Below are 115343 nucleotides of genomic sequence, written 5' to 3'. Positions count from 1 at the left end.
GCATGTATTCCCGGACACCCGTGACGATATTGGTATTTTTCTCATTGAGTTTAAAGGAAGGACTTGTCCCCTGCTCAAAGCTGTAGACCCGGTCCTTCATTTTTACCGGACGGACGTATGGAAACACGAGAAGTTCATTCGTATGCTTGTACACCTGTTCTTTTTTTACAAATCCGAAGAAGTCGCCCGTTTTCACACGGATCGCCTTGAAGGCATGGGCACCGCGCGGGACTTTTTGAAGTTCGTAGCGGTACGAAATCCTCCGGCTGAACCACGGAAAGACGACTTTCTTGATATTCCGCTGTTCATGATACGTTTCTGTTTTCGTCATATCCTTGTATTTCTCCAAGTGTTCATCCACCTTTTTCAAGGATGCCGGAAGATATTCTTCAATGACACAGTAATAAACAGGGAATGGGAACCGCCGCTTCAGCGTCACCTCCACTTCCACGGTTTCCCCCCCAAGGGCATAACGCCTGGACAACTGGTGCTCAACCTCCCACTTACGGATCGGATACACGAGCACACCGAGCATATAAAGAAGGAACGGGAGAAACGCATAAAAAAGAAACCAGCTGACAAATCCGCCTTGAAACATCGCATACGAGAACAGGGCCGCAAACAACAGAACGACGACAGCCCCTTTGCCGGCAAGGCTGAACGTCTGCTTCATTCCCCGGTCGTCCTTTTCACCGGGATGGAAGTAGCCGTTAGGAGCTCCTCAATGATAGAGGCGGACGTCTTCCCTTCAAACCTCGCTTCAGACGTTAAAATCATCCGGTGGCCGAGCACATACGGAGCCATGAACTGCACATCGTCCGGGAGCACATAATCGCGATCATGGACGAACGCATAGGCTTTGGCCGCTTTCATCAAAGAAATTGATCCCCTCGGACTCACGCCTAAGTAGACTCCTTCATGGTCACGTGTGCCTGTGACAAGTTCTACGATATAACGGTGAACAGAACGGTCCACATAGACCTGGGCGGTTTCCTTTTGAAGCTCCACCAGTTCTTCCCTTGTTATTACAGCCGAGATTTCTTCGATCGGATGACTGTTCGACGTACGGGCAAGCATTTCCATTTCCTGCTTCGCTGTAGGGTAGCCCATCTCCATTTTCAAAAGAAAACGGTCCAGCTGCGCTTCCGGCAGCGGATAGGTTCCTTCATACTCGATAGGATTCTGGGTTGCCATGACAAAGAAGGGCTCCCCAAGCTGGACGGTACTCCCATCCACGGTAATGCTCGTCTCCTCCATCCCTTCCAACAGCGCGGACTGCGTCTTCGGAGACGTCCGGTTGATTTCATCGGCCAGGACGATGTTTCCGAGAATAGGGCCTGGACGGAACTCGAACTCCAATGTCTTCGGGTTATAAATGGAAACACCGGTCACATCTGACGGCAGCAGATCCGGTGTGAATTGAATTCTCTTAAAATCACAATCCAAGGATTTCGCAAGCGTTTTGACAAGCATCGTCTTCCCTACTCCAGGAACATCCTCAAGCAGAACATGCCCCTTTGCCAGCAGGGCCACAACGCTTAAAAGCGCTGCTTCTTCCTTTCCAATCATCACTTTTCTAATATTGTTAAGTACCTCGGTTACTTTCGGCTGATAGAGAAACGTTTGTTGAGACATTTGATGGACCCCTTCCTCCCTGACGCACTATTTTTCAGAATTATCACGCTCATTTCCACTATACTATATCCCTATCTATGGAACAAAGGAAAGAAGCTGATGGGTATATCAGGCATTAAAGGGTTCTTCACCCTTTTTAACAAAAGTTAAAAAAAGTTATATAAGTAATAAAATGAATCTAAAGACCTATGATTTTTTCCGACAATTTAGTTAACTTATCATCCTTAATATGGTATCTTTAGTTTGAGCCATCTGAAGTAGAGATATAAAAGAACATAAGAGACGAACGTTTGTATAGGTATAGGTGGCGGAGGCTCCAGCATTCAGCTGGGGCTTACTTATGGGTTTAGCAGCCCCAGCCAAAAAACCGCAGATCCAGGGGATCTGCGGTTTTTTATATCGTTCCATTATCTACATGTATACCTGTTCCCGTGATCGAAGAGGACTGGTCGGATAAAAGAAAAAGAATGGTGTGTACGACACTGGCAATCCCGGTTTCCTTCTTCATCGCATTTCGTTTGTAAATTCTCTCCTTCTGTTCCTCCGTTAAGGTCGCACTCATGGCTGTATCCATAAATCCAGGGATCACACAGTTGGAACGGATGCCCCGTGCCCCCCATTCCCGCGCCGTATTTTTCGAGAACGCTTCGATGGCCCCTTTTGTAGATGCGTACATGCTTAATCCTTTGTATCCGGTGTGGGCACTGATGGAGGAGATGTGAACGATCGATCCTTCCGTTTTGTTCAACAGCATATCCCGTATCACATATTTGGTCAGGTGCATGGGACTCAGTACGTTGATTCGGAACATCTTCTCAAGCGGATCGACACGGAGATTGGAAATAATGTCATCATAGGCAGTGGCGGAATTGTTCACAAACCCATGAATGACCCCGAGCGGTTTCAGCTGCTGCAGGTATAACGATTTGATCCCTTCCACGTTTTCTAAATCGTAGGTAAGGTGGACAAAACGCTCCCCTCCCAGCTGTTTCAGATCTTCGACTTCGGCCCCTTTCGACCGGCAGATGCCGATGACCCCATACGTTCCTTCCATTAAAATTTCTCTGGCAACAGCCTTTCCCACGCCTCTGGATTCACCGGTGACAATGACCCACTTCATTCTCTGACCTTCTTTCCTGTGCGCGTTTTCGGAATGGCTTCGACAAACGCAAGAATCCTCGGTACTTTCCACGGCTGCAGGATGCGTGAGGCGTGCTCCCGGACCGCTTTCTTCACTTGATCCTCTTCGGCGTCTGCCGCCTTTACGATATCAGCGGTAAGCAGGTTTCCTGTTACACTATTTTTCTTCCCTTTCACCAATGCATCCTCTACTCCCGGGACCGCTGTCAGCACAGCTTCGACTTCCAACGGATTCACCCTATACCCCCCGACATTAATAAAATCAGAATTCCTGGATACAAAAACAAATTGATCTGCCCCGACCTCCTGTACAACATCTCCGGTATTCAGCCATTCGCCGCCGACTTCTGCGTTTTCCAATGTACCGACCAGCGACTGATGGATGAGCAGTTCCTGGTTTTCATTGATTTTCACTAAGTCTTTTATGGAGGAGGATATAGTAAAGGTGCGGCCGTTTCCAGCAAATACACTTCCTGCTTCTGTCGAGGCATACACATTCCTGATCCGGGCATGCGGGAAAACCTGCTTCATCCTCTCCGACAATCGTTCATCAAACCCTTCGCCGCCAAATGTGATCCGCCTGACGGACGGATAGGTCTTCGACTGAAGCCTGGGGAATATATTGCGATAGTAGGAAGCTGTGGCGGACAGATGCGTCATTTGATATGGCTCAATCAAATCAGGCAGCCGTTTCTGCTCTTCATTGAACACATAGATCATCGGATTTTTATTGCAGAAGGCTTGAAAAAAGACCTGCAGACCGGCCATGTGTGTAGGGTTATAGGCAAACCCCCACACATGGTCCTCCCAGTGACTGCCGGTTTTCACCTGCCGTGTTAACGACTCATACCGATGAGTGACTTTTTTCGGCCGGCCGGTTGTTCCTGATGTATACAAGGACAAGGTCCAGTTTTTTGGGTGAAGACGGGTCGTTACGTCCTCATGAGACGGAGGATGCTCAGGAAGACTTTCCATTAAAGCAGGCTGGAGGTCAGAGGTTTGGATTCCCATTTTTTTCAATTCTTCATCAGAAAAATCTCCGTCCAACAGCTCTACCGGATAATCGAGCCACAGACTATGGACAATCGCTGCGAAAATCTGATACGGTTCGTTCCCTTTCACAAAAATTCTGGAACACGCCATTTTCCTGCTGCCCACATCCTTAAGGAGCTCCTCGTACGTATACTGATGTCCTTTGGAAGCGAGAAAAAGATGCTTCATGGACGCTGGTGCCCTTCGATTTTCCTGATGACGTCTCCAACCGTTTCAACAAGGCCATCCTCAAAGATATCTACGTCGAATTCACTCTCCACCCGGACTGTCAATTCAGCGAGCATCAAGGAGTCCATGTTCAAATCATCCCTGAGATGCTGACCGGCATCCAGTCGTTTCAACGGTGGCAGGCCATTATCTTTACGCATGTCATTAACAATCACAATCAATTGATCCTCCACGTTTCCTCCTCCTCCTTGTCAAAAGGGTGCGGTATATTTCTTAAATAGACGGCTCTTCTTCTCCCAGTCGGATTTATGAAGCTCCATCAGGTGGACGTCATGGCTTTTCCCATGCTTGATCACGTGATTTTTACGAGTGCCGACCATACGAAATCCATGGAAGGTATTGAGCTTCACCACCTTGTCGTTCCCCTCCATCACCTCTGCTGTCAGCTTATTCAAAGAAAGATTGCTGAAAACGTGGTTATATAGATAGAGAGGAAGGATTCCACCATAAATCCGGTATTTTTCCTCACCTATGTAATAACCGAAAACGGCCCGTTTATGGACAGGGTGGATGTCACTTAGAGAAAGCACACCGACAGGCACCGCATCGATCACAGCCACCCAGTAGAGGTCCGTGTCGGATTGGGAGACCGATTCGAACCAGGCCTGATGTCTGCTTCGGTCCGCCTCTATATCTGTATACATGTACCGTGTGACAAAGGAGGAGGTTCTCCACTGTAACACCAGATCGAGATGGGATTCTTTCAATCTCTCGAATTCAATCATCCGTCTCCTCCTTTTTCTGCTGGATATGATGGTTGATTTCCGCCCATTCGGGGTGGGCGTCCAACAAGGCGAGCGCATCCTCCAAAGTAAAACGGGGATTCTTTGGGTAGAGATGTTCAAGGATCTTTGCAACCAGCTGAAAATCTTCTATGGTGTCCACCGTCCATCGGTGTCTGCTTTCATCTCTCTTATACAAGAGGTGATTGTGTTTGAACGGGCGGGTATCGCGGATCATTTTTGTTGTCACATGCTCGCGTGTGCAGCTGTCATCTGCGATCAAGTGAGAATGATAGAGAGCTTCGAATGTAAATACTTCGATATCCATCCCTCTTGGATACGTCCGGAATTTTGTATTGGATACATACGGATACTTCGGATAGTGATGGAGGAAGAGAGCGGTAACCTCATCAACAACGGCAGGGTCCATCAGCGGACAGTCCCCGGTAAGCCGGATCACGACGTCTGCCTGATAGTGGGAGGCCGTCAAATAAAAGCGTTCCAATACATCCTTTTCCGATCCTCTGAAACAGGCCGTTCCAAGCTGGCTGCACAAGTGTTCAATCGGGTCATCACCAGGTTGAACCGTCGTACTCACGACGAGCTGATCGATAGAGGATGCCCGTTGGACACGTTCAATCTGGTACTGCAGGAGAGGTTTTCCTGCTGCCATTTTCAGCACTTTCCCAGGCAGTCGTGTGGAGCCCATTCTTGCTTGGATGACCGCTACAACGTTCATACATCATTCCGCCTTCCCGTAAGCATATCCCAGCTCAACGGAGTGCCTTTGGAGATGGCAAACGGCGCCTGCTTCCCAAGGAAGACGCTTTTGTACTTCGGGAGCAGGCCGTAGCCCGGACGGACCGCTCGAATATTCTCGTCTGTAAAAGTCTCCCCTTCCTTTACATCCTTCGAAATGTAAAGAGACCTCCGGTAATTTCTCGCTCTTTCGTCTTCCAGCGTATCCCCGTACGAAATCCTCCCCATCGCCCGCCACACGTTTTTCGATTCTAGTACCAGCTGTTTCATTTCTGAGGGCTCCAGAGAAAAAGAAGCATCCACGCCTCCTTCAGACCGATTCAGCACGAAATGCTTTTCAATGACGGCCGCCCCCAGGGCCACACTTCCAACGGCCGCACCGATGCCGAGCGTGTGGTCGGAGAGGCCGACAGGGCAGGAAAATGTCTGCGCCATATGCGGAATCGTGCTGATGTTCGAGTGACCGGGAGGTGCCGGATAAGTACTTGTGCACTTCAGCAGGACAAACTGGCTGCCTCCACTGCCCCTCACCGTTTTCACTATATCCTCCACCTCACTTAAGGACGCCATTCCGGTCGAGATGATGACCGGTTTCCCTGTTTTCACGACTTTTTCAATTAAAGAGAGATCTGTATTTTCAAAGGAGGATATCTTATATAACGGAACGTGACACGCTTCCAGGAAATCGACTGCCGATTCATCAAAAGGAGTGCTGAAACCAATAATCCCCGCTTTCCGGCATCTGCTGAACACCTTCTCATGCCATTCCCACGGGGTTTTCGCTTCCTCATACAAGTCATAAAGCTTTTTTCCATCCCATTGGCTTTGTTTGTCCTTAATCGTAAAATCCGGCCGGCTGCTGGAGAGCGTCATCGTCTCCGGTTTATACGTTTGTATTTTCAAAGCATCCACCCCGCATGCGGCGGCATGGTCGACCATGGTAAGGGCTTTTGCCAGCGATTGATTATGATTGCCTGACATCTCCGCAATGATGAACGGTGGATGGCCGCTCCCGATGCGACGGCCTTGAATGCTGAATTCCATGGGGGAACCTTATCCCTTCTTCCTCCCCGGTATGTCAGGAGAGTTATTCCAGTTCATTAAACAAGCCGCCACACGTCCTGGGCGGTACCCATCCATGATTTGAGAAAATCGACCGGCCATTTCCCGGGCGGCGGCTGGGTTGCAGACAAGCTTTTCAACAGCCCTTTTCAACCGGTCCACCGGCACATCCACAGCCTTTCCCACATAGAAGACGGCTTTTCTCTCTTTCAGAGCAGCGATGGTGGCGGCCTGATTGGCAGCTGTTTGAATGACAATCACTGGAAGATTCATATAGCAGCACTCCCAGATGGATGAGCCACCAGCTCCTATGACGAGGTCAGCCTCTTCCATCAGCCGTGCCATTTGACTGGTCTGTACGTGCAGGGTCATGTGTGGAAACCGGGACACGTACCTCCGAATGACCTCCACCTTCTCGTTCGCTCCACCGACAACAATGGTCACAGTCAGATCTGTTATATGATGGACAGCTTCAATCGCTTTCAACGTCTGACCGGAAGGATCGCTGCCTCCGAAGCTGATGAGAAGATGATGGATGTTTCCACTCTGCTCCTTACCTGCCTGGAGAAATTCCTTTCTTAAAAGAAGATAGTCCGGTCCCAGAAGACGGACAGCTGACGAAGGGATCAAATGGGTATACCGTTCATGAAGATTGCTGCAGATATTTTGGTCCAGCAGCACGTCACAGGCATGACACCGGTCAGCCAGATCATCAATGACCATCAGTCCTTTCACCAACGGCCGCACCTCTTCCTCCCATCCGGCGTCCAGTTGATAATGGTCCACAATCAGCCAGTCGATGGGTCCCCATGATTGAAGCAGCTCTTTCGTCTGGTCCGCATCCTTTTTATAAGAAAATTCCTCGCTGTCCTCAAGCCTATACACAGAAAAAGACTGGTTCACAGCCACCTGCACAAGACTTTCCGGACAGCTTCGGCATATAAAAAATACATGGGCTCCAAGGTCACGAAGATCTTGGGCCAAAGTCAGACAGCGCATCATATGCCCGGTCCCCCACTGGACCGATGCGTCGACACGGATGGCTGCTCTCATGAGCCGGCCCCATCCCGGTAATAATTCAAAACCTTCCGGACTGCTTCGATCACATCATCCAGGTCCTGTTGGTCCATGGCAGGAAAAAGCGGGAGGGTGAGGAATTGCTGATACAGCTTTTCTGCGGTTGGGCAGCTGACCTGATCAAAGCCGTTTTCCTGATAGTACGGCTGTTCATATACAGGCATGTAATGGACGTTTACCCCGATGTTCTCCGCTGTCAATGCCTCAAAAATCTCTTTCCGAAGGCCGATCATCTCCTCATCAAGCTTAAGAATATACAAATGCCAGCTCGAACGCCGGTCCTGTTCCTGGTAAGGGATCGTTACACCCTTCACGGTCCTGAAGGCGTTGTTGTAATAATCCGCATAAGCTTCCCTCATGGATGTGAACGTATCCAGCCGGTCCAGCTGGCTTTCCCCAAGAGCGGCCTGCAGATCGGTCATCCGATAGTTGAATCCGAGAAACTGCATCTCATATTCCCACGGATCGCGTGTTTGTATAAAATCAGGTGCATGCTTCGTAATGCCATGGGTACGGAATTGAAGAAGCGTTTTGTACCAGCTTTCCTCATTCGTCGTAATGATGCCGCCTTCTCCGGTGGTCACTGGTTTCACGGGATGAAAGCTGAACATCGTCATATCACTGAGAGCACCGACTTTCTGTGTGTGATAGGAAGCCCCGAGAGCATGAGCGGCGTCTTCGATGATGAGCAGATTGTATTTGTCCGCCACTTTTCTGATGGCCTCATAATCAGCCGGCTGTCCGGTGAAATCTACAGGAATGACCGCTTTCGTCCGCTCGGTAACAGCGGCTTCGATACTTTCCGGTGTAATTAAATACGTGCGGGGGTCTACATCTGCAAAAACCGGCGTGCCTCCGCAGTACAAGACACAGTTGGCGCTGGCGGCAAAGGTGAGAGGGGAGGTGATGACTTCGTCCCCCTTCCCGATGCCGGCAGTAAAACAGGCGGCATGCAGCGCTGCCGTTCCACTTGAAAAGGAAACAGCATACGCCGCCCCTGTATAAGCAGCTGTTTTTCTCTCAAAACTGGCTACGGCAGGTCCTGTCGTTAAATAGGGACTGTTCAAAACCCGTTCAACGGCTGCTTTATCTTCCTTGGAAATCCACTGTCTTCCATAAGGGAGAAACGAATCACGTACAGGCTTTCCTCCAAATACAGCAAGCTTGCCTCCCACCTGCCCAGCTCCTTTACATACGGTTGGATTTGATCCATTCCTCTGTCCGCCGGATTCCCTCCTCTAAATCTACTTCAGGTTCCCAGCCGAGGATCTTTTTGGCTTTGGAATAATCGCACAACAGTTTGGAAATCTCACTTTGCGGGTGAATGTGCTCGATATGAGTAATGGACGTCCGGCCGTCCGCAATCAGCTCAGCCAGCTGATTGATCGACACATCGCGGCCCAGACCCGCATTCAAAATTTCCCCAAACGCCTCTTCATGGAGACCCGCCTCCACAACGAACCGCGCACAGTCCTCTGCATATAAAAGATCACGGGTCTGCTCCCCGTTTCCATAAATCTGGATCGGATCTTTATTCAGCTTTTTCTTTATGAAAATAGGAACCACACCACCCTCTCCTCCTGTCTTTTGAAAAGGACCATACGTGTTGAAAGGGCGTACGATCGTGACAGGCATCTGATAGGCATGAAAGTAGGACAGCACCATATTTTCTGCTGCAATTTTTGAACCGGCATAGGGAGAAGCTGGTTTGACAGGGTCCTTTTCGGTAATCCCCTGGGGATTGTATGCTTGATCATAAACCATACACGTGCTCATGAACACAAGTCTTACCTTGTTCTTTCTGCAGCTTTCCAGCAAATGAAAGGCCGCAACCGTATCGTTATAGAATGTGGTCTGCGGATCATCAATGCTGTCCTGGACATTGATACTTGCCGCTAGATGGTAGCAGATATCCACAGAATCGTTGACGACCTGTTCGATGACATCTTCTTTACGTATATCATCATGATAAAAAGCTTTAAAACGTTTATGCGAAAGAAACTCCTCGATGTTTCCGACGTCCCCATTCGACAAATTATCAACGACGCAGACGTTATGCTGGTCTTCCAGTAATTTCTTCACGACCCATCGACCAATAAACCCTGCTCCACCTGTAACAAGTACGTTCAGAAAGCTCCCTCCTCTTTTAAAAACGGCATTCCTATATACATATATTGCTAGGTGCCGTTATGTATGTAAAAAAATCACAGGGCATCACTTCTTCAGAAGCCCTGTGATAAAGGATGAAAGCCTCCCCTCCGCCCCGTTCCCAAGCGGATAGGTACGTTGTGTGAATGACTGCATCAAGGACTGATCGTGTGCAGATACTCTGCCGTCTTTAAGGAAAGTATTGACCAAGCCCGCAAGCCGGACAGGGTCATCCTGTTTCAAACGTCCCAATGAATCAAAATATCCGCTGTATCCATAAAAATTATTATTCAGGATAAATACAGGCTTACCGGCCATCAAGCCTTCAAGCCCGGCGGTTGAATGGTAACTGACCACCGCATCAGACAGCTGGATCAAGTCACTTAACGGCTGGTTCCTGGAATGGAAGGTGGACGGGAATTTTTTTGTTAAGTAATGGGGCGTGTGGTCAGGGAAATCTTTGATGATGAGATTCACCGGATTTGACAGGGGAAGGGATTTCAAAAATGACTCCCATTTTTTCATTTGATAGTTGCTCCGTACAACAATGAGAAGGTTTTTCTTATGAATGGGAAGCCCTATATTCTGTTTGATTCCTGCTTTGTTGATCTGAGCCGCCTTGTACACTTCATCAAAACGCGGGTGTCCCATCACAACGATCTTCTTCTCCGGAACCCCCCGGGATAGGAACCATTGCTTCTCATAATGTCCAAAGACAAGCTTATAATCAGTGACGCACGGAAGATAGCCGAATGCATCGGAAATGATGCCGTGCTGCAGGGCGGCTACGGGTATCTGATAAACAGCTCCTAAAATGGAAAAGATCCGCGACTCCATATATTGCGAATACGGGACGATGACACACCCTACCCCTTCCCGCTGCAGTAATGCTCCGATCTGTTCCACTCGATGAACGACCTGGTCAATCTGATTCATCAATGCTTTTTCAAAGTAAGGAACGGCATACACCGGGTGGCCGGCCGCTTTCTTACGGGCAAGGATCACTTTCGCTTCTTTTTGAAGACGCAGCACTTCTTTATGGACATTCACCTTATATTCGTCAAAGTAACGAGGAGGAAGGACGCTCGCTGCTCTTTTTTTCATACCGGACGGCCTCTTCACTAACACCGTTTCACCCAGCGACCTAACCTTCGGCTTTTTCTCCCCTTTCTTCCGGCCGTTTTCCCGATCGACGATGTACAGCGTTTCAAAGGTCCGGTTCAGCCTCAATAAAGTGGCAGTTGGAAGCCTGAGAAGCCCGTACCCGTCATACAACACGAGCTTCTTTTTCACTGCCTGATTCCTTTTCTTTTGAAACCTCGATTTGTACCCGTCAAAACGCCGCTGAACGACTCGTACATCCGTGACATGGTTACGAACAAAAGAAACCCACCCCTTCTGCTGGTAGATTTCCATCAGTCCTTTATTGCTCTGGATCAGCCCTCTGTAGTAACAAAGGTAGGAGATGCTGTGCCCTTTATAATGGAGGGATTGAAAATCATCCAGAAAGTCCAGGTACACGGACCAGTATTTTTGTTCAATGATATCCATGGCCGCTTTCCTTCCTAAATTAAATTCTGCTTCTGCACAATCCGGCGCAGCTCTTCTTTGGAGACCGGTTTCTGATCGCTTGAGCTGTACGTTCCCACTTGAGTTCTGACAGCATCCGGATAGGAGGTCCGTTTATCCCCCGGGATGACGTACATATCTTCAAATTCCCAGGCTGTCGTCGATTCTTCAAAGGTCATCAGTTCTTCGTACATTTTTTCTCCAACTCTTAACCCTATCTCCTGAACTGTGATTTCATGTGTGTCCAAGCCATAAGCAAGACATACTTCCTCCCGGACCACTTCAATGAGGTCCTGCAGGGAAATGACCGGCATTTTCAAGACGAAAATTTCTCCCCCCTGTGCTCTCGTCAGTGAGCGGATCGTTAAGGAAGCGGCTTCGTCAATCGTCATCATGAACCGCGACATCCGATCATCCGTCACGGTAATCCGCTTCTTCTCTACCATCTGCTTAACAAACAGAGGAATGACAGACCCTCTGGACCCCATGACATTTCCGAAACGCACACTGGCAAAAATTGTACCTTCTTCTGATTTGTGCTGTTCGGAGGATAAAAGAAGTCGTTCAGCAATCAGCTTGGAGGCTCCATACGTATTCGTCGGAGAAATCGCTTTATCTGTACTCGTGAACACAACCTTTTTGACACCGCGGGCCTTTGCTGCCCGCACCACGTGCCGTGTTCCTGCTATGTTGGTAAGCACCGCTTCATACGGGTTGTTTTCACAAAAAGGAACATGCTTCATAGCGGCCAGGTGAAACACGTAATCTACGTTTTCCATTGCATCATAGACTGTTTCGTAATGACGGATGTCTCCTAGAATAAAATGCACCCGCGGATCGGACTTCAATTCTTTTTCCAATTGATACTGCTTATATTCATCACGGCTCAACACCTTGATATACTTGGGGGATTCATTCAAAAGGGCAGCCACAATCCGCTTTCCAATTGTGCCCGTCCCACCAATTACCAGAATGCCCTTATTTTTATAAAACACTCTCTTTCTCCTTCCCTCATATCTTTCTACCTGATCATGCTTATGTATATGCTATTTTTATAGAAAGGTGAAAATAATAGATAGAAACCCAGCCAGGAGCCGGCTCCGGTCCCTGGTTACAGGCTTTCAAGCAGATATAACCGATCCGATAAAGGGTGGATACGATAAGGAAGGTTTTTATTGGAAATCTTATTCAGAAGGGAATAAAAGTGTACGATTTCTTCTGTCGATAAAGATGGAAAGAACCGTTTCATTTTTTCCCGCCGGTCTTTTACGAAACGCAGCCTTTTTAAAGAGGGGACAGGGGCATGGGGGACCTGTTGGTTGTTCAACACGTTCAGAATGGCCGTGCAGGCGGACGGGATGGCCGGATGACTGTAATAATGAAAGAACTGATCAGGAAGTTCAGGCTTTTCAGCATGCTGCAGGATTTGAACGACTTCGTTCTCGGTGAACGCTTGGATACTCAGCCTGTCGGGAAAGTCCATCATGCCGGAGGAGTGAATCACAGGCTGGTAGGCGATGACCGGTTTTCTCAGCACAACCCCTTCAATTCCGGTTGTACAGCCGTTATGAATGACAGCATCCGCCCCGAGAATCCAATGAATCACACTACGCTCCCTATGGATGTGGATGTTACGGAACCCTTTAAACGCCTCCTTATAAACGTCGAGGCTTTCCCCGGGATGCGGACGGAATATGATGTTTTTTCCCGGATAGACCCGGCTCAGCGTCTGAGCGAGCTGGATAAAAGCATGGCAGAGCCTTTTTATTTTCTCCATTTCCGGCAGATGGACGTTATCTCTCACCCCGCCGATCGGATTATAAAACGTAAACCGGGTATTCATGAGGATATAAGAGCCGAAATCTGCCTGTATGACTTCTACATCCGAGGCGTACAGCTCTTTATAGATGTCATTCAGCAGGTCGAATCTGGGATTTCCGGTAATGGTACAGTTCTTTTCCATATGAGGATAAGCTTTTGTCAGGATGTTTTTTTGATGCTCCCCCCAGCAGCACACGTGGGAGAGTCCGCGAATATGCTCCTTCCTCATCCGCCGGCTGATGTATTTCGGAGCGTCGGGAATGAAAAAACCCTCTTCATCCAGTTCTACAATCTTATGATGACATCTCCCTATGTTTTCCACTACTCTTCTGCCGTACCCTTTCGAATAACCCTTGGCCAGGAAAATACCAAGCGGCAGCTTCTCTGCTGCCTGTTCCACCATCCGATGCTCTCCAATCACGACATGATACCCCTGACTTATGGCATGAAACGCAAGCAGTAACTTCGCATCCAGCTCTCTCACTTTCGTTTCAATCGGAAGATACAGCCACTTACGACTTCCGCTTTTCATTTCGTTGACCTCCTGCAAGACCTGCGAATAAAACATACGTATGTGACCCGTTCGATTCCTATGCTGAAAAAAAAGACCCCGGAAAGCGTCTCTCCAGGGTCCGTGATTTATTCATATTCTTTTTCAATCGTTTTCGTACTTCTGACGGTATCAATCGGGCGCACGTAATTTTCGATCTCCTCACGCTTCGGCACCAGCTTCGGCGGGAGGGAGAGCATTTCACCGAGGGTTTCATACGGCTCATCCCCCATAAATCCAGGTCCGTCGGTCGCAAACTCAAACAAAATCTGAGGCGCTACTTTCGCATAGAGAGAACCGAAATAATGGCGGTCGACAAAACCGGACGTGCGGAAACCGAATTTCGGAAGGTGATCAATCCATTCCTGGAGGGCCCCACGGTCATGGACGCGGAAAGCAGCGTGGTGTACCGTACCATACCCCTGACGCGCATCTGGAAGGACAGCGTTGTATTCAACAATGACCGCAGCTCCGTTTCCACCTTCTCCGACTTCGAACCTCGTAAAGGCTCCTTCTTCAGCGGTTTGACGGAAATTCATCACTTTCTGCAGCATGTCCTTGAAGTAATCCGCCTTATCTACGCGGACATACAACGGCCCTAATCCAGTGATGGCATATTCGTTCGGTACAGGCCCGGCCTGCCAAGGAATTCCGGCAGACACACCATTGTCTTTTTCATCAGAAATCAATTCATACGACTGGTCGTCAAAGTCGACAAACGGAAGAACCTTGTTCCCAAAACGTTCCTTAATGCCCTTGTGCTTCACATCCAGCCGGTCAAAGCGTTTAACCCAGTAGTCCAGAGCCTCATCATTCGGTACCCGGAACGACGTTGTGGAAATTTCATTCGTCCCGTGGGACCCTTTCGGAATGCCTGGGAAATCGAAAAACGTCATATCCGTACCGGGATTCCCCCGATCGTCTGCAAAGAACAAGTGGTACGTTTCAATATCATCCTGGTTGACGGTCTTTTTCACGAGGCGCATCCCAAGTACATAAGTGAAGAATTCGTAGTTTTTTTCCGCACTGCTCGTAATCGCGGTGACATGGTGAATCCCTTTCAGTTCGTTCATGTCCATTCCTCCATTTATTTGTTCATCCTTTTGATATTATCTCAGTTTCAAGATAAATATACCTTGCAGATGAACAAATGTCAAATCCACTGTTCTCAACCAATCTCAACCTCTCATAAGTTAGATGTAGAAAGTTACGGAAAAAGCATTGACTTTTAGTGAAAAATTGGATATTTTATAAACCTTAGTAATTTTATCAGTTTTATAGGATAAACAATTAAAGGAGGTCTTTTTTTATGGAAACATTTCTTGTTCTTTTGAACATTGTACTTATTTCAACTCTTATATTCGTATTGATCCGCATGCAGCAGAAACACGTCTCTTTCAGTAAGCGTGTGTTCACCGGTCTTGGTCTCGGCGTGCTGCTTGGGGTTTATCTGCAGACCGTATTCGGCGCAGACTCTGCCATAACCGCCCAGACGACAGACTGGTATAACATCGCCGGACGCGGCTATGTGCGTCTCCTGATGATGATAGTCATCCCATTGATTATGGTTTCGATCATCCAGTCCATTATCAATTTGGAGAAAACATCGGAGCTCGGACGCATTTCTCTCTGGATTATCGGAATATTAGTCGGAACAACAGCCATCGCCGCACTTGTCGGGATCGGCAGCTCCTTTGTCTTCGATTTGAACGCCAGTGAAATTGAGGCCGGCCAGGCCGAGTCCGACCGGGGAATATACTTGGAAGAAACGCTCACAGAGGTCCAGGACTTGTCCACACCGGAAAAAATTCTCGAATTCATCCCGGCCAATCCCTTCCTCGATATGACCGGTGACCGTGCCACGTCCACCATCGCCGTCGTGATTTTCTCTGCGATTGTTGGTATCGCTGTTCTCGGCGTACGCCGCAAGCAGCCCGAACATGCCAAAACATTCATTAACATCATCAACGCTTTTTATGCGGTCGTCATGCGGATTGTTACCCTCGTTCTACGCCTGACACCCATTGGTATTCTTGGTTTAATGGCGACAACGGTCGCCCAGACCAATATCGCCGGTATTTTAGAGCTTGGTAAATTCGTCCTTGCCTCCTATGCCGCCCTTGCTGTCATGTTTATCATTCATCTTGTTCTGATTGGAGCGTTTGGATTGAACCCGTTCACGTACTTGAAAAAAGTGCTGCCGGTCCTCACCTTTGCTTTCACGTCCAGATCCAGTGCCGGAACGATTCCATTAAATATATCAGCCCAGAAAAACAGTCTTGGTGTTGATGAAGGAGTCGCCAACATGTCGGCATCCTTTGGAGCGACGATCGGGCAGAACGGCTGTGCCGGCATCTATCCTGCGATGCTTGCTGTTATGATTGCTCCTTCTGTCGGAATTGATCCGCTCAGTCCTGGATTCCTCGTGCAGCTTGTGCTGATTGTCGCCATCAGCTCCTTTGGTGTTGCAGGTGTCGGAGGCGGAGCGACCTTTGCTGCTTTGATTGTTCTTTCTTCCATGAACCTGCCTGTCGCACTTGCGGGACTGCTCATTTCTGTAGAGCCGCTGATCGACATGGGCCGGACAGCACTCAATGTCAACGGCGCTATGACATCAGGGACATTGACTTCACGTGTCTTGAAAAAGTTGAACGTCAAACGCTTCAACGATAAGGAAGCCGTTGAAAAAGATATTGCTGTTTAAACCAAAAAAGGTTCTGCTCCCAAGGGAGCAGAACCTTTTTCTTATCAACCAACGGTTTCAGGATCTAGGACAAATGGTGTTCAATCACATCCCGCACCTGTTTTCCAGTCGCATGTTTATTTACCCTCTTCATGACAAACCCCTGGACTTCCCCATAGTCAGACTCATCTTCCGCTCCGGTTTCTTCAATCGCATACTGAACAAGGAACGGAAGCTGTTGATCAGTCAAGGTATAGTCTTTCTTTTTCAAACGAAGTTGATCCAGAAGGAAACCCAGCATGTCCGCCCTGATCAAGTCCAGATCTCCTTTGCCGGCTGCCTGTCGTTTCTTTACTTTTTCATAAAGATCGATTTTCTTATCTAAATCTTTACTGGTGGTTAACGGCATATCTTTCAACTGTTGAAAAAGTTGAGCCTCCTCACTTAAGGCTGTGGGCACATTCACATCATCCACGTTGATATGTCCCCATCCACCTGTGGCCCGGTCAGTTACGCGGATCAACAGCTGCTCTCCGATAAACTCGGAGGCATCCCATTCGACACGGCGGTAGGTTTCTGCATTTCTTCCAGTGGCCTCTTTCAGCACTTGATCGTCGGAAGCCCTGACGAGTGCGACGGACAGTTCTTCGACATTTTTTCCTCCACCGATTAGAAAATCAATTTGTCCGCTCCCGGAGAGTTCAAATACTTCGGACTCCATCACACCAGTAGCTGCATCTCCGCCGGCAGCATCCAGGAATCCCCACAAGTGGAAGCGTTCGAGATCTGTGGAATCCTCCGCCTGATCAAACGGACCGCCCCATCCCCAGTCCTGTTTTGCTGTAATATGGGCATCGGAGAAAGCGTCCCCCTCCACAACATTCCATCCCGATAAATCACCATTTTGAAAGTCATGGTTCGGCAGTTCCCCATGAGGAGGTACCGTCGGCTGCTCCTTCTCATACACCGGTTCGACTTCACCAAATGCTCCGTTCAATTCCCATACGTCCATAGATACAACTTCCACTTCTCCCCCTTCACTCCAAAGTTCAATGCCGAGGGCGTCATAACTCGTTGGATAAACACGGGACGTTATACTCTTCTGCTCATTGGCATAGGCTTCAACCATGGAACGATCCAGATAAACGTGGAGATTCCAGTTCCCGTCCTCCAACAATAGCTCTCCACCTTGGATTCCCTTGCTGACATCAGGATTCAAACTGGAGTCGTTCCGGTCAATCGCAAAGTGCTCTTCTGATTGATCATAGAACAGCAGGGTTTCTTCCCCGCTTTCCTTACTCTGCCGAACCTTCAGTCCTGCTTTATCCGCCTCTTTCATATCGATCTCGAGAACAACCTCCAACAAATCTCCTTCTACATCCTCTATCTGTTCATTTGCCTGCTCCATCGACTGATTCTTCATGGAGACAAGCTGGCTGCCACGCAGCGTTTCCAGCTCTTCGATCGGTTTCAATCCAAGATCCCCCCCACGACTTAGAGAAAGTTCAACGGGAAGGCCGGCATTATGAGCCCATCCAGCATCATAATGTTCCTGCTCGCTTCGCTTATCCTGGGCGATGCTGAATAAAAGCGGTGTGCCATCCTCATCAATCATGCCGCTTGGACCTGTGAAGTGCTCTCCATAATCAAACTGCCTCGGTTCTTCATGATCCGGTACAAATTCCAGTTTGGCCGCATCCCATGTCCCCACCCAGTAGAACGTATATTTCACATTGTGAGGGCTGTAGCCGTCAAACCATGGATTGATAAAGAAAGCATACTTTTCTTTTCCTGTGTCATCTTTACCGATCGGAAGGAAGACCGGAAGTTCCCACACATCCCCGGTTTTCGGATACGTCTCCGAGTCTCCTGTGAAAAACGGTTTTTCATACGTCCAATTCTTTAAATCCTTGGACGAATACAACAAAGCCGTCCCCCCGACTTGATCAATTCCGGATCCCATTAATTGATACCATGTATCGCCGTCTTTGAAGACGAACGGATCGCGGAACTGCCCATACATGACCTCCCCGTCTTCTGCGGGCAGGTTTTCCTCCTGTACAGTGACAGGCTCATCCAGCATCCGCCAGTCTTTCAATAAGGGATCCTCTGGATTCTCACTGAAGGCAAGACCAGTCATCTGGTTCGGGAATCTGCTGTCATCACCGGCCGTGAAGAATAAGTAAGGTTCACCGTTATCCACGACAGCACTTCCGGACCAAACCCCGTCCGGGGCCACCGATCCTTTCTCCGGTGCCAGAGCCTCCGGCATTTCTTCCCAATGGACGAGATCCTCACTCACCGCGTGCCCCCAGTGAATCTGATGCCAATACGGTCCTTGAGGGTTCTTCTGATAAAAGATGTGGTATTTTCCACCAAAATAGAGCGGGGCATGCGGTTCATTCATCCAATGCTCAGGCGGCATGAAATGATACTGCGGACGATGCTGATCTCCGGCATAACGGGTACGATCCCAGTACAGCTCTGGTTTAGGAAGTTCCCCTCCCTCCATACCGCTGATCGTATCATCAAAAGATTTTTTCAGTTGTTCGGTCGTTTTAGCTCCATTGGAAATCTTCACGTCATCCATCAATCCGTGAAACATGTTGGCTTCAAAAACCCCGTTTAAGAGAGCGGCCTTGTTATGCTTTCCTATGAGTAAATCTTCTTCTGATGAGGCAAGAGAACCGGATGGCGTCGATGATTCTCCGACAAGTTCACCATTGATATAGACGCGCAGCTTCTGCTCACGACGGTCAAATACACCAGCGACATGAGACCATTGATCTTTTTCAATCATATGGTCACCGGAATCCACTTCCACCCATTCGCCTCCAATGCCTGCCTTGAAAGCCAGAACTCCGTGACGACCCATCCCGAGCACATATCCTTCCTTTTTCCCTGGATCGTGCTGATTGACGATGGCCGACACCTGATTCAGGTCCCCCCATTCATAGGATCTCGGGGCCACCCAGCCCTCAACCGTTAAAGCATCTTCGGGCTGAATTACATCCTCTGCCTTCTGCGTCACCCATGTGGAGTACCCATCAAACAACAGCGCATTGTCCTTTAACCCTTTCCGCCACAATGGGTCGGAATCTGCTTTATATTCAGCCTCATTAAATACATAATGGACGGGATCTACTTCGCTGCTGACAGCTTCTTTAGTGACAGCCCCCTGCTCCTCATCAAACGGATAGTGGACGAGTGTGCCGGTCTGGTTGACCTGGAAATGATCGACATTAATATGTCCCCACCCGCCGGTGGCGCGGTCCACAATTTTCAGGTATACTTCTTCTCCTCTATAATCGGAAGCATCCCACATAACTTCGTGATAGGCCTCGCTGTCTTCCCATTTTTCATTGGAAGCTTTAATCAATTCCTTATCATCCGAAGCTCTCACTAAGGCCACATACAGTTCATCAGGATTGTTTCCACCACCGATTAAAAAGGAGATTTCTCCTGTGCCTGACAAAGTGAAGACATTGGAATGCAGCACACCTGTCTGGTCGTCCCCATTTCCCAAAGCCCCCCACAGATGGTAATCCCCGTTATGATTAAAAGGGCCTCCCCAACCCCAATCCGTATGGTCGGTGATACTTTGATCAGTAAAGGCCTCTCCTTCCACTGCAGTCCAACCCGTAAGATCACCAGTTTCAAAGTCTCCATTAATCAGCGTGTTGGTTTCCGGACTTCCTTCATGGTAAACCTGGAAGTCATCCACATTCAGATGACCGAACCCTTCTGTATGAAAATCCACCACTTTAATATAAAGGGTTTCCCCTATATAATCGGCAGCATCCCAGGAAACACGCCGATACTTTTCATCATCTGCTCCTGTAGCTTTAAACAATTCCTTCCCATCTTCAGCACGGACAAGGGAGACATACAGCCGGTCAAGATCCTCACCACCGCCGACTAAGAAGTCCACTTTCCCCTGTCCGGACAGCGTAAAGGGAGCGGACTGAAGCGTACCTGTACGAAAGTCGGAATCCGGAACATCCTCCGAAAATCCCCACAAATGGTAGTCCCCTTCATGATCGAAGGAGTTTCCCTCCCAATACGTCTCTACTTCGGATACACCTGAGGAAAACGCGCTTCCGGCCGCTGTCCACCCGGTCAGATCCCCTGTTTCAAACCCCCCGTTTTCCAAAGTTTCCGGAGAAGAGGCCGGCACTTCGTCCAAAGCTTTTTCGGGAGGAGCTGATTTCAGAGGAGTTACACGCAGCATGGTCACCGCTGCTTCTCCGTCCCGGCTGTAAGCATGGAGTTCTGACTGGGATGTATCTCTGAAAATCTGATCGGTCCATACCGACCTTCCGTTATCTGCGAACATTTCAATCGAATTCCGGTCAACGATGATAGACAGATCCACCGTTCCATCCCCGCTTTTTATCGGTCCGTTATGAACAGCTGCGAAATGCCCAGAAAAATCACTTTCCCCTGAAGCTGTTCGGTCAAGAGCCACTTTTTCCTCTTCTGGAAATATGGAGATCACCGTTTCCTCTCCACTTTCATTCGTAAGCTTCAGTCCAAGTTCTGAAGCTGTTGTCTTTTCCATATCAAAGGATGCTTCAATTTGGATGAGATCCTCCACTTCACCAAACGATTTCTCCCCGCTCAACGTTTGTTGTTCCCACTCCTTTCCTTCCTCCTTCAACTGACCAAACTCCTCTGCCGGCTGCTGCTGGATGCTGTACTTTCCTCCTCCCTCGTCCAGGAGAGTCAACTCACGTGGAAGGGACATAGTACCCCTGGAACCGTCGGAGGGAATTTCCTGTCCATACTGCCAATTGTTCATCCATCCGATCAGCACGGTTCTGTCCTGTTCTTCAGGTAGATTGTTCCATGTGACCCCGGCATACATATCTCCCCCATAATCGAAAGGAACAGGTCCTTGTTCGGCCTGAAACTGTGAACCGTTGAATTCACCGATATAATATTCCATCCCTGAGCCGCCTGCTTCGGCACCTTCACTGATGCTGACGATCAAAGCCCATTTATACTCATTTTCCTTTCCTTCCACTGGGAGCCGGACAAGGTCCGGGCACTCCCAGACCCCTTCTCCACCGCTTGGGCGCTCGAACGTATCGACATGATCCCACGTCTTTAAATCTTTCGACTGATAGAATTCAATGGACTGCCCTCCGGAAAGAAGCATCACCCATTGTTCAGTTGCTTCATGCCAGAATACTTTTGGATCCCGGTACACATCCTTCCCCTCAGGCCTGTCAATCACAGGATTGCCCTCATACATGGTCCATGACATTCCTTTGTCATGACTGTAGGCAAGACTCTGGATCTGACCGCCCTTTTTCTCCTGCGTAAAAAGAGCGACCATCGGTGCCGTTGACCCGTTCTTAAAGCCCGAGGTATTTTGTTCATCTACAACAACACTCCCCGACCAGATGAATCCTTTCTCATCTGGAAAAAGAGCTGGAGAAAGCTCCTTCCAGTTGATGAGGTCTTCACTGACGGCATGCCCCCAATACATAGGCCCCCACACATTACCAGCAGGGTTGTGCTGATAAAACAAATGGTATTCCCCATCGTAATAGACGAGGCCATTGGGATCGTTCATCCAGTTCTCATCCGGGGAATAATGAAAAGCAGAGCGGTAGGCAGACGTTTCCGCTGTCACCACCGCCGGCAACAGCACAGCCATTACGAAAAAAAAGAACAAGACAAATACAGTCTTCGGGAACCTCCAAGTCAATCGAATTCCTCCTTTACATTGTAAGCGCTATCATTTTGTTATAAATTTTTTTCATTTATCATCACATTACACATATACAAAAGGAGACGGCTCACCACCGCCTCTTTCTGATTATGAAACAGCATCCAAACGGAGTTGATTCGTAAACAAAGCCACTACCAAGAAGAGAATAAGGTTCACAGAATAGAGAGGTAAAATCCCTGGGACATACCGGATGCACACCAACAGCAGCACGATCCCGGCGGACAATGAAACAAGCCGGCCCGGATAGCACATGAGCAGATGAAAGGCGCGTCGAAGCGAAGGTATTGTCTTTTCACCGCTGCCCAGCGGGAGAAGCGTCAGCATAAGCAGAAGAAAAAGGCCGGACATAAGAAAAATGGTGCCGCTGACAAACAGGTAAAATAGAATTCCCTGAAACTGCAGACTTGTATATAAGTTCAGACCAAGGAGAATAAAAACGACGGATCCTCCTGTAAAAACCGTATTGGAAGAAAAGAAAGACTGCCGATAGATACGCCGGAAATAGGAAAACGACGCCGGCCGCTCCCCTGCCACCCACTCCTTCAATAAAGCTGAAGCAGCAGCTGAAGCTGGAAACACCCCGAAAACGAGCAGCCCTGCCATGCTGAATGTCAGCCATAATATATTGAGAACAGCCAGCCGCATCAGCCAGTCACAGCATTGATAAATAACAGAGCCGGTTCCTTTCATGAATATTCTCTCCTTTCAGGAATGGTTTTCTGCCCAGATGGAGGGCCGTTGATCAATGACCATGTCCTTCACGGCCGCATACCCTTTTATACTTTCCAGCTTCATGAGTTGGGACAGGCCTGTTTGAGGAAAGTACAGATTTGTCATACCGATCTCTCCAGTATTTACAAACATCTCCACCGAAGAAAAATCACAAACGACCGTCAAGGTAACCTCATCGAAACTGCCAGCTATGTCAGCTGTACATACGGCAGCGTAATGGTCGGAAAAAGCAGGCACACATTCATCCCGGACCACATACGCCCTCCCATTTTCGACACCAAAGCGATATCCGCCTTCACCCGTATGAAAAACCGTACCTTCCACATGGGAATCTGCCTGGAGCTCCAAGGTGATTTTCCATACAAAGGGGGCATCAGGCTGTGATTGAATGTGCGGGGATCCAGGAAGCAGTTGAACCCCGCTGCCTGGAGCGCTGTTGGCCACAGAATGAATCAAATCAGCCACCGGCATCTGCTTCAGCACACTTTCCCCGGAAACCTTTGTAAGTATCAGTTCTCTCGGGAGGGTCATCGCACTTCTCCAAGGATCTGTCGGTACGTCGTTGGCATACTGCCAGTTACTCATCCAAGCGATAATCACACGCCGGTCACGAAGGTCTGAAAAAGACTGGGCAGCATAAAAGTCTTTCCCGAAATCAAGCCATTTGACTTCATCCTGCTGCTGGTCAGGGAAAAAGGCCGACCCGTCAAAAACTCCCGTAAAATACTGTGTCCCTGAACCCCCGGATGGTCCTCCGGCATCAATGCCGATCATCAGGACCCATTCTTCAACTCCAGTCTTTTCATTGACCATAGGAAACAAATCAGGGCACTCCCATGTCCCTTTCTGTTCTCCCCACCCTTCCCCAAAAGAACTGGCAAAGGTCCACTGCTTTAGATTTTCCGATGTAAACAGCTGCACCTGTTTTCCAGCAGCTAATACCATCACCCAGCGGGAAGAGGACGAATGCCAGAACACTTTCGGATCACGAAAGTCTGCAATGCCGGGATTCTCCAGTACAGGATTTCCGTCATATTTCACCCACGTCCGTCCACGGTCTTTACTGTAGGCAATACTCTGCCGCTGGAGGTCACCATCAGCACTTGTATAAACAGCGACCAGTCCTTTACCTCCGTCAAAAAAACCGGTGGTATCCTCATGATCAACCACTGCACTCCCTGAAAAAATCATCCCCTGCTCATCCGGATGCAGAGCGACAGGCAGGTGCTCCCAAGTCACCAGGTCCCGGCTTACCGCATGTCCCCAGTGCATCGGCCCCCACTGTGTACTGTACGGATGGTATTGATAAAACAAATGGTACTCACCCTCAAAGTAGACGAGTCCGTTCGGGTCATTCATCCACATCTGCTCGGGTGTAAAATGGAGGTGAGGGCGGTACTTTTCTTTATAATAGCCATGGGCAGGCATCGTTTCATAATGTGTCATAACGGCTGCACACTCCTTCCTGTTAATTCTTCGAACCTGTATGAGTCAGGCCCTGAACATAGTAACGCTGTAAAAACGTGAAAATTAAAAGCATAGGAACCGTTGCAATCGTAAGAGCCGCCATGACCTGCCCCCATTTAATCGGCGGTTCGTTCATGAAGTACTGAAGACCGATCTGAATGGTCCGCATGCTTTCATCCGATGCTACAACAAGCGGCCACAGGAAGTCGTTCCAATGATTGATGAACAGTACAATCGCTACGGTTGCAAAAACCGGCTTCGACAGCGGAACGATAATCCGGAAGAAAATGCCGATCTGTGAGCATCCATCAATTTTAGCTGCCTCTTCCAGTTCTTTAGGGAAATCAAGAAAGAACTGTCGGAAGAGAAAAATGGCAAAGGCGTTCGCGATAAACGGCACGATTAATCCTGTGTAGGTATTCACCCATCCAAGATCATACACAAGAACATACAATGGAAGGAAAATGCTCTCCGGCGGGATGATTAAAGTAGCGATGATCACCCCCAGCCAAAAACCAGCCAGAGGAAACCGGAACCTTGCAAGAGCGTACCCTGCCATCGAATTTACGACCAGTCCGAACACGATAATGCCTGTCGTATAAATTAGACTATTGATGATATACCGAAGCAGATCCACACGTTGGAAAGCTGCGATATAGTTTTGAAAATAGCCGCCTTCCACTTCACCTGGTGCTGGAGGCAGAAAAGCCTGCAGAGACTTCATATCCTTGAAAATCTGAAACTCGTTTTTCAAAGATGAAACCAGCATCCAAATAAGCGGAAATAAGAAGATAAAGGTCAGTAGAATTAAAGACGTATACAAAACTACGGTCTGCATCTGTTTTTTCCTTTTCATTTCCCTACCCCCCTCTCTTCACGGACAAGGATCCGCTGAACAATGGTGATCACAAGGACAATAACGGTAAAGACGACAGCCATCGCCGAAGCATAACCGACATCACGATAGTTAAAGCCAGTTTCATAGATATGGTAGACGAGAGACTTCGTAGAGCCGAGCGGTCCTCCCTGTGTCATGATCATCGGCTGGACAAGGAGCTTAAAAGCAGCAATACTGATGGTTATGAAAATGAATAAGGCAATGTTTTTCAGACCGGGCAGGGTCACATGCAGAAACTTCTGCCAGCTGCTTGCTCCGTCAATATCAGCTGCTTCATACAAATGATTGGGGATATTTTGAAGGCCGGCCAGAAAAATCATCATTTGAAAACCAGCGCCCTGCCACACAGACATGACAATAATCGAATTCATCGCTTGATCCGGACTGGTTAGGAATGGCTGCGGCTGGATTCCGACTAAACCAAGGAGCTGGTTGATCAGCCCTTCATTCGGGTTGTACATAAAGGTCCACAAAATCGATACAACAACTAAAGACATGACGACTGGTGAGAAAAAAGCGGTTCGAAAAAATACCCGGAAACGGATTTTTTTGTTAATCAGCAGCGCAAGGCCCAGCGCTACGGCCAGTTGAACCGGTACAACAATCACCGAAAAATAGACTGTATTCCAAAAGGCCTGCCTGAACTCTGCATCCTGCAGAATGTATGTGAAATTTTCCAGGCCGATCCACGAGATATCGTCCGGCTTTAAAATATAAAAGTCTGTGAAGCTGTAATAAAAGGCTGCCCCCATCGGGTACAGGAGAAAGACGCCCAGAAGGATCAAAGCCGGAGCAAGAAAGAAATATCCTGTAACGGCTTCCTGAAAAGCTTGAGACTTCCTTCGTTTCTGTTTCTTCGGGGATGGTACTTTCTGCAATGGCCTGCGGGTGTGAGACGTCGTACGATCACTGGTCAGGGATTTCGCTGAGGAACTGTTCCCACTCATGGATGGTTCTCCTTTCTTAATAAAAGCTGAAACTCGATTAAAAAGGATTCAGAGCCTGATCAGGCTCTGAATATGAGGGTTATTCTTCAAAACGTTTCAATTCCCGCTTTACACGCTGGACCTGTTGTTCCACAACGCTTTCTACGTCCTCACCGAGGGCAGCGGCATGGAAAGACTGGGCAAAAGCATCGGTAAGAACCGGATACGCCGGTGTCGATGGTCGGGCATGAGCGGTTTCAATGACCTGCTCTTTCATCACACTCCATGGCCTCTCATTAAATTTATCCATACTTTCGAAAGCGGATTTTTGCGCAGGAGGCATACCGGTTGCTTCGGAAATCTTGATCGCTGCTTCTTCATTAGTCATCCACTTCATAAGTTCAGCCGCCTGCTCAGGATGTTCTGTATTGTTCGTAACCGCGTAAGCCATACTTCCCGATGGGGAAACCCTTTCATCTTTATACGGATAAGGCATCATTCCCCAGTTCAAGCCGGCGTCCTCTGCAGATACAGCAATCCACGGACCACCGAGAGCAAGGGCAGCCTTCCCTTCTTCAAACTGCATTTCACCAGGACTTTCCGTCACAACGCCTTCTTCAAACAACGACTTCACGTATTGAAGCGATTCAAGGGTTTCGGGACTATTCAAGTAACCATCCACTTCTGTGCCATCTTCAGAAATCAAGGCACCTCCGTTGGACCAGGCTAAAGGAGCCCCCATAAATGTCAGCCACTCCCCGACTCCATAATTCATGAACAGATTCAACCCGTATTGATCATCGTTCGTCAACGTCTTCGCATGATCCATCAATTCATCCCACGTCCATGCTTCTTCAAGCGATTCCGCCGGCTCAATCCCGGCTTCCTCTAAAAGGTCTTTGTTGTAGTAGAGCATAACGGACGCTTCCATGGCTCCAAGAGAATATAGCTGGTCATCGTACGTCCCCTGCTGGATGATTGAATCTACATATTGGTTCTTCGTTTCCTCATCGATGTAATCATCAATCGGCTGAATAACGCCCGCATCCGCAAAACTTGCGACATATGGACCGTCCACAGCCATCACATCCGGAAGATTTCCGGCTACGAGGGCTGCGTTTATACTGTCGCTGTACGCACTGGCTCCATCATCAATGATCACCTCTGCGTTTACGTGAATATCTTCGTGTGCCTCATTAAAGCCATCAATCAAATCGATATACGCTTTCGTTTCTTCCTCCCCGGTCTGGTGAATCCAGAAGTCCATCACGACATCTTCGTCACCCGACGCTTCGACAGTCGTTTCAACAGAACCGGTTTCGACTGTATCACTGGATGCATTTTCACCAGAACCTGCTCCGCCGTCCCCCTCACTATTCGCTGTGCTGTCACTTGAACATGCGGCCATAAACAACAGGATCAGCCCAAAAACTACGTATCCGAACCTTTTCATCCCAACATTCCTCCCTAAAAGATTAAATGCCTTCGCAAACGTTTACGTAATCGTTTACTTTATGGTGAAAAAGAGAAGGCTCTTAATAAGAACCTCTCTGTACCAACTCTGAGTCCAAGATGATTTCCTGGTGCTCTCCTTTATATCCATCAATTCTTTTTAACAACTGCTCTACGGCAGTCTTCCCTAATTCAAAAGCCGGCTGTCTGACCACGGACAGTGGTGGAGAAGTCACTTTCATCCAATCGTAGTCATCATAGCCAATGACCGCCATGTCATCAGGAATAGCTATGTTCTGCTCCTGAAGGTAAGAGACCGCCCCCATCGTCATCACGTTGTTGGCGATAAACAAAGCCGTTACACCAGCGCGGTGAAGCTTCCCGGCCAGCGAATACCCTTCCTTGAATGTAGCAGGACCTTCCTGCATATACCCTTCTTCAATAGTCAGCCCCCGCTCCCGCAGTGCCTCTTTATATCCTTCCAGACGCTCATCACTCGTCGTAATACCAAGACTTCCTGTCACAAATCCAATTCTTTCGTGACCTTTTTCAATTAAAGCCGTTACGGCTTCATACGCTCCACGACGGTTGTTTACGAGAACCCTGTCTCCTTCACCTGTACTTGGATGACGATCAATAAAAACGACAGGATAGTTACCGGAGAATTCCTCCTTGTAGTCATACTCCCTGCCGTTGACCGGGGCAATGACAAGCCCATCAATCAACTGGGTATTGAAAACCCGAATCTGATCTCTTTCCGTTTCCGCCTGTTCATTAGAATTACTAAGAATAAGATTATAGCCGTTTTCCTTTAAAACCTGCTCAATACCATTGGCTACAGACATGAAGAAAAAGTTTGACGTATCCTCTGCCACCAGAGGAACAAGAAGTCCGATCGTACTGGACTTTTGACTTCTTAAGCTGCGCGCAATCCGGTTTGGCTGATAGTTTAAATCCTTCATAGCTGCATATACTTTCTGCTTTGTTGCTTCTGCGACATACCGTGTCTCATTGATCACATGGGATACAGTCGCTGTAGAAACCTTTGCTTTACTGGCTACATCTTTAATCGAAACCATGGCTGACTCCTTCTCCCCGCGGGCAAGTAATCGTTTACGTAATCGTTTACCTTAACTAGACTATATACTCAGAAAGCGCTTACGTCAACACAATTTTCATCTTTTCTTCCTTTTTCGAACACGCCTCATCCCCTCATGCACGGAAGAAAATACGAAGTTCCGCCCCAGCGTCAGGGCAAAAAAAATGACAACTCAGCTGATTCTTTACAGACTCCTTTCACGAATTTCTATATTTTTTCCGGGAAATTGTGATCCAATGTCCACCCTCCTTCGTTAGCTGTGTAAGAAATCAATTAAAGGAGAGTGTACACATGAAACAAATGAAAAGAATCTTGATCACATTAATGGCTTTGATGCTCCTTGTCCCATCCGTAGCTATGGCCGATCACCACAAATCAGCACAGACGGAGGCGGCCGATCTAAGGTCGACGCTTGATCAACTATTGTCCGAGCACTTCGTCCTTGCTACAACGTTTATGATGAAATCGTATGAAGACGCACCAGACACTGATGAAGTATGGAACAAGCTTGATCAGAACGCACAGGATATGACCCCGGCGATCGCATCCATTTATGGAGATGAAGCAGCTGCACAGTTTGAAGAAATCTTCCGCGGACATAACGATTATTCCGATGGTTTTGTAAAAGCTGCGAAAAACGATGATCCAGAAGCCCGTAAGATGGCGGAAGAGGAAGTTGAAGAATTCACGGAAGAATTCAGTACGTTCCTTGCATCTGCAACTGAAGGAAACCTTTCCAAAGAAACAGCCAAAGAAGTCCTGAACGCGCACGAACAAGATGTTTTGAATGTTTTTGACCACTATGTAAACGAAGAGTATCAGAAATCCTATACGGCTTTCCGCGAGGGCTTCAACCGTATGTTCGACATCAGTAAGGCCCTTTCTTCTGCCATTGTAACGCAGATGCCGGATTCCTTTAATGGAACCAAAGCAGATACACCAGCAGCAGATCTGCGTTCCAACATGAATGCTCTTGCTTCTGAACACTTCGCTTTAGCCGTTCTTGAAATGCAGAAAGGCTATGACCAGGCGGAAGACTACGATTTCGTAACTTGGGCTGAGAACCAGCACACCGCTGATTTCAAAGCTGCTATCGGTTCTATTTATGGTGAAGAAGGTGCAGCCCAGTTTGAAAAGGTATGGCAGCAGGATCATATCAACGCGCAGTCTGATGTGATTACAGCAGCTCTTGAAGAAGATGAAGAAGCAAGAAAAATGGCTGAACAAAGCCTGATGGCCTTCTCTGAGGACTTCGGTGCCTTCCTTGGTACAGCAACTGAAGGAAACCTTCCACAGGAGGATGCTGTTGAAGCGGTCTGGACTCACGAGGAAGATATCCTTCAGACCTTCGATCATTACGTGAATGAAGATTATGCAGCCACTTATGACTCTTTCCGTGAAGGATATGCCTTCATGTTCGGAATTGGCGAAACACTAAGCAGCGCTGTTGTGACACAGATGCCGGATCAATTCGGCGGAGAAGTTATGCCGGAAGAAATGCCTAAAACAGGCTTTGGTGGAACAAGTGATCAAGGGATCAACACATGGATGTGGGTCGCCTTCGGAGTCATCGCCGCAGCTTCTGCCGGCTTCATCTCCATCCGCAAAGCCAAACAGTAATGCTTAACATGGAAGAAGAGCTTCTGCTCTTCTTCTTTCCTTATGATAGAGAGGTGACAGTCCATGAAGCTCGATTGGAAAATGTATTTCACAATACTTGGCCTGACCGCGCTTGTTATGGTCGCCTATGAATTCAATGCGTTCACTTTTTGGAAGGACGATTCGGATGTTGTCCGGATTGAAAATGCTACACAGGCGTCCTACCAAGAGGCGGATGTGCCGGAGGAGCAAAAAGAAGAGATTTTGGACGGCGAATTTACAGTGATTAATAAAAACGGAAATATGAGGTCCGCTGACGTTGTGAAAAACCAAAAGCAGGAAGAAACAGGGATCACTCCTGCCACCATTTCCATCCCTGCCATTGACGTAGAAGCACCTGTAGAATCAGTCGGCATTCTGGATAATGGACAGATGGGTGTACCGGAGGATCCGCAGAAAGCCGGTTGGTTTGAACCAGGTACAGAGCCCGGCAGCACAGGAAATTCTGTCATCGCCGGACACGTGGACAGCCGGACAGGACCTGCTGTTTTTTATGATTTGGATCAACTGGAAAAAGGAGACGAAATTACCGTCTCTGATGAAAACGGGGAAGAAAAGACCTATGTAGTCGAAAAGCTTGAAAGTTATCCGATGGATGATTCCCCCATTGAAACGATTTTCGGATCTTCTGATGAAAAGCGTCTCAACCTTATCACATGTACAGGTGAATTTCTCAGCAGTATCGGCGGTCACGCTGATCGTCTCGTTGTGTATTCAAAACTGAAGGAACCAACACAGAATCAGGAGGATATCCAGCCCCCTTCCAACGTGCAGATCCAGGGTACGATGGTTACCTGGCATGCGGTACGCGAAGATTATGTGGCAGGGTACCGTGTTTACCGCAGCAAGGACGGGGAAACATTCGAAAAGGTCGCCAGTATCTCCAAGCATGAACGGAAATCCTATACCGATCCCGAAGCATCCGATTACTCCTACTACGTAACGACCGTCAATGAAGAAGGTACAGAATCGAAGCCTTCCAATACAACAGGAACAAAATAAACCACGTCTTCCGGTCAGACGTGGTTTTCCGCTTGTCATAGGAAGGGACGATCTTCTGTTTAGCAGAAGATCGTCCCTTTTTTCAATTCCTCATTAGATGGGGGTGCGCAGCATGTTCATTGGTGACACCTGCGGGGCCAAAACCGTCCCCTGACAGGCAGCCACGGATAAGCGTAACGTAATCATCTACACACCATGTCTGCTGGAAGTGCATGTTCTATTTCAAATTTCCGAAGACATTTTTCACTTTAGGCACCACATCGTGACTGCCTTCTTCTGTATCTTCCATCATCATCGCCACAAGCAAATCCTGATCCTGGGTATCCCAGGCGACGAACCATCCATTCACAGGTCCCTCTTCATCCTGGGATTTCTTTAATTCCGCTGATCCTGTTTTCCCTGCGAGGGAGATTCCTTCCACAACCGGCTCGTAGGCTGTTCCGTTTTTGTTCTGTACGACCGCTGTCAGATCATCACGGATCAAAGCCGCTGTTTCTCCGCTGATGACCTCTTCTTTCCAGACCTCAGATTCTTCCTCATTCACCAGAAGCTGCGGTTTGATCAGTGTCCCATCGGTAATGAACGGCGTGTAGGCAGCAGCCAGATGGACAGCGCTCATCTGCACCTGCCCCTGCCCATAGGCGGTTGCCGCAAGCAGCGATTCACTTTCAACTGTATCTTCGTTCATCAACTGGGAAGCTTCTATCGGATACGCAAACGGCAGATCCTCACCAAAACCAAATCCTGCTGCTTCCTCCAGGAAAGAATCTCCGCCGATATCCACGATCTGACGGGCGAAATAAATGTTATCCGACCGCATCAGTGCATCGCGGAGATTCACCTGACTGTCTGCTGCTGCCCCGGATACACGGGTAACGGAATAGCCGGCATCCGCCTCATACGTTTCTCCGGATATCGACAGCTCCTCTTCCGGATTAATCGTTCCTGTTTCCAATCCAACCGCTGCGGTGATCGGCTTAAACGTGGATCCCGGAGAATACGTTCTCGAAAACTTGTTCAAGGTCACTTCTTCCCCTCCAAGCCCTAAAGAAAGAGCTGTCGGGTTGTAGGAAGGCGTACTGACAAGGGCCTCCACACTTCCGGTCTCAGGATGAATCGCGGCCGCTGTTCCGGATTCGTCTTTCAATTGTTCATATACTTCCGTCTGGACATCCGATGAAATGGTCAGCGTGACGTCTTCCCCGTCCTTCGCTTTCTGTTCTGCGAGCACTTCTTTTGTTTCATTTTCCTCATCGGCAATATACACACGCCAGCCCGGTTCGCCCCGAAGCTGCTCCTCCATGACAAGCTCTAAACCGGATTTCCCGATGTTATCGCTCGTACTGTAGCCTTTTCCTTCGCGCTCTTCAAGCTCTTCAGCCGTGATACTACCCATATAGCCGGTCAAATGCGCGGCCGCTTCCCCTAAAGGATAAACACGTGCTTCTTTTCCATCATTGATCATGTAGCCAGCTGGCAGATCTTCAAATGCTGTCAGCCTCTCCTCATCATCTTCCGGAATCATCGCAAGCGGCACGAATACATCGTCCTTCACCCAGGACTGCTCCAGTTTCTGATCGATTTGTTCAACGGAGAGTTTGAGAATGTCCGCAAGCCCTTCCTTCAACTCTTCTTCCTCTTCCATCTTCCCTGGTACGATACCAACTTCCTTCACCGGACCTTTGACAGCCAGACCTTGACCGTCGCGGTCGAAAATCTCTCCGCGTTCAGAATCCAGCCGGGTGATCCTCACTGTATCGCCTTCCACCATCTGAGGGAAAATAAGGTCCGGGTGCCATTCCACCGCCCAGCGATCTTCCTCGTCGTTTTCCTCATAGACAAGTCCCGCCTGATGGCTGAATTCAATCGCACCGGCTCTTGAATCTACCGAAGCCGTATATTCATAGGCAGGTGGATCCTCTTGATCATAGCTTTCCCCCTCTTCGGGAAGATCGTATGTAATCGATATCTCCTCCGCGCCGATCCCTTCATAAATATCTTCATACCGGCTGATAAAATCCTCTTTCGTGATGGATTCCTTCGATGATTCACTTAAGTGACTGTACATCGTCTCATACTCTTTCTTTTCCCATGCGTCCATGTACGCGGAAAACGTATCCTGCGGCTCCGGCTGACTGCTGCAGGCAGAAAGCGCGGCCGTGATCAGGAGGACGAACAGGATCATCCATTTCTTCATCAAATCTCCCCTTATTTTTCTGTAATCAGACAAATTTTTCTATTTTCCATTATACCAGAGACAAGCCTTGGAAAAAGAAAAACGCCCGGTGTTCAGTTCACCAGTAAAGGAGCGTTCGGTGGTGAGGGCTGTGGGAACAGCACCCACCGACAAGCGGAACGTGATTACCAGAACGACGAAGCAGCTCCACCATTAAAAAACAAAAAAAGACGACCGATTGAATCGATCGTCTCCAGCTTCACCTATTAAATTCAATGATGTTTCCATCGGGATCCGTGATGTACACTTGATGCCATTCCGTTTTATTGACCGGCTTGTTCAGCATCTCCACTCCGTGCTTTTCCATTCTTTCGATAAACGCCTCAACATCACGGACTCTGACCGCAAAATGTCCGTCTCTGGAATCAATCTCTGTTGTACCACGGAGCGTTTTCCCTTCTTCATAAGCAATCAAGTGAATCTGTGTCGCTCCTACCTGATACCACGCGCCTGGAAAATCGAAATCGGGACGGTCGGGGCTTTCTTCAAATCCGAGCACTCCGCCATAAAAATGTTTGGCTTGTTCTATATCCGACACAATGACAGATACGTGGTGCAGTGATTCATACATGTACAGGTCCCCTTTCAAAAGTTACTCTGATATCAGTGTAATCCAATCGACCAGACTATTCCACTTTACGCTTCGCTTCATAAGCTTCTATAGGCTTATCTTTCTGACGGACGTTGGTCAGCCAGGCTTGATCGGCGTCGATCATTTTCTTCGCTGCGTAAATCAGAATGAACTGGATGACGATAATCGGCAGACCCATAAGACCTGATACGACATTCAATGGGGCCAGACCGCCGATCCTCATTAGAATCAGGGCAAAAGCAGTAATCACAGCCGCAATGATAATACGAAGCATCTTCGGCGGCTCAAAACGGCTCATATCCCGCGTACTTGTATAGGCGGCAATTGTATAAGTCGTGGAATCGAGGGTCGTCGTCAAGAAAATCAGGGCGACAATCATAAAGATGACAATGGCGATTTCCCCGAAAGGAAGCGTATTTAAAATCTCCGGTATCGCTGCCATACGTGCTTCTTCTTCCACGAAGTTCAAAATATCAAGATTTCCAGTCAGGTAGCGGTGGACACCAAGACCGCCAAGCACCCCTGTCGCCAGCCAGGAAAGCAGCGTTGGAGCGAGCAGGTACGTGAGAATCATCTCCTTGATCGTCCGACCCTGTGAAATTTTTGCTGCAAACACACTGTGCAGCATGGCCCAGGTCGCACTGTAGGCGAACCAGAAAATCGTGTTGCTTTGAATATGCGAGGTTTCCCCCTGATAGACCGATTCTGTGTTCAAGGAAAAGTCCAGGTAGTTGCTCAAGAGCACTGATACACTATCTGTGAAGTAGTTCAGGATGAAAACACCGGGGCCCCCGACGAGAATAAACAGCGCTAAGAACCCGGCAATATACATGTTCCATGTACTTAACCGTTTGATCCCTTTTTCGATGCCGAGATACGCACTGAGGGAAAATAAAAAGACCCAGACGATGGTAACGATGATCGTCAGCGTGAAATTCACCTGGATGCCGAGCAGATGAGAAAGGTTCTGCGTAATGATCGGCGCCCCCAGTCCAAGCGTGACAGCTGCTCCGGAAAGAATACTGATTAAAAACAACACATCCAGCAGCCGGCCTCCGATACCGTCTGTGAACTTATCTCCGAACAAAATCCGGCAGGCCTCTGAAATTCTCATCAGCGGACGTTTTTTTACGTGCAGTATGTATCCCATGGCTGGTGCTATCATGACAAAAATAGCGAACACTTGAAACCCCCATAAAAACATACTGTAGGCGTTCCCCCACAGCAGGGCTTCCACAGAACCAGCCTCTACTCCGGCCGGCGGGTCGTTGGCGACAGACGTCCACTGGAGCATCCCCGTCCGCATGATCGTCGATCCGACACCCATCGCGACCAGAATGGACGCGTACTCAAAAAGGGTGAACCTCGGCTTCTCCTCCGGATTCCCAAGAACCACTTTTCCGTATTTGGAAAATGCCAGGTAAAGACCTGCGGCGACCAGTAAAATGCCATACCATAAGTATCCCCAGCTGAATGATGCCACAATCGAATCAAAGACCGTATTCATAAGTTCCAACGACTGTGATTCATACAGAGCGAAAGGGATACTGATGGCCGCCATCAGCAAAAGTGATGGAATGAATATTTTGTAATCAATCATGTTTTTATTCATGCTATCTCCTCCCAATTTCTGCATACCCGCTGAAAAACGAATTATAACGATATTTTTCTAATAAAATATTTCCAACGAATCATTCCCCCTTTTCTTTCTTCGCTGTTCCGTTTACAGGATAGGTATGGAAGAACAAAAAAACCCGCCGGATCATCCGGCAGGCTTCAGCGGAACCATTCCACAATTCCGATCATGCTGAGCAGTCCAAGGAGAAATGAGAATGTAGCTAGACGCTCATAACCATGACCGTGGGTTTCCGGAATCAACTCCTTATAAACGATGAACAACATCGCACCAGCAGCAAAGGCGAGCCCGTAAGGAACGAGGAACAAAGAGATATGAACCACGTAAAACCCGATAAAACTGGAGACGCATTCGATCCCACCAGTAAGGAGCGCCATGAAGATGGCTGTTCTTTTGGGAACGTGTTGATGAAGCAGAAACAAAGCCACAAGGAAACCCTCCGGTGCGTTCTGCATGCCCATGGAAAAAGCGACGACCATTCCGAGATGCTCGACTTGACTGGCCAGGCTGGCACCGACCGACAAGCCTTCCGGAATGTTATGGAGAGTCATCGCCGCGACAAGCATCAGTGACTGGTGCGGCAGCCCGGGAGATTTTCTCGTATGATCCATATCTACATGTGGAAGTAGATACTCAAGCAGGTTCAAAATGAGCGCGCCTCCGAGTACACCAATACAAAGCACCGTTACATTGGTCAGCTTCAAAGAGGCCGGAATAAGGCCATAGGTGGATGCTGCCATCATCACACCAGCGGTATAGGCGAGAATGCTGTCCATTTTCCGATGGGATACCCGGCGGATCAGCAGGACCGGGAGGGCTCCCGCTCCCGTAGCCATAGCTGACAGGATCATAATCATCAGCGTCCCCTCCAACAGCTCCGCCTCCTTCCATCCATTGTTCTCTAGTATATGTACAGGCCGTTGGAAAAGAACGTTCTATATCAGTATAGCAATCTACTTTTCCCTGACCGCTGCTAACCTATTTTTTTAGTCTGCCGGCATCTGTCCATGCGAACCATCCCTGGAGGACATATAGTAGTAGGGAGTCAGAAGAACCTGTCTCATAGACACCCTTTTTGACTCGGACTCTCAAAGATGACATATGCCTTGGTATCAGAGAGAAATTTCCTCCAGGGCGGCGGCCTGAATCCCGGACATTTCCCCACCACCGTTCGATACGAACAGGCGTCATTCCTCCACCTTCCATCATTGTAGAGAGCACCTTGAACGTGACCATTGAAAAGAGGGTTCCTTCCTGCGGAACCCTCTTTCTTTTTGTTTATCCAGTCAATATTCCCAGACATCCAGACGTTTGAACTGCTGCTGGTAAAGAAACAGCCCCCCATGAAAAACCCCTTGAACGTGAAGGTCACCTTTTCCTGAATCTTCCTGGTGAACCAGGAAGGATACGTTCTCCAGCTCCTTTTCCACCGGAGATGGATACGTTTGATAGATTTCCTTATGCATTTCCGCGCTTTTCGCTGTGTATTCCTTTTCCGAATGGGAAGGGAGTTCAGGAGTGATCATCCCCCCCACTTCCACCGTTTCCTCAAAGGGAATCCGCTTACAGATCCGCTTCAAATCCCCCTGTTCCTGATAATCCACGGATACAGTAAAACACCCGCGCAAAAAGAGAAACGGGTACATAGGAACTGAGATGCGCATATCATGGACGGACCATTCCGTCTTTATAATGTCCCCGGGATGGCAAGGAACAGGAACACTTTCCCGGATTTCCCATTCCAATGGGACATGAGCCAGAAGAACAGGCATTTTCACCGTTTTTTCTATGCTCTGGTCTTTCCATGAATCCGACGAACCATCATGACAGACTGGACAGCTTGAAGAAGAGGATGAAGAAGAACTGGAAGAGGATTCACAGGCAAATAAATCATCGATCCCACTGCCTGAAAAGGGATCTTCGCAGCTTTCGTCCTCTATAACAGAGGAACCAGAACGGTGGTCTTCCACAGAACGCCGTTCTACAGCCTTCTCCCTTTCATCGGCATCAGAAGATTCTGTGAGCTGCGACATGGCTTTTTGAGAAAAGTAATGACTCTTGAACTCATTGGAGGATTCAGCCATGGCAGAGGCAATATCTCCGAGAATGAGGTAGTCATCTTCAGCTTTAGAAACGAAGGACGCTTCTGCAGAATCCTCCGACTCTTCCAGAAGCGCAGCTATTTCAGAAAGCACACCTTCCTCCTCTACCGGCTCTGGCCTATCATCAAAGAACCCTCCGCTGGATTCATCAAGCATCGAAGAAATTTCAGCGGCAAGGGACGACTTTCGTTTTCTTATTTCACCTTCATTCATCGGTGTGCGGGTATTGTTTTCCACAGCCTTCTCCTCTTCCTCCGGTTTAAACAAGGCCATTTCCTCCTCTTCAATGGCAGAGGAAGGCATAAACAACGGGCCGCCGTCCCTCGTTTCCTCTTCCCACTCCGACAGATGACCGCCCAGGAAACTTCCACGATCCTTAGGATTGACCCAGTGTGTCTGTTGAAAAGTAATGACATCACGTTTCATAGATATGAATGGACGCCTCCCTTCCTCCCTCTGTTCCTATGAATCAATCATCGTTGCTTGTCGATGCGACACGAATCTGCTGTTTCTGCAGGACGTTCACGCAGATATCCAGCACCATCTTCTCCTCTATCTTTGTGAAATATCCTTCATGAAAAGGGGCTTTCCCTGGAAGAGGCATGCGGTCCACTGCTTCATCCCACTCCACAATCCGGCTCGACAACAGTTCACAGTAAGGCAGTTCATTATAAAATTGACTGCTTTCCTGATGATACTGGGAGATATCACTGCTGATATGCTGGTCTTTTTCCGGAAATCCCTCCGGTAAAGACTTTGAGCGGACAAAATCAAATTCCTCCCGTGTATTGTTCTTCGGCATCACCGGCATGGAAAGAAATTCGTGAATTTCCGTCACCTGTTCGAACGGAACATCCACTGTAAAAGAATGAAGGTCGGAAGCAACACTCTTATCCGTCGGCATTTCAATTTCACTGCACGGGCTGGCATATTGGATATTTTTTCGTACGAATCCTTTAATAAACAGTTTTTTAGATGGAAGCAGCAGGCGGCATTGGGTTAAGTGCACGCGCTTCTTAATATCTTTGATCTCAAGCACCGGCTCTGGAAAAGTGATGGTTTCACTGACATGAATCTGAAGCTTCAGTTCTGCGAGTACGACAGGAACCTTCGTCACAATCTTGCCGATACTTACATGCGGTTTCCTTTCACAGTGAAGCTCCAATCCGTCCTCTTCGTTAAACACACCTGTCATTTGTCTGCCCCCTAATCAAAATATACCCACATCGTATGTAGCTGCCCTTCCTGTGTCTGGGCTCTTATCATGGTTTCAAGACATTGGCGGCACAGCAAAAAAAGATGACAGCCCTGATGGACTGTCATCTTTTTCAATTATAGAGCGTCTACGCGCACCTGTTGGTTTTGAAGCACTTTAATGGTGAATCGCACCTGCATTTTTTCTACAATATGGCGGAAGTACGCTTCATCAACCGGGCTGTCGCCAAACGATCCACGATCTGTTGCTTCGTCCCACTCAAGAATCTGACTGGAAACAAGCTCACAGAATGGCAGCTGGTTGTAACCTTGGAAACTTTCCTGATGGAACTGGGAAAGGTCACTGGACAGATACTGGTCTTTTTCCGGATATCCCTTACCAAGGTCCTGCGCTCTGAAGAAGTCATATTCGTCTCTACGGTTGCGAACAGGCAGTTGAGCTGGTGAATCCAATTCGATGGTAGTCATGCACTCAAACGGCACTTTCACAGTAAGGGACTTGATTTCAGATGATACACATTCACCCTCTGTATCATGACAAGGTGTCGCGTATTGAATGTTTTTACGGACATACCCTTTCAGGAACAATGGGAACGGACCTGCTGAAAACTGATCATCATCTCCTGCGGACGTACGCGTAAGCAGACGGCACTGGGTAATGATGACACGCTTTTTAATATCTTTGATTTCAAGTACCGGGTGTGGGAAGGAAATGTTAGCGACGAGGTTAGTCGTAACATTGTAGGCTCCCAGTTCAACCGGAATTCGGACGATACGCTCTCCGCTTGGAGTGATCGCAGTATCCGCACTTGAATTTGTACACTGTTCAATAGAAGCTGATTCATTCAGGTTGACACAGTGACGGTCATTTTTTCTCATGATGTTTTCCTCCTTTATAGTAACCTCACTGTAGTCTATGCTCTATGATTTCGAAGGCATGGTCACTTGCATTAGTATAATCGTGGAACTTTTAAGACAAGTTCCTGTAAAAGATTTATAGAAACGGTCCGCCCAAATCTACCAGAGGCACCTGGGGGAGTACTGGCACAGCCTGGAAAGCTGCGCATATGCTTTAACGTCAGGAGGTAGAAAATGAAAAACGAGCATATTTTCTCTGTAGATATCGGGAACAGCTGGTATAAGATTCTCGCATCAGATGACGGTGGTTTCATGGATTATCAAATCCCGAACGCCGTCGCTTTGTTTGATGAAGAGTTTTATGAAATGCCGTATGACGAGGAAGATGTGGATTATGAAGAAAACATGATTGTGGAAATCAAGAGCCCGGCTATCCAGGACCGACGGAACATTTACTACATCGGCAAGTCAGCGGTGAAACAGAGAAATGTCAGCCTGACTTCTTTTAACAATCAAAAGGTTGATGAAGAACGGACGTACATTCTTCTTTTTGCTGCTGCTGCTTACCACGCCCTGCTCGGCAGTGGTTCAGAAAAGGATGTCGAGTACACGATCGATCAACTGGCGGTTTCCCTGCCGACCACCCAGTACAAGCGGCGGAAAGATACGTTGAAAAACCGCCTCACCGGTACGCATACAATCATTTTCCATAAAGTGCCCGGGATCCGCGAACCGAAAGAAGCCGTGGTAACCCTTCATATTGAGGATGTCATCGTCGGCGCGGAAGGCGCCCTCGCCTATCTGGCTCTTACCCGTGATCCCGAAACGCTCGCCGTCTCCGATGAATCACTCGTGAAAGAATCGGAGCGGGGCGTCATCATTGGAGACCTCGGAGGAGATTCCGTCGACTTTGTCGGTATCAAACATAATAAACCGGTAGCTTCTGTGGAGGGGGAGCCGTTCGGCATCAACCCTTTTCTCGATACCATCATACAAAAAGTAAGCCAGAATGAGCTGTACAGCTTCAACTCCAGATCAGAACTGGAAGAAAAACTGGCACGCGGCCAGTCGGAATGGTATGTAGAACCTTTTGCAGGCGTGAAAAAGGATATCAGCCGCTACATTCTCCCGCAGCTGCGATTGATGGCTGGAAAATACTTGGAGCATTTCGACCGCGTCCGTTCAAGTTCACACGAAATCAAGGGAGCGGCCCGCTACATCGCCGTCGGAGGCGCAGCGCAGATTGCCGAGCGTCAGATTCGTGAAGCTGCTGTGTCCTGGAGTGAAAAAGGACGTCCGATCGAATTGACATTCCCGGAGGAAATGGCCAAATTGAACGTACGGGGGCTGATGATTCTTGCTAAAATGCAGCTCTTCAGTAAAAAACAGACCGCTGACAGGTCATAAGGGCGAGAAGGTGAAACGATGCCACACACCTACCGTGATTACTTCAACGAAACCGTTGTCACCATACCTGAGAAATATATAGACGTCAGGACCGGACACGCGCAGGCTGTCGACGCGGATGTGATGAAAGAACTGGCCTACCACGCGGAAAACAATACGCTCCAGCACTTCCTTCTTTCTGCCCTGCACCAGTACTTATCCGCACCGGCAGCAGGACGCACCTCTGGAGGAGACCCTGTACTCGAAGAGCTCCGCACCATCAAAGAAATGCTCACCAAAGGCGCCTTCCCATCCGGCGCATCAAGCATAACAAGCGTCCCGCCCCTTGCTGGTTCTGCTTTCATCGATCAAAAAGAAATCGAAGACATGTTGGAAGCTTTCGGAGGCTGAATCAGAAAAGCCGGCTGCGGCCGGCTTTTTTGATGGAGTCGATTCAAAGCGACACTCTGTAGGAATCTTTTTTTCAGCTTAATGAAGGCGGACAGCCGGGAGACAGGTCACCGCACAAAAGCAGGATAAATCCACAGTGATGCAGATGCCCGTACCTGCCAGATCACGAACTTCTTTTCCATCAATCTGGCTGCATGCCGAGTGTTTCTGTTTTGAATCATTCTTCCAATCCGACTTAAATACAAGCAGTTCCAGGACCGCACACCCATCATGGACATCTTTCACTTTGAAGAGGTACGTATGGACACACTTGAAGGTTTCTTTTTTTGCATGACACGAATACGTTGCCACGCCTGTTCCCTTGAAGGGATCACAGCCGCAGTAAAGAATGACCGGCACGGTATTCTTTTTCTTTACTTTATGATCCCCGAGCAGAGAATCAATGGACTGCTGGCATGACGTGTGGCAGCTGTCTTCTTCCACTCTGTCCTGAGCATAAACAATCGCCTCCAGTACATCTTCCACACAGCTTTTGTAATGCTTTATTTTTTTGGATTTTCCACAGGGGTCCTTATGTTTATGGTCATAACTGTAACTTGAGCTTTCATAATCATAACTCATCGTTTTCACTCCTTATTCATTCAGTCCTGATAGTATACGCCGCACATCCCATTCTGTTTGATATGTGCGCCCATGCTGTCCTGAATAACTTTCTCCGGAATTTTAAATAAAATTGTTTATTTTCCAAATGTTTGCTATATTGAAAGAGAAAATTGAATAGCGTTGTAGATACAGGTTCCTTTTCTTTCACAGAAGAGGATTAATAGGGAAACCGGTGAAAATCCGGTGCTGTCCCGCAACTGTAAATGGGAGTGTTCCGTACATACCACTGTCTTCACAAACGAAGATGGGAAGGTTTCGGACTGCGATGACCATGAGCCAGGAGACCTGCCTGTATCAGCAGACATCAAAACCTACGAGGATAGGAGGTGTTAAGTGCGGTCAGATGGTTTCCATATGGGCAGTTTTCTGCCTGTTTGTTTACTTTTCAATACGTATACTTAACAACTTCTAAAAGGAAGTTGTTTTTTTATGGTCAATATTTTGTAAGGGATGAGGTGCATGCCTGTTGGCGTCGCTAAAAGAAGATTTTTTGAACCACTTGAGATCCGGTATCATGCTTTATGTTTGTAGTGGCACGCCACACACACTGGAGGATATGTATGAAGCTCTTCAGGATGGCCTGACGGATAAGGACAACGATCTTGTGCATTTGGAGGAAGCTTACCAACAGGTACTTCAGGAAATGACCGGCTGATCTCACGTTTTTTGTAAGCGTTTACTCAATTAAAGGAGGAACCACATGGATAAAACGACGACGTTTCACCCCGGATTGAACGGGGTGATTGCTGCGGAAACGAAACTTTCCTACCTGGATGTAGAAGCGGAGGAAATCGTCATCCGCGGCTATGATCTGATTGAGCTGGCTGAAAAACAGCAGTACATCGACTTGATTCAACTTCTTCTGAAAGGCCGTCTCCCTGCCCGACCGGAACAGCAGGAACTTGAGAAAACCTTAAAATTAGAAGCCCCTCTTTCCGGCAGTTTGGTTCAACTATTAGCTAAGCTCCCTAAAGACACTCATCCTATGGACGCCTTACGGACGGGAATCTCAGCTCTGGCCGGGTACGATAAAAACCTCGGTGAGCGAAAAAACCTGGAACAGACGATCCTGCGTCTGCTGGCGAAAATTCCAGTGATGACAGCCGGCAGCTACCGCCTCCTACAGGAGAAAAGCATCCTGGAACCTGACCCGGACCTTTCCTACAGTGCGAACTTTTTGTATATGCTGACTGGCCGGGTTCCGGATGAGCAGGAAGCGTCGATTTTCGACCAATCCTTAATGGTGTACAGCGAACATGAAATGCCGAATTCCACGTTCACCGCCCGTGTCATTGCTTCCACCAATTCGGATGTATATGGAGCCCTCACAGGAGCTGTCGCTTCTCTTAAGGGGAACCTTCACGGCGGAGCCAATGAAGCCGTCATGCACATGCTGCTTGAAGGTGGATCTGTCGAAGGTTTTCGGCGGCTGCTGTTGGAAAAGCTCGCCTGCAAGGAGAAAGTGATGGGCTTCGGCCACCGGGTGTATATGAAAAAAATGGATCCCCGCGCCTCCTTGATGAAAGAAGCTCTGCGGAAGCTGGCAGCTGTAAAAAACAGAGAAGACCTTCTTGAGTGCTGTGAAGCAGGAGAAGAGTTAATGAAGGAAGAAAAAGGATTGTATCCGAATCTGGATTATTATGCCGCTCCTGTCTATTATCTGCTCGGCATCCCGATTGATTTGTATACACCGATTTTCTTTTCCGCACGCACGCTCGGCATCTGTGCTCACGTGGCCGAACAATATACGGATAACAAATTGTTCCGCCCACGGGTTCATTACACAGGACCACGGGGACTGCACCCTTAAAGAGCAGCCCCCTCCCTCATCAAATATTTCAAGCAAAGGTGGAGATGGAAGATGAATGAAACGCAAGTGCAGCAGACTGGGGCCGATCCAGTGCTAAGAGAAATTGCTTCCTATGCGGTGCACGGGGAAATTACAAGTGAAGAGGCGATGGAAACGGCTCAATACGTTTTAATGGATACGCTCGGGTGCGGATTTTTAGCGCTCCGTTATCCGGAATGCACGAAACATCTGGGACCGATCGTTCCTGGAACGATTGTGCCTGACGGGGCACGGGTTCCGGGGACATCCTATGTCCTCGACCCTGTCCATGCCGCGTTTAACATCGGCTGCATGATCCGGTGGCTCGACTACAACGACACATGGCTTGCAGCAGAATGGGGACACCCTTCCGATAACATCGGAGGCATCCTTGCTGCGGCCGATTATATCAGCCGGACACGCCTCCGTTCGGGACAGGAACCGATGACGATGCATGAAGTCCTCGAATACATCGTGAAGGCGCATGAAATTCAGGGAATTCTTGCCCTCGATAACAGCCTGAACCGGGAGGGGCTTGACCATGTGCTCTTCGTAAAAGTAGCGACAACAGCTGTCGTGACCGCTATGCTCGGCGGAAAAAAGGAAGACGTTACAAACGCTGTATCCCAGGCGTGGATTGATAACTCCAGTTTACGTACTTACCGGCATGCCCCGAACACCGGGTCAAGAAAATCATGGGCCGCCGGAGACGCCACAAGCCGCGGTGTGCGCCTGGCATTGATGACGATGAAAGGTGAAATGGGTTATCCTACCGCCCTTTCTGCTGACGGATGGGGATTTCAAGACGTTCTGTTCAGCGGAAAAGAATTGACTCTTTCACGTTCCTTCGGTTCTTACGTTATGGAGAATATCCTATTTAAAATCTCCTTCCCTGCTGAATTTCACGCTCAGACGGCAGCGGAAGCCGCGATCCATCTGCACAGTCAGGTAAAGGATAAACTGGACGAAATAGAAAAAATTACAATTACCACCCATGAGTCAGCCATCCGGATCATTGATAAAAAGGGGCCGCTCCACAATCCGGCGGACCGGGATCACTGCCTCCAGTACATTACCGCCATCGGACTCCTGTACGGCGAATTGAACGCCGATCATTACGAAGATGAGACCGCCCGGAACCCGGCGATCGATAAACTGAGAGATTTGATGGAAACCATCGAGGAGGAGGCCTATACCCGGGACTACCTTGATCCTGACAAACGTTCCATCGCCAATGCCGTCCAAGTATTTTTCTCAGATGGGACTTCCACAGACCCGGTTGCTGTGGAATACCCGATAGGTCACCGCAGACGCCGGGACGAAGGCCTTCCATTATTATTGAACAAGTTTCAAAACAATGTAAAAACCCGTTTTTCATTCAAACAGACGAATAAAATATTGAACCTGTGCGAAGATTACGAAGCTCTGACCAGGACGACGGTCCCGCAGTTTATGGACGAATTCCAATTGTGATGAAGGAGGAATGACCGATGACATGGCTCGTACAGACCGCCTCAACACAGAAAGAACGTGCTCAAGTATTTAAACATTTAATGAAAAGCGGGAACCTGTTGAAAATCCCCGGCGCCCATGATGGAATGAGTGCCAAAATCGCGAAGGACCTTGGTTTCCAGGCCCTCTACTTATCCGGAGCCGCTTATACAGCCAGTCAGGCGCTTCCGGATCTCGGTCTTATTTATTCCAATGAAATGGCTGAGAAAGCCCGGGAAATCGTCCGGGCTTCCGACCTTCCACTTCTTGTTGATATCGATACGGGGTATGGAGGCGTGCTGAACGTGGCAAGAGCAGCGAAGGAGATGGTGGAATCTGGAGCCGCCGCTGTCCAGATTGAAGATCAGCTCATGCCTAAAAAGTGCGGCCACCTAAACGGAAAGCAATTGATCCCCCAGGAAGAAATGATGCAGAAAATCCAGGCCATCAAAGAAGCCGCTCCCGATTTAATTGTTGTGGCCAGGACGGATGCCAAAGCGGTCGAAGGAATCGATCAAGCAATCAACCGGGCCCAGTCTTATATAGAAGCCGGAGCAGACGCCATCTTCCCGGAAGCTTTCATAAGCGAAGAGGATTTCAAACGGGCCTCTTCTAATCTGAATGCTCCTATTCTCGCCAATATGACGGAGTTCGGACGGACCCCCTACTACACAGATGAGCAGTTTGCCTCCTTCGGTGCGGACATGGTCATTTATCCAGTTACTTCCCTGCGCGCGGCAGCGAAAGCCTATGAACGGGTCTTCTCTGAAATTATGGAAAAAGGTACGCAGGAGGAGAAGCTTCAGGATATGCAGACGAGACAGGAACTCTATGAAACCATTGATTATTATGACTACGAAGCCTTAGATGAAAAAGTAGCGAAAACCATCCTCCCGGAAATCGACAGCAGAAACAAATAACTCATCCATGGATTTAAACAAGTGTTCCATATCATGTAAGACCTGTCCGGTGTTGAACATTTGACCCGGGGACAGGTTTTACATTCACCCCTTAACCGCATCCACCACTTTAAGCTGGTTATCATGAACATTTCCTTTTAAAAAAGCTCTGTTAAAGTCTGTTGTTGTTAATTTAAATGATTACTAAATCGTCTCCGTCTGGAATTAGGGTCCGGTCCGTTGTTTACTCAGAGAATGGGATGGCAGGGAAAACCGTCCGCTTTCCGCGGGGAACGATGAGCCTCCTCGAACTTCGTTCTCCGGGGTCTCACCTTGTTCCTTTTTCCCGCAGGAGTCTACCTGTTTTCCCTGCCATCCCTTTCGTAGTGGTGTAACGGACTTCGGTTATATCCTTTCTAACTACCCTTCTTTGAAGAGGCGGCCTTGGGAATGGCGAGACTCCTGTGGGATGAAGGTACATCGTGAGACCCCGGAAGGCGCAGCCTGAGGAGGCTCACGGTACCCCACGGAAAGGGAGTCATTCCCAAGGCCGCCTCATACAAACCCCATGAGAGAAAGGGGTGATTGGAGCTCACATGTTAAATAACAAGACCAAGCAATAACAAAGCCTTTAAAAAAGAAACGGGGTTTCCTCCCGGACCGGTCCATTAATGTGACGACCGGCCACTTTAGTCAAAAAGTCCGTCTTCCGGCGGACTCTGCCTCTTTTTAAGGAGAAGAATGTAGTTTTAGCTTCAAACCTCCTGATCTTTTCTTTTATACTTAGAGGAAGTACAGAAAGAAAGGATAGGAAGCTATTGATGTTATACATATGGAAAATCGAAGAAATCATCCAGCAGACGATCAGCGACCATCAGCTCGATATCAACTGGGCCGCGGACAATCAATTGAAGGCTCCGATGAGCTTTAACGTCTCCAACAATACACTGACCTTTAATTACCTTGAGGTAAACGGCTTCATGAGCAAAGCCCATCTGGGCATCGCAAAGGAATCTTATGTACAGCTGATGGTTTGTCATGAACTGGGGTATTACCTTACGTTCAAAAAGCATAAGCACGACCTCCGCACACTCATGTACGGGGAAGACGAAGAAATTGCCGCATTGAAAGCGACGATTGAAACGAACGCCTGGGATTACGGACGGACGCTCGTGCCTGAGTCATTGAAGGAGGCGTACGATCAGCTCCGCCGGCAGAACGAACAGCTCCTCCGGGGACTTTGATTGAATCCATCCATTGGAACTATTCTTTCAGCCGTTTTTAAGGATTATAATAAAATCATCGTGTCGGAATAAAGTTCTTTTCCTATTTTTCTCATCTTTTTAGAGGATTTTTACTTTTTTTGGAGAAATAGTAAACTATAATACTTTGACTGTCACTGCTCTCATTGATTAGGCTTATAAAAAGGATGGTGGATGGTTTGTTCAAGAATCGTATATTCAAGAATATTCTATTCCAATGGATGCCGCATAAGGAACAGAGTGTTTGCGAGCGTAAACTCGTCAAGGCGATCAAGCGCTTGAAAATTGAAGATTTTCATTTCAACTGGGATCGGAACAGCTGTTTTATTGAGTTTTCCTACCAAGGAGAAGTGTACAGACTGGAACATTCGGTGGACAAAGCTAAGGAACGCGGGATTATCTTAAGAAATGGCCTGGACTGTCTGAATGAATTGACCCAGTCTCTGGAAGATCTTGGTGTCATCATCGACCGCGGCATGTACAATTTCGAAACGTGGATCATCGGAATGAGGCAGCCGAAAGCAGGAATATCCGCTGCAGAGTATGAAGAGGAGTTTCATATCCGGTATAAATCATCCGCTCCTAAAGCCCCTTCAGAATTCGCACGCCCTGAGGATGCCGCCGCATTCCGTGAGCCTTTACCTGAATACAACGATCAGGAAAAAAGCTATCAGCGATTTTAAAACAAAGAAAGCCTGAAGGTATCCCCTTCAGGCTTTCTTCATGAATTCTCCCCCCACACAGACACTTCCCTTTCCTTCACATATAGTAGAAAAATAAGGAGGTGTTGATCATGGGGGTCAATACAGGATGCAGCGCAGAATTCTGGGGGGCACTTCAAAATATCCCTCAATGGCCGGAAGCCTATTCCATATGCGACCGTGTGAATACCGTTTTCGATGTCTGCATTTACAAAGATAACCTCAACCTTTTATTCGCTCTCAATCTTCCCATCCCTTCCACCCCGACACAGGAACTGGCTCTGGAAGGAACAGCCGCTCTTCTCAATGCCGCACATCCACTCGTGAACTATCCACTTACCGAAGATGAAGTCATTGCGATTTTCCAGGAAGCTGTTGAAACAGAAAGCTATGAAGAAGCCATCAGCCTGTTCGCTGCCTACAACAACCTCTACTGTCCATTGTCATAAACCAACAGTTTGGACCCATCCCCTGAGTTTCAGGGGTTTTTTTATCATGCGGGTCCGGGAAAGGAACGTATCACATGAAGACGAGCAAGTGGAGAAAATATCAATGGATGAAGCAGTCCGATGACCTCCGCCCTTTTCTGCCGGAAACGAAACGACTCACCCCCGATACAATGGTGAATATGGTGAAGAGACATAAACAGGTCATTTTAAAGCCTGCGCGCGGATATAAAGGCCGGGGGGTCATCCAGCTGTCCGATTTAGGGAACGATTCCTTTGAATGGCACGTGAATCATAAAAAAATCCGGTCCTCCCGTTTATCCGGACTTTATGAGCATTTTACCAACACGTACAGCACCGGACGTTACTTGATCCAGCAGAAAATCTCCCTCGCTGAAATCGACGGATGTCCGTTCGATTTCCGGGTTATGGTCCAGAGGAAATCAGCGCAGACCGACTGGCATGTAACAGGAAAGCTCGCCAGGGTCGCAGCCGCCCCTTTTATCGCCACCAACTATACAAAACAAATGCTGCCTGCGGAACAAGCCGCATCTGCGGTCATTGGAAAAGCAGCGGCCGTGGACCTTATGCAGCGGATGGATCAGCTCGGTTTACATGCTGCCCACCACATCGCTCCTTATTATGTGGAGCACCGGCTTTTCGGTCTCGATATAGCCATAGATAAGGACGGTCATTTATGGATCATTGAAGCCAATACGAAACCGGATATTGGGATGTTCAGAAATTTACCGGACCTTACTGCCTATAAGACGATCCGTTCCTACAAAAAGGGTTAAGCTTTACCCGAAAATCCGGTCAACGATTTGGCGTAGGCGAGCGGGGAACGGTAGATGCTGTGCTTCAAAGATTCATCCCCGATCCTCACAAGGCTTGCGTGGCCATAGTTGGCATTCACTTCGAGAAAATAAAGATCTCCCTTGTCACTAATGATGAAATCGAGGGCGATATCCCCAAAGTGACCGACGGACTCATCCAGACGGGCGGCAGCCAGCAGACAGTCGGCTTCCACTTTTTTCTCCAGTCGTGCGCGTTCTTTTTTTCCAATTCCGTAAAACTGTTGGAGAGCGTCCGGCCCTTTCATCACTTTTTCGGTATACCTCAAATTGGTGATGACACTTCCCGTCCGGGCGATTCGTCCCACAAATCCGCGCATCTTCCACGAAGAATCAGGATCTTTTTGGACATAGGCTCTGAAGTCCACTTGTTTTCCATCCATTGCATAAGGAACTCCTTGTTGAATCAGTCCTCTTTTCCTGTCGGGAATATCCGAGAGATACGCTTTCAACTGCCCCCCGCTGGAAAATACTTCCTGCTTCTGCTCTCCTTTCAGAACCCTTGTGACGATATAGCGGTTGTCTTTCTTTTTCATTTGAATCATGCCATACCCTTTGGCACCGAACTTCCGTTTCCAATAAACGATGGAATATTGATCCATCAACATCATCAGCCGTTCGTCTGTGGAATATTTTTCTGTATGGGGTACAAGCTTTTCTGTCGCCGGGTCCTGTCTGAGCGCACAGTAAAACCCCCACTTTCCGGCACCTCTTCGATTAAAAAAACGTCCGGAGGTCAAATCATCCAGCAATCGATAGGTCCGCTCTCCACCGGCACTCGGACGGCTGAACACAGCACTTGGAAAAGGAAAAGTCCCCATACAGAAGCCCTTTTCCACACCGGCAAAGCCATATCCGGTCACCGACTCCCCCTTCGATCGAACTCCATTCCTCGGAAAAACAATGACAAGGCCTTTTAAGTTTTTGTAATCCACCACCCAGCGGCGCATAATCCTTAAAACACTCGGACGGATGTTTTCCAGAGAAGCCCCTCTTAAAATCCCAAGGACCGGACCAAGATGAAAGCCATCTTTTTCAGACATCCATTCAAAGTCAATATCCTCAGGAATGGTCAGACCATGAAGCAGGTCATGGGAAAACTCCACCACATCTTCGTTCACATGGTTGTGGTAAAAGACAGAGGTGCTCCGCTTCCAAAGACCAAGGTGAACATCCAAAGAAGTCCCCCCCTCCCGGCCCAGCACTTCTTTCATAGAAGGATGGAAAGCAACGGACGCCCGGCTCAGCTCTGCATTTTTTTTTATAAACAAAGGGCTCCCTCCAACTTGTAAAAACCATCGTAGTAAAAGTTAGTCACACGCTTCTATTGTCCACGAATACCATATGCTGTACCTCAATCCAATGAGAGGGGATACAGGATGCACGGCGCCATTCACATTCAAAAAGAACATGGGGAAGGGCGGGAGTTCCACCTCCCACACCCCATCCTTCAACAGCTGTCTATTCAGGAGGAAACTCCGATGATCGTCGAGTTCGGTTCAAAAGCTGCGGCTGTCACGATAAAAGGAACGAAGGAACGACACGCACGCCTTTTCTCACGGATTGCCGATGAACTGCTTTTCCCTGACCAGGGACGTTTTCAACTGCGTCATGATGAGGGTCATCTCAGGATCGGTCCTCATTTAGGAATATTAGCGGCAGGCAGGGAAAAATACCTGCCCGGTAAAAGAAAACGGTTCAACCATGTGCTGCAGAATGATCCGCTCCAAAACGGCATCCTCACCATTTTTTCTATGGACAGTATTCAATCCAGGCACACGCAGTTGAGCGGATACATGTATAACCCCCTTGATGAAAGCTGGGAGAAAAGACTTCTCCCCTACCCCGATGTTGTGTATAAGCGCATGTCGTTGAAGAAAGAGCTGAAGTTGAGCTTCGAACGTCACGTAAGCGGTGCCGTCTTCAATCAAGCGGTTTATTCGAAATGGCAGGTCTATCAGTACTTAAAGAAAGATCCAATCCTCCTTTCGCACCTGCCTCCTACCGCTCTTTATACAGGAGGTCCCGAGGCCGTCGATTGGATGAATCAGTGGGGATCCTTATTTTTAAAACCTGTCAAAGGGTCATTCGGCCGTAAAACCATTCACATTTCCCCTTCTGCCGGGAGCCGGACATGGCATGTACGGACGAGGGAAAATGGAATGAACTTGGAGAAATGCCTGCCTCCGGAAGAAGCAGCCAACCATCTGGATAAAATCATCGGTCGAAAACCCTACCTTGCACAGAAATGTCTGGACATTGCGTTCAATCACCAAGTGATCGATTACCGGGTCTACCTGCATAAGGATAGGCAGGCTCAGTGGAAAGCTGCTGGATGGGTCGCTAAAACAGGTGCTCCACAAAGCATCATCAGCAATCACGCCGGCGGTGGTCATGTCTCTTCCGCAGAGGATGTGGTGAGGTCTTGCTTTTCCCTTTCCAAAGAAGAGATCGACCATCTCCGTGAAGAGATCTTTTCCGTGTGCTGCCGGGCAGCTGAACGCTTAGAGCAGGAGTCCGGCACCGCTTTTGGCTATTTTGGTGTGGATATTGCTTTGGATCAAAAAAGAAAGATCTGGCTGATTGAAATGAATCACCGGTATGTGGATGACCGGCTCCCCCTTTATGCAGGAGATCATGCGTTGTATTGGCACATACAAAAATCCTACGTAGATGCATTGAAAGGTATGTGTGGTTTTCCACAGGAACATCTCCCGGGCCCCCGGTAAAGAAAGGGACATGGAAGGTTATGGACTGCATCGTCTTTTTAGAAACACACAAATCCGGATCCAGCAGAGATGCCATCGAGGCAGCCGTGCAGATGGGGTATTTCACCATCCTCCTCACTCAGCAGCTGAAGAAGATGTACCAGCGCGAAGAGTATCCCGATGTGCATCAAATGATTTTCGTCAAAGATTTACAGGATAAAAACGTCATTTACGAGCAGCTGGCGATTATAAATAAACAAGAAAAACATATCAAAGCCTTCGTTAGTTTCGTCGACCCTTTTGTTCGTCTGGCTGCAGAAATGGCAGCTGAACTTGGTTTAACTTCCCTGTCTGTTTCCGCGTTGTATCATATGGAAGATAAAACAAGGTTCAGGGAAATTTTAAACGGACACCCCGCGGCTCCGAAGCATGCGGTTCTACCTTTGGAGAAAGATGCTGATCCATCGTTTCATACTTACGCCGATCAACTGCCCTTTATTTTGAAGTCCCCGGTTTCCAATGGCTCCAAAGACGTTCTCTTAATCAAAGACCAGGAGGCTTTTCTGGATGCCTGCACCTATTTCAAAAGGCAGTCCGGTCTGTCCTCCCTCCTTCTAGAAGAATATGTGGAAGGTCCCCAGTATCTGATCGAGATCATTGTCGACCATGGAACGGTTCAGCTGGCCGCTGTCATTGAACAGATCATCTCAAAAGAAGCCCGCTTCATCATCACCGGCTATCTTATGCCGGCGCCGCTCTCTGATTCATGTACCGAAGAACTGCAGACGACCATCGAAAGTATCGTTCACCATCTGGGGCTCACGCATGGCACATGCCACGCGGAAATGAGGAAGACGCCCTCCGGGTGGAAACTGATTGAAATCAACCCCCGGATATCCGGGAGTGCTGTCAACCAGCTCATTTATGAATCCACCGGCATTTCTTTAGTAAAGGAAACGTTGAAGTTGAACCTGGGAGACAGGATTGACTGCACCCCGAAGAAACAGCTCTCCGCCTATGCTCACTTCATCACCATCCAAGGCAGGGGAAAGTTGATGAAAGTAACGGGAAAACAGAAAGCCAAAACGATGGAGTCTATAAAAAAAGTCTACGTAAAGCCGCGCAGAGGATCGATTTTGTCCGCTCCCGTATCCATGGGACACCGTTATGCGTATGTCATCGCTGCTTCACCGGACCAGGACGAAGCTGTCAGCGCAGCTAAATCAGCAGCGGAGAAAATCAAATTTCATTTAGAACCGATATAGGGTGTGGAATATGACACGGATCGGAATGCTTCATTACCGCCAAAAACCGCATCACGTCACGAAAGCTTTTGCTTATGCAGCTGCCGCAAAAATGTATGGATCAGATTTTTTCTACTTCTCTTATTCAGGGATTGATTTTGACCACAGACGCATCAAAGGGTGGATTTACCAGGAAGGATCCTGGCACGAAAAGGATCTCCCCTTCCCTGAAGTCATCATCAATATCAGTGCGCCCAGATCCTCAAAGCACAAGGCCGTCAGCCGTGCTCTCCGCAGACAGATCCCGTTTATCAGCCGATCGATTGGCAGCAAGCTGACTGTCTATAACAAAATCAAACGAGGAAAGACGTTTGCGGGCCACCTGGTTCCCAGCCACCCGCTTCAATCAACGGAAGATGTCCATTTGTTTCTTCAAGCTCACCCGGAGGCCGTCATCAAGCCTCACTCAGGCCGGAAAGGAGAATCCATCCACTTCATTACAAAGCTTGAGGATGGATCGGTGACCTGGCAGACCGGATTAGAGAAGCAGACCTGTCCGCGGGAGGTTTGGGAAAAGAAAGTCACCGACCTTCTTCAAAACAAAAAATATTTGATTCAGCCGTATATCGACAGTCGGACGAATGCGGGATTCAGCTATGACTTCCGCCTGCATGTCCATAAAAATAAAGAAGGCCGGTGGCAGACGGCCTTGATCTATCCACGAATCAGTGGAACCAAGCGATTAACAAGCAATGTCAGCCGTGGCGGCTACCGTGGAGAGCTTGTGCCCTTCCTTAAGGAAGAATTCGGCCGTGAATATTACAATATCAAACAGCTCCTTGAGTACTTTGCCGTGCAGTTCGCCACGCATTTCGAAACGTTATACCCCGGACGTTCTTTTGATGAACTCGGGATTGATGCAGCCGTTGACCGCCATCATAAACTGTGGATTTATGAAGTGAACTGGCGCCCTGGAAGCCGTCACAGGGAGTTTTCCATTGCCCGGCATATGATTCCTTATGCTTGTTACATGGCTCAGCAGTATAAGAGCTGAAAACTGATCGAAAGGGGATGGAAAGGTTGAAGGATCATACGAGTCTATTGAAAAGCTTTGAAATACTTTATCAACAGCAGCGGGAACTTCAGGGAGATCCCTCAGATCCATGCAGCCCACTCCTGGCTAAACTCATGCGTATCGACACCATCCCCTTCTGCTTCTATGGACAGCACTCCTCCATCCCGTTCTCCGCAGAGGGAACCACGCGTGGAGAAACGTTTCAAACGTGGTGTTTCCGCATTGAAGCCATTGATAAACAAGAAAAAAACGTCCTTCTATCCCTTCTTCAGCCTTTTACGATTTACGGGGAACCTGCAGGATGGATGGAAGAAATCTATGCCTTAAAGAGGACGGATTGTCTGATAACCCGGCCTGTTCAATCTATTTCCTCCCTCTCCTGTTTGAATATCGATTTACTGAAACGGGACATTATCGTGGAGCCGAAATGGTAGAATTCCGGCTCCTGTGCAAAGGAGAATCCTGTGAGAAAACTATCAGTACGTGACCTTGTGAAAGAATTGGATGGTGTGGTTGTACGTGAGGGCTCCCTGTCCGTTGTAAAAAGTGTCGTCACCCGTGTGAAGAAAGTAAAGCCAGGCTGCCTATACTTCTGCCTGGATGCAAAAGCACCGGCGGCCCAGGAGACAGAGCAGCTGCCATCGTGTGTGATAATCACAAGCCGCCCGAAAAGACTTCCATCCCTCCGCGGGAATATTACGGTTATTCAAGTGAAAAAAACAAGGGAAGCCTACCATCGCTTCCTCGCCTGGTACCGCCACCTTCTTTCCATTCCTCTCCTTGCCATCACCGGCAGTTATGGAAAAACGACGACGAAAGAGATGGTCAAGTATCTGTTATCAGAGCATCACCACGTAAAAGCAACGAAAGGAAACTACAATCTCTTCCGTTCGAACGCCGGGGTTTTCACAAGGATGAACGAGCATACCGATTTCGGCATCTTCGAATTCGGCGTTGGAAAGAAAGGGCATCTGGAGAAATGTGTCCGCTGTTTCAGCCCCTTTTCCGTGTTGATAACCGGGATCGGAACGGATCATATTGAACGCTATGGGTCACAGCACCTGTATGCTGAGGAAAAAGCTGAACTACTCAAAGGTGCGGGAGTGGATCAACCTATTTTCCTGAATTCAGAATGTGACCATTCCAAGCGCTTCGCTCGATCCCTTCCTCCCGGGCAGATCATCTGGTTCGGGACCGGTGAACAGGCGGATTTCAGAGGATCCCACATCAGATATTCGGAGGAAGGAATGACGTTCACCCTCACCCATGCTGAAGAAAACTATGAAGCCTTCGTGCCTGCTTTTGGACTTCATATGGTCCGCAATGCCCTCGGCGCCATAGCTGCCGCCCATACCTTCGGGGTGGATATCGAAACCCTGCTGCAGCGGCTCCGAACCTTTCCACCTTTGAAACGCCATTTAGAAATCACCAACGGCCTGAACGGATCCATATTAATTGATGACTCCTGGAACTCCAACTCCGGTTCCATCGAAGCTGCCCTTGCCGTATTACAGGAAAAAGCACGCGGGAAAAACAGTGTAGCTGTGCTCGGACAGATCAATGAGCTGGGCCCTGAAGAAATTCAAGAGCATAAGAAAATCGGACGCCTCATTTACAACAACCAGCCCGGACGGCTCATTACTATCGGAGAACGAGCGGCCGTCATGGCCAGAGAAGCTGTGAAATGCGGGATGAGAGCGCGTCACGTATATATGTGCGGCACACCAGAACGAGCGCTTGAGCTGATTCAAAAATTTGCAGATGACCAGACCGTGTGTTTAATTAAAACATCGATGCGGGACTCCTATAGTCATTTCATCCGCGTCCTCAAAGACGAAACCTAAAAAAGCAGCCCTTCCCTTTATGGAAGGGCTGCTTTGGCTGTAGAAAAAGCCTGTGTTAACCAGTTAGAGTTGCCCATTTGTCGTGTGAAAGGTCACTTTCCGCTTATCGGTGGATGAATGCCGCGGGCACGCCCTCAGCTAACTTGGTCAGGAAGGTCGCCTGCCCAAGTGGATCTTCGGCCTGTGCTGTTCCCGCAGGCATCACCACCGAACGCTCCTCGTGCCGATATTAGAATATAGAGGAGAGAGATGTTGCCCTAAGCAGGTTCGCAGATTCAAAAGAACGGCATGGGCTGCGCTATTGCTGCTTGCGTGGAAAAGAAAAAGGGGAGGAACAGGCGCTGATGAAGGCTGCCTGCCGGAATATGAAAAAGATTGTCCTCCATCCAGCAAAGGTGAGTTGGGTGAAGGAGAGTCTTTTTCAATGTTAAAGAACTCCCAAGGAGCGGTGCCCCTTCCACTCCTGCGGAAGAACGAGTGGTCCGAGATCACCGAGCGTGGTTTTTGCGAGGAAGCTCGGGCGCTCGTCCGCGGAAAGGGAAGGGGCCTTCGCTCCTGGCGGCAAGAAAGAAAAAATCTCGTAAAGAAACAGGGGTCTCTCTACAAGCTGATCAGCCCTTCCATTCGTGGAAGGGCCCCTTTTTCCTTTGCTGCTCTTATTGAAAGCCCGCCACTCGTTTCGCATACAGCATATTGGCTGTACGAATACGGTTGGCAAGTTCTTTATCTCCCGTAAAAGAAGCGACAAAATCATTCGGATTCCGATGATTGATTTCGATCAACCACACACGCCCGTGTCGATCCACACCGATATCGATGCCCAATTTACAATAGTGGAAACCGCAGTTCTCGATGACCTCCGACGCTCTTAGAGCCAGCTCCTCGATCTCACGGATTAGAGAAGACACTTTTTCCTTATCCTTAAACATCCGCTCCAGCAGGACGACCGCAGGTTCAATCTCCCCCCCTTGATGACGGTTACTGACAATCTGACCTTCCTGGCTGATCCTTCCCATCAGAGCAAAGTTCTCCCAGCTTCCTTCCCCGTTTTTCACCATAACCGCCCGGAAATCATTGACCCTCCCCTCATATTGAAGGTCGAGGCCCTGCTGAACGATCACCTCACTGCCCGCAAAGACGTCCTTTAAGAAAGTCAGCCCGTCTTCAGATCGAGGGAATAAAAACTCTTTTTTATCTTCGGAATGAATATAGATCACCTTTATCCCTTTCTCTGTACGCAGCACCTTCGCCACACGTTTTCCCTGCATCCCTTTTACGGGCTTTATATAAACACAAGAATGAGCCTCCAGCATCTCAAGAAAATCTACTGAATGCTGGAAAATCTTCGTTTCGGGAAGGTACGGCTTCAAAAACGAGGAGGACTGAAACCACGTATACATTTCCCACTTGGTAAACGTTCCGGAGTGAAAAATACGGTCTCCGATGAATTGGTGAAATTGCTTCTGCCATTTCTTCTTTAGTGGAACACGCTTGAAAATGACCTGTGGAAACGGATAGATTCCTGCCGTCCACTCCCTTTTCACAGGATCAAAGAGATACCCAGCCACCAACCGTTTATCCACGTCCACCGCTTCATTGGAAAAAGCAATGACAGCTCCACCAAAGGATTCGTAGTTCTTCACATAACGACGCAGCTTGTGCAGCATATCCTGCAAACCTTCCAGGCGGCTGGAGGCAACGATTCCTATAATAGGTCCAATATGAATGGTGTTTCCCACACATTTCACTTCATAATGGGGCTGCGTGGGAATCATCAGGATACCGAGCGCATCCTCTGACAAAACCATCTGACCTGGGTCTATCCGTTCGGATGTCTGCAGCACCCCCTGACAGGACTGCAGTCCGAACTCCCAGGTGTATACCCGGCCGTCCTCCAGCCCCTCTTTCAAGGCGGATGATGGGTGAAGCGTGATGGCTGTTCCCATCCCCTCTCCTTTATTCACGTGATACATACGTGTCCCCCCTGTTCATTTTCCGTCTTCTTTTATATGTATGAACAACAGGAAAGAACATATCTTTTCTTCCTTCTGTATACATAGGATAAATGGAAACCCGGGAGGTGAGACATATCGTAAAAAAAGAGACCATCGGCATCATCCTGCCTGACAGCACCTGCGACCGGCTGGCAGAGGAGGGAAGTCAAATCAATGTCCGTGCATATCAGGAGGCGGCGGACCAGTTCAAGTTGACGGCCGCCTTTTTCAAGGTGAAAGATGTCCAACCCGGCAGGTCGACAGTAAAAGCATGGATCAGCAGTGAACATCGATATGAACAGCGGACGATTCCTCTTCCACAGATCTTGTATTCCCGTGGCTTTTTGTCCAGGAAGCAGCAGAGGTTCCTAACTGAATCAGGCATCATCTTCTACAATCACAAAGGCTTTAAACACGATAAATACCGGATGCATACGATGATCAAAAAAGACCCTGAGCTTCGCCACTGTCTGCCGCGGACAGCAAAAGCAGACCCAGCCGTTTTAAAAACCATGATGGCCTCTTATGATTCTGTCCTCTTGAAGCCTGTCAACGGCAGCCTGGGTGCTGGAATTATGCATATAGAGAAGATCTCAAAGAACAGCTGGCGGTTGGAATACCAGGTGAAACGAAAGCAGTGGAAACTTGAAACGTTCCAGGAGGAAATGCCTGAAGTGATCTTGAAAGCCTTCGATGCCAGGCCTTATCTCATTCAGGAAAAGATTCAGCTTGCTGCCTGTGAAGGAAGGCCCTTCGACCTGCGCGTCGTTGTCCAGCGCAATCACACCGGAAACTGGGTGGTCGCCGGTATTTTATGCAAGGTGTCACCGAGTAAGGATCAATTCATCACGAATCTTAGTCAAGGAGGGCAGTCGCTCAGCTTTGAAGAAGTTTTCACCCACCATCCTGACTTCCCACTGATTCCAACAAGAGATGGTATTGAACAAAGGGCTGTCCAGCTGGCCCGCCACATCGACAGGTATGCCAAGCACATTGCAGATATCGCTTTCGATCTGGCTCTGGATACTTCCGGGCGGGTGTATTTCATCGAATGCAACTTCCGCGGTCGTTACGGAAATGTCCGCTATAAAGGAAAACGCCTGGAGGAATGGAAGGCCAAACATACCAATCCCATCGGATACGCTCGATTTTTATACGATCAAATGAAACACCCCTGATTTGATCAGGGGTGTTTCATTTCCATATAGGTGTACCTTTTCAGCCTTCCTTTCCGCTTGAATCCATACGTTTCATACATGGGCCGGCTGTTTGTATTGCAGTATGCATACAGTTTTTCCGCTTGCAAGGAGCGGACACGCTTCAGCCGCTCTTCAAAAAGACGGCGGTACACGCCACGCCCGCGGAACTCTTCCAGAACGAGATCGCTTTTACATTTGATCCCGTATTTAGTCCGACGGAAAGCACATACGCCGGCGAGTTTTCCTTCACAGTAGGCTCCAAGCCAGGTCGTCGCTCTTGTCTTCCTTAATGTCAGAGACTCCTTTTCAAATGCTTCTTTCAAGGGCAGAACATCTCTGAAACTGATTTCCTTCATCTTCATGTCCAACACGTGAAACTCCTCTGCCTTTTTTCCTACTATATTCCGCCGTGGTGTCACGTGCGTGGATGCACATAAAAAAGGCTGCTGAGAATGAACTCAACAGCCTCCCTACATCTATTTCCTTTTGTTGATGGTATGTCTGCCGATGTACATCCACATCGATCCATAGGTAAGGAAAAGAAGAATCAGAAACAGCGGCACGGACAAAAGATCCCGGATGACCATAGATCCCATCCCCTTTTTATTTTAAACTGTCCAGAGGAAACGGGAAGCATACGTAAAACAACACAGCAATCGGAACAGCCAGAATCATAGCGAGAGACGGGCGTTTGTAATGAACCGCAAGGATGAGGAATAACAGAGTATTCAGCGGGATATTAAGCCAGTTGTTCCACCCATGATCATAAACATACATCCCTTTCATGGAAAACAGCCACTCCAGCGCTGTGTAAAAACCAATCCAGACGGCAAAGTAATAGACGCGGGCGGTCTTCGAATCCGGCATCCGCTGCAGAAAAATGACAAGACCAGCCGGGCAGATGATGAACGTGAATGCAGCGTTGATGATCGAATGGTTCAGCCACTCCAGTGTAATCCCCCGGAAAGCCCACAGCGTATGATTGTAGTAAAAATAGTTATAGAGAAAGTTAGAAAGCATAAAGAATAACACCGTCGGGTACTGCCGCCGCCACTGAGTCCAGTCAATGAACCTCCACGCAAACAAAACCCAGACGATAATGACAAGCAGTAAGTACATCGTTTATCCACTCCAATGAGTCAATTACCATCATTGTCGTCGATGAACGCCATTTTTATACTTGTCCCTCTACGTAAAAACCTAATAAAATTTCGCATGGAAGTAATCATCGAAATAACTGCTGGGCTTTGTTTTAATAACCAGATGCGGAGACCTCCCGAACACAAGACTATTGGCCGGAATATCTTCATCCTTAATATAGGAGCCGGCACTAACGATCGTGTTCCTTCCGATCCGGCAGTTTCCAATGACGACCGCTCCCGCGAGCAGAGACACCCTTTCCTCGAACACCGGGAAAATATTATGGTTATTTCCAACCGTAATGTGCTGGGAAAACACGAAATCGTCGGCATACACCGCCTTTCCAAGAACAGTGCCTACTGGATGATCAAGGAAAAAGTAGTCCGGCAGCTCCACCTCATAATAAAGGTCGACGGCATTCAAAACCTTATTTAAATAATAGATGCGGTCCGCCAGTGAAAACCCCTCATATTCACGTAGTACTCTCGATAAATAATAAAGAAAGACCGTATACTGTCCTGAATGAAAAGGGTTGAAGTATACCTCGCCATCTTTTCTGTAGTACTTGTTCCGGCTGCGGGAAAAGTTCACGGCCGTTTTTCCAATCGCTTTCCCTACAGCAGATGCCAGGAGGTTTCTTTCCCTTTTGACATCGTATAAGAACAAATGGTCCAGCTGTTTTTCAACCAAACAAATGAGATCTTTTACCGGAACAGCTGTCTTCAGTGCCCCCACTCCTCTTCTCACAGCGTTTGATTACAATGTACGCCGCTGATTTCCTGATATGCGTCAAACGGTTCGTTTGTGAGGCGTCTTCTCATCCTTTATACTTCATATATAAGGATGAGAAGGAGGAATTTGGAAATGGGAGAAATGGAAACATTGTATTCCTCACAGTTTAAAACAGGGGCTTATCCGTTTTATGAAGATAAACGAACATCAAAGCCCGTCTTCCCGATGTCAGAAGACAACGGGTATACTTCCTGGCTTGTCACGAAATACGATGATGTCAAAGAACTCTTGAAATCATCGAGCTTCATTAAAGATCAAAGCCGCCTATACGCCACCAGAGACAAACCCTCCCCGGAGGAAGGGTTGAATATTTTCGAAAATATGATGCTTGATGCTGACCCTCCTGATCATACAAGGCTGCGAAAGCTCGTCCAGCCTTATTTCAATCCAAAGACAATCAAACTTTTAGAACCACGTATTCATGAGATTACGGATGAACTGCTCGCTGAAATGGAAAGTAAGACAGCGCCGGTCGATTTAATTGATGATTTCGCTTTTCCGCTTCCGATTATTGTGATCAGTGAAATGCTTGGTGTGCCTGTCGAAGATCGTGAGAAGTTCCGCAAATGGTCCAACACCATCGTAGCCGCCTCTGATAACATGGCTGGTGATTTCGTAGAGGATGTCGAAGCATTCACTCTTTACTTAACCGATCTTTTTGAGAAACGCCGGGCTCATCCCAGGGAAGACTTGATTTCCTATCTGCTTCAAACGGAGGATGAGGGCGATCAGCTGAGTAAGAATGAGTTGTATTCCATGGTCGTCCTGCTCATCATTGCCGGGCATGAAACCACCGTCAATTTGATCGGCAATACGATGTATGCGCTCTTTGAACATCCCGATCAACTCGAGCAGGTAAAAAAGGCCCTATCGCTCGTGCCCCAAACCTTGGAGGAAGGACTGCGTTTCTATAGTCCCGTCGATTTCTCCACAGCACGCTGGGCCGCGGAGGATATGGATTTTCACGGAGAAACGATTAGAAAAGGGGACTTCATCATGGCCTCGATCAGCTCAGCGAACCGGGATGAAGCGAAATTCACCAACGCCGATTGTTTTGATATCACCCGGCAGAAAAATGCCCACGTGGCTTTTGGTTTCGGCATTCACTTCTGTCTTGGTGCTCCACTTGCCCGCATGGAAGGAAAAGCCGCTGTCGAAAAACTGCTGCATACCTTTCCAGATATCCACCTGGACCCCGAACGTGAGCGTCCGGAATGGCGTCCCGTCTTCCTGCTCAGGGGCCTTCAGTCTCTCCCTGTCCAGCTTTCTTGAAGAAAATAATAAAACCAGGTCCGCATCATTTCAGCGGGCCTGGTTTTATCTCTGCTCTACTTGAAAGAGCCCCGGATCAAAAAAGTGACCATACAAAAAGACGCCTCAAGGAGATGTCTTTCCATCAGCCATTTATGTCTTTCGCTGACGCAGGGCATAAAAAACGGTAAGAACCAATAATAAACCGGCAAGGATATAGGCTGTATACACTACGCCCGGAACTCCTGCATCTTCATTTTTTACAGCGATTCCAATAAACGCCCAGACAAAAACAAGTGGATAAATCCAGTCGTTCTGGCTGGTCATAAAGACTAAAGCAAGCAGGAAGCCGACGATCAGGAGAAGGATCGTCCAGGCAGAGGCAGAAATCCCAAAGCCGTCCCATCCGATATAGGTCAAGAAATAACTGATATTGGCAATCGTCGCAACACTGATCCAGCCTAAGTAAACGGAAAAAGGAAGCCGTTCCCAAAACGAAGCTCCTGCTTCCTGAAGCTTAAGATAAAGGCGGATGAGCGTGAGCAGAAGCGAAAGCATAACAAGGACGGACAGCCCGAAGAACTCGTAATGCCACATAAAAATCCATAAACTATTCAACAGCGAGCTTAACACAAACAAACCGCTCGTATTCTGGTAAACAGGAAGATTTCTGCGACTTTCCGGGAACATGCTGAGCACCCAGATGCCGAGTAATAAATAGATAAGTCCCCAAATGCTGAACACATAGCCGGCTGGCGTGAACAGCACATCCAGCCTGTTCGATATTTCCCCTGTTGTCTGACCATTCAACGGCAAGGCATTCGCCAGCCCGTTCACTACTACGACGAGAAGGAACGCAGCCAGATTCATCAGGAATTTCCCCATAATAAACACCCCTTTTATAAAACATTCATGTTTCATTATTATTCCTTTTGACCCCGGAATAAAACATTTCCATACCAACCAGAAAATTAAACCCAAACGATTTTATATTTCCCTCTTGCGTTAGAGTGAACTCCAACCATTATAGTTACGTTGAACAATCCGGATTGATGATGATAAAACGATGCCACATGGATAGAGAAAATCAAAACATTAAAGGATGGGATGACAATGAACAAAAGTATTGCCGTTGTTACGGGAACTTCCTCAGGTCTTGGCCTTGGAATTAGTAAAGTCTTAGCAGAAGCAGGATGGAAGGTTTATGCAACGATGCGGAACCTCGATAAAGGAGCACCGGTGAAGGAACTGCAGCAGAACGGACTGGATATCGAACTTCTCCAGCTGGACGTACAGTCACAAGTGTCTGTCGATCAGGCTGTCCAAACCGTCATTGACGAAGAAGGCCGCATTGACTTATTTATTAACAATGCAGGCATAGGCTACATCCGAAGCACCGAACAATCCTCAGAAGAGGATTACACACGGATCTTTGATATCAACACATATGGACCCATCCGCTGCACAAAAGCCATACTCCCTCACATGAGAGCACAGAAAACAGGGCGTATCGTATCCATCTCTTCGGTCGGCGGGCTCGTCGGACAACCCATGCATGAAATCTACTGTGCGTCTAAATTTGCACTGGAGGGGTATTATGAAAGTCTTGCCACCTATGTAACCCCTTATTTCGGCGTTGAATTTATGATTGTCGAACCCGGTGGTATTGAATCCGAATTTGCCAATTCCGTTCTTGCAGACATTGAAAAGACAGGTGGATTTCCAAAGGACGAGTATGAACAGGTCCTCAATGACTTTATGGGACAGCGGGGAAATCATGATTCAGGAGTGTTCCAGACGCCTGAAGAAATTGCAGAGCGCATGATGGTGGAATTAGAGAAAGACACCCTTCCTCTCCGCATGAGAACTTCGGAATGGTCTGAGGAATTCACGAAGTTGAAAACCTCTGCCGATCCAACCGGTTTGAAGCAGACCGCCATGGTTACTTCCAGCCTTCTCGGAAAATAAGGAAAAGACGATCCTGCACTAAGGATGGTCTCAGCTTGTAGAGAAACCCCTGTTTCTTTACAAGCTTTTTTTTCTTACCACCAGGAGCAAAAGCCCCTTCCCTTTCCGCGGACGAGCGCCCGAGCTTCCTCGCAACACCCACGCTCGGCGATCTCGGCCCACTCGTTCTTCCGCAGGAGTGGAAGGGGCACCGCTCCTTGGGATTTCTTTAACATCGACAAAGACTCTCCTTCACCCAGCTCACCTTTGCTGGATGGAGGAGAGTCTTTGTCATATTCCGGCAGGCAGCCGTCATCAGCACCAGTTCTTTCCCTTTTTCTTTTACACGCAATCTTCAATCGCGCAGCCTATGCCGTTCTTTTGAATCTGCGAAGCTACGCTCGACTTTCTCTTTTCTCATACGGTATATCCACGTTCTTTCATTTTATCGCAGCGTAGTTTTACACAGGCACCGGCACGAAGAGCGTTCGGTGGTGACGCCTGCGGGAACAGCGCGAGCCGAAGATCCACTTGGTCAAATGGTTTCTTGACCAAGTAAGCTGAGGCCGTGCCCGCGGCAAGCATCCGCCGATAAGCGGAACGTGCCCTCTCAACACGAGATGCGGACAACTCTAACTGGCTAACACAGGCTTTTTCTACAGCCAAAGACCATCCTGAGTGCAGGATGGTCTTTCTTCATTAGGTGCGACCTTAGTAGGTATTATCGGTTCCTTGGTCAAGGACGCTGTGATTTCCACGGAGTCTGCACTCCGTATGACTGCTGTTGGAGGTCAGATGCACAAGAGATCCCATCTGGGAAGCGAGATCAGCATCCCAGATCATTCCCCGCAGGTAATTATAATCCCCTGTTACACGGACAGCACTCCTGCTTATACTGGAGAGCTGGATCTGCAGATTCGTAAAGTTATTGCCGCTTGCTTCGTTAGGGATAGTCTTGGAAGAATTCATCCATATCCCCCTGACACAGTCATCGATCGTCACGTTCATGAAATTATTGGCATTCACCCAGCTGTAACCGGAGGAAGGTTTCGTTACCCTTACTTCTAAAGCTGTATGAAGCCCCACTGCTTTAATATCATCAAACTGCAAAAAGGATATTTCATCTGAAGGCTGACTGGAAGACAGGTGGATTCCTGTACCCTTATGAGATCCCGACCAGTTCACCATGTTAATCTGTTGAAACCTGGAGCGGTTCCAGGAGTTATAATACTTGTACTTCCCATCAAAAACAAGAATTCTACGACTAAAACGGCTGTCGTCTATCGCTATATAGGCGCCTGTTATTCCCGCGTCCTTCTCAATATGCAGCACATCCTGATTGCCATATACAACAAAGCGGGCGTCATAAGCAAAAACAAGGTTCACTCCTTCACGAAGTACCAGCGTCTCATTGATCACATAATCTCCATCCGGGACATACACAACACTTGGATTTCCATTGATTGCCGCATAATCAATCGCCTGCTGCACTTTCTGTGAGTCGCTGCCGGTGAAATCCGTAACAATTACAGCATGATCTTGATTCAACTCTTCTCTACCTCCACGCGGTTTATCTGAACGAATAGAACCGCTGATATCCGGCACTTATGCCTTCTATCATTCTATGCAGACACCCCCATGCCTGTCCGGGATTCCCAGCATGAATCATGTGCGCTCCGGACGGTTCAAGAGGATGTAAAAGACCACTGCCGACGTGGAACATACAGCCATTACGAGTGCCATCGGAAGGGCACCACCGCCAAGACCGACAAGTGGTGAAACGATGGCACCGAGCAGGAAAGGCAGCAGACCAAGCAGCGCTGAGGCGCTCCCTGCCTGCTCGGCCTGATCTTCCATAGCCAGAGAGAAAACGGTCGTATTGACGATTCCTACACTCGTAACAGCAAGGAAGAGCGTGAAACATAACAGCACCACATGGGCTTCCGCCAGAGCCGCACCAACGAGCAGCACCCCCCCGGTAAACGCCTGAATCAATCCATAACGGAACAAAGCGGTCCCGCTGACCTTCCGGCTGAGCAAGCCGGTCACCTGGGTGGCTGCCACAAGTCCGAGACCATTCACCGCAAATACCAGACTGAACTGCTGGGCGGATAAGGCATAGACTTCCTGAAGGACAAAGGTCGAACCGGAAATATAAGCGAACATCCCACTCATAATGAATCCTTTACTTAATACATAGCCCATAAAGGTCCGGTCTTTGACTAATGAACCAAACGTCTCAATGGTCTCCTTCAGCCCGCCTGTTTTACGATTCTTCTCCGGAAGTGTTTCTTCTAAAAACATGGCTGATGCAAGAAGCATGAGAAGGCCGAGACCCGTAAGCACCCCAAAAATACCACGCCACGGCATCACCTGCAGCAGCTGCCCTCCCGCTACTGGAGCAAGAATCGGCGCAAGTCCGTTCACAAGCATGAGCAGTGCAAAAAACTTTGTGAGCTCAGCTCCTGAAAACAAATCTCTGGCAGTTGCCCTTGAAATGACCAGCCCGGCCGCACCGGACAACCCCTGCAGGAGCCGCAATGCCACAAAGCTCCAGATGGAACCTGTAAACAAACACAAAAACGATGCCAGCATATAAACTCCGAGCGCAATGATCAACGGCTTTTTACGGCCTCTGACATCACTCAACGGTCCCATAACCAGCTGACCGACAGCAAGACCGATCAAGCAGGCCGTCAAACTGAGCTGGGTCATCGATGTAGTTGTTCCAAGCTCATCCGCAATTGTGGGAAGCGCTGGAAGATACATATCTATGGTCAATGGACCGAAAGCACTTAATGATCCTAAAATAAATATAAATACAGCAACGGGACTTCGTCTACCCGCCCTTTCCTGATAAACTTCTGTGTAATTCATCCATTCGTTCCTCCTTTATGCATACCCGGCTATTGTACGGGGTCCACCCACTGGAGGGTCAAACACAAAAAAAAGACTGCCGGGAATCCCCTGACAGTCTTTTACTGTTTCACTTTGATTTGAATTTCCCGCGTATGCTCTTCTTCTTTATGGGAAATGAACGATTCTACGATGGTACGGACGAAAAACGGACCATCAGTCTGCCAACCCGCGTTCGTTATGTTCTCCAGAATGTTCTGGTAAACGGCAGGGCTGCGGCTTTCCTGCGCTTTCACATAAGTTGTCGCATAGAAGCCCTCTTCGAGAATCTTCCGCTTATCATGCGATTCTTCCTGTTTTTCATCCACGGTAATGAAAACAGCCCTGTAATCAACGGCCTCCGTTTTGAAAACCTCCGCCTGTTCGACAACCATCCCGACCGTCCCGACCATGATCGGGGATTTGGCACTCACCTGTTTTTTCAACGCACGGAGAACTTCTTCCACATCATCCAGCTTGCCAAAGTGTCCCCGCACTTCAATGATCGAACGTTCCGGAAAGAAGTCTATATTCGTCTGATTTCTGATCCGATGATCCTTGGAGGATTCGAGTTCCGATATTTTTTGATGCAGCAGGCGGTTCATACGGGTCAGATCTTCAATGAGATCTTCGTTTTTCTGTTTGTACTCCGCCAGCACTTCCATGAATTCATCGACTGTACTGTGCTCGACTTTTCTTTTGATTTCCCGGAGCGGCACACCCATATTTTTCAAAAAAGTGATCATGTCCAACTTCTTGAACTGTTCAATTGCATAATATCGGTACCCTGTCTGCGGATCCACTTCATAGGGGACGAACAAGCCGATATCATCATAATAACGAAGGGTTTTGACCGGAATGTTATTCAGTTTGGCCATTTGGCCGATCGTAAACGTTCTCTTCATCTTTCCCCCTCGCTTCTACCTGTTGTTTATTCCTCCAGAGCACGTTTCACTTCATCAGCCATAAGGTCGATCGGAGGAAGTCCACTGGATAGATACCACAGTTCAGGATCCAGGTAAACAATCTGGTCATTTTGAACTGCCGTCGTACCGTTTACCAAATCGTTGTTCAACGTTTCAGCAGCGGCGGACTCTCCATTTACCACTTGGTCGCGGTCGACAACGAACAGGTAGGACGGATCTTTTTCAGCAATATACTCAAAAGAAATATCCATGCCGTGCGTTGAAGATTCGATATCATCGGCCGTTGGCTGTACACCAAACACATCATGAAGCATGCCGAAGCGTGATCCCGGTCCATAAGCACTCACTTTCCCACCGTTGGACAGAACAACAAGACCATCCTGTCCATTGCTTTCTGCTGTTTCTTTCATAGCAGCGACCGTTTCATCTAGTTCATCAAGCTTGGTCTGCACTTCATCTTCTTTATCGAAAATCTGCCCCAGTGTTTCCATACCTTCTTTATAGGATGCCATAAAATCAGCAGGATCAGCCGATAAATACAACGTTGGAGCAATGTCCTTCAGTTCCTCGTAAGCTTCACCCTGGCGTCCGGCAATAATGATCAGATCCGGCTGCATTTCATAAATCGTTTCAAAATCCGGCTCTTTCAAACTCCCGAGATTCGTATAGTCTTCTCCTTCATACTTGGAAAGGTACGAAGGGATGTTACTTGATTTTGCCACACCTGACGCTTCAACTCCAAGCTGATCCAGCGCAGATAGTGTACCATAGTTGAAAACAGCTACTTTCTCAGGATTTTCCGGCACTTCTGTTGTACCTAGTTCATGTTCAATAGTAAAAGTCTCTTTCGTTTCTTCAGATTCATTATTTGTCTCAGCTTCCGCACTGTTCCCTTCTCCTTGAGAAGAACAGGCCGCCAAAAACATAACAGCAGCAATAAACAAACCAAACAACCATACTTTTTTCATCATCGACTCATCCTTTTTTCTATTATTTAAAATGTAGACAAATTCGTTCACCGTTAATGAGCTGCACAGGAATATCCATGTCGTAGACTTCCTTCAGCATCTCACTGTTGATCATTTCCTCCGTCGGGCCTTCCCGGGCAATCTCCCCATCCTTCAAGGCAACAATCCGGTCGGAATAGCACGAGGCAAAGTTGATGTCGTGAATCACGATGACCACCGTTTTCCCCATTTCCTCAACCATTTTCCTCAACGATTTCATAATTTGTACGGAATGCTTCATATCCAGGTTGTTCAAAGGTTCATCGAGCATGACGTAGTCCGTATCCTGCGCAATAATCATGGCAATGTAAGCACGCTGGAGCTGACCACCACTCAATTCATCGATATAACGCTCCTGGATCTCCTCAAGCTCCATGTAATGAATGGCTTTGTTGATTTCCTCCCAGTCCTCTTTTGTTAAACGCCCCTGTGAGTAAGGGAAGCGTCCAAAACTGATCAAATCACGGACCTGGATTCTCAGATCTATATGATTGGACTGTTTCAGGATGGAAAGCTCTTTAGCCAGATCGTTCGGTTTAATTGAATGAATGTCCCGGCCGTGCAGAAGCACCTGGCCCTCATCCTTGGAAATCAGCCGGCTGAGCATGGAAAGCAGGGTGCTTTTCCCCGCCCCATTCGATCCTATGAATGATGTGATCTTTCCGGGCTGAATGTCCACGGACAAATTTTCTATGACTTTTTTCGAACCATACGTTTTTGATACGTGTTTCACTTCTACCATGAACGATTCTCCTTCAACAATAAGTAAAGAAAGTAAACACCGCCGACAAAGTTTACGATGACACTGATTGGAATTGAGAATGTGAACAGATGCTCGACGATAAACTGTCCACCTGCAAGTGTGATGATGCTGATCAAAACGGCTCCAATAATCAAATAGCTGTGGCGGTAGGTTTGAAACAACTGATGAGCGACGTTGGCGACGAGCAGTCCGAGGAATGTAATCGGACCCACCAATGCTGTCGATACAGAAACAAGGACAGCAATAATGATCAGCCAGCGCCGGACAATTTTGTTATAAGGAATCCCGAGGTTCACGGCCTGATCCTGTCCGAGGGCCATGACATTCAAATATTTCAACATCGGAAACGCATAAACCCCGGCCAGGATTATAATGATGACGGAAATACCAAGCAGGTCATCATTGACATTGTTAAAACTGGCAAACATGGAATCCTGAACAATCGAAAATTCATTCGGGTCAATCAGCATCTGCATGAAGGAAGAGATGCTGCTGAAAAAGGTCCCGCATATAATTCCAATCAACAGAAGGAAATAAATATTGCGCTGCTCCATTCTGAATACAAGCCTGAACAGAAGCAGAGCGAACAGCACCATTAAACCTACAGACAATACAAAGTGGAAGCGATTCTCCATCATCGCCAGCTGCTGACCTCCGAAAACAAATACGATGGCCGTCTGGATCAGCATATACAGAGAATCGAGTCCGATTAAGCTCGGCGTCAAAATCCGGTTGTTCGTGATCGTTTGAAAAATGACCGTAGAGAAAGCGATACAGCTTCCTGTCAAAACAATAGCGGCGACTTTCATCAGCCTGCGCGGAAACACATAACCAAAAGCTGTTCCGATATCCCAGAACAAAAAGAGAACCGAAAACGCGGTGGCCAGCAGACCGAGCAGGAGCATTTTTCTTTTAAGAAGCATAAGCATTCCTCCTTAACAGCAGAAACAGGAAGATGCCGCTTCCAAGAACGCCGACCGTCAAACCAATGGATATTTCATAAGGGAAGATCAACACCCGGCCGAGCATGTCACATACGAGCACAAACAGGGCGCCCAGAAGAGCTGTATGGAGCAGGTTCTTCTGCAGATGGTCCCCTTGGTAAATCGATACGATGTTCGGAATGATCAAGCCGAGGAACGGCAGAGAACCGACCGTCAACAGTACAATGGACGAAACGAACGCGACAATGACAAGACCGATGTTTACAATTTGTTTGTACTGAAGGCCCAGGTTGCTCGCAAAATCCTTTCCCATCCCGGCGATGGTAAAACGGTTGGCATAGAAGTAAGCCAGAATCAAAGCCGGAATACTCAAATACAACAGCTCGTACCTTCCTTTTAATATCATCGAGAAATCTCCCTGCAGCCAGGAGCCGATGCTCTGGATCATATCAAAACGGTAGGCGATGAACGTCGTCAGAGATCCAACGATATTCCCGAACATCAGACCAACAAGCGGGATGAAAATCGTATCTTTGAATTTGATCCGGTCGAGAATCTTCATGAATAGAAACGTCCCGGCCAGAGCAAACACAAAAGCGATGGAAACCTTCATCAGCATACTAGCTGTCGGGAAAAGAATGAGTGCCGCAAGAATGCCGAGTCTTGCAGAGTCCATCGTCCCGGCCGTTGTCGGCGACACGAATTTATTCCGGCTCAGCTGCTGCATAATAAAGCCGATGACACTCATGCTCATCCCGGCGATCAGAATACTAAGCAGTCTCGGGATCCGGCTGACAAGCAGAATTTCCTGCTGCTGGGAGGTCAACCCGCCAATATCCATCACAGAGAGCTCCGATACGCCGATGAAAATAGATGCTATGGATAAAACGATTAAAGTTATGGCTAAGTATAAAACTCTCATACACGTACTTCTTAATGGAATGCTTCAATCTCCAACACGACAAAGATAATCATTCTCAATTAAAAAGGCTGGACCTCCCCTCTTTCTTTCCTTCCTTATACACCCCATTATAATGATAACGATTATCATTATCAACATAATTTTCGATCAATTTCTACACGGGTCCTCTCATTCTTCTTTCCATGCTAAACCCTCCAGTAACTGGAGGGTCAACAAAAACTGCGCTCTAAAGCGGAGTATGGACGCTTCTCCTCGTTCCTCATATTTGAACCGATATGGAAGAGTATCTTCCTCCCCCTGTTGAAAAATGGGGAAAACTAAAAATTATAGAAGGAGTTTGTTGGATGTTAAAGAATAGGTGAGAGAGGGAAAAGGATCCATGGAGTTTTTAAATTTCGTAAAAGGAGCGGATATCATGAACACCCGTCATTTTGAACGAATGAAAAACGAAGAAGGTTTTATTGCTGCACTCGACCAGAGCGGAGGCAGCACACCTAAGGCACTTGCCGCATACGGCGTACACGAAGACGCTTATGCCAATGAGGAGGAAATGTTCAACCAGGTCCATGAGATGAGAACGAGAATTCTCACCTCCCCTTCCTTCAATGCTGAGCAGATTCTTGGCGCCATCTTGTTTGAACAGACGATGGACCGCGAAGTGGAAGGGAAATTTACAGCAGACTACCTTTCTTCCAAAGGTATCGTCCCTTTTCTTAAAGTTGACAAGGGACTTGCCGAACAGGAAAACGGCGTACAGATGATGAAGCCGATCCCTGATCTGGATGATATGCTGCGCCGTGCCAACGAACGAAACATCTTTGGTACGAAAATGCGTTCTGTCATTCATGAAGCGAATTACGATGGCATCAAAGCTGTTGTAGACCAACAGTTTGAAGTCGCTAAAGAAATCCTTGCAGCCGGTCTCGTCCCAATCATAGAGCCGGAAGTCGACATCAACAGTGAGGAAAAAGAGAAATGTGAGGATATCCTGCGCGGTGAGATCCTCAATCAGCTCAATCAGCTGCATGAAGATCAAAACGTGATGCTGAAACTGACGATTCCTACGAAGCCGAATGCTTATCAGGAAATCATCAACCATCCACGTGTCGTCCGCGTTGTCGCTCTTTCCGGTGGATACTCCCGTGAAGAAGCCAACGAAAAACTGAAGGATAATGAAGGTCTGATCGCAAGCTTCTCCAGAGCCCTTGTCGGCGATCTTCATGTCGACCAGTCGCAGGAAGAATTCGACCAGTCCCTGAATCATTCCGTAAGCTCCATTTATGACGCTTCCGTAAATAAATAAACAGACAAAAACCTCCGCTGATTCAAGCGGAGGTTTTTTAGTCCTAACCTTTAAATAGAGTTGGAACGTTTTTATGCTGTTGGTCACGTTCCGCTTATCGGTGGATGCTTGCCGCGGGCACGGCCTCAGCTAACTTGGTCAAGAAGAACACTTGACCAAGTGGATCTTCAGCTCGTGCTGTTCCCGCAGGCGTCACCACCGAACACTCCACGTGACCGCACATGTGGAGACTATAAAGAACCTTACTAACATCCCATTTATCCTCATCAGCGGAATAGATCCGTTATCGTCTTCATGTGGGACAGATCATGTTGTGAACTACTTCTTTTGACAGCAAAATATAAAATTGCCGAAGAAGCTCACCTTCCCATGGCTGTTAAGAGTCTTCTCCGGTTCCGGAAGGAGCTCAGCCCATTCCACTCCTGCGGAAAAACGGACGGCCGAGACCCCGGAGGACGGTTTTCCCGAGGAGGCTCGGACGTTCGTCCGCGGAAAGGGAATGGGCTGAGCTCCTGGAGGAATTCGAAAGCAGCCGATGTCTCTGCAAGTAGAAAACCCCCGCTTTTGAAAAGCGGGGGGTTTTCCTTATTAATCGAACAGGACACTGACGGACTGCTCTTTCTGTACACGTGTCAACGCATCTGCAAACAACGGGGCAACAGATAGCGATACGATCTTATCAATCCGCTTTTCCTCAGGAAGATAAACAGAATTCGTCACGACCAATTCCTTGACCGGTGAATCCTCGATGATCTTCACGGAAGGATCGGACAACACGGCATGGGTGCCGCACGCATAAATTTCATTGGCTCCATTCTCGAGGAGTGCAGCAGCCGCTTGATCGATCGTTCCGGCAGTATCAATCATATCATCCACGATAATGACGTTCTTTCCTTCAATATTACCGACCACATTCAAATCTTCCTCCATGTGCGGTTCGGGGCGGCGTCTATCCACAAATGCTATAGGCGCATCCAGAATATCTGCCATGCGGCGCGCCCGGCGCAGACCGCTTGTATCAGGAGCTACCACGACAACATCCTCGATGTTTTTCTCCTTGTAATACTGAGCAATAATCGGAATGCCGAGCAGCTGATCGACCGGGATATTGAAGAATCCCTGAATCTGCGGCGCATGCAGATCAAGAGCGACGACTCTTGATACGCCTGCTTTTTCCAACAGGTTGGCAATCAATTTAGCCGTAATCGGTTCACGCGGACGTGCTTTCCGATCCTGACGGGCATACCCATAATAAGGAATGACCACGTTAATGGTCTTGGCGGAAGCTCTCTTCAAAGCATCCACCATAATCAAAAGCTCCATTAAATGTTCATTGACCGGCTGAGCCGTCGATTGAATCAAGTAAATGTCGTCTCCACGGACACTTTCTTCGATCGTAATTTGAATTTCACCGTCACTGAACCTCACTACAGAACTCTCTCCTAAAGGAACATCCAATATCTCTGAGATTTCCTCTGCCAACGGTTCGTTGGAGTTAAGCGTAAACAGCTTCATGCTCATCTTGATCTCTCCCGTACGTAAGAATTCAAATGGAGCCTATGTTTTACTTTTCATCTTGATAAACATTTACACCATTTTTATTTTGAGTTTACATCACTGTGTTATTCCAATAAAGAGTATACTATACCATTTCGAGTTTCGAAACTAATTAACTTCATACAAAAAAAGCCTTCTCCCGCATGAAAGGGAGAAGGCTTTTTCATCTAGCGGAACAAATCCAAAAAGCGGTCCCAGAGACTTTTCTCGTCCTGCTCCTTCTGCTCTTCTTCCTGTTCTGCTTTTTTGATACTTTCTGTTTTTATAACGAACTGAACCGATTCAACGTTCTCATTTTCTTCGGAAACAAAGGACACCGGTTCGAAATCGGAATAGTCATACTCACTCATCAATTGATCGATTTCCGACTGCATTTCGTCCGGCAGATCGCTGGTAGAGGCAGCGAGTTCTGCCGTTCCGTTCTGAAGATCAGAAGCACCGGATTCCAAGCCGGCTGTCCCGCTTGTCAGCCCGCCGATCCCGGAATGCACTTCCTCGTACGAACCGGCCAGCTGTCCCACGCCGTCCGTATACTCGACAAGTCCGGCATGAAAGTCATTATACTGCGAGGAGAAATTCTGAATCCCCTGCTGCAGCTCCTTGATGGATTCATCCACATTCACACTGCCGAGATTTGTTTCAATTGTATCAGCCGCCGCTGCGAGCTGGCCGTTGATCTCACTCAATGAAGCCACTGCCTGATCAAGGGCAGGCCCGGCTGCATCAAATGCGCCTTCTGCATCTCCGTAAACCACCTTAGCCTCCTGGGCTGCGTGATACGTTTCAATCAGATGATCGACCACTTCCTGATCGACTCCTGACTCACGAAGCGCCTGGATATCCTCCTCGGTCACTTCATACCCGGGAATGGAAGCCATCGCCTCATCCAGTTGATCGTGGGCATTGGTATATTGGCTTCTCAAATCCTCTAGGCCGTCTTCCGCTTTCTGAAGACCGGAAGAGAGCTCTCTCAAGTTCGTCTGCATCTGCGACAGGTCCCCAAGGTTCAATTCTCCAGGTCCCTGTGAAGCCAGACGGCTCATTTCCGCAAGCGCACTTTTGATCGATGCGGATCCTTCGACCAGAGAACCCGAACCACTGTGCAACTCCTGGATGCCGTTCAGATACTGTTCTGAACCACTATAAACCTGAGCTGTTCCGTTATTCAGTTCAGCGATCCCGTCGGCTAGGCCGGAAGCTCCATCATGGATGGCGGCTGTCGCATCCGCGAGTGAACTCATATCATTCTTGACGCCATCAATATCAGGCTCTTCCATAGATATGGAGGCAGGAACTGCAGCAATTTCAATGCTGTCCATTTCAATATTCTCTGCATCAGCTGTCACCTTGTAGCTTTCTTCTTTCTCAGGAAGAACTGTGAACGTGACCTGTCTGTCTTTCCCGGAACTGGCAACCGTCCCCTCAGATGCCTCAATATTCTCGAAGATTTCTGCATCTAAAGGAACCGTAATCTGCAGGGTATAGTTGTTGAAAAAGACAGGATCGGCCCCTTCTTTTTCTGACGTCTCGATACCGATTTCCAGTTGTCCATCTTTTCCAAGGAGTTCCTCCGGATTGATTTCTTTTCCGTCCAGCTTATAGGAAAAGTTGATATTCCAAGGAAGATTTTGATCTTCAAGATTTCCCTGGTAATAAAACTCCTCTTCTCCGGCTTTCACTTCAATCCGCGAATTTCTCTGTGTGACTTCATTCGTATTCGTTAAGTTTTCTACGCTTGAGTAGGGGCCGAAATCAACAATCGTTCCCGGCTCTTCGATATCAAAGTTATTGACCACATACATGTCCTTCTGGCTGCCGTCAGCATTCAAGGTGGCATAGACGACTTCACGCTTTTCAGAGTAACGGCCTTCCTCCGCTTTTCCATCTTCTTCAGCAGAAGCAGGAGCGGCTGGCACGGCAAGAAGAAAAGCCATGATCAGCAGAGATGAACGTTTCCCTATCATTATCATTTCCCCTTATAAAAGTTTGCTTTCCATGTCGTTTTTTCAATCACACGGTCCAAAATCACAAGCAGTGCAGGCAGGACGAGGACGACCATCAGAAACGCAAGCAGCGCTCCTCTCCCCAGCAGCAGACCAATCGACGAAACAATGGGGTTCGTGGAGGTCATCCATAAAATAAAGCCGACACTGGACAAAATCGAAGCCGATACAAAAATAGCGAAGACCTTATCATCAATCGTTTTCTTAATCGCCTCAAGAGCTGACATATCTTTACGGAGATGATTGTAATTCTCCGTAAATAAAATGGCATAGTCGACGGTTGCTGCCAATTGAATCGTGCTGATCAATAGATACCCCACGTAGACGAGCGGCGTATCCATGAAATATGGAAAAGCGAGGTTCACCCATACCGAAGCCTGAATCGTAATGAGCAGGACCACCGGGATGGAAACCGACCGGAACGTCAGAATCAATACCGCCGCAACCGCAGCGATTGTCAGCCAGTTCACAAGGGTATTATCCTTCTGCACAATATTTTTCATATCATACAACGTGACGCTTTCCCCCAGCAGGTGTGTCTCATCATAGTACCCATCTGCAGTTTCCCTCACTTCTTCAATAAGGGAAAAGGCTCTTTCCCCCTCCGCATCGGTCTCCGTATAGAGCGTAATTCTAGCGTAGTGTTCTGAATAAAACGTCTCGGTCACCGATTTTTCCAAGTATTCAGGCGGAATCGCGGGACTGACGATGTTGACATAAGAAACAACGCTGGAGACATCTGTAAGCTGCTCCAGATCCTGCACCAATTCTTCCTCTTTCGCCCGGTCTCCTTCAGGTACGAGGAGAACCATCGGGATGTTTTTGCCAAAAGAATCCTGGATGGCGGCTACATCCTGGCCGGCCCTTGTGTTTTCCGGCTGCTCTCCTGTTCCGTAAATAAAGCTCGTTTCATTTTGAGCCAGAAAAGCAGGCACAATGATGATTAACAACAGGATAAAGCTCGGCAGCCGCAGCTTCATGACGTGACGGCCGATCCCTTTGAAATCAGGAACAAACGGACGGTGCTTGGTTTTATCAATCCAGTGATAAAACATCATCGTCAGCGCCGGCAGGAAGACCATGACACTGATAAAGCTGAGAAGAATCCCTTTCAGCAGGTTCAATCCGAGATCGGCCCCGATACCAAAGTCCATAAAGGTTAAAGCGGTAAACCCAAAGAAAGTTGTGGAAGCACTTGCGACAATCGCCGGAAAAGAACGCTTCATCGCCAGCTGCATCGCTTCCTTCGGATCTTCGACTTCCCTGCGGTAATCCGAAAAGCTGTGGAGAAGGAATATCGCATAGTCGAGCGAAACGGCCAGCTGTAAAATCGGAGCGACCGACTGCGTGACAAAGGATATTTCTCCAATGAAAATGTTCGTGCCTAAATTAATCAGGACAGATACACCTATGGCCACCAAGAAGAAGACCGGTTCCATCCATGATGTCGTTGATAAAATTAAAATCAAAATGATGATCGGAACGAGCAGTGCGGCTGCATACATCGACTCGCTGCCTGTCATTTTCTGAGACACAGCTGTGTTGACGGCTTCACCAGCCACCGCGTTTTCTTCTCCAATCAATTCATAAATTGAATCTGTGGCTGCGACTTCTTCCCCTTCTTCAATGTGAAGGGAATAGAGCGCTTTTTCATCCTGGTAATAGGATTCAACTGTATCCGCAGAAGCCATCTCCAACGGTACTTTCACATCGATGATATCATCGAGCCATGTGACACTTCCGACTCCATCCACGTCCTCCAGCTGCTGTTTATAGCTGAGTGCTTCAGTGATCGAAACACCTTCAATCATGACCCGGGCGTTTTCCACCGGTTCATCGAATTCCTGCTCCATGATGTCCACCGCTTCAATCGAAGGGGCGTCCTCCGGCAGGTAGTCAATCATATTGTAGTTGACGGACACGGCGAACTGAGCCGCCGCACTTAACAGCGTAAGTATGACAAAGATAAGAACAATACTCTTTTTATGCTTTATGATTCGTGCTGTCCATCCGATAAAACGTCACCCTCTCTTGCATCTCCCATTCGTACACTATACTATTTTATTGACACCGTGTTGGATATTCAACAAACAGTTTTGTAATTTTCGTCATTTATCCAACATACCGGTACGCAAATGTTGGATTGTCATAAAAATGTAAAAAAAGGAGCCCCGCTATGAGTGAAAAAATGGACCGTCGCAAAAAGTATACCCGCCATGTACTGAAGGAAAGTCTGATCCACCTGCTGAATGAGAAGCCCATCGCTGACATTACCGTAAAAGAGATCTGTGCGCGGGCAGACATCAATCGTTCCACGTTCTACACCCACTATTCCGATCAGTATGACCTGCTCAGGCGGATTGAAGAGGAAATTACAGCGGATATGAACACCTATCTCAGTCAATATGATCATGAGCTTGAAGAAGAATCGATTCAGATGACGGAGAAGATTCTCTCGTACGTGCTTGAAAATAAGCTGATCTTTCAGACTCTGCTGAAGGGGGAAGCGGCGCCATCCTTTGAAAAACGGATGATGAACCTGACCAGAGGGTTCATGCTGGATAACTTAACGTCTGATAAAGTCATTTCCAAACAGGAATCCGAGTACGTCAGTACGTTTGTCATCAGCGGCGTCATCCACGTGATTAAAGACTGGATCCAGAACGACATGGACCAGCCGCCCGAGGAAATGGCGGTTATGGTCAATCATTTCATCCTCCATGGCCTTTCCCATTTCGATTAAAAAAGCCGCTTACGTTCCATAACGTGAGCGGCTTTCACGCTGTAGAAATCATACATGTCATCCAGTAGAGTTGTCTGTATGTCCGGGTAGTGGTCACGTTCCGCTTATCGGTGGATGCTTGCCGCGGGCACGGCCTCAGCTAACTTGGGCAGGAAAACCACCTGCCCAGGTGGATCTTCGGCTCGCACTTTTCCCGCAGGCGTCACCACCGCACGCTCCTCGCGCCAAAAGTACAGCACATACGAAGGAAAATGGGTATCTTATGAGAGAAGGACAATTTGAGCTTAGCTTCGCAGATTCAAAAGAGCTGCACTTACGGCGTAATTGTCGTTCGCGTGGAAATGACAATGGTCCGAAACAAACGCTGATGACAGCTGATTATAAGAAGATAAAAAAGTTTACCCTCTACCCAGCAACGGTGCAGGTACTAGAAAAACACTGGACTTGTTTACAAACTGAAAGCCGCTTACGTCTGATGACGTAAGCGGCTTTTTCAATCATGATTCGTGTTTTCTGGCTTCTCGTTCTTCCGTTACCTGCACGACCGGCTCATCCCATGGGTGAGCGGCGTAAATGCCCTGCTCAATCACTTTGGTGAGCAGATCTTCATCTCTCGGTATGGAAAATTCAATTCGAAACGAGGTCACCCGTTCTTTTTCTCCTTTTTTCCCTTCTGCAGGGACTGCTGTGCCGGAGGGAACAAACTGCTCCATCCCATCTTTCGTCTGCCACATCACATTCTTATACTGACCGACCTGCAGATCATCCACATTCAACACACTTTGAATGACACTATCGACATACTCAGGAATCACATATGTTTTCACTCGGTAGATATCTACAAGTTTCATACAATCTCTCCTTTTGTGTTAATGGAACAGTCCGGATTCCCTGGATTTAGCCTTCACCTGTCTTGTCCGCTTATGCAGCGGTCCTTTCAGGAAGACGCCGATTAACAGAAATACCCCGCCGAATAAACTGAGAAACACCAAGTCTGTTTCCACTCGTTCCGGCACAATACCTCCGACGGCTTCCCGCATCAGATCGATGGCGTAGGAAAACGGAAGGAATGGATGAATCGTCTGGAAAAACTCCGGAAGAAGCGCAACAGGATATGTTCCTCCCGACCCGGCAATCTGCAGGACGAGCATGACAATCGCTCCGGCTTTTCCGACGTCCCCCAGAACAGATACAAGAGTAAAGACAACCGTCATAAAGACAAAGCTGATCAGCAGACCGAACAAGACAAATGGAACAACTTCAGCCACACCGATATCAAGAAGGAATACGTTTCCGAGCGTGACGACAAGTGTCTGCAGGAAGCCGATACTTACAAACGTCGCAAGTTTTCCGAAGTACTGCTCATAGCTCCGGTATTCCTGGAGGTTGACCGGGTCCGTAGACAGTAACGACACCAGAAGCAGTGCACCGACCCACAGGGACAGGACCGTATAAAAAGGCGTCATACCTGTTCCATAGTTTTCAATCGGGAACAGGGCGTTCTTACTTAAGGTGACCGGTTCTTCAAAAAAGTTTTCCTCTGCGGCCGGGTCATTTTTCAGAAGATCGATGATTTCATTGATATCTGTTTCTCCCTGGATCTCACGTATCCGCTCCGCCATTTCATTCACTTTTTGATTGACGTACGGATATTCGTTCATCATATATTCCAGGATATCCTGACCTTCAGCAATATTGCCTTCCGTACTGTTCAAAATCCGCTCGACTTCAGGAACGGTCGATTGGACATCCACCAAAATGGATCGGGCGTCCGCCAGCGTGCTTTGAGCTTTGTCGATTTCGGACAGGACCTGCGGCTCAATGTTTTCGTTGTATTCTTGCAGGAACGCATCAATCTGATCCGCCGTTTCCCCTGACTTTTCTTCAAGGGAGGCAAAGGTTTGATCGATGTTCTGCTGGGCTTCTGACAATCGATCACCAATCTGACTGCTGTCCTCCTGGATGGACGTGAGCGCTTCTTCTATTGCCTGGACATCAGCAATCGCCTGATCAATGGTTTCCTCAGGAATCTGCGGGGATGGCTGCGGCGTGTTTTCTTCACTATTTTCTTCACTGCTCTCTTCCCCATTGTCTTCCTGATTTTCTTCATTCCCTTGATTGGCCTGCTGCTGTTCCTTCACTTGTTGGAGAAGCTGCTCGACCGCCGCGATTTCTTCCAAGGACTGACTTGTCTGATCATTGATTTGACTACGGATTTCACCAATCGAATCCACATTGACATCGACCGACTGGACATCCTTCAAGAAGGCGTTCACGTCCTCAGCCGTCTGTTGGGCTGCGTTCAAATCTTCCTTTACCTGCGGAGAGAGTTCGTTCAACCGCTGCTCGGCATCATCAATAAACGCCGTCGTTTCATCAATTGTGTTTAATCCATCCCCTGCCGCCTGCTCAGCCTGCGGAATTAACCCCTGCACATCGTTGATGATGGAGGAAGCATTCTGGGAATCATCATACGCATCGGAAATCAATTGATAAATTTCTGGCAGATTCTCTTCCAGCTTGAAAATATATTCTTCAAAGCGCTTGATATCCGGCAGATCGTTTTCCAGTTCAAGTCCAAGATCGTTGAACAGATCAGCAACGGTACCGTTCACTTCCGAGATGAACTGACTGGTAATTTGATCGACCAGCACCGTGGCTCCTTTTTCAGTAATTTTAGGGGCAATGGCATTAATCTTTTCGTTGACATAGTACTGCACTTCCGACTTTTCCGGATTCCCTTCTACGACCGTTCCTAAGTGTTCAGAAAAAGTCTCTGGAATGACAATGACGGCATAGTAGTCTCCGTACTCCAGTTTATCCATCGCCTCACCGCGATCGGTAAACTGCCAGTCGAAACTGTCTTCATCCTTTAAGTTATCCACCAATTCCTGACCGACATCGATATCCTTATCCCGGACAACAGCCCCTTGGTCTTCATTGACTACGGCCACAGGCAGCTGGTCCGTCTGACTGTAAGGGTCCCACGATGCTTTAATATTGAACCAGGCATACAGGGAAGGGAGGACAGCGAGTCCAAGAATCAGGATTAACGCTACCCAGTTCGTTGCCGTGTTTTTCCAATCTCTGCTGAATATTTTCCATATGTTCTTCATTTCAGATGCTCCTATACGTTCGTCATGGTTTTGAATGGGAGTACATGAGTTTACGTTAGTTTTATCTACGAGAAGAAATTATATAGGAATGTTTTAAAAGTGAAAAGGGTGGCAGCTCCATGTAAGCCTCACCAATCCACACAGCAGAGGACAAAAATGAATTTTCGTTCATTATGAAAAGGTGATTCCACGAGAGGAAACCCGCTTCTAATAGAAGCGGGTTTCCTCTCTCGTTTATTGAAAAAGCTGGTGCAGTTTCTCAAGCGTCCTCTCTTCATCCATCGATGTATCATGAAAGGCAACATGGCCATCGGGCCGGATCAAAAGCGCACTTCCTTTTTCCATGCCGAGCTTCCGTTCCATGTGCCGGTGGACATCATAAATGATCGGTAAATCATCACCATCCGTATGGACAGTCCCACCTTTAGCCACAAGGAATATCTTCATCAGCCCTTGGTACTGGTCATTCACTTTTTCCGCAAATGTGTAAGCATAATCTATGACATCCTGATGCTGGGCATCAATATAGATCAGACAGACAAAACCATATTCGCAGATGAACGGATACAACCTCTCATCCTTCGCCCCATCGAAAAACAAAAGATGATCAGGTACACGATGGCCGGCTTGGACCGCTTTACGCGGCAGGGTGGAATCCTTCAGCTCTTTATTCCGTTTCACCTTTTCATATTCATTATGGATATTGGATAGATGATTGGCGATTCTCTGCTGCACCCAGTCCTGAGTCAGCGCTGCTTTTCCAGCCCAGTTGCGGACTTTTCCCTGAGTTCCCTCAAGATTCACGACTTTCAACATCCGGGACGTTTCTTTCAAAACATCCTTCCCAATAGGAAAGCGTTCATCCTGATAACTATCCAGGAACGAATCTGCAGCATAGCCTTTCAATACTGAAGCCAGCTTCCAACCCAGATTGGAAGCGTCCTGCAGGCCTAGATTCATTCCCTGGCCTCCGAACGGGTTGTGGATATGAGCCGCATCTCCAACAAAAAACACCCGGTTCTTCCGATAATCGGGGACCTGACGGTGAGCAGTACCAAAATAGGAAAGCCATGTCGGATTTTCAAGGCGGTAGGAATATTTCAGAACCGTATTGACGCTATCCTGCAGTTCTTCCATCGTCAACTCATCTTTGTGAGGAAGCCCCTGCCTGGCGCGGTCAAAACCGACCACCCGGTAACTGCCGTCTTTGTATGGAAAGAAGGCGACTGCCCCGCGGTCATTCAAGTGCATATGAATAAAAATTTCTTCAAGACCGGGAACATCGACATCACCAAGGAAAAAGGTGTACCCTTCATCTTCGCCTTCAAAATCGACGTGCAGCGCCTCACGGACTTTACTGTGTGCGCCATCTGCTGCAATTAAATAGTCCGCTTTATATTCCTTCACTTTCCCGTTACAGGAAGCCTTGACGTATACGCCTGTTTCATCCTGATGAACATCCATCACCTCGTGCTCCCGTTCGACTGTACCACCGAGCGAGTCGAGATGGTTTTCCAGGATTTTTTCTGTTTCACTCTGAGGGAGGATTAAGAGGTAAGGATAACGGCTTTCAATATGGTACAGTTCCACAACGGAGGCATTCTCTCCACCAAGATGAAGCTTAGCCCCGGGGCCTGGATAACCTTTTTCGAGAAATTCCTTGTGCACACCAAGAAGCTCGAACATTTCCATCGTCCGCGCTTGAATGCCGAGTGCCTTGGAGAGATCGGATGGTGCCTCGCGTTTCTCCAGACAGATGAAGTCGATGCCCTGTTTTTTCAGTTCATTGGCCGCCATCAAACCGGTAGGACCCGCACCGATGACGATCACTTCTGTTTCAATAACGGAAGACATGATTCTGTGCCCCTTCCTTTTACGTACTTTTGTATAACGCAACCTATTGTACGATACCCTTCTGGCAGAGCTTCAAGCGTATTGAGGCATATTCGTAAAGGGACCATCAAGAAAAACACAGCACTAAAAAAAAGAGCCCGCACCTATATGCAGACTCTTTTTTCTCTATTTTTATTGATCAGTCGTCTCTTCTTCTTCAATCATCTCTGTTTCATCCAGATAACGAAGCAGGTCTCCGTATACAACGGAATCAGACAAGGCCAGTTCTTCTTCTGCCTGTTCAAAGCCTTCTCCGCAGGCCGCGTCTTCGACCTCTTCACCCGTTTCCCGGTCATAGCAGGTGCCGTTGACGCCGACATATTCTTCGTTGGCGAAGTTTCCGTCACGTGTGACCATCAGCTCCTGACGGTCCTCGTTGAACAGGTCCTGACCGAACTGGATCGGGTTGTCATCTTCTACACCGAGCATATTCATCAAGGTCGGACGCAGGTCAATCTGTCCGCCTACGGTGTCATATTCCTTACCTTCAATGCCTTCTCCAATCATTAGAAGCGGCACTCGCTGAAGTTGGAACTGCTCGTAATCGTTAATATCTTTATCGAGATATTCCCCCATCGCCTGCTGGTGGTTTTCAGAAATCCCGAAGTGGTCCCCGTATATGACGAGTACCGTGTCGTCATAGAGGTCTGACTGCTTGAATTCCTCCACAAACTGCTTCAATGCCTCATCCTGGTATCGGATTGTCTGGAAGTAGTTGTTCAGCGTCTGACTGGATGTTTCTCCTTTTTCAATCAGCTGTTTATCTTCTGGAAGAGTAAAGGGATGGTGGTTGGTGAGCGTGATCATCTTGTTGTAGAACGGCTCTTCCATCTCTTCCATTTTCGCTAAGGAATCTTCAAAGAAATATTCATCCAAGTAACCCCAGCTGTGGGACTTCTCTTCCGTTACATCATAGTCTTTCTTCGAATAGAAACGATCATACCCGAGAGAATCGTACATGACGTTCCGGTTCCAAAAAGTCGCATCATTAGCGTGCATGACTGATGACGTATAGCCTTCCTGATCAAGAACTTCCGGAGTGGCCTCATACTCATTACCTGAATGGGTAAAGAAAGCTGCTCCACGGTTCAGTCCATAGAGAGAGTTATCGAGCAGAAACTCAGAATCGGACGTACGTCCCTGTTTCACTTGATGGTAGAAGTTACTGAAATAAGCTCCCTCTTCTTTCAAGTCATTGAAATAAGGAGTCAGTTCTTCCCCGTTCAATGTGTTATCCACAACAAACGTCTGCGTACTCTCAAGCGAAAGTAGGATGACGTTCTTTCCTTCCGCTGCCCCTTCCATTTCTTCACCTGCACCGGACTTCGTTTCGTTCAAATAATTGAGAACCGGAACGAGTTCGTTGCTGTCTGCGAACGTTTTCTTCGCTTCGGTCTGTCCTTGAAGCACGACGTCATAAGCGTGGAAGTTCAGAACGCCGATATATTTCACCAGCATATTGCGGTCAAAGGCCCGCTGCAATAGTTCAGTACGTTCCGTCTGCGCCCATCCGATATTCACGATGAACAAGGGGATGGCCAGCGCCGCAAGGATGAAACCTTCTTTACGCTTCGGCTGGAAAGACGTCAGGCGCTTCCCGTTCAAATAGAACAAAAGAAAGGCCGCTGCAAAAATATCGACAAACAAGAAAATGTCTGTCCAAGAAAGGATATCTGTAATACTCCCTCCGAGCCCGGCAAGGTTTGCGGCCTGCCCAAGCATAGGAATGGTCAAGAAATCAGAGTATTCTCTGTAAAATAAGACGTTAAAATATAATAAAAGCGATCCGACAATATACATGGCCAGCATACCTTTACGGCCGGCAAGCAGAATCCCTACACCAAATAGAAGAAAAATACTGCTGAGTGGGTTGAAGGCCAGAATTAAGGCTTCATTGAAGTTTTCAACGTCAAGGTTGAAAATGCCGCTCTGGATGATATACATCTTCAGCCAGAAGACAGCCATCACCGCTCCATAAATCATTACTTTCTTCTTATTGGCGGGGTCTTCCAATTTAGCTTTCCATTTAGAAATCATGAAATAACCTCCGTTTTATTAAACCTAAATCAATTGAAATACCGACAGCACATTCGCTGCATCATGGGTGCCGTTTTTTTCTACGACAAAACTGATCATAACATATTTTAAAGAAAAACCCCTTGTTTTAAATAATCTGTTATGTTCTTTTAATTCTGTAACACCCACGTAATCAAAGAAGAAGCAGCACCTGAAAACATAAAAAAACAACCTGCTGAATCAGCAGGCTGTCCCTGTTCGAAAGCTTAGAGTTTGTTCACAGCATCTTTGATGGAGGTGGATCCACCAACGACTTGAAACTCTTTTCCAATCGTTGATTCGTTTTCAAGCACCGAAAGCAGAACACCTGCAACATCTTCCCGGGAAATCTCTCCCCGTTCAACGGTCTCCGCTGCCTCTACCTGACCGGTCCCATTTTCATTTGTCAGAATACCTGGATGGACGATCGTATAATTCAAGTTCGTACGACGGAGCCAGTCATCGGCATAATGCTTCGCAATGACATACGGAGCGAAAGACGCCGGGGCTCCCTGAATCGCCTCACGTGTCGTATCAAAGGAACTGACCATCACATAGCGGCTGACCCCTTTTTGTTTGGCGGCCTCCATCGTTTTCACAGCTCCATCAAGGTCGATCATTACCGTTTTATCCGGTCCTGTGTTCGGACCTGACCCCGCCGTAAACACGACAGCATCCACGCCTTCAAAGGCTTCCGCCATTTTTTCGGTCTCATCCTCAAGATCAACAATGACAGTTTCTGCGCCAAGATCTTTGAAATAGGAGGCCTGCTCCTCTTTACGGATCATAGCTACGGCTTCTATATCATCATGGTTTTGTATGTTTTGTACAAGGTGTTTTCCTACCTGACCATTGGCTCCTACGACAAGTACCTTCATGGAAAAATCCATCCTTTCATCGATAAGTATCTCCCTTATATGTATCCCTTTTTCAAGAAAAAGAAACCTAGGAACCCTCCAGCCCATAAAAAAAGCCGGGTTCCCTGCCGGCTTTTCACGCCTTTATTGATCATTCGGCGGTTTCATATGGAATTCCTCAGCTATTTCACTGAGCTTTGCCTGCATGGCTTCATCATTCATGACATTCGCTGCGAAAGCCGGCTGTGTCTGCTCGTGCGGCTGATCAAAAAGCTGTCCAATTTTCTCTTTCGTTTTGGAGTACGTATCCATCGTCGCATCCGTTGCCTGGCTTACCCCTTCTTTGACGGAATGGGTCAGTCCTCCGTCCGACAAACGCATCTGCTGTTTCTCCTTGCGGGCATCCTCAAGGAGGTGCTGGATGCCGAATCCGTTACCGACAGCAAAACCTTTTACCCGATCTCCCAAATACATGGCGGCACCAACGCTTTTAACGACGGCCTTACGTGTACCTTTTCTTGCGTCCTCCGAAAAAACGAGCACGGTTGCCCCTGCTACGACCCAGCCGAGGGGATTATTCAAGCCCAATACTTTTTTCCACATGGCAATACCCTCCTTCTATCTTTTCATTGTTTCCAGCCCCGCCCGCTTTCATTCATCAAAGATCCTTCTGTTCATGAATAAATAACGCTGTGAAGTTTACAATAACGACTATGTTATTTAACAGGAATTTTACAAATCGGCAGTAAAGGAAGATGGGCATGTATGAAAGTTTAGAGCTACGGACGCGAGCGTTTCACGCATCCTCCGGAAAGCTTCGCTTTGAATTGTATGACCTTGAAAGAAATCCAGAGATTCAGCAGAAATTCGAACGGATTTTCCAGTCGATCCCAGGCGTCACTAAAGTAAAAGCCAGCACGACGACAGGAAACGTCCTTCTTTTATTTGAAGAAACGCGCATTCAGTTGAAGCAGTTGACGAAGCTGATCGCCGAGTTTGAGCAAGCGTATTATAAGCAGAAGCACAGATGCTGTGAAAGCCCTGAAATGGTTCAGGAGGCGGCCGCAGCCGTGTCCTGTCCAGGATCTCCAGACCTTTCTCTCATCCCGAAAATGAAAAAACACCTCCGCTCTCTGCCCTTCGCCTGGCTGGTGAGCGCAGGAGGTCTGCTCGTGCTCAGCCTGAAACGCTGGATCCGGGGTCCATCCGCTCTGGCGTCCCATCCTCTTCCTTTTTATATGGGGGCAGGCATAGCCATCATGACCGGCTACCCTTACTTTAAACGGGGGATTCAGCAGGTGAACAAGCGTTTTCCGGAATGGAAGATCGACTGGCTGCTGGGGACCGCCTCCCTGGCTCTTGCCCTCATCCGGGAAAATGTCGTCGTTCTCGCCGGACTAACGATTCTCACAGCTTTAAACTGGCAGCGCCAGAAAGCCTTTGATACAGACAGTTATCTGGAAGGGTCCTATGTTCTGCCTGAAGTAGAGTCGTATGCAAAACAGACAGGACGCCTCGGATTCCTTGCTGCAGGTGCCAACCTCCTGCTGACCAGAAATGTGGTGTCTACGATCGGTATTCTGCTCGCTGCCAACCCGCGGCCGGCACGAGTCGCTGCTGAAATCACATGGAAAAAAGCCGAACTTGATTCGAAGGAAAGCGGAGCCGTGCTCCCCGATAAAGGTTCGTTGTTCCAACTCGCCGCACTGGATACCGTTATCTTGAACCACCCTGACCGCTTGATGGAAAATGACCGGTCGCTGACAGAAGATGCGATGGCCTTTTTAGCTGCCCTCCCGGAACAGACCAACATTCATGTGGAAGGATCCGGGGAGACTGCTGAACTGATTCACCACCAGTTCCCTCATTTGATGGTCATTCAGGGTACGAGCGAGTGGCCCGCTGATTCCAGAAATGTTCTAGTCGTTGAGGAAGCTGGTGCTCCTTCGAGTTTCAGCCACTATCCTTCTATCACTTCCAGTGAATTATCAGGGATAACCGAAACATTACAAACGGCTCTGAAACTTCGCAGGAAAAACCGATGGCAGCTCGGCATTTCCGGTACGTGGAATGCTGCCGGAACCGCCCTTGCCTTTATGGGACGATACAGCCCGCCTGTCATTAATTTGATGGCAGATACCCTGCTTCTGCTCTTTCTCTCCTCCATTGAAAAGCAGAAATACAACACAAAGGCAGTTCAAAAGCCTGCAGAAAAACAGAAGCTGGAGCTGGCGGCTGCGCTTGAACAACAGCAGTCCTTTTCCAACTGGCATTCTCTTGCCAATGAGGACATTGTCGAGCAATTGAAGACCCATCCTGCCGAAGGGCTTTCCTCCCTTCAAGTCAAAAAGAAGCGGTTACAGTATGGGAAGAATGAGTGGCAGGTAAAGGCCCGCCCACATTGGATTACGGTCTACTTCAATAAGTTGAAGGAATTCACCACGCTGATTCTGGCAGGAACAGCTGTCATCAGCGCCTTCCAAGGGGCCCTGTTTGAAGGCATCGTCATGGGGGCTATTCTGCTGGCCAATGCAGGGATCGGCGCCTATCAGGAGCAGAAAGCAGCCAACCTTCTCAATAGCGTGAGTGAGTTTCAGGCGCCGGCCTGTACAGTTATACGGAACGGCCGCCGAACAAAGTTGGAGGCCGATCTTCTCGTCCCGGGCGATATTGTAGAAATCGATGCAGGCGAACGAGTGCCGGCTGATTTGAAGCTGCTGCAGGCCAACAACCTGGAGGTGAACGAATCGGCGCTCACAGGAGAATCTCTCCCTGTCGCCAAATCAACCCTTACGATTCAGGCGCAGACGTCCATCAACGACCGCAGCAATATGCTGTTCATGGGAACCGATGTCACCCGCGGCCGGGCGAAAGCCGTTGTCGTTGGTACCGGCCTTCACACAGAAATGGGACACCTCGTCACATTATTGACAGAGGAACCGAATGAAAAAACGATGCTCCAGCAGCAAGTGGACAAAGTGAGCCGCATGTTTTTAAAAGTCGCTCTCGTTACTGGATCACTCGTATTTATTACGGGCCTTCTACGTGGGAGCACCATCAGCCAGATGCTTACTACATCTGTCGCCCTTGCTGCTTCAGCCATCCCGGAAGGACTGCCTGTTACCATTACGATAGCCTTAAGTGCCGGCGTCCTTCGCTTGTCCAAGAAAAAAACCGTCACACGTAAACTGAATGCTCTCGAAGCGATGGGGCGCGTTACTGTGATCTGCACGGATAAAACCGGTACGCTGACGAAGAACGAAATGACTGTGACGAATGCCGCCACACCTTCTGCCTCCTTTAAAGTTGAAGGCACCGGCTATCATCCGTCAGGAGCGATCCACGGTCCAGAAAACAATCAGGACTTCCAAGACCTGCTCCGCATCGGTTGGCTTTGTCATAATACAGAGCTTCACCAGCATGAAGAAGAATGGAAAGTCAAAGGCGACCCGACCGAAGCGGCCATTTTGACGCTCGGAAGAAAGTACGGATTGACGGAAGGCAGCTTTGCCCACTGGCACCGCACCCATGAAATTCCGTTCGATTCCCATAGAGGGATGATGTCTGTCGTCTGCCGCGAATCTGTTCAGGACAAGCAATGCTATGTGATGACGAAAGGATCGCTGGAAAAAGTTCTCGACCGCTGTACGCATTACCAAATGAATGGCACAAAGAAAAAAATAACGGCGTCTTTCAAGAAGAAGTGGCTGGAGAAGAACACCCGATTCGCCGACCAAGCCCTGCGTGTCCTGGCCTTTGCTTATGCTCCCATTACCGATGAACCGGAATCCGACACGGTAGAAGAAGTGGAAAACCATTTGATTTTTGTCGGCATCGTCGGCATGATGGATCCGCCGAAACCGGAAATCCAGCAAAGCATCCAAGAAAGCAGACGGCTGGGTATACAAACGGTCATGATCACAGGAGACCATCCAAAAACCGCCGCAGCTATCGGAGGACAGATCGGTCTGAACAGCGGACCGGAACAGGTCTTAACGGGTACAGACATCGATCAGATGACAGAGGAAGAACTCGAAGAAAAAGTACGGGATGTCCACATTTTTGCACGCGTCACCCCTGATCATAAGCTTCGCATTGTCGCAGCTTATCAACGACTGGGTCACGTCGTTGCCATGTCCGGTGACGGCGTCAATGACTCTCCTGCCATTAAGAAGGCAGACGTCGGCATTGCCATGGGACAGACAGGCACGGCTGTCACGAAAGAATCGGCCGATATCGTCCTCACAGAAGATGGTTTCCAGACGATTCTTGATGCCGTGAAAGAAGGCCGTTCCATCATCGGCAACATCCGCAGGGCCCTCGGTTGTTTATTATCCGGGAACATTGCAGAAATCTTAGTCACATCCACTGCTGTTCTGGCGGGTATGCCGCTTCCGATTGTACCGATTCAAATCCTATTGATGAATTTATTAACCGATGCGCTTCCGGCTATGGTATTCGCCATTAATCCAGGAGAGCAGAAAGAGGAGCCTTACCGGGAGCGGATTGCCGATAAGCCGTTATACACCCAGGTGATCACCCGCGGCATCCTCCTTGGAGCCGGAACCCTTGCCCTGTTTGGAATAAGCCTGGGAGCTGGAGCTTCTCTCGTGCAGGCACAGACGACCGCTTTTGCTACGCTTGTAGCCGGACAGCTCATCCAGACGTTCATTTGGAGTAAACAGCACGCAAAAGAACGATCCATCAACTGGAAACAGGATAAGTTCCTGCTCGGAGCTATCGGAGGGTCCACACTGGCCCTTCTGGCAGCTATTTATGTTCCACCGCTTGCCGGGATGTTCCATACAGCCCCCTTATCCTTCAGCAGCTGGGCGCTCGTCCTTGCAGCGGCCTGCGGGTCCGCGCTAGCTGCGGGACCTGTGTATGCCTTATTCCATCGTGCCCCCGGCTCCAGCCCAGCACGAAAAGCCTCAGTACAGGCCTTTGCCGGATAATCCCCTGGTATAAAGCTGACACCCAGGGGCAAACCTTAAGACAAGACCGATCATTACGGAGGTGCAACCGATGTTCTTACGATTAATCCAGACAGCAGCAGTAGGATCTGTCGTTCTCATTGCCGGATCCGCTGTCTTTCCAGTGATCAAACGAACCATCAGACCGATCATGAGGGAAGTATCGCATGAAATGAAGTTTCTGCTCGTCAGTTCAGGTGAGCGTATGCAGGACATGGTCGATGATGTGAAATTTGAGCGGATGAAACGAGCGATGGACAACATGGACACAATTGAATGCGAGGTGTATGAAGATTGACTGAAGAATCGAAAGCCTCCAACCTTGATATTTCAGATAAACAGAAGGAAGTCGTCCAGGAATTGAAGCAGTCCATGCAGCACTTAAACACCGCCCTTTCCTTATCTGTTGAAGGCGTAAAAGAAAATGAGCAGGATAAGCAGATGTATTTAGATATCTGGGAAGAATTCATGAAATCGTTCGTGAAAAAAGTGAAAACAGAAAGCAAAGAAGCGAACGTCAACCTGATGAGCCAGATTCCCCTTAAACGATTTTTAGGCTTTTAATAAGAAAGTTTTACCAATAGGCCTGGAGGGAACTTCTCCTTAAAAAGATCTGCATAAGGAGGGGTTCTTTCCTATGATCGTTTCAGGGAAAATCCAATACAAACATCATCAAATTGATTTTGAGGTGAGGATGGAACATGAGGATATTGAGGAAGGTGCCATAAAATCTGAGGAAGCTAAACAAGCGCTGATCCATGCTGTCAATCGTAAATTCCGGGTGAAATATCCTCTCACAAGCACTATTGATCCCGTCCACGTGTCTTCCATATAAAAAAAGCATCCGGTTTGATCGAGGCCACTGAATGAAGGATCAAGTTAAAAAAGGCGGATGCCTTCAGACCGAAGATGAGGCAGCCCCATATCCGTGTCTTTATGTATTCTTTTCATTGTACAAAAAAAGAGCGATGTTCTTACCGTTGATTCCACGATGAGCGTTCGATGGTGACGCCTGCGGGAACAGCGCGAGCCGAAGATCGACTTGGTCCAATGATTTTCTTGACCAAGTCAGCTGAGGCCGTGCCCGCAGCAAGCATCCATCGACAAGCGATTCGTGAAAAGCAACAACCACCTTTACCCCCTTCTCTTGATAGGAAGGAGGTTTTCAGTGGCCTCGTTTGATCCGGACGCTTTTTTTCAATTCAAGTACGATACTTAATGGCCAGACCTTTCAGGAAGTTCCGGGCAAACTTATCCAGGCAGGGCTTATAGTTTTTATGCCCTTCTTTTCTTAGGATCGCACTAAGTTCGCCTTTGCTGATAGCTACGCCCGCTTCATCAAGGATATCAAGCACATCCTCATTTTTCAGCTGCAGGGCGATTTTCACCTTCTTCATCATGACATTGTTCACACTGGAACGGTTTTTGATGGAGCGGTCAGGCTTGACGGGCTCGCCGTCCTTCGTTTTCTGAGGACCGCGCTTATAAATGATGAATCCATTCAGGAAAGATTCCAGCATACTGTTCGTACACTTGATATAATCCATGCCGTCCATGGCTTCCTCATCGTCTTCCTCTATTTTCGTCAGCACCAGCTTGACCTCTTCCACAGCCAGATCCTCGCCGCCGAGCTCAAAGATTTCCTTCATTTCGCTGTCCCTCAAATCAAGAGCATAACGCAGACGAATCAATATATCGTTATTATCCATTACACAACCTCCTGTTGTACGTTCTTTTCCCGCTTTTTCACACCAGTCCTCATCCTACCACGTTTCTCCGTATTCTATAAGGCTGAATAGAAAAAATCAGGAATGATCTTCTTCCGGCCTGTACGTTTTCGTCAGATAGATGACCACTGTGAAAAAGCACCCGCCGAAGATGAATCCGGCTTTCATAAGAAGATTTGGTGCAATATAAAAAGCCGAGAATAAAAATGAAGACCAAATCATTACAAGGATCGATATTTTCGCTTTCAGGGGGAGCCCCCGGCCTGATTTATAATTTTGTATATAACTGCCAAACCATTTATTCGTCATCAGCCAGTTGTACAGACGATCAGAACTCCGTACGTAGCAAGCGGCTGTTAATAGTAGAAACGGAGTCGTCGGAATCAACGGCAGGATGATGCCCAGAATACCCAGACCAAGCGAAACGCTTCCGACAATGATCAGCAGAATCTTCACAACTTGTTTCATCATTAACTCCTTAAAAAGTAAATTGAACCGATTATCATACCTGTATAGAAGTCCGGTTATTCCTATTGTATCCCTTCCGCCCCTCCCGTTTCCATTATTTCATATGGAAACCGAGGACTTCTCCATCTACGAAAAGCCTGTGATAACCAGGTAGAGTTGTCCATTTGTCGTGGGAAGGGTCACATTCCTCTTATCGGTGGATGGAATCCGCGGGCATCACCACCGAACGCTCCTCATTCCGACGTTAGAATATAGAGGAGAGAGAATGTGTACGAAGCAGGTTCGCAGATTCAAAAGAACGGCATGGGCTGCGTTATTGCCGTTTGCGTGGAAAAATAGGGAAAGAACTGGCGCTGATGACCGCTGCCTGCCGGAATATGAAAAAGATTGTCATCCAGCAAGGGTGAGCGGGGTGAAGGAGAGTCATTGTCGATGTTAAAAAACTCCCAAGGAGCGGTGCCCCTTTCGCTCCTGGCGGTAAGAAAGAAAAAAGCTTGTAAAGAAACAGAGGTTTCTCTACAAGCTGAAACTTCCCACCCTGAAGATGGGAAGTTTTTTATATGGATAAACGAGAGGATAGGTTGTACACGTCTTCGTCCACTTGTACTGTTTTCGTATGGACAAATCCATAGGTAAGGGCTTCAGGCTGATGATCCTTTATCGTGACGATCACACCTGATTGATCCTTGATCAACAGATCGACCGCATAGGCACCAAGGCGGCTGGCAAGAATCCGGTCTGCCGCTGTCGGGGCACCTCCGCGCTGGGTATGGCCGAGAACCGTCACACGTGACTCGATGCCTGCCTCCTGCTTCAGTCGTTCGTTGAGATCGATCCCACTCACGGTTCCCTCTGCAACAACAACGATACTGTAGCGTTTGCTGCGCGACGGCCCCTGCTTGATCTGCTCAACAATGGAGTCCAGGTCCTCTTTTTTCTCAGGGATCAAAATGTTTTCCGCACCGCCGGCGAGTCCGGACCAAAGAGCAAGATTACCGGTGTCCCGGCCCATCACTTCAATAATGGAAGACTTTTCATGGGAGGAAGCCGTATCCCGGATCCGGTCAATGTAGTCCATTACCGTATTCAGAGCCGTATCAAAACCAATGACTTCAGAAACACCAGGGATATCAGAATCAATCGTCGCCGGAATCGCAGCAGTGGGTACGCCCGCTTCTTCCAGGACAGCCGCCGCCTGCAGCGATTCTTTCCCGCCGATGACGATAAGGGAATCGATTCCATGCTCCTTGATCCTTTGAAGAGCCTTTCCTTTACCTTCTTCAGTAAGAATTACATCGGAAGGGGAGGACTGTAAAATCGTTCCGCCCCGCTGCATGATCGATCCGACAGATGCAGCATCCATCTGATCCATTTTTCCATCTATAAGGCCCTGGAAACCATATTGTATTCCTATCATTTCCACATCGTAGTAAATACCGGAACGGACAACAGCCCGGATGGCTGCATTCATTCCCGGAGCATCTGCTCCACTTGTTAATACACCGAATCTTTTCATCATGACCACTCACTTTCCACTAGGAATCCGTCCCCGGCACTTGGAAATGCCGGTGTGATGCTTCGCCGTTTCGTCCTTAAGCTTCCCGATTCTCTTTCTTCCCCATCACTACATCGAGAAATCCCTACTCATCATTCTCCTGTTTATTTTACAAAAGTTCAACAAATATACTCCAGCTCAAAGGTATACGCAAATCATGACCACAACCATTGAAACAAAAACCTATGCAGGAGGGACAAATGAAGGTTGAGTTTCCACAATACCATAAAAAAAGAGTCCTGGGGCAGGACTCTTTTTTATGTGGTCTGCTTATTTCTACTTTCAAAATCAAACTTGATGCTGTAGTTCTCATCCAGCTTCAAGGCGGTGCTGAACGGCTTCTTGCCCTTAAAGCCTTTGAGGACTCTCGTTTTCTTTTTCTCACAAAGCGTCTTGATCATATTTCTTGTCAGAGTCTTGCCGGCAAGCTTCTTCGGAAAAGTCACCTTACAGCCTTCCTTATAATTGGAGCAGCCGTAAAACTTATAACGATCCATGATCTCCCCAGTCTGGCAGGAGGGACATTTGGCAATCGGTTCTTTGCCGCTTCCCCATGATGTCTTTTCTCCGGTGCTCCGCACTTCCACCTGCTGCAGAGCGCCCGGCGTTTCCTGAATGAGCTTTTCGATAAACTGCCCGGTCTGCTTCAGAAACACCTGACGGGATCCTTCTCCGCTGCCGATCTTCTTCAAATACGTCTCCCATCTGGCCGTGAGGGATGGACTCGACAGCAGGGTGCCTTCGATGGCTTCGCAGAGCATCATCCCTTTTTCCGTCACATAGACGTTATTCTTCTTCACTTCAATATAATTCTGTGCTTTGATGGTTTCGATGATGCTTGAACGCGTCGCTTCCGTACCAAGACCTTCAACTTCTTTCAGAATCTCAACGTCTTCTTCATCATCCATCCATTTCCCGCACGTCTTCATCATGTTGATCAGCTGGCCTTCGGTGTACGGCTTCGGAGGCTGCGTCATGCTTTCTTTAATATGAAGCTTCGCGCCCACTTCCTCTCCCTGATGGACTTCAGGAAGCAGAGGTTCCTTTTCCTTCGCTTTAGCGGGCTTCGGAAACAGCTCCTTCCACCCTTGACTGACGTCGCGCTTACCGGTTGTCTTAAACGGCAGCTCCTTGACATGGGTGTGCAGGGTCGTTTCTTCATAAATGTAGTCGGTATGGAACATCGCAAGCGTCGTAGCGAGTACTTCATTATAAATGTTCTGCTCATCACGGCTCAGCCCGCTCAGCTTTTTCTCTGTAGGTACGGATTTTGTCGGTATGATGGCATAGTGCTCCTGCACTTTGCTGCTGTCCACGTAGCGCTTCTTCGGCTTCGTGGAAACCGGTGTAAACGACACGTTCAGCGTTTTCTGGTACCCATCCAGATTTTTCACCAGGTAGGAAAATTCACTTTCCGTTATAAAGTTACAGTCCGTCCGTGGATAGGTGACGAGTTTTTTCTCATACAGCTTCTGCATCGTTTTCAACACTTGGGACGGCGTGTACTTCCAACGCCTGTTTGCGACACTCTGAAGTGTGGAAAGCGAATGAAGCTTCGGTGATTTGATGTACTTTGTCTTCTTATCGACGTTCCCCACAATACCGGCCAGCGGTTCATTTTCTTTTAAACCGTATTCATCCATCAAGGCTTGTACTTTTGCCTTATCCTTTTCCTTGATTTTGGCCAGGCCTTTGTAAGACCCTTTCTCTGCTTGGAACTGTCCTTCGATCTGATAAAAAGGTTCAGAGACGAAGGTTTCGATTTCTTTATGACGCTGATAAATTAAATACACCGTGGGCGACTGGACGCGTCCAATCGATAAGTAGCTGCCGAACCCTTTTTTCTGCAGCAGCAGAGTAAACAGACGACTGGCGTTGATACCGACAAGCCAGTCACTGATCTGGCGGGCTTTGGCTTCCTCGAACATACGCAAGTCTTTATCATTGGCCTGCAGGTTCTGAAATCCTTTGCGCACTTCATCCCGCTCGAGGGAGTTGATCCAAAGCCTTTTGACAGGCTTGTTTTTTACACCGGTCAGGCGGAGGATGCTGTAGAAAATGTTGGAGCCTTCGCGGTCGACGTCCGCAGCATTGATGATGACATCAGCACTTTGGAACAGTTTTTTAACAGCTTGAAACTGATCCCACTTGCCTTTGGACACTTTTTCAAGGTACCGTTCCGGAACGATCGGCAGCTGATCCAGCTTCCACTTTTTCCATTCGGGTTTATAATCGTGTGGTTCCTTCAGCTCCACTAAATGGCCGACACCCCACGTAATGACTGCTCCGTCCGGGAACGTATGGTCAGGTTTCAATTGTATATAGGTTTTCGTTTTATTTTGAACGGTAAAGGCCTCGGCATAGGCTTTTGCCTGCGAGGGTTTTTCGGCTAAGATGACCACCTTTTCCATGGTCTTCCACTCCCTTCAATAGACCACAAGAGTACTATGAGACAGGCCGGAAAGCAAGGGAAGATATATGGATCATGGAAAATATAAAAAGACATTATATCTATAGGCGATGGCCTGATGATGGTCAAAGGCCGCTTGGTGGTGGATGCCTGCCATAAACGGGACTTTCCCACACGCCCCTCGTCCGGTACAGTACCCTGTACAAATCATTTGTCAGTAAAATCTGCCAGTAAAAAACAGGCTGTCGAAAAATTTTCCGACAGCCTTACAGCATCCACTCTATGTTATTTCATCTGCTGGTATGCACCTGTCCGCTTGATGACAGTTTCCACAGCTTTCTTCAACGCTTCTTTTCCAGGTTTCAAAACTTCCATCGGTGCATAAAGATCTTCGTTCTCTTCCAGCACCTGCCTCGTCGCCTGCGACCAGGCAATGTTCAGCTCTGTGTTATAGTTGATTTTCGCATGGCCGTAGCTGATGGCCCTGCTCAGATCTTCATTATTGATACCCGAGGCTCCGTGAAGGACGAAAGGCACAGGGGTCGATTCACGAAGAGCGGCCATTTCCTTGAATCCAAGATTTGGTTCACCTTTGTACTTTCCGTGCACAGAACCGAGAGCCGGAGCGAGGCTGTCGACACCCGTTTCTTCTATTAATGTACGGCATTCATTCAAATCGGCGTACAGTAGATCGCTGTAAATGCCATCTTCTGTACCTCCGACGCTTCCGACTTCCGCTTCAACCGTCACTCCATGCTTATGGGCGTAGGCGACGACCTTTTTCGTATTCTTCACGTTTTCCTCAATGGAAAGTTTGGAACCGTCATACATGACAGAATCATACCCGGCATCTACAGCTTCCATGCAGCGCTCAATGGTCTGCCCGTGATCGAGATGAAGAACAGCCGGAACCGTCAGGCCGATTTCTTCTTTCATAATCGAAAAGGATTCAGACAACAGACGGAATCCTCCTATTTGATCGACGATTTTATCTGTCGTCCCTACAATAACCGGAGCGCGGCAGGCTTCTGCAGTTTTTAAAATGGCCTCAAGCCAGATCCAGCCATTCATGTTGAACTGGGGAACGGCGTACTTATTTTCTAAAGCATCATCTAAAATGTTATACATAGGATCGCCCAATCTCATAATTGACTTGAACCGGTTTTCCCGTCTCATAGGATTCCTGCGCTGCCCGCGCGATGCGCTGCGCCATAATGCCGTCCTCGAATTGAACGCCTGTCGGACGGTCCTGAAGAATACTTTCTATAAATTGTTCCGTTTCATGGATGAACGAATCATTATACCTTTCCAAAAAGAACGGCAGCGGCTTATCAGACTCTACTGTACCAGCGTTGTAATATTTTAAATTCGTCGATGTCTGGTTGTCCGCAACTAGAGCGCCGCCGTTCCCGAAGATTTCAATCCGCTGATCATAGCCGTATACCGCTTCCCTGCTGTTATCAATGACACCTAAAGCGCCGTTTGCAAAGGTCAAAGTAACAATGGCCGTGTCGATATCCCCTTTTTCACCGATAGCCTGATCAACAAGGTTTCCGCCTTTAGCGTAAACCTCCACCACTTCATCCCCAACCAGATGTCTGGCCATATCAAAATCGTGAATCGTCATATCCATAAACAAACCTCCGGAAGATGTAATATAATCAAGGTGCGGAGGGTTAGGGTCCCTGGACGTGATTTTAAGAACATGGACATCACCAATATCGCTGCGCTTGATACGATCCTTCATCTCAGCGAAGTTGCTGTCAAAGCGTCGGTTGAATCCGACTTGAAATTGAACGCCCGCCTTTCGGACTTGATCATACGCTTCCAACGTTTCCTGGTCACTGAAACTCACAGGCTTTTCACAGAAAATATGTTTGTTATGCTGAGCAGCCAGTTTAATCAGGTCCGCATGTGTACTTGTTGGAGAACAGATAAAGACCGCGTCAATCTCCTGATCTTGAAAAATATCATGGTAATCCGTTGTGATTTCTTCCACCCCGCTTGTTTCAAACCATTCCATCAGCTGTTCCGCAAAAAGGTCCGAAACTTTTTTTAAACGGACATTTGGATTCCTGTTCAGGTTATCAATGTGCAGCTTACCAATACGACCTGCACCGATGACACCAACTGTTATTTTTTTCATCGTGTACTCCCCTTCAATTGAAGATGCTAAGACTGCCGGCTTATAAAAAAGACATACCAGTCAACGAACCTTATCCTTTTGAAGTAATTCGTCAATGTACCGCTTCGCTTTTAAAGCATATTCAAAAGCATTGCATACATCCGGGTCCTGTTCCGCTTCCACAACAACCCAGCCATTGTACTCGTGACGGGTCAGGTAATTCATGATGGGTGCGAAATCGATCATCCCATCTCCTGGTACCGTGAAGGCCCCCTTTTTCACTCCTGTCAGAAAGCTGTCCCGTTCCCTTTGCACTTCTGCAGCGATATCTCTCCGTATATCTTTGAAGTGGACGTGTTTAATGCGGTCAAAATACTTCTCAAGAATTTCAAGAGGATCCTCGCCTGAAAAAACGAGATGGCCGGTATCAAACAAAAGGCTGACCTTGTCCGGATCCGTAGAGGACATCAGCTGGTCAATTTCCTCTGTCGTCTGCACCCCGGTCCCCATGTGGTGATGGTAAACGATTGACATTCCCTTCTCTGCTGCCAGTTCGCCAAGTGCTTCCAACCCATCAGTAAAACGCTTCCATTCTTCTTCATTAAAAACAGGCTTTTCTGCAAAAAGCGGCGTATCCATCTGACCTTGAATACTGTTTCCCTGCTCAGACACGACGATAACTTCAGCCCCCATGGCATAGAGAAAATCCCGGTGGTCAATGAAATCAGCCTTCACTTCTTCCAACGGCTGCGTCGTTAAAAAAGCACTGAACCAGGCACTGGCTACCTCAAGGCCTCGGATATCCAAATAATGCTTCAACACTTCAGGGTCACGGGGATATTTGTTGCCAATTTCTGTACCTGTATATCCGGCAAGTGCCATTTCGCTGATACACTGCTCAAAGGAATTGTTTCTCCCAAGCTCAGGCATGTCATCATTCGTCCAGGCAATTGGTGCACACCCCAGTTTGATTTGATTTTCCATTTTCCGATCTCCTTAATATAAAAGTTTAAAGTTCACACTCTCTTCGAAAACCGCTGGTCCTCCCCTGCCTCATCATATGGCTGGAACCTCAGTCGAAAGCCGTCTTTCATCTATGTAGCCTCTAAGTTAAAAGAGAGCCATTCATATCCCCATAAGTTACATGTTGTCGTCTGGGATCAAGCCTTGACGGCTTAATCCAGCGACACTCATATGCATAAGATTGATGCACAAAGCCCTCGTCTTCTAATACTGCCTTGCGGTCGTTCGAATACCGATCACTTCCTCGGCTTTTTCGTTTACCCGCTCATTTGAGGAATGCTCAGAAATACCGACGTTCCAAAAGCTCTCATATCCATCCGTCATTGTTTTAGGAAGTACCCGGATATGAATAAGCGTAGAGTTGTCCGTTTCCTTAGATTTTCTCACGGCTTCTTCAAGCTCTGCCTCATTGGAAGCTGTAAATGTATCAAAGCCATATCCTTCAGCTACTTTCGCATAATCAACCGCAAGCACGGTGCCGTCAGACTTTGTGAATTCCGTGCAGTAACTGTCACTTCCGTGCCCCATCTGCAGATTGTTAATACAGCCGTAACCGGAATTATCAAACAGCACGATGTTCAACTTCTGTCCGTATTGAAGGGCTGTTACCATTTCCGTGTGCAGCATTAGAAAGCTGCCATCTCCCACAAAGCTGTAAACTTCCTTATCTGGGTGCGCTAATTTCACACCGAGGCTGCCGGCAATCTCATATCCCATGGCTGAATACCCGTACTCTACGTGATACGTATTCGCTACAGATGGATTCCACAACCGGTGCATATCTCCAGGCAGGGAACCTGCGGAAGTAACAACATAACTGGACGGATCCACCAGTTCATTGACTTTAATCAAGGCAGACGTCTGCGCATACGTCGTATCCAGAGCTTCTGCATACGATTTCAATTTTTCACGGCCGAATTCGTCCTGGATTTCAGGCTGATAACTGTCATCATCCAGCTTCACTTGAATGTCTGCCAGACGTTGACGTTCCTCTTTCCATTCCTTTTTATACTGCTCGAGTAATCCGGAAAAACCGCTCTCATAACCCTCGAGCATGCTGTCGAGCTTTTCTACAGTCGCTTTTGCATCGCCGACAAGCTGGTGGGCATCCATTTTATAGGTCTGCATCCGACTGACGTTAATATTAATGAACGTAGATTCTTCAAAATTAAACGCGGTTTTTGAAGACGATGTAAAGTCGGTGTAGCGCGTTCCGATCCCGATAATCAAATCAGATTCTTTAGCCGCTTTGTTGGCTGCCAGCGTCCCGGTTACGCCAAGTCCTCCCATATTAAAGGGATGATCCGAGGAAACGGTTGATTTTCCTGCCTGTGTTTCTGCAAGCGCTATGCCGTACTTTTCTGAGAAAGCAGCAATCGCATCACCTGCAATGGAGTATTTCGCTCCTCCACCTACGACGATCAGGGGCTTTTCAGCTTTCTGAATTTCGTCCACCGCACGCTGGAGTGCCGCTTCGGATGGAAGGATACGATCGACGTAATGGACCCGCTTTTTAAAGAAGGCTTTTTCGTATTCAAACGTCTCCCCTTCAACATCCTGAGCGATCGACAATGTGACAGGTCCCGCGGTTTCCGGATTTGTCAGAACTTCAAACGCTCGGAGTAAAGCAGACATCAGCTGTTCCGGACGCTCAATTCTATCCCAGTAGCGGGATACAGGCTTCAGAGCATCGTTGGTCGTGATGCTGTGACTGTGCAGCTGCTCAATCTGCTGCAGCACGGGATCAGGCTGACGGCTTGCGAACGTATCGCCCGGAAGGAATAAAACAGGAAGGTTATTCGCAAGGGCGGTCGCACTGGCTGTCACTAAGTTGGCGGAACCAGGACCTACGGATGATGTCACTGCATAAATCTTTCTTCTGAAATGCTCCTTGGAAAAAGCAGCGGCCGCATGCGCCATACCCTGCTCATTTTTTCCCTGGATCACATTCAAATGTCCAGGATCCTCCTGCAGGGCCTGGCCGATGCCCAAAACATTTCCGTGACCAAATATATTGAACACCCCTTCGACGAAAGGTGTTTCTTCACCGTCGAAGTGGATGTATTGGTTATTTAAGAATTTCACGAGTGCCTGTGAGGTTGTAAGTTTCACTTTCTCTGTCATGCTCGTTTCACCCTTCCTGACTATGAATCAACTGTTCAATCTCTTCAACTGTCGGCATAGCATCAGAGGAACTATGCTTGGAAACAACGATGGATGCCGCAGCGCTTCCGTATTTCAGCGCTTCCTGTATGCCTTTCTCCTTTTTCAGAGCATAAATGAAACCGGAAGCGAAGGAATCCCCGGCGCCGAAGGTCTTCAATACCTGTGTCTTATAAATATCTCCTTCAATGACTTCCCCATCTCTCGTAAAGGCCTTGGAACCCTTGACTCCGTGCTTGACGACGACGAGATGAGGAGAATAGTTGAACAACTGCTGCACAGATTCTTTGTCAGAGTTTCCCTCGGAATTCTCCAGAACGTTGAATTCGTCACGCGTTCCAATAACGATATCTGCGGAGCGGGCAGCAAGAGTCATATAGACGGATGTTTCCGCCTCACTTTTCCACGTATAAGGGCGGTAATCCAATTCAAAGATTACTTCCACCCCGTTCTTTTTCGCGATATCCATGGCATGAAGAGCCGCTTCCCTGGACGGAGACTGACTTAGTGCCGTTCCCGAGATAAGCAGGGTTTCCGCCCTTTTGATGTAATCCTCATCAAAATCATCAGCACTCAAGTACAGATCAGCTACCTGATCACGGTACATAAGGATGCTGCACTCTTCAGGACTCTTGATTTCTGTAAACGTAAGACCGATTTTACGGCCTTCGGTATCTTTTTTTATCGAAGACGTTTCTACGCCGACTTTGTTCATATAATCAATAACAAAATTTCCGTGCTGATCATCTGAAACTTTAGCAATCATGCCGGACTTTAAACCGAGCTTCGATGTACCAATCGCAATGTTCGCCGGTGATCCTCCGACATACTTCTTAAAGGTCATTGTTTCTTCCATCGGCATATTATACTCAACGGCATTCAAATCAACGGCTGCTCTTCCGAACGTGACAATATCTAGTTTTTTCATAATCAATCCCTCTCCAATATCCATTCGTGGTCTTTATCATTATGAAACTTCCATTTCCGTTTCGGTCCAGCCATAACGTTCAAATAATATAAGTCATAACCATCAGGAACACCTACAGGGTGGTACCCTTTCGGAACGGACACGCAGTCCTGGTGTTCAACAGCCATCGTTTCATCCAGGCTGCGGTCATCGGTATAGACCCGTTGGAAGACAAACCCCTGCTCAGGATCGATTTCATGGTAGTAGGTTTCCTCTAAGAAAGACTCTTCGGGAAGATTGTCCTGATCGTGTTTGTGTGGAGGATAGCTGGAAAAGTTTCCACTGTCCGTATAGACTTCAACGACGAGCAGGTTCTCCGGGATATCGGCGTAGTCCGGCAGAATGTTATGAACCAGACGCTTATTGGAATACCGGCCTCGGTGTTCAATATCATTATCGGCTGCCCGAATCACCTTCGTGTCCTTCATTTTCGTGGAGTTGGAATAACATAACGCAAGCTTTGCCGGCTGATTAGCCTCAACATGGAAGCTTTTAGAAGACGGGATATAAATGCTGTCCGTCGGCTTCTTCTCAAAAACCGTTTCGCGCGTGCCCAGGCTGCTGTATACTTCTTCCTCAACGGTTACATCGACATCCCCCGTCAGGACGACGGCGCACAACTCGGTGCTTTCCAGCGTTTCCGCATAGCGGGCGCCCTCCTCCATTTCAATGACCTTAAACTGCACGTACTCAAGACCTGTCGCTTCCTTGTTCAAGTCTTGAATTAACGTAACGCCTTCAGATAACTTCAATTCTCTTCGTTTATACAACAGGTCCGCCATCGCTTACTCCTCCCCTTCGAACTGAGGTTTCAGGTGACGCGCGGTAACGACTTTCTTACGCGTATAGAACTCGACGCCGTCTTTCCCGTTGGCGTGCAGAGATCCGAAGAAAGAAGACTTCCATCCGGAGAATGGGAAGATCGCCATTGGAGCCGGTACACCAAGGTTGATTCCAAGCATTCCCGCATCAATATTTTCACGGAAGTAGCGGATGCTTGAAGCACTGTCACTGAACAGGCAGGCGCCGTTTGCAAATTCCGATTGGTTGGCTGTGCGGATGCCGTCTTTCAAGTTCTTCACTTTCATGACAGAAAGCACAGGAGCGAAGATTTCATCCTTCCAAATCTTCATATCTGTGGTGACATCTTCGAAGATCGTCGGACCGACGAAGTAGCCATCATCCGAGCAGCGGTCACGACCATCCAGGGCAAGCTTTGCTCCTTCTTCTTCTCCCTGATTGATATACTCAAGCGTACGTTCCTTGTTTTCCTCGCGGATGACAGGTCCCAGGAAGACACCATCATCAAGGCCGTTCCCCATTTGAATATTTTCAGCTTCTGTTTTTAATTTTTGGATAAATGTATCGTAAATGCCTTCTTCGACTGTAATGACAGCAGCTGCCATGCACCGCTCGCCGGCAGAACCGAAAGCGGCTCCGATGACTTCCTTAACCGCCTGATCAACGTTGGCATCGTTCAGTACGATGGTATGGTTCTTCGCACCAGTCAGCGCCTGCACCCGTTTCAGGTTATCGGTTCCTTTTTTGTAGACGTATTCACCTACAGGTTTGGATCCAACAAATGAAATCGCTTTAATATGTTCGTTTTCTAAAATGCCGTTCACGACATCGTGGGCGCCGTTGACAACATTGAATACGCCTTTTGGAAGTCCGGATTCTTCAAGCAGAGTTACAATCTTCTCAATCAGCAGCGGTGTTTTTTCTGATGGCTTCAAGACGAAGGTATTTCCTGTTGCGATGGCCATCGGGAACATCCAGCAAGGAACCATCATCGGGAAGTTGAACGGTGTAATGCCTCCGACAACACCGACCGGATATCGGTAGTTCGTTCCTTCAATATCCGTCGCAATGGAAGGAAGGGAATCGCCCATCATTAATGTCGGAGCTCCTGCAGCAAATTCAACATTTTCAATACCGCGCTGAACTTCACCAAGGGACTCCTTCAAGCTTTTGCCGTTTTCCTTTGTAATGATTTCGGCCAGTTCCTGTTTGTTATCGATCAGCAGCTGCTGAAACTTAAATAAGATCCGGGCGCGTTTCGGTACGGCCGTCTCCTTCCAGTCCTCAAAAGCTTCCTGAGCCACTCTTGCCGCTTCATCCAGTTCGCTGCGTGTGGAAAGTGGTGCTTTTGCCATCACTTCTTTTGTTGCCGGGTTATAAACATCAAGGGTTTTCGTACTCTCACTTTCCACCCATTCACCGTTAATGTAGTTCTTCAAAGTTTTTACTGTCGTTACTTCTGCCATTTTCTCTCCTCCTTGGTAATCGTCTTCAAACACTTTGGATAACTTCTGGTTCAATTCTATAAATATTCACAAAATTAGTCAAGTCTTAATTATATTTTGGTTATTTTTTGAGTAACTTAACCAAAATATATGTATAAATAAAACAAAACATGATACACTAGTTGTGGAAGAATACCTATCAGACCACACATACACGAGGAGGTGATTGGATGAAGGTAAAAAGAATCAACCAGATTGAAGAATATTTAGAGCAGAAACAAGAAGCCTCTTTAGAGGAATTAAAAGACTACTTTGATGTTTCCCTCAATACGATCCGCCGGGATATCAATGAACTGACCAAGGCCGGAAAGATCAAAAAAGTTTACGGCGGTGTCGTTTACAACAAAAACACTTCGACAACGACCACGTATGAAGTAAGGAATATCAACCGGCTTGCCGAGAAGAAAAGGATCGGCCGTTACTGCTCCCAGTATATCGAGCAGCACGACATCGTCTACATCGATTCCGGGACGACCACCCACTTCATATTAGATGAACTGCCATCAGACATTGAGTTCACTCTGATCACGAACAGCCTGGAAGTCATCAATAAAGCGGTCATTTTCCCTAATGTGAACGTTATGATCATCGGGGAAACGTACAAACGCTCAACCAAATCCTTCACGGGAATTACTGATGAACAGACAATTACCAAATTCAACATCAATAAGGCTTTCATGTCTGCAACAGCATTTTCCATCAATAACGGAGCCTCCAACTCAGACCTTCTGGAAAACCGCATTAAAAAAGAGGTCTGTGACCGAGCCAATGAAGTATACCTGCTGATTGATTCTACGAAATTCGGAAAAAGCTCCTTGTTCACCTACTGCAACCTGCAGGGTGTGAACACCATCGTTACCGACAGCAGCGTGGAGACGTCCTATGCCGAAGAGATTCAAAAAGCGAATAAAGCGCTGATTACCGTATAAAGGAGAGGGTCGTTGTGCCATTATTGAAATTTCATATGTATGAAGGAAGAACAGAACAGGAAGTGAAGAAACTGTTGGATGTTACCCATGAAGTGATGGTCAATGCTTTTGAAGTACCAGAAAGAGACCGCTATCAAGTGGTGCACGAACATAAACCTTACCAGATGATTATGGAGGATACAGGTCTCGGTTTTACACGATCCGAAAAATTTCTGCTGATCCATATGATTTCAAGAAAGCGGACAGAGGAACAGGTGACCTCTTTTTATGAAAACCTGGCTCATGCTCTTGAAGAACAGTTCGGCATTACACCTGAGGACTTAATGATCTCCATCTCTGTAAACGGAGACGAAGATTGGAGCTTCGGCGGCGGCAAAGCTCAGTTCTTAACCGGAGATCTATAAAAAACAGGCATCTGAAATTAATCAGATGCCTGTTTTATTTACTTTTTCAGATCAAACTATTCAATGTATACACCAGATTCATGCCCATCTCGATACACGTTATGAACCGGAACCTTAAAGCGCTTCTGTCCGACCAAGCAGTGCTGCACCAATCAATCCTGCTTTCGTGCCCAGCTCCGCCGGCTCAAGTTTCACCTGATTCCTCAATTGCGGATACAAATAATCATTCAACCGTTCCCGCAGAGGGACAAGCAGTAGATCCTCCGACTGCATCACTCCTCCTCCAAGCACAAACACAGACGGATTTACAATGTGAGTGAGGTTGGCAATGCCCATGGCTAAATAGGTAATCGTATCATCCACGATGAGGGCTGCTGCTTCGTGCCCTTCCTTCACCTTCCGGAAAACCTCTTCCGCACCGCCGTCTACACCAAGGCGCGCTTTTCCTTCTCTCCCGATAGACGTACCAGAAGCCAGGGATTCGAAGGAACCAGCATTCAGATTGGACCAGCTTGGGCCGTCCGGCTTTAAAATCATATTGCCGATTTCCCCGGCATACCCCTGGGCCCCTTGAACGATTTTTCCGTCAAGGACGTAACCACCGCCGATTCCGGTGCTGATCGTTATGTAGTAACTGGAGCTATGACCACGCCCTGCGCCGAATTTCGCTTCAGCGAGTGCAGCTGCATTAGCGTCATTGTCGAGGTACACCGGAATATCGACGGCTGCCTGCACCTCATCAACAAGCGGAATGTCATCCCACCCCGGTAAATTTGGAGGGCTGAGAATTCTTCCTTGGTGAGGATTGAGAGGACCTGGAGATCCAATCCCGATGGATGCAATGTCGTGGCTGTCCATCAATTCCTTGATCATGTCGTTCATCTGCTGAATCACATAAGCCGGCTCTTTATCCGTTTCGGTGCGGATGCTTTTCTCAACAAGAATGCTTCCCTTTTCATCTACGACACCTGCGCGCAGGTTGGTGCCGCCCAGATCAATGCCGATGGTTTTCATATCCATCACTCCTTTACGATTCTTCTTTATACATCTACTATACATGCAGAATGAAGACCTACCAAATGAAACCGGACCTATAAGTTCCTTCTCTATGTTCCATTACCATGAAGGATTGTTCTTACTGTCTTTTTCATGAAAATTAGCATCCACCTAATCAATAGAAGATAAAACACGGATGAGCGTCTGCTTGAATTTTTCACGGTCCACCGCTTCACAGACGCGGACATTGGCTTTACACCCACTCCGGTTATTGATATCCACCATGCTGTACCCGCGGGTCAGCTTCCCTTGGGTCTCGACTTCGACGTAATAGGAATGAGATGCAGTCATGATCGATGCATCCGCGGCTATCGCAGCAAGCAGTGTGTCCGGATGGGTGGTTCCGGGCAGACGGTGTACTTCTTTATTGAACTGCCTTACCACCTTGTTGACCGCTGTGAAAAATCGGGAGCCGGTGGTATTCAGGCCTTCGATTTCCCGGTGGTCCTCCTCATCCATCACCGAATAAGCGACGCACATCTCCCATCCGACCATTGTGACAGGAACGCCTGACTGGAGGACGATATTGGCAGCCTCCGGATCGACCCAGAAATTGTACTCAGCCGCGGCTGTAATATTGCCAAGCGAGTTATTCGTTCCTCCCATGACATACACATGCGGAATCAGCGGAATAATACCCGGGTCTTTTTGGAAAGCCATCGCAATGTTGGTCAGCGGAGCGATAGCCAGCAGTTCAATTTCCCCGGGATTATTCCTGATCGTGTCAATTATAAAGTCTACCGCATGTGTCGTTTCCGGACGCTGGGTGGCTGGATCAAAAAAGGCACCGCCCATGCCATCCTTTCCATGAACGTCTTCAACGGTACGGTGAGCCGTCATCCCCACTGCATTCAACGGACGCTCCACCCCTTTGTATACCGGCACTTTCTCCTCCGGTGCTGCGACCTGAATCGTATAAAGCGCGTTTTCAACTTCCTGATCGAAAGCCACATTTCCCCCGGTAATGGTAACCCCCTCCACCTTGAAATGATGAAGCGTCGTTAACAGGGCAATTGTATCGTCACCGGCTGTATCTGTATCGATAATGACGCGTCTCATCTTACGTTCCCCCTTTATGTATAAGTATTCCTCCTTCATTATCATACTAAAAAAACGGTAGAACCTATGCTTTTGTGCACATCCTAAGATAATTGAGGCGCCATATGATACGATATGTGAGTCAATACAAAGCAAGAGATTGGAGCATTCAACATGAAAGCAATGGCTAAACGGGGCTACACTTTATTGATCAGCCTTTATGTCCTTATTTATTTTATCGTTTCCTTTGCAGGCGGAGAGACCTTGTCCACCGCTATGTCGTTGTTTGGTCTGGCCGCCTTCATCATCGGATATGTTCTGCTTCCGGTAAAACAGGCATGGATTTCATTACTCCTGTTAATCATTGCCCTCTTTGTCCACCTCATTGCGGGCACATCCCTCACTCAGGGCGTGGTGGAGGGCTTCACCGTGATGAGTGGTTTGATTGCGCTCCTGCTGATCGTCCCTGCGATCAGCTGGGTGCTTGAGGAAAAGCCGTACATCGAATCGGTCATTAACTTTGCACAGAGGCTTTTGAATACGAGCCGGAAATTTTATTTCGGAATGATGGTCATCACCCAGATCATCTCCTATTTCCTGTTGTTCGGATCGATTCCGATGGTATACGGGATGATCAACGATTTTCTCAACAAACAGAAAGGCGAAGCATGGGAAAACTATAAAGGGACCGCCCTCCTTCGTGCTTTCAGTTTAACGACGATGTGGGTCGTCAGCATTCCAAGTTTCATTTTCGCCGTCGATGCGCTAGGAGCATCACTCGGTCTATCAATTCTGCAGGGATTTTTTATATCCTTTGCCGGCATCCTTCTGTCTGTTCTCTTTTCCAAATATCAGGAGCGGCACTACGGAGTGGATTTAACCGCAGGCATTCAGGAGCAGCTTGCTGAAATTGCCGAGCAGAAAAAACAGGACACCCGCGGCAATAAAGATGCTGTCGAGTTTGCTGTATTATTTGTGACGTTGTTTGGATCGATTTTCATCCTGAACGCTGTATGGCCTGTCGACCTGCTGTTGATTATTCCGATCGTCATTACCGCTTGGGTCATCCTTTACTTCATCGTCCGCGGTCGAACAGGGGCAATTGTAGAGAACGGAAAAGTTTATCTGAAGGAAAGCATTCCTAATAAAGCCCAGCAGTTTTCCATTCTATTGGCGGCCGGCTTTTTAATCAATGCGGTCAACCAGTCAGGATATGGAGAATACATTATCGATGGACTGTTTTATATTACAGACGCTGTACCGTTCCTGAATTTCCTATGGGTGCTGCCGTTCGTCGTCATCATCCTCGGATTCATCGGTCTGGGACCACTGACCGTGATTGTTCTTGTATCCGGGATTCTTCAAGGAGTGGAACTTCCATATCCACCGGAAATCGTCGTGCTCGGCATCACCTCAGGAAGCGTGATTTCCATCATGGTGTCACCGCTGATCCTCCCGTCGATTATCTTAAGCTCTGTGAATAAATTAAGCATTGTCAAAAACGGACTGATGTTCAACTACAAATACGCCATCGTCTTTTATTTAATGGTTCAGCTGTATCTACAGCTTGTTGTTTTCTTCTTCCTATAATAAGCCCTTCCACTGGTTCTCATGCGGCAGGGAAACCCGATGTTTTCCCAGTGCCTTCAGGAGCTGCGGCCGTGCCCGCGGCAAGCATTCACCGATTAGCGAAACGTGACCATCGCAGCTCCATTAGATGAGAAACACTTTTACTCTAAAATTCGACGACAGGCGTTCAGCCTGTCGTTTTTTAGTAGGGCGGTTCAAAGAAATGGGAATCGGTTGATATGAATAGAATAAGTTAACAACCTTCGGAGGTGGAGCATGAAAACGTATATTGAAGTGGAGCCGGGTGTCGAGTTGTATGTTGAAGATCACGGAGCGGGAGACGTCCTCGTTTTTATACCGGGATTTACTTTTACGACAGAGGTTTTCTCCAGGCAGGTGGATCACTTTTCAAAAACGCACCGGACGATTGTCATCGATCCGAGAAGTCATGGGCGCTCGACAATGACGGTTCATGGCAACGACTACGTCACGCATGGAACCGACCTGAAGAAAGTCTTACAAGCGTTAAAAATCGAGAACCCCACGCTGATCGGCTGGTCGTTCGGATGTCTCACCGTATGGGAATACATCCGCCAGTTCGGCGCAGAAGGAATAAAAGGGCAGGTTTTTATTGATATGCCGCCAAAATCCTTATCTCTCCATGAAAATCAGGACTGGGTGGAAGGAAAACTTGATGATATGGCGGCTGCCTATACCAACTATCTCCATAACCCTAAGGGACAGCGGGATTTCATTTCCGCCTATGCGAACGGGGTGATGGTCCAGAGAGATTTAACAGAGGAGGAGCTGTCGTGGCTGGTGGAGCAGTCCCTCACCACCCCCTATTACATCGCAGCCAACCTGTTTTCATCCGGCCTGTTTTCAGACTATCGGGAGGAAGCTGCTTCAGGAAGTCAACAGATTCCGACCTTGTATGTCATTGCTGAACACTGGAGCGCCACGGCCCGCCCTTACTTAAACAAGCTGGCTCCGGAAGCAGGGATTGATGTACTCGGAGGTCACCTGATGTTCTGGGAACACCCGGGAAGATTCAATACGCTCCTGGAAGCCTTCCTCCATAAACAAACGTGACAAAAAACCTTTATGGTTTATCAAAAGCGGCCTCCTGTGTCATAGAGGTCGTTTTCTATCATATAAATCTATTATGGACAAGATGTTGTGTACTCGTTAAGAAATGAGGGTATAGATTTATAACTTACAGGGAGGTGAAAACGAATGGCTTTGGAAGTCCTTTGTGAAGTGAACAACTGCATCCATAATGAAGGTGGGGAAAAATGCGGAGCTCCTGCCATCTCCATCGTCAGCGAATCCGGACGTACCGCTTCCTCTCAGGAAGAAACCGACTGCCGGACATTTGAAGCAAAAGAAGCGTAACGGTCTCTCCATTCCCAGTGGCCTTCACGGCTGCTCTTTTTTTCCACCCTACTGATAAAAAGAATCATTTTCACTCCACGGATCCCTCTCCCACTTTCCTCCCATTTATAAACAAGATGGTTCCCCAAAGCTTCACATCCCTTTATCATGAAACGTGAGTGTTGACTCACAATTCATAAAGAGGTGACGAACAATGGCTGATATCCTGATGATCAATGTTCCCGCAGAGGGGCACGTAAACCCGAGCCTAGGTGTTGCGAAGGCCTTTGCCGACCGTGGGGACAACGTCCACTACATAACTACTGAAAAATATAAATCCCGGCTTGAAGGTGTAGGGGCTAACGTCTATCTACATGAGGACCACCTGCTCATCGGCGGTGTTGATCCTACTTCAGAAGAAGGGATCCAATTTTTCATGAACATCATGCTGCAGACGTCTCTCGATATTTTATCGATAACGAAGCAGCTTGCGGAAGAGATCTCCTTCGATTTTGTTTACTATGATTCTTTCGGAGCGGGCGAACTCGTCAGAGACTACCTGCACATTCCAGGCTTCTCATCATCCGCCTCATTCCTGATTCCTGAAGATTACCGCAAACGTCTTCCTCTTCATCCGGAGAACACCGGTACAATGGAGTACAGCGATAAAAACAGGCAGCTGATGGAAACAATGAAACAGGAATTCGGAGTAGCGCCATCGCCCATGCTTCAATTCATGCATAATCAAGGAGAGCGGACGATGGTCTACACCAGTGCTTACTTTCAGCCTCAATTAGACGAATTTGGTAAGGAAAACCACTTTATCGGGCCAAGTTTTCCTGAACGGAAGGGCACCCATGACTTCCCTCTACAAGATTTAAAAAATGAAAAAGTGCTGTACATCTCGATGGGGACCGTTCTCGATCAAGTGGAAGAGTTTTTCAACCAATGCATCGACGCTTTTGCCGACTTTGATGGAAAAGTAGTCATTGCGGCCGGATCTTTTGCAGATTTTAATAAAATCAATGCGGCTCCGGAAAATTTTATCATCCGGTCCTACGTTCCTCAGCTTGACG

At 48.0% G+C, this 115343-nt stretch carries 98 protein-coding genes, 1 pseudogene and 1 riboswitch (2 of these 100 only partly in view); of the genes and pseudogenes, 34 read left to right on the top strand and 65 right to left on the bottom strand.

The window, feature by feature from the left end; translation table 11 throughout:
* The 15 genes from ACXAD6_RS01830 to ACXAD6_RS01760 all read right to left on the bottom strand — a co-directional run.
* Positions 1–673: the 5' portion of a DUF58 domain-containing protein gene (locus ACXAD6_RS01830; RefSeq protein WP_474967387.1), read on the bottom strand. Its footprint begins 593 nt before the window's first position; only the first 673 of its 1266 coding nucleotides appear in the window; its start codon is at positions 671–673; its stop codon lies off the left edge, out of view.
* Positions 670–1635, bottom strand: a complete 966-nt coding sequence (locus ACXAD6_RS01825; protein WP_474967386.1) for an AAA family ATPase — start codon at positions 1633–1635, stop codon at positions 670–672. Before ACXAD6_RS01825 ends, ACXAD6_RS01830 begins: the two co-directional genes overlap by 4 nt.
* A 394-nt stretch (positions 1636–2029) precedes the next feature.
* A complete protein-coding gene (locus tag ACXAD6_RS01820) occupies positions 2030–2755 on the bottom strand; it encodes an SDR family NAD(P)-dependent oxidoreductase (RefSeq protein ID WP_474967385.1) in 726 nt (241 codons plus the stop codon).
* Positions 2752–3996 carry an ANL family adenylate-forming protein gene (locus ACXAD6_RS01815; RefSeq protein ID WP_474967384.1) on the bottom strand — a complete coding sequence of 415 codons (1245 nt, stop codon included), beginning with the start codon at positions 3994–3996 and terminating at the stop codon, positions 2752–2754. Before ACXAD6_RS01815 ends, ACXAD6_RS01820 begins: the two co-directional genes overlap by 4 nt.
* Positions 3993–4229, bottom strand: a complete 237-nt coding sequence (locus ACXAD6_RS01810; RefSeq protein ID WP_474967383.1) for an acyl carrier protein — start codon at positions 4227–4229, stop codon at positions 3993–3995. The genes ACXAD6_RS01815 and ACXAD6_RS01810 overlap by 4 nt, the downstream gene beginning before the upstream one ends.
* 18 nt (positions 4230–4247) lie before the next feature.
* The gene (pseH, locus tag ACXAD6_RS01805) at positions 4248–4781 is read right to left on the bottom strand and encodes a UDP-4-amino-4,6-dideoxy-N-acetyl-beta-L-altrosamine N-acetyltransferase (RefSeq protein ID WP_474967382.1); all 534 of its coding nucleotides are present in this window, start codon (positions 4779–4781) and stop codon (positions 4248–4250) included.
* A complete protein-coding gene (locus tag ACXAD6_RS01800) occupies positions 4774–5517 on the bottom strand; it encodes a cytidylyltransferase domain-containing protein (protein WP_474967381.1) in 744 nt (247 codons plus the stop codon). Before ACXAD6_RS01800 ends, pseH begins: the two co-directional genes overlap by 8 nt.
* Positions 5514–6581, bottom strand: coding sequence for a pseudaminic acid synthase (gene pseI / locus ACXAD6_RS01795; RefSeq protein ID WP_474967380.1), 1068 nt, complete (start codon positions 6579–6581; stop codon positions 5514–5516). Before pseI ends, ACXAD6_RS01800 begins: the two co-directional genes overlap by 4 nt.
* 9 nt (positions 6582–6590) lie before the next feature.
* Complete coding sequence (gene pseG / locus ACXAD6_RS01790; RefSeq protein WP_474967379.1) at positions 6591–7652, bottom strand: UDP-2,4-diacetamido-2,4,6-trideoxy-beta-L-altropyranose hydrolase; 1062 nt, start codon at positions 7650–7652, stop codon at positions 6591–6593.
* Entirely contained in the window at positions 7649–8851 is a 1203-nt protein-coding gene (gene pseC, locus ACXAD6_RS01785) for a UDP-4-amino-4,6-dideoxy-N-acetyl-beta-L-altrosamine transaminase (RefSeq protein WP_474967378.1), read from the bottom strand. Before pseC ends, pseG begins: the two co-directional genes overlap by 4 nt.
* 13 nt (positions 8852–8864) lie before the next feature.
* The gene (locus ACXAD6_RS01780; RefSeq protein WP_474970340.1) at positions 8865–9806 is read right to left on the bottom strand and encodes a dTDP-glucose 4,6-dehydratase; all 942 of its coding nucleotides are present in this window, start codon (positions 9804–9806) and stop codon (positions 8865–8867) included.
* A gap of 84 nt (positions 9807–9890) precedes the next feature.
* Positions 9891–11375: a capsular polysaccharide export protein, LipB/KpsS family gene (locus ACXAD6_RS01775; protein WP_474967377.1), complete on the bottom strand. Its 1485-nt coding sequence runs from the start codon at positions 11373–11375 to the stop codon at positions 9891–9893.
* Between the two features lie 14 nt (positions 11376–11389).
* Positions 11390–12388 carry an SDR family NAD(P)-dependent oxidoreductase gene (locus ACXAD6_RS01770; protein WP_474967376.1) on the bottom strand — a complete coding sequence of 333 codons (999 nt, stop codon included), beginning with the start codon at positions 12386–12388 and terminating at the stop codon, positions 11390–11392.
* Between the two features lie 116 nt (positions 12389–12504).
* The gene (locus tag ACXAD6_RS01765) at positions 12505–13746 is read right to left on the bottom strand and encodes a surface carbohydrate biosynthesis protein (RefSeq protein WP_474967375.1); all 1242 of its coding nucleotides are present in this window, start codon (positions 13744–13746) and stop codon (positions 12505–12507) included.
* 107 nt (positions 13747–13853) lie between these two features.
* On the bottom strand, positions 13854–14837 hold the full coding sequence (locus ACXAD6_RS01760; RefSeq protein WP_474967374.1) for a ring-cleaving dioxygenase: 984 nt from the start codon (positions 14835–14837) through the stop codon (positions 13854–13856).
* Positions 14838–15073: 236 nt separating this feature from the next.
* Here ACXAD6_RS01760 and ACXAD6_RS01755 point away from each other — a divergent pair, with 236 nt between their 5' ends.
* Complete coding sequence (locus ACXAD6_RS01755) at positions 15074–16468, top strand: L-cystine transporter (protein ID WP_474967373.1); 1395 nt, start codon at positions 15074–15076, stop codon at positions 16466–16468.
* A 64-nt stretch (positions 16469–16532) separates the two neighbouring features.
* Here the strand turns inward: ACXAD6_RS01755 and ACXAD6_RS01750 are convergent, their stop codons facing one another.
* From ACXAD6_RS01750 to ACXAD6_RS01720, 7 genes are all read right to left on the bottom strand, one after another.
* Positions 16533–22112: a GH32 C-terminal domain-containing protein gene (locus ACXAD6_RS01750; protein ID WP_474967372.1), complete on the bottom strand. Its 5580-nt coding sequence runs from the start codon at positions 22110–22112 to the stop codon at positions 16533–16535.
* A gap of 162 nt (positions 22113–22274) precedes the next feature.
* A complete protein-coding gene (locus ACXAD6_RS01745) occupies positions 22275–22877 on the bottom strand; it encodes a DUF624 domain-containing protein (RefSeq protein ID WP_474967371.1) in 603 nt (200 codons plus the stop codon).
* Between the two features lie 15 nt (positions 22878–22892).
* Positions 22893–24365 carry a glycoside hydrolase family 32 protein gene (locus tag ACXAD6_RS01740; RefSeq protein WP_474967370.1) on the bottom strand — a complete coding sequence of 491 codons (1473 nt, stop codon included), beginning with the start codon at positions 24363–24365 and terminating at the stop codon, positions 22893–22895.
* 22 nt (positions 24366–24387) lie between these two features.
* Positions 24388–25242 (bottom strand): carbohydrate ABC transporter permease, encoded by an 855-nt coding sequence (locus ACXAD6_RS01735; protein WP_224871035.1) that lies wholly within the window; start codon positions 25240–25242, stop codon positions 24388–24390.
* Positions 25239–26231 carry a carbohydrate ABC transporter permease gene (locus ACXAD6_RS01730; RefSeq protein WP_474967369.1) on the bottom strand — a complete coding sequence of 331 codons (993 nt, stop codon included), beginning with the start codon at positions 26229–26231 and terminating at the stop codon, positions 25239–25241. Before ACXAD6_RS01730 ends, ACXAD6_RS01735 begins: the two co-directional genes overlap by 4 nt.
* A gap of 79 nt (positions 26232–26310) precedes the next feature.
* On the bottom strand, positions 26311–27663 hold the full coding sequence (locus ACXAD6_RS01725; protein ID WP_474967368.1) for an ABC transporter substrate-binding protein: 1353 nt from the start codon (positions 27661–27663) through the stop codon (positions 26311–26313).
* Between the two features lie 82 nt (positions 27664–27745).
* A complete protein-coding gene (locus tag ACXAD6_RS01720) occupies positions 27746–28741 on the bottom strand; it encodes a LacI family DNA-binding transcriptional regulator (RefSeq protein WP_474967367.1) in 996 nt (331 codons plus the stop codon).
* Positions 28742–29052: 311 nt separating this feature from the next.
* On the opposite strand from ACXAD6_RS01720, the gene ACXAD6_RS01715 reads away from it, so the two are divergent.
* Together ACXAD6_RS01715 and ACXAD6_RS01710 are read left to right on the top strand one after the other, a co-directional pair.
* Entirely contained in the window at positions 29053–30381 is a 1329-nt protein-coding gene (locus ACXAD6_RS01715; protein ID WP_474967366.1) for a copper amine oxidase, read from the top strand.
* Between the two features lie 63 nt (positions 30382–30444).
* Positions 30445–31422: a class F sortase gene (locus ACXAD6_RS01710; RefSeq protein ID WP_474967365.1), complete on the top strand. Its 978-nt coding sequence runs from the start codon at positions 30445–30447 to the stop codon at positions 31420–31422.
* A gap of 217 nt (positions 31423–31639) precedes the next feature.
* On the opposite strand, the gene ACXAD6_RS01705 is transcribed toward ACXAD6_RS01710, so the two are convergent.
* The 7 genes from ACXAD6_RS01705 to ACXAD6_RS01675 form a co-directional block, all read right to left on the bottom strand.
* Complete coding sequence (locus ACXAD6_RS01705; RefSeq protein ID WP_474967364.1) at positions 31640–33619, bottom strand: penicillin-binding transpeptidase domain-containing protein; 1980 nt, start codon at positions 33617–33619, stop codon at positions 31640–31642.
* Between the two features lie 238 nt (positions 33620–33857).
* Positions 33858–34229: a VOC family protein gene (locus tag ACXAD6_RS01700; RefSeq protein ID WP_474967363.1), complete on the bottom strand. Its 372-nt coding sequence runs from the start codon at positions 34227–34229 to the stop codon at positions 33858–33860.
* A 55-nt stretch (positions 34230–34284) separates the two neighbouring features.
* The gene (locus ACXAD6_RS01695; protein WP_474967362.1) at positions 34285–35862 is read right to left on the bottom strand and encodes a BCCT family transporter; all 1578 of its coding nucleotides are present in this window, start codon (positions 35860–35862) and stop codon (positions 34285–34287) included.
* A 164-nt stretch (positions 35863–36026) separates the two neighbouring features.
* Entirely contained in the window at positions 36027–36758 is a 732-nt protein-coding gene (locus ACXAD6_RS01690; RefSeq protein WP_474967361.1) for a ZIP family metal transporter, read from the bottom strand.
* 414 nt (positions 36759–37172) lie between these two features.
* Entirely contained in the window at positions 37173–38414 is a 1242-nt protein-coding gene (locus ACXAD6_RS01685; RefSeq protein WP_474967360.1) for a hypothetical protein, read from the bottom strand.
* A gap of 43 nt (positions 38415–38457) precedes the next feature.
* Positions 38458–39183: a CsxC family protein gene (locus ACXAD6_RS01680; RefSeq protein ID WP_474967359.1), complete on the bottom strand. Its 726-nt coding sequence runs from the start codon at positions 39181–39183 to the stop codon at positions 38458–38460.
* Between the two features lie 137 nt (positions 39184–39320).
* Positions 39321–40082, bottom strand: coding sequence for a CsxC family protein (locus tag ACXAD6_RS01675; protein ID WP_474967358.1), 762 nt, complete (start codon positions 40080–40082; stop codon positions 39321–39323).
* A 213-nt stretch (positions 40083–40295) separates the two neighbouring features.
* Between ACXAD6_RS01675 and ACXAD6_RS01670 the strand changes: the two genes are divergently transcribed.
* Both ACXAD6_RS01670 and ACXAD6_RS01665 read left to right on the top strand, forming a co-directional pair.
* Positions 40296–41468 carry a ParM/StbA family protein gene (locus ACXAD6_RS01670; protein WP_027955674.1) on the top strand — a complete coding sequence of 391 codons (1173 nt, stop codon included), beginning with the start codon at positions 40296–40298 and terminating at the stop codon, positions 41466–41468.
* 18 nt (positions 41469–41486) lie between these two features.
* On the top strand, positions 41487–41858 hold the full coding sequence (locus ACXAD6_RS01665; RefSeq protein WP_474967357.1) for a hypothetical protein: 372 nt from the start codon (positions 41487–41489) through the stop codon (positions 41856–41858).
* A gap of 78 nt (positions 41859–41936) precedes the next feature.
* Here the strand turns inward: ACXAD6_RS01665 and ACXAD6_RS01660 are convergent, their stop codons facing one another.
* Complete coding sequence (locus ACXAD6_RS01660; protein WP_474967356.1) at positions 41937–42479, bottom strand: CotY/CotZ family spore coat protein; 543 nt, start codon at positions 42477–42479, stop codon at positions 41937–41939.
* A gap of 155 nt (positions 42480–42634) precedes the next feature.
* A riboswitch (cobalamin riboswitch) is annotated at positions 42635–42828 on the top strand.
* A gap of 159 nt (positions 42829–42987) precedes the next feature.
* Between ACXAD6_RS01660 and ACXAD6_RS01655 the strand changes: the two genes are divergently transcribed.
* From ACXAD6_RS01655 to ACXAD6_RS01620, 8 genes are all read left to right on the top strand, one after another.
* On the top strand, positions 42988–43176 hold the full coding sequence (locus ACXAD6_RS01655) for a hypothetical protein (RefSeq protein ID WP_474967355.1): 189 nt from the start codon (positions 42988–42990) through the stop codon (positions 43174–43176).
* Between the two features lie 45 nt (positions 43177–43221).
* Positions 43222–44331: a citrate synthase gene (mmgD, locus tag ACXAD6_RS01650; RefSeq protein WP_474967354.1), complete on the top strand. Its 1110-nt coding sequence runs from the start codon at positions 43222–43224 to the stop codon at positions 44329–44331.
* A gap of 51 nt (positions 44332–44382) precedes the next feature.
* Positions 44383–45822, top strand: coding sequence for a bifunctional 2-methylcitrate dehydratase/aconitate hydratase (locus ACXAD6_RS01645; RefSeq protein WP_474967353.1), 1440 nt, complete (start codon positions 44383–44385; stop codon positions 45820–45822).
* 17 nt (positions 45823–45839) lie between these two features.
* The gene (gene prpB, locus ACXAD6_RS01640) at positions 45840–46760 is read left to right on the top strand and encodes a methylisocitrate lyase (protein ID WP_474967352.1); all 921 of its coding nucleotides are present in this window, start codon (positions 45840–45842) and stop codon (positions 46758–46760) included.
* 800 nt (positions 46761–47560) lie between these two features.
* Positions 47561–47983, top strand: coding sequence for a hypothetical protein (locus ACXAD6_RS01635; RefSeq protein ID WP_474967351.1), 423 nt, complete (start codon positions 47561–47563; stop codon positions 47981–47983).
* A gap of 197 nt (positions 47984–48180) precedes the next feature.
* Positions 48181–48684, top strand: coding sequence for a hypothetical protein (locus ACXAD6_RS01630; protein ID WP_027955665.1), 504 nt, complete (start codon positions 48181–48183; stop codon positions 48682–48684).
* 110 nt (positions 48685–48794) lie between these two features.
* Positions 48795–49151, top strand: coding sequence for a hypothetical protein (locus ACXAD6_RS01625; RefSeq protein WP_474967350.1), 357 nt, complete (start codon positions 48795–48797; stop codon positions 49149–49151).
* Positions 49152–49225: 74 nt separating this feature from the next.
* Positions 49226–49945: a YheC/YheD family protein gene (locus ACXAD6_RS01620; protein ID WP_474967349.1), complete on the top strand. Its 720-nt coding sequence runs from the start codon at positions 49226–49228 to the stop codon at positions 49943–49945.
* On the opposite strand, the gene ACXAD6_RS01615 is transcribed toward ACXAD6_RS01620, so the two are convergent.
* Positions 49942–51273 (bottom strand): YheC/YheD family endospore coat-associated protein, encoded by a 1332-nt coding sequence (locus ACXAD6_RS01615; protein WP_474967348.1) that lies wholly within the window; start codon positions 51271–51273, stop codon positions 49942–49944. The two genes, ACXAD6_RS01620 and ACXAD6_RS01615, sit on opposite strands and share 4 nt — an antisense overlap.
* Positions 51274–51381: 108 nt before the next feature.
* Between ACXAD6_RS01615 and ACXAD6_RS01610 the strand changes: the two genes are divergently transcribed.
* The 6 genes and pseudogenes from ACXAD6_RS01610 to ACXAD6_RS01585 all read left to right on the top strand — a co-directional run.
* Positions 51382–52731: a YheC/YheD family endospore coat-associated protein gene (locus tag ACXAD6_RS01610; protein ID WP_474967347.1), complete on the top strand. Its 1350-nt coding sequence runs from the start codon at positions 51382–51384 to the stop codon at positions 52729–52731.
* A gap of 20 nt (positions 52732–52751) precedes the next feature.
* Positions 52752–53975 carry an ATP-grasp domain-containing protein gene (locus ACXAD6_RS01605; protein WP_474967346.1) on the top strand — a complete coding sequence of 408 codons (1224 nt, stop codon included), beginning with the start codon at positions 52752–52754 and terminating at the stop codon, positions 53973–53975.
* Positions 53976–53985: 10 nt separating this feature from the next.
* Positions 53986–55008, top strand: a complete 1023-nt coding sequence (locus ACXAD6_RS01600; protein WP_474967345.1) for a YheC/YheD family protein — start codon at positions 53986–53988, stop codon at positions 55006–55008.
* Between the two features lie 26 nt (positions 55009–55034).
* Positions 55035–55463 (top strand): hypothetical protein, encoded by a 429-nt coding sequence (locus ACXAD6_RS01595; RefSeq protein ID WP_474967344.1) that lies wholly within the window; start codon positions 55035–55037, stop codon positions 55461–55463.
* 30 nt (positions 55464–55493) lie between these two features.
* Positions 55494–56873 carry a UDP-N-acetylmuramoyl-tripeptide--D-alanyl-D-alanine ligase gene (locus ACXAD6_RS01590; protein ID WP_474967343.1) on the top strand — a complete coding sequence of 460 codons (1380 nt, stop codon included), beginning with the start codon at positions 55494–55496 and terminating at the stop codon, positions 56871–56873.
* 266 nt (positions 56874–57139) lie between these two features.
* Positions 57140–57304: pseudogene (locus ACXAD6_RS01585) on the top strand (IS5/IS1182 family transposase); the annotation flags it as partial.
* A gap of 225 nt (positions 57305–57529) precedes the next feature.
* On the opposite strand, the gene ACXAD6_RS01580 reads toward ACXAD6_RS01585, so the two are convergent.
* Complete coding sequence (locus ACXAD6_RS01580) at positions 57530–58846, bottom strand: YheC/YheD family endospore coat-associated protein (protein ID WP_474967342.1); 1317 nt, start codon at positions 58844–58846, stop codon at positions 57530–57532.
* Between the two features lie 107 nt (positions 58847–58953).
* Here ACXAD6_RS01580 and ACXAD6_RS01575 point away from each other — a divergent pair, with 107 nt between their 5' ends.
* Entirely contained in the window at positions 58954–60045 is a 1092-nt protein-coding gene (locus tag ACXAD6_RS01575; protein ID WP_474967341.1) for a YheC/YheD family endospore coat-associated protein, read from the top strand.
* A 5-nt stretch (positions 60046–60050) separates the two neighbouring features.
* Here the strand turns inward: ACXAD6_RS01575 and ACXAD6_RS01570 are convergent, their stop codons facing one another.
* The 3 genes from ACXAD6_RS01570 to ACXAD6_RS01560 all read right to left on the bottom strand — a co-directional run bounded on the left by ACXAD6_RS01570 (position 60051) and on the right by ACXAD6_RS01560 (position 61941).
* Entirely contained in the window at positions 60051–60428 is a 378-nt protein-coding gene (locus ACXAD6_RS01570) for a GNAT family N-acetyltransferase (RefSeq protein WP_474970339.1), read from the bottom strand.
* A 241-nt stretch (positions 60429–60669) separates the two neighbouring features.
* Positions 60670–61185, bottom strand: a complete 516-nt coding sequence (locus ACXAD6_RS01565; RefSeq protein WP_474967340.1) for a CBO0543 family protein — start codon at positions 61183–61185, stop codon at positions 60670–60672.
* Between the two features lie 81 nt (positions 61186–61266).
* Positions 61267–61941 carry an LbetaH domain-containing protein gene (locus ACXAD6_RS01560; RefSeq protein ID WP_474967339.1) on the bottom strand — a complete coding sequence of 225 codons (675 nt, stop codon included), beginning with the start codon at positions 61939–61941 and terminating at the stop codon, positions 61267–61269.
* 129 nt (positions 61942–62070) lie between these two features.
* On the opposite strand from ACXAD6_RS01560, the gene ACXAD6_RS01555 reads away from it, so the two are divergent.
* Positions 62071–63270 carry a cytochrome P450 family protein gene (locus ACXAD6_RS01555; protein WP_474967338.1) on the top strand — a complete coding sequence of 400 codons (1200 nt, stop codon included), beginning with the start codon at positions 62071–62073 and terminating at the stop codon, positions 63268–63270.
* A 132-nt stretch (positions 63271–63402) separates the two neighbouring features.
* On the opposite strand, the gene ACXAD6_RS01550 is transcribed toward ACXAD6_RS01555, so the two are convergent.
* Positions 63403–64134: a tryptophan-rich sensory protein gene (locus tag ACXAD6_RS01550; RefSeq protein WP_474967337.1), complete on the bottom strand. Its 732-nt coding sequence runs from the start codon at positions 64132–64134 to the stop codon at positions 63403–63405.
* Positions 64135–64362: 228 nt separating this feature from the next.
* On the opposite strand from ACXAD6_RS01550, the gene ACXAD6_RS01545 reads away from it, so the two are divergent.
* The gene (locus ACXAD6_RS01545; RefSeq protein WP_474967336.1) at positions 64363–65217 is read left to right on the top strand and encodes an SDR family oxidoreductase; all 855 of its coding nucleotides are present in this window, start codon (positions 64363–64365) and stop codon (positions 65215–65217) included.
* 690 nt (positions 65218–65907) lie between these two features.
* Here the strand turns inward: ACXAD6_RS01545 and ACXAD6_RS01540 are convergent.
* From ACXAD6_RS01540 to ACXAD6_RS01510, 7 genes are all read right to left on the bottom strand, one after another.
* Positions 65908–66744, bottom strand: a complete 837-nt coding sequence (locus ACXAD6_RS01540) for a hypothetical protein (protein ID WP_474967335.1) — start codon at positions 66742–66744, stop codon at positions 65908–65910.
* A 117-nt stretch (positions 66745–66861) separates the two neighbouring features.
* Positions 66862–68073, bottom strand: a complete 1212-nt coding sequence (locus ACXAD6_RS01535) for a multidrug effflux MFS transporter (protein WP_474967334.1) — start codon at positions 68071–68073, stop codon at positions 66862–66864.
* 101 nt (positions 68074–68174) lie between these two features.
* Positions 68175–68996, bottom strand: a complete 822-nt coding sequence (locus ACXAD6_RS01530; protein ID WP_474967333.1) for a MerR family transcriptional regulator — start codon at positions 68994–68996, stop codon at positions 68175–68177.
* Positions 68997–69022: 26 nt separating this feature from the next.
* Positions 69023–69985: a siderophore ABC transporter substrate-binding protein gene (locus tag ACXAD6_RS01525; protein ID WP_474967332.1), complete on the bottom strand. Its 963-nt coding sequence runs from the start codon at positions 69983–69985 to the stop codon at positions 69023–69025.
* A 22-nt stretch (positions 69986–70007) separates the two neighbouring features.
* Positions 70008–70766: an iron ABC transporter ATP-binding protein gene (locus ACXAD6_RS01520; protein ID WP_474967331.1), complete on the bottom strand. Its 759-nt coding sequence runs from the start codon at positions 70764–70766 to the stop codon at positions 70008–70010.
* Positions 70760–71710, bottom strand: a complete 951-nt coding sequence (locus tag ACXAD6_RS01515; protein ID WP_474967330.1) for an iron chelate uptake ABC transporter family permease subunit — start codon at positions 71708–71710, stop codon at positions 70760–70762. The genes ACXAD6_RS01520 and ACXAD6_RS01515 overlap by 7 nt, the downstream gene beginning before the upstream one ends.
* Complete coding sequence (locus ACXAD6_RS01510; protein ID WP_474967329.1) at positions 71700–72653, bottom strand: ABC transporter permease; 954 nt, start codon at positions 72651–72653, stop codon at positions 71700–71702. The genes ACXAD6_RS01515 and ACXAD6_RS01510 overlap by 11 nt, the downstream gene beginning before the upstream one ends.
* 415 nt (positions 72654–73068) lie before the next feature.
* Between ACXAD6_RS01510 and ACXAD6_RS01505 the strand changes: the two genes are divergently transcribed.
* The gene (locus ACXAD6_RS01505) at positions 73069–73956 is read left to right on the top strand and encodes a fructose bisphosphate aldolase (protein WP_474967328.1); all 888 of its coding nucleotides are present in this window, start codon (positions 73069–73071) and stop codon (positions 73954–73956) included.
* Between the two features lie 588 nt (positions 73957–74544).
* Here the strand turns inward: ACXAD6_RS01505 and ACXAD6_RS01500 are convergent.
* The 3 genes from ACXAD6_RS01500 to ACXAD6_RS01490 form a co-directional block, all read right to left on the bottom strand.
* On the bottom strand, positions 74545–75477 hold the full coding sequence (locus ACXAD6_RS01500) for a ribose-phosphate diphosphokinase (protein WP_474967327.1): 933 nt from the start codon (positions 75475–75477) through the stop codon (positions 74545–74547).
* Between the two features lie 203 nt (positions 75478–75680).
* Positions 75681–77477, bottom strand: coding sequence for an AAA family ATPase (locus ACXAD6_RS01495; RefSeq protein WP_474967326.1), 1797 nt, complete (start codon positions 77475–77477; stop codon positions 75681–75683).
* A gap of 2 nt (positions 77478–77479) precedes the next feature.
* Positions 77480–79420 carry an efflux RND transporter permease subunit gene (locus tag ACXAD6_RS01490; RefSeq protein WP_474970338.1) on the bottom strand — a complete coding sequence of 647 codons (1941 nt, stop codon included), beginning with the start codon at positions 79418–79420 and terminating at the stop codon, positions 77480–77482.
* Positions 79421–79692: 272 nt separating this feature from the next.
* Between ACXAD6_RS01490 and ACXAD6_RS01485 the strand changes: the two genes are divergently transcribed.
* Positions 79693–80259 carry a TetR/AcrR family transcriptional regulator gene (locus ACXAD6_RS01485; protein ID WP_474967325.1) on the top strand — a complete coding sequence of 189 codons (567 nt, stop codon included), beginning with the start codon at positions 79693–79695 and terminating at the stop codon, positions 80257–80259.
* A gap of 497 nt (positions 80260–80756) precedes the next feature.
* Here ACXAD6_RS01485 and ACXAD6_RS01480 read toward each other — a convergent pair whose 3' ends face one another.
* The 6 genes from ACXAD6_RS01480 to ACXAD6_RS01455 form a co-directional block, all read right to left on the bottom strand.
* The gene (locus ACXAD6_RS01480) at positions 80757–81110 is read right to left on the bottom strand and encodes a hypothetical protein (RefSeq protein ID WP_474967324.1); all 354 of its coding nucleotides are present in this window, start codon (positions 81108–81110) and stop codon (positions 80757–80759) included.
* An 18-nt stretch (positions 81111–81128) separates the two neighbouring features.
* Positions 81129–83375 carry a YhgE/Pip domain-containing protein gene (locus ACXAD6_RS01475; protein WP_474967323.1) on the bottom strand — a complete coding sequence of 749 codons (2247 nt, stop codon included), beginning with the start codon at positions 83373–83375 and terminating at the stop codon, positions 81129–81131.
* Positions 83376–83609: 234 nt separating this feature from the next.
* Positions 83610–85229 carry an FAD-dependent monooxygenase gene (locus tag ACXAD6_RS01470; RefSeq protein ID WP_474967322.1) on the bottom strand — a complete coding sequence of 540 codons (1620 nt, stop codon included), beginning with the start codon at positions 85227–85229 and terminating at the stop codon, positions 83610–83612.
* A gap of 171 nt (positions 85230–85400) precedes the next feature.
* Entirely contained in the window at positions 85401–87305 is a 1905-nt protein-coding gene (locus ACXAD6_RS01465) for an LTA synthase family protein (protein WP_474967321.1), read from the bottom strand.
* Between the two features lie 245 nt (positions 87306–87550).
* Positions 87551–88201, bottom strand: a complete 651-nt coding sequence (locus tag ACXAD6_RS01460) for an SDR family oxidoreductase (RefSeq protein ID WP_474967320.1) — start codon at positions 88199–88201, stop codon at positions 87551–87553.
* Between the two features lie 123 nt (positions 88202–88324).
* On the bottom strand, positions 88325–88783 hold the full coding sequence (locus ACXAD6_RS01455; RefSeq protein ID WP_474967319.1) for a hypothetical protein: 459 nt from the start codon (positions 88781–88783) through the stop codon (positions 88325–88327).
* Positions 88784–88941: 158 nt separating this feature from the next.
* On the opposite strand from ACXAD6_RS01455, the gene ACXAD6_RS01450 reads away from it, so the two are divergent.
* The 4 genes from ACXAD6_RS01450 (at position 88942) to ACXAD6_RS01435 (ending at position 93988) form a co-directional block, all read left to right on the top strand.
* A complete protein-coding gene (locus ACXAD6_RS01450; RefSeq protein ID WP_474967318.1) occupies positions 88942–93135 on the top strand; it encodes a cation-translocating P-type ATPase in 4194 nt (1397 codons plus the stop codon).
* A 70-nt stretch (positions 93136–93205) separates the two neighbouring features.
* Positions 93206–93451, top strand: a complete 246-nt coding sequence (locus ACXAD6_RS01445) for a hypothetical protein (protein ID WP_474967317.1) — start codon at positions 93206–93208, stop codon at positions 93449–93451.
* Positions 93448–93717: a hypothetical protein gene (locus ACXAD6_RS01440; protein WP_474967316.1), complete on the top strand. Its 270-nt coding sequence runs from the start codon at positions 93448–93450 to the stop codon at positions 93715–93717. The genes ACXAD6_RS01445 and ACXAD6_RS01440 overlap by 4 nt, the downstream gene beginning before the upstream one ends.
* 73 nt (positions 93718–93790) lie before the next feature.
* Positions 93791–93988 (top strand): hypothetical protein, encoded by a 198-nt coding sequence (locus tag ACXAD6_RS01435; protein WP_474967315.1) that lies wholly within the window; start codon positions 93791–93793, stop codon positions 93986–93988.
* 367 nt (positions 93989–94355) lie between these two features.
* Here ACXAD6_RS01435 and ACXAD6_RS01430 read toward each other — a convergent pair whose 3' ends face one another.
* From ACXAD6_RS01430 to ACXAD6_RS01380, 11 genes are all read right to left on the bottom strand, one after another.
* Entirely contained in the window at positions 94356–94862 is a 507-nt protein-coding gene (locus tag ACXAD6_RS01430) for a YehS family protein (protein ID WP_474967314.1), read from the bottom strand.
* A 96-nt stretch (positions 94863–94958) separates the two neighbouring features.
* Positions 94959–95348: a YbaN family protein gene (locus tag ACXAD6_RS01425; RefSeq protein WP_474967313.1), complete on the bottom strand. Its 390-nt coding sequence runs from the start codon at positions 95346–95348 to the stop codon at positions 94959–94961.
* Positions 95349–95904: 556 nt separating this feature from the next.
* Positions 95905–96864, bottom strand: coding sequence for an ATP-dependent 6-phosphofructokinase (locus tag ACXAD6_RS01420; protein ID WP_474970337.1), 960 nt, complete (start codon positions 96862–96864; stop codon positions 95905–95907).
* Positions 96865–97160: 296 nt separating this feature from the next.
* On the bottom strand, positions 97161–99314 hold the full coding sequence (locus ACXAD6_RS01415; RefSeq protein WP_474967312.1) for a type IA DNA topoisomerase: 2154 nt from the start codon (positions 99312–99314) through the stop codon (positions 97161–97163).
* Between the two features lie 284 nt (positions 99315–99598).
* Complete coding sequence (locus ACXAD6_RS01410; RefSeq protein ID WP_474967311.1) at positions 99599–100441, bottom strand: class II fructose-bisphosphate aldolase; 843 nt, start codon at positions 100439–100441, stop codon at positions 99599–99601.
* The gene (iolG, locus tag ACXAD6_RS01405; RefSeq protein ID WP_474967310.1) at positions 100434–101459 is read right to left on the bottom strand and encodes an inositol 2-dehydrogenase; all 1026 of its coding nucleotides are present in this window, start codon (positions 101457–101459) and stop codon (positions 100434–100436) included. Before iolG ends, ACXAD6_RS01410 begins: the two co-directional genes overlap by 8 nt.
* Positions 101460–101519: 60 nt before the next feature.
* Positions 101520–102422 (bottom strand): myo-inosose-2 dehydratase, encoded by a 903-nt coding sequence (gene iolE / locus ACXAD6_RS01400; RefSeq protein ID WP_474967309.1) that lies wholly within the window; start codon positions 102420–102422, stop codon positions 101520–101522.
* Between the two features lie 243 nt (positions 102423–102665).
* A complete protein-coding gene (gene iolD, locus ACXAD6_RS01395) occupies positions 102666–104585 on the bottom strand; it encodes a 3D-(3,5/4)-trihydroxycyclohexane-1,2-dione acylhydrolase (decyclizing) (RefSeq protein WP_474967308.1) in 1920 nt (639 codons plus the stop codon).
* 7 nt (positions 104586–104592) lie between these two features.
* The gene (gene iolC / locus ACXAD6_RS01390) at positions 104593–105552 is read right to left on the bottom strand and encodes a 5-dehydro-2-deoxygluconokinase (RefSeq protein ID WP_474967307.1); all 960 of its coding nucleotides are present in this window, start codon (positions 105550–105552) and stop codon (positions 104593–104595) included.
* A gap of 2 nt (positions 105553–105554) precedes the next feature.
* Complete coding sequence (gene iolB, locus ACXAD6_RS01385) at positions 105555–106373, bottom strand: 5-deoxy-glucuronate isomerase (RefSeq protein ID WP_474967306.1); 819 nt, start codon at positions 106371–106373, stop codon at positions 105555–105557.
* 3 nt (positions 106374–106376) lie between these two features.
* Entirely contained in the window at positions 106377–107858 is a 1482-nt protein-coding gene (locus ACXAD6_RS01380; RefSeq protein WP_474967305.1) for a CoA-acylating methylmalonate-semialdehyde dehydrogenase, read from the bottom strand.
* 209 nt (positions 107859–108067) lie between these two features.
* Between ACXAD6_RS01380 and ACXAD6_RS01375 the strand changes: the two genes are divergently transcribed.
* Both ACXAD6_RS01375 and ACXAD6_RS01370 read left to right on the top strand, forming a co-directional pair.
* Complete coding sequence (locus ACXAD6_RS01375) at positions 108068–108826, top strand: DeoR/GlpR family DNA-binding transcription regulator (protein WP_474967304.1); 759 nt, start codon at positions 108068–108070, stop codon at positions 108824–108826.
* 14 nt (positions 108827–108840) lie between these two features.
* Entirely contained in the window at positions 108841–109230 is a 390-nt protein-coding gene (locus ACXAD6_RS01370) for a tautomerase family protein (RefSeq protein WP_474967303.1), read from the top strand.
* A 114-nt stretch (positions 109231–109344) separates the two neighbouring features.
* Here ACXAD6_RS01370 and ACXAD6_RS01365 read toward each other — a convergent pair whose 3' ends face one another.
* Positions 109345–110244: an ROK family protein gene (locus ACXAD6_RS01365; protein ID WP_474967302.1), complete on the bottom strand. Its 900-nt coding sequence runs from the start codon at positions 110242–110244 to the stop codon at positions 109345–109347.
* A gap of 153 nt (positions 110245–110397) precedes the next feature.
* The gene (locus ACXAD6_RS01360) at positions 110398–111345 is read right to left on the bottom strand and encodes a nucleoside hydrolase (RefSeq protein WP_474967301.1); all 948 of its coding nucleotides are present in this window, start codon (positions 111343–111345) and stop codon (positions 110398–110400) included.
* Positions 111346–111498: 153 nt separating this feature from the next.
* On the opposite strand from ACXAD6_RS01360, the gene ACXAD6_RS01355 reads away from it, so the two are divergent.
* From ACXAD6_RS01355 to ACXAD6_RS01340, 4 genes are all read left to right on the top strand, one after another.
* Positions 111499–112914 (top strand): hypothetical protein, encoded by a 1416-nt coding sequence (locus ACXAD6_RS01355; protein WP_474967300.1) that lies wholly within the window; start codon positions 111499–111501, stop codon positions 112912–112914.
* A 255-nt stretch (positions 112915–113169) separates the two neighbouring features.
* On the top strand, positions 113170–113985 hold the full coding sequence (locus ACXAD6_RS01350; RefSeq protein ID WP_474967299.1) for an alpha/beta fold hydrolase: 816 nt from the start codon (positions 113170–113172) through the stop codon (positions 113983–113985).
* A gap of 144 nt (positions 113986–114129) precedes the next feature.
* Positions 114130–114288 carry a DUF1540 domain-containing protein gene (locus ACXAD6_RS01345; RefSeq protein ID WP_160839461.1) on the top strand — a complete coding sequence of 53 codons (159 nt, stop codon included), beginning with the start codon at positions 114130–114132 and terminating at the stop codon, positions 114286–114288.
* A 193-nt stretch (positions 114289–114481) separates the two neighbouring features.
* Positions 114482–115343, top strand: partial view of a macrolide family glycosyltransferase gene (locus ACXAD6_RS01340; RefSeq protein WP_474967298.1) — the 5' portion only. The gene runs 323 nt beyond the window's last position; the window shows 862 of its 1185 coding nt (coding positions 1–862); its start codon is at positions 114482–114484; the stop codon falls past the right edge of the window.

Source organism: Halobacillus sp. ABH2_015 (genome assembly GCF_056158945.1).
Note: the sequence above shows the minus strand (reverse complement) of the source record. Positions and strands in the feature narration are given on the sequence as shown.

Excerpts from the sequence above, each read along its gene's own strand:
- ACXAD6_RS01620 (WP_474967349.1), top strand. The coding sequence starts at position 49,226 with ATGAAGACGAGCAAGTGGAGAAAATATCAATGGATGAAGCAGTCCGAT.
- ACXAD6_RS01670 (WP_027955674.1), top strand. The coding sequence starts at position 40,296 with ATGAAAAACGAGCATATTTTCTCTGTAGATATCGGGAACAGCTGGTAT.
- prpB (WP_474967352.1), top strand. The coding sequence starts at position 45,840 with ATGACATGGCTCGTACAGACCGCCTCAACACAGAAAGAACGTGCTCAA.
- ACXAD6_RS01660 (WP_474967356.1), bottom strand. The coding sequence starts at position 42,479 with ATGAGTTATGATTATGAAAGCTCAAGTTACAGTTATGACCATAAACAT.
- ACXAD6_RS01745 (WP_474967371.1), bottom strand. The coding sequence starts at position 22,877 with ATGAAAGGAACCGGCTCTGTTATTTATCAATGCTGTGACTGGCTGATG.
- iolD (WP_474967308.1), bottom strand. The coding sequence starts at position 104,585 with ATGACAGAGAAAGTGAAACTTACAACCTCACAGGCACTCGTGAAATTC.
- ACXAD6_RS01665 (WP_474967357.1), top strand. The coding sequence starts at position 41,487 with ATGCCACACACCTACCGTGATTACTTCAACGAAACCGTTGTCACCATA.
- pseI (WP_474967380.1), bottom strand. The coding sequence starts at position 6,581 with ATGGAATTCAGCATTCAAGGCCGTCGCATCGGGAGCGGCCATCCACCG.
- ACXAD6_RS01680 (WP_474967359.1), bottom strand. The coding sequence starts at position 39,183 with ATGACAGGTGTGTTTAACGAAGAGGACGGATTGGAGCTTCACTGTGAA.
- ACXAD6_RS01700 (WP_474967363.1), bottom strand. The coding sequence starts at position 34,229 with ATGTATGAATCACTGCACCACGTATCTGTCATTGTGTCGGATATAGAA.
- iolC (WP_474967307.1), bottom strand. The coding sequence starts at position 105,552 with ATGAAAAAACTAGATATTGTCACGTTCGGAAGAGCAGCCGTTGATTTG.
- ACXAD6_RS01360 (WP_474967301.1), bottom strand. The coding sequence starts at position 111,345 with ATGAGACGCGTCATTATCGATACAGATACAGCCGGTGACGATACAATT.
- ACXAD6_RS01525 (WP_474967332.1), bottom strand. The coding sequence starts at position 69,985 with ATGAAAAAAGTATGGTTGTTTGGTTTGTTTATTGCTGCTGTTATGTTT.
- ACXAD6_RS01580 (WP_474967342.1), bottom strand. The coding sequence starts at position 58,846 with ATGTATCACGTGAATAAAGGAGAGGGGATGGGAACAGCCATCACGCTT.
- ACXAD6_RS01460 (WP_474967320.1), bottom strand. The coding sequence starts at position 88,201 with ATGAAGGTACTTGTCGTAGGAGCCAATGGTCAGGTAGGAAAACACCTT.
- pseH (WP_474967382.1), bottom strand. The coding sequence starts at position 4,781 with ATGATTGAATTCGAGAGATTGAAAGAATCCCATCTCGATCTGGTGTTA.
- ACXAD6_RS01705 (WP_474967364.1), bottom strand. The coding sequence starts at position 33,619 with ATGAAGAAATGGATGATCCTGTTCGTCCTCCTGATCACGGCCGCGCTT.
- ACXAD6_RS01645 (WP_474967353.1), top strand. The coding sequence starts at position 44,383 with ATGAATGAAACGCAAGTGCAGCAGACTGGGGCCGATCCAGTGCTAAGA.
- ACXAD6_RS01600 (WP_474967345.1), top strand. The coding sequence starts at position 53,986 with ATGACACGGATCGGAATGCTTCATTACCGCCAAAAACCGCATCACGTC.
- ACXAD6_RS01635 (WP_474967351.1), top strand. The coding sequence starts at position 47,561 with ATGTTATACATATGGAAAATCGAAGAAATCATCCAGCAGACGATCAGC.
- ACXAD6_RS01555 (WP_474967338.1), top strand. The coding sequence starts at position 62,071 with ATGGGAGAAATGGAAACATTGTATTCCTCACAGTTTAAAACAGGGGCT.
- ACXAD6_RS01490 (WP_474970338.1), bottom strand. The coding sequence starts at position 79,420 with ATGATTGACTACCTGCCGGAGGACGCCCCTTCGATTGAAGCGGTGGAC.
- ACXAD6_RS01415 (WP_474967312.1), bottom strand. The coding sequence starts at position 99,314 with ATGGAAAAGGTGGTCATCTTAGCCGAAAAACCCTCGCAGGCAAAAGCC.
- ACXAD6_RS01740 (WP_474967370.1), bottom strand. The coding sequence starts at position 24,365 with ATGACACATTATGAAACGATGCCTGCCCATGGCTATTATAAAGAAAAG.
- ACXAD6_RS01350 (WP_474967299.1), top strand. The coding sequence starts at position 113,170 with ATGAAAACGTATATTGAAGTGGAGCCGGGTGTCGAGTTGTATGTTGAA.
- ACXAD6_RS01550 (WP_474967337.1), bottom strand. The coding sequence starts at position 64,134 with ATGGGGAAATTCCTGATGAATCTGGCTGCGTTCCTTCTCGTCGTAGTA.
- ACXAD6_RS01800 (WP_474967381.1), bottom strand. The coding sequence starts at position 5,517 with ATGAACGTTGTAGCGGTCATCCAAGCAAGAATGGGCTCCACACGACTG.
- ACXAD6_RS01505 (WP_474967328.1), top strand. The coding sequence starts at position 73,069 with ATGAACACCCGTCATTTTGAACGAATGAAAAACGAAGAAGGTTTTATT.
- iolB (WP_474967306.1), bottom strand. The coding sequence starts at position 106,373 with ATGGCGGACCTGTTGTATAAACGAAGAGAATTGAAGTTATCTGAAGGC.
- ACXAD6_RS01730 (WP_474967369.1), bottom strand. The coding sequence starts at position 26,231 with ATGAGTGGGAACAGTTCCTCAGCGAAATCCCTGACCAGTGATCGTACG.
- iolE (WP_474967309.1), bottom strand. The coding sequence starts at position 102,422 with ATGGAAAATCAAATCAAACTGGGGTGTGCACCAATTGCCTGGACGAAT.
- ACXAD6_RS01570 (WP_474970339.1), bottom strand. The coding sequence starts at position 60,428 with ATGAAGATGAAGGAAATCAGTTTCAGAGATGTTCTGCCCTTGAAAGAA.
- ACXAD6_RS01820 (WP_474967385.1), bottom strand. The coding sequence starts at position 2,755 with ATGAAGTGGGTCATTGTCACCGGTGAATCCAGAGGCGTGGGAAAGGCT.
- ACXAD6_RS01455 (WP_474967319.1), bottom strand. The coding sequence starts at position 88,783 with ATGTGGAAAAAAGTATTGGGCTTGAATAATCCCCTCGGCTGGGTCGTA.
- ACXAD6_RS01675 (WP_474967358.1), bottom strand. The coding sequence starts at position 40,082 with ATGAGAAAAAATGACCGTCACTGTGTCAACCTGAATGAATCAGCTTCT.
- ACXAD6_RS01480 (WP_474967324.1), bottom strand. The coding sequence starts at position 81,110 with ATGAAACTTGTAGATATCTACCGAGTGAAAACATATGTGATTCCTGAG.
- ACXAD6_RS01545 (WP_474967336.1), top strand. The coding sequence starts at position 64,363 with ATGAACAAAAGTATTGCCGTTGTTACGGGAACTTCCTCAGGTCTTGGC.
- ACXAD6_RS01565 (WP_474967340.1), bottom strand. The coding sequence starts at position 61,185 with ATGTACTTACTGCTTGTCATTATCGTCTGGGTTTTGTTTGCGTGGAGG.
- ACXAD6_RS01815 (WP_474967384.1), bottom strand. The coding sequence starts at position 3,996 with ATGAAGCATCTTTTTCTCGCTTCCAAAGGACATCAGTATACGTACGAG.
- ACXAD6_RS01520 (WP_474967331.1), bottom strand. The coding sequence starts at position 70,766 with ATGGTAGAAGTGAAACACGTATCAAAAACGTATGGTTCGAAAAAAGTC.
- ACXAD6_RS01765 (WP_474967375.1), bottom strand. The coding sequence starts at position 13,746 with ATGAAAAGCGGAAGTCGTAAGTGGCTGTATCTTCCGATTGAAACGAAA.
- ACXAD6_RS01380 (WP_474967305.1), bottom strand. The coding sequence starts at position 107,858 with ATGGCAGAAGTAACGACAGTAAAAACTTTGAAGAACTACATTAACGGT.
- ACXAD6_RS01485 (WP_474967325.1), top strand. The coding sequence starts at position 79,693 with ATGAGTGAAAAAATGGACCGTCGCAAAAAGTATACCCGCCATGTACTG.
- ACXAD6_RS01715 (WP_474967366.1), top strand. The coding sequence starts at position 29,053 with ATGAAACAAATGAAAAGAATCTTGATCACATTAATGGCTTTGATGCTC.
- mmgD (WP_474967354.1), top strand. The coding sequence starts at position 43,222 with ATGGATAAAACGACGACGTTTCACCCCGGATTGAACGGGGTGATTGCT.
- ACXAD6_RS01530 (WP_474967333.1), bottom strand. The coding sequence starts at position 68,996 with ATGAAGAGAACGTTTACGATCGGCCAAATGGCCAAACTGAATAACATT.
- ACXAD6_RS01495 (WP_474967326.1), bottom strand. The coding sequence starts at position 77,477 with ATGATAGGGAAACGTTCATCTCTGCTGATCATGGCTTTTCTTCTTGCC.
- ACXAD6_RS01355 (WP_474967300.1), top strand. The coding sequence starts at position 111,499 with ATGAAAGCAATGGCTAAACGGGGCTACACTTTATTGATCAGCCTTTAT.
- ACXAD6_RS01510 (WP_474967329.1), bottom strand. The coding sequence starts at position 72,653 with ATGAGAGTTTTATACTTAGCCATAACTTTAATCGTTTTATCCATAGCA.
- ACXAD6_RS01610 (WP_474967347.1), top strand. The coding sequence starts at position 51,382 with ATGCACGGCGCCATTCACATTCAAAAAGAACATGGGGAAGGGCGGGAG.
- ACXAD6_RS01750 (WP_474967372.1), bottom strand. The coding sequence starts at position 22,112 with ATGGCTGTGCTGTTGCCGGCGGTGGTGACAGCGGAAACGTCTGCCTAC.
- ACXAD6_RS01445 (WP_474967317.1), top strand. The coding sequence starts at position 93,206 with ATGTTCTTACGATTAATCCAGACAGCAGCAGTAGGATCTGTCGTTCTC.
- ACXAD6_RS01475 (WP_474967323.1), bottom strand. The coding sequence starts at position 83,375 with ATGAAGAACATATGGAAAATATTCAGCAGAGATTGGAAAAACACGGCA.
- ACXAD6_RS01760 (WP_474967374.1), bottom strand. The coding sequence starts at position 14,837 with ATGAACGAACTGAAAGGGATTCACCATGTCACCGCGATTACGAGCAGT.
- ACXAD6_RS01825 (WP_474967386.1), bottom strand. The coding sequence starts at position 1,635 with ATGTCTCAACAAACGTTTCTCTATCAGCCGAAAGTAACCGAGGTACTT.
- ACXAD6_RS01430 (WP_474967314.1), bottom strand. The coding sequence starts at position 94,862 with ATGGATAATAACGATATATTGATTCGTCTGCGTTATGCTCTTGATTTG.
- pseG (WP_474967379.1), bottom strand. The coding sequence starts at position 7,652 with ATGAGAGCAGCCATCCGTGTCGACGCATCGGTCCAGTGGGGGACCGGG.
- ACXAD6_RS01465 (WP_474967321.1), bottom strand. The coding sequence starts at position 87,305 with ATGATTTCTAAATGGAAAGCTAAATTGGAAGACCCCGCCAATAAGAAG.
- ACXAD6_RS01435 (WP_474967315.1), top strand. The coding sequence starts at position 93,791 with ATGATCGTTTCAGGGAAAATCCAATACAAACATCATCAAATTGATTTT.
- ACXAD6_RS01725 (WP_474967368.1), bottom strand. The coding sequence starts at position 27,663 with ATGAAAAGGTTCGGATACGTAGTTTTTGGGCTGATCCTGTTGTTTATG.
- ACXAD6_RS01420 (WP_474970337.1), bottom strand. The coding sequence starts at position 96,864 with ATGAAAAGATTCGGTGTATTAACAAGTGGAGCAGATGCTCCGGGAATG.
- ACXAD6_RS01365 (WP_474967302.1), bottom strand. The coding sequence starts at position 110,244 with ATGAAAACCATCGGCATTGATCTGGGCGGCACCAACCTGCGCGCAGGT.
- ACXAD6_RS01410 (WP_474967311.1), bottom strand. The coding sequence starts at position 100,441 with ATGTATAACATTTTAGATGATGCTTTAGAAAATAAGTACGCCGTTCCC.
- ACXAD6_RS01710 (WP_474967365.1), top strand. The coding sequence starts at position 30,445 with ATGAAGCTCGATTGGAAAATGTATTTCACAATACTTGGCCTGACCGCG.
- ACXAD6_RS01605 (WP_474967346.1), top strand. The coding sequence starts at position 52,752 with ATGGACTGCATCGTCTTTTTAGAAACACACAAATCCGGATCCAGCAGA.
- ACXAD6_RS01625 (WP_474967350.1), top strand. The coding sequence starts at position 48,795 with ATGGGGGTCAATACAGGATGCAGCGCAGAATTCTGGGGGGCACTTCAA.
- ACXAD6_RS01450 (WP_474967318.1), top strand. The coding sequence starts at position 88,942 with ATGTATGAAAGTTTAGAGCTACGGACGCGAGCGTTTCACGCATCCTCC.
- ACXAD6_RS01755 (WP_474967373.1), top strand. The coding sequence starts at position 15,074 with ATGGAAACATTTCTTGTTCTTTTGAACATTGTACTTATTTCAACTCTT.
- ACXAD6_RS01500 (WP_474967327.1), bottom strand. The coding sequence starts at position 75,477 with ATGAGCATGAAGCTGTTTACGCTTAACTCCAACGAACCGTTGGCAGAG.
- iolG (WP_474967310.1), bottom strand. The coding sequence starts at position 101,459 with ATGAAAAAAATAACAGTTGGTGTCATCGGTGCAGGTCGTATTGGTAAG.
- ACXAD6_RS01695 (WP_474967362.1), bottom strand. The coding sequence starts at position 35,862 with ATGAATAAAAACATGATTGATTACAAAATATTCATTCCATCACTTTTG.
- ACXAD6_RS01515 (WP_474967330.1), bottom strand. The coding sequence starts at position 71,710 with ATGCTTCTTAAAAGAAAAATGCTCCTGCTCGGTCTGCTGGCCACCGCG.
- ACXAD6_RS01735 (WP_224871035.1), bottom strand. The coding sequence starts at position 25,242 with ATGAAAAGGAAAAAACAGATGCAGACCGTAGTTTTGTATACGTCTTTA.
- ACXAD6_RS01720 (WP_474967367.1), bottom strand. The coding sequence starts at position 28,741 with ATGGTTTCGATTAAAGATGTAGCCAGTAAAGCAAAGGTTTCTACAGCG.
- ACXAD6_RS01345 (WP_160839461.1), top strand. The coding sequence starts at position 114,130 with ATGGCTTTGGAAGTCCTTTGTGAAGTGAACAACTGCATCCATAATGAA.
- ACXAD6_RS01470 (WP_474967322.1), bottom strand. The coding sequence starts at position 85,229 with ATGTCTTCCGTTATTGAAACAGAAGTGATCGTCATCGGTGCGGGTCCT.
- ACXAD6_RS01535 (WP_474967334.1), bottom strand. The coding sequence starts at position 68,073 with ATGAATTACACAGAAGTTTATCAGGAAAGGGCGGGTAGACGAAGTCCC.
- ACXAD6_RS01685 (WP_474967360.1), bottom strand. The coding sequence starts at position 38,414 with ATGAAACGTGATGTCATTACTTTTCAACAGACACACTGGGTCAATCCT.
- ACXAD6_RS01775 (WP_474967377.1), bottom strand. The coding sequence starts at position 11,375 with ATGGATATCATTGAACAAAAATACTGGTCCGTGTACCTGGACTTTCTG.
- ACXAD6_RS01375 (WP_474967304.1), top strand. The coding sequence starts at position 108,068 with ATGAAGGTAAAAAGAATCAACCAGATTGAAGAATATTTAGAGCAGAAA.
- ACXAD6_RS01425 (WP_474967313.1), bottom strand. The coding sequence starts at position 95,348 with ATGAAACAAGTTGTGAAGATTCTGCTGATCATTGTCGGAAGCGTTTCG.